The following is a 113365-nucleotide window of genomic DNA, read 5'->3' on the forward strand; positions in this document are numbered from 1 at the left end:
GTGGCGCTGTTCCTGCTGCTGCTCGTCGCCGAATTCGTCCAGCGCGGCATGGTCGCCTGAGGGGGTTGAAGAGATGAACGAACACCGCCCCGTCAAGCGCACGCCCTCGCTGCTCGAACGCGCTGCCGACATGTTCGGCACCGATCCCGCGGCGGGCGCGCCGACGATCGACCTGTCTAGCCTGCCGCCCGAGCCCGAGAAAAAGGCCAAGGCGAAGAAGCAGTCCGAGCCCGCCGCCGAAGCGCCCGAGGCGCCGAAGGCCGAAATCCTCGAGCCCGTGGTCGAGCCCGCGCCCGTCGTCGAACCCGCGGCGAAAATCTCGCCGCGCAAGGACATCGCCAAGGCCGCGCCGGCGATCGTGCCGACGCGCCAGGGAACGATCGACCGCGACAAGCTCGCGGCGCGCGGCATGGTCGTGCCCGGCGCCGCGGTCAGCGGGATCAGCGAAGAATATCGCATCGTGAAGCGCGAGATCATCCGCAACTTCACCGGCGGCCCCGGCCGCCCCGTGCTGCCGCGCGGCCACCGTGTGCTGATCGGATCGGCGAACCCCGGTGAGGGCAAAACCTTCTCGGCGGTGAATCTCGCGCTCAGCCTTGCGGTCGAAACCGACCACGACGTGCTGCTGATCGACGCCGACATCGCGAAGCCCAGCGTGCTCGAAGCACTCGGCCTCGAAAACGGCCCGGGCCTGATGGACGCGCTCGCCGACCCGCACCTGCCGCTCGGCGACTGCCTGATCCAGACCGACATCGCGGGGCTGAAGGTCATGCCCGCGGGCACGGCGCACATGCACGACACTGAGCTTCTCGCCTCGGCGCGCACCGAGGCTTTGCTCGCGCAGCTCGAAGCGGGGGCGCCCGGCCGCATCATCATCCTCGATTCGCCGCCAGTACTAGCCGCGTCGCCCGCCGCGGTGCTCGCTGGCCATGTCGGCCAGTTGATCATGGTCGTGCGCGCCGACGAGACGCTCGAATCCTCGCTGCGCGACGCGATCGGCCTGATGGGCGCGTGCCCGCACATCCAGCTGCTGCTCAACGGCGTCAAATATTCGCCCGGCGGCCGCCGCTTCGGCACCTATTACGGACAAGGAGGCGCCTGACCATGCGCACCACTCTCCCCCACGCCCGTCGTGGCGTCATGACGCTCGCGGCGCTGCTGCTCGCGGGCACGTCGACCGCCGCGCATGCGCAATTTTCCGGCCCCGAAAGCGGCGGCGGATCGAGCGATAGCGCGTCGGCGCCTGCGGCCGAAAGCGGCAGCGATAACAAGCGCGGCGAACGCGGCGGCAACCGCCGCAGCCAGCGCGTCGTCGACGTCAGCCCCTATCTGGAAGTCGGCCAGGTGCTGACCGCCGATCTCAACGACGGCGGTGACGTGCTCACCTACACGACGCTCGCCGCGGGGGTCGACGCGTCGATCGTGACGCGCCGCGCCGAGGTCGCCGCGACGCTCCGCTACGAATATCGCATCGGCGAATCGGGCGGGCTCGGCGACTCGCACACCGTCAGCGGGCTTCTGCGCGGCCGCTACGAACTCGCGCGCGGCTTCAACGTCGAGGCCGGCGCGCTCGCGACGCGCACCCGCGCCGACGGGCAGGGCAGCGGCGGCGAAGATGTCTTCATCGGCAACGGTGCGAACACCGCCAATGTCTATTCGATCTATGCCGGGCCGACCTTCGCGCGCCGCATCGGCGGGCTCGACGTCGGCGCCGGCTACCGCTTCGGCTACAACAAGGTCGAGGTCGAGGACGCCCCGATCCTCGCGCCCGGCGCGGTCAGCCAGGATATTTTCGACAGTTCGACCAACCATGTCGCCTGGGCCAGTGTCGGGCAGAAGCCCGGCGACCTGCCCTTCGGCTGGCAGGTCTCGGGCGGCTATGAGCGCGAGGATGCAAGCCAGCTCGACCAGCGTTTCGAGGGCAAATATGCCCGCGCCGACGTGACCGTGCCGATCGGGCCTACGTTGGCCCTGCTCGGCGGCGTCGGGTATGAGGATATAGAGATCAGCGAGCGCAGCCCGGTGGTCAACGCGAACGGCGTGCCGATCCGCGATACCAACGGCCGCTTCGTCACCGACCCGAACAGCCCGCGCCAGCTGTCGTTCGACACCGACGGGCTGATCTGGGACGCGGGCGTGATGTGGCAGCCCAGCCGCCGCACCTCGCTCACGGCGCGCGTCGGGCGCCGCTACGGCGACACCATTTATACCGGCAGCTTCTATTATCGTCCCGGCCATGCGACGCAGATTCAGATCGGCGTCTACGACGGCATTTCCAGCTTCGGGCGCGGGCTGTCCGCGGGCCTCGCGGGCCTGCCGACGCAGTTCGACCCGACGCGCAATCCGATCGACGGCGACGTCAACAGCTGCCAGTTCGGCGCGCAGGGCGGCGGCTGCCTCAACAATGCCCTGTCGAACGCGACCGGCGCGCAGTTCCGCAGCCGCGGCATCCAGGGCATCTTCACCAGCCGCGCCGGGCCGTGGAGCTATGGCATCGGCGCGGGTTACGACCGCCGCAGCTTGCTGGTGCCCGCGCTGTCGCAGATCGCCGAACTCAACGGCACGATCGACGAGAATTATTATCTCTTCGCCTCGATCGGGCGCCAGCTCGGCCGCGACGCCGACCTGTCGCTTTCGGGCTTCTACAATTATTTCGACAATGGTGCGCCGAACGCCTCCGACGTCCAGTCGGCGGGGGGCTCGCTGGTCTATTCGCGGCGCTTCTGGCGCGGCCTGACCGGCAGCGCGGCGGCCAGCATCACGCATTTCGACCAGGACGGCTTCAACAGCCAGCTCATCGGCTCGGCGCTCGTCGGCCTGCGCTACAATTTCTGATCACGGGGAAGAGACGACTATGTACGATCAGTTCTACGGCTTTACGGGACGCCCGTTCCAGCTGACGCCCGATCCGGCTTTCTATTTCGAGAGCGGGACGCACCGCAAGGCGATGTCGTACCTCGGCTATGGTCTGGCACAGGGCGAGGGCTTCATCGTCATCACCGGCGACGTCGGCGCGGGCAAGACGACGCTCGTCGGCCACCTCATGAACACGATCGACCCCAACCGCCTGACCGCGGTCAAGCTGGTCTCGACCCAGGTCGAGGGCGACGATTTGCTGCGTCTCGTTGCCGAGCAGTTCGGCCTCGAATGGGAAGGCGAGAGCAAGGCCGAACTGCTGCGTTCGATCGAGCAGTACCTCCGCGAACAGGCGCGCGCTGGCCGCCGCACGCTGCTGATCGTCGACGAGGGGCAGAATCTCGCCATCTCGGCACTCGAAGAGCTGCGCATGCTCTCGAACTTCCAGCTCGGCGGCCATTCTTTGCTGCAGATTTTCCTGCTCGGCCAGCCCGAATTCCGCCAGACTTTGTTCCACTCGCCGCAGCTCGAACAGCTGCGTCAGCGCGTGATCGCGACGCACCACCTCGATCCGATGGAGCCCGAGGAGGTCGAGCCCTATATCCTCCACCGCCTCGGCAAGGTTGGCTGGACCGGCAACCCCAGCTTCAGCCCCGACGCCTTCGAGGAAATCTTCGACCATAGCGAAGGCGTGCCGCGCAAATTGAACGTGCTCGTCAGCCGCTTGCTGCTGTTCGGCGCGGTCGAACAGCAGAACCGCATCACCGGCGCACATGTCCGTGCGGTGGTCGCCGAGGTCGAGGCCGACCGCGGCATCGACGCTGCGACGCTCGTGCCGCCGCCGGTCGAGCCCGCGCCCGTGGCGCCACCGGCTCCGGTGGCGTCGCTCGCCCCGGTTGCGGTCGCGATGCCCGATCCGGAACCCGAGCCCGAGCCGGTCGTCGAAGCCGCGCCCGAACCGGCGCCCGCGCCCTTCGCTGCGCCGGTCGAGGCCGAGGCGCCGCTCCAATGGCCGGCGCGCGCAGTCGAACCCGTCGCCGAGCCGGAACCCGAGCCCGCACCGCTTGCGCCGCCGCCCTTCGCACCGCCTGCCGCGTCGCTCGGCCTCGACCGCCTGTCGATGCGCGCCGCGCCCGAAGAGGTCGAGGCGCTGCCGCCGTCGCACAACGCCAGCTTCGTCGAGGCGCGCAGCCTCGTCGCCGAGCAACTCGGTCTTGCGCCCGCTGCGCCGGCCGCCGAACCCGCGCCTTTCGCCGCGCCTGCGCCGGCCTTCGACCCGGTCGTCGAAGCGGAGGAAGAGGAAGCGCTCGAACTCGGCGCCTTCGAAACCGAAGCCGAAGTCGAACCCGTCCTTGAAGTCGAGGCCGTCGCCGAAGCCGAGCCGGTCGTCGAAGTCGTGCCCGTGCCCGAAGTCGAGGCTGTCGTCGATGCCGAGCCCACTGCCGCGGCGCCGATCGACGAAGCCCATCTCGTCGCGCTCCAGCGCCAGATAGCGGGGCTCGAGGCGCGGATCGCCGACCAGGACGCCGCGCTCCGCCGCGTGCTTGATTTGTTGATCGATTGGGTCGAGCGTGACCCCGCCGGGTCGCCCGATCCGGCGGCGCAGACCTGGGCCGCCTGAGGCGCCGGGTCGCCGCGCAAGCGGGCCGATGAAGGTGAGGAACGATGCAGAACGGCCTGTCGGTCGACGTCGAGGACTGGTTCCAGGTCGGCGCCTTTGAGCGCACGATCGACCGCGACGACTGGCCGACGCTCGAATGCCGCGTCGAGGCGAACAGCGACGCGGTGCTGCAAATCTTCGCCGACGCCGGGGTCAAGGGCACCTTCTTCACCTTGGGTTGGGTCGCCGAACGCTATCCCGCGCTGATCAAGCGCATCGTCGACGCGGGCCACGAACTCGCAAGCCACGGCTACGACCACAAGCGCGTCTTCAACATGACCGCCGCGGAATTCGCGGCGGACCTCAGGAAAACGCAGGCGATCCTCGAAGACCTGGGCGGCGTCGCGGTGCGCGGCTATCGCGCGCCCAGCTTCTCGGTCGACACGCGTACCCCCTGGGCGCATGCGGTGCTCGCCGAACAGGGCTATGCCTATTCGTCGAGCGTCGCGCCCGTCGTCCACGACCATTATGGCTGGCCGCAAAGTCCGCGCCATGCCTGGCGCCCCTTGCCCGACAGCGACCTCGTCGAATGGCCGGTCACCACTGCGCGCGTCGCGGGGCGCACGCTGGCGGCCGGGGGCGGGGGCTTTATGCGCCTTCTGCCCTATGGCTTCACGCGCTGGGCGATCGCGCGCATGAACATCGAGGGGCATCCGGCGATCCTCTATTTCCATCCGTGGGAAATCGACCCCGGCCAGCCGCGCGTCGCCGATGCGCCGCTCAAATCGAAGATTCGCCATTACAGCGGCCTCTCGGCGATGGCCGGCAAGCTCCAGAAATTGCTCGCCGATTTCGAATGGACGCGCGCCGACGCCTTGCTTCCCGCGCAGCAGGATCGCGCTTTGCCGTGGCGCGCGGCGGCATGAACGCGCCGGCGCACGACTTCATGCCGCAGTCCGACGACGCGGGTTGGGACGCCTATGTCGACGCGCATCCCGCGGCGACGCCGTTCCACACGCGCGCCTGGTGCCAGGCAATCACCCGAGCCACCGGCCACAAGCATCACCTGATCGCGCAGCGCGACACCGCGGGCCGCATCGTCGGGCTGCTGCCGCTCCACCATGTCCGCTCGCCCTTGTTCGGGCAGGCGCTCGTCGCCAGCGGCTTCGCGGTCGGCGGCGGCATCCTCGCCGACAGCGACGACATCGCCGCGGTGCTCGCCGACGCCGCGGTCGACCTCGCCGCCTCGCTCGGCGTCCCCTCGATCGAACTGCGCGGCGGGCCCTTGCCCGATGGCTGGCATGTCGAGGATGAAGTCTACGCCGGCTTCGCCCGCGATCTCGCTGCCGATGAGGAAGCCGAACTCCTCGCCATCCCGCGCAAGCAGCGCGCCGAAGTCCGCAAGGCGCTCGCCAGCGACCTCACCGTGACCGTGGGCACCGACGAAGAGCACCGAACGGCACATTATCGGGTCTATGCGACCAGTGTCCGCAATCTCGGCACACCTGTGTTCCCCAAGCCGCTGTTTTCGCATGTTCTTGATGCCTTCGGCTCCGATGCCGACATCCTCAATGTGCATCAAGATGGCGAACCTGTGGCTTCGGTTCTGAGCCTCTATTGGCGCGGCACCGTGATGCCCTATTGGGGCGGCGGCCTCGCCTCGGCGCGCGGCCTGCGCGCCAACGAGCTTATGTACTTCGCGCTGATGAACCACGCGCGTTCGAAGGATTGCACGCGTTTCGACTTCGGCCGCTCGAAGCTCGGCACCGGCCCCTTCGCCTACAAGAAGAACTGGGGTTTCGAGCCCCAGCCGCTGACCTACGCCTGTTGGCTCGCCGCGGGCGAAACCCCGCGCGACACTAATCCGACCAGCGCCAAATACCGGCTGCAGGTCGATCTGTGGAAAAAGCTCCCGCTCTGGGCCGCCAACCGCATCGGACCGCTGATCGCGCGCGGATTGGGCTGATGGCCGAGATTCTGTTCCTCGTCCACCGCGCGCCCTGGCCGCCCGACCGTGGCGACCGTATCCGCAGCTGGCACATGTTCGAGGCGCTGGCGAAGCTCGCCCCCGTCCACGTCGCCGCGCTCGCCGACAACGACGCCGACGCCGAAGCCGCGCGCGCGAAAATGGCACCGCTCTGCGCCAGCCTGTCGATCGAGGTTCGGAGCGCTTCGCGCCCGCTCGCGCTCGCGCAGGCGGTGCTCCACGGCGAGCCCGTCTCGAACCGCCTCTTTCGCAATGCCGCGCTCGCGCGTCACGTCGAGGCGCTGATCGCGGGAGGCACGATCACCCACATCGTCGCCTTCTCGGGACAGATGGCGCAATATCTGCCCGGCACATTCGACGGACCGATCCTGATGGATTTCGTCGACGTCGACTCCGCCAAATTCGCCACTTACGCCGCGCAGGACAAGCGTCAGCCGCTCCACTGGGTCCACGCTCGCGAAGCGCGCCGCCTCGCCGATTATGAAGCGCAAGTCGCCGCGCGCGCCAACGCCAGCCTGTTCGTGAGCGCCGCCGAGGCCGCGCTGTTCCGCGGCCGCAGCGGGCTCGACGATCGCCGCGTGCAGGCGGTCGAGAACGGCATCGACACCGAAAAGTTCGATCCCGCGCTTGCCTTCGAACCGGTCGGGCAGGGCGAAGGCCCGCTCGCGGTGTTCACCGGCCAGATGGATTATCGCCCCAACATCGACGCTGTGCGCTGGTTCGCCACCGACATATTGCCGCTCGTTCGCCGCGGCCACCCGCAGGCGCGCTTCGCGATCGTCGGCCGCGCGCCGACCGACGAGGTGAAGGCGCTCGCCGCGCTTCCCGGCCTGATCGTCACCGGCGAAGTTCCCGACGTCCGGCCCTGGCTCGCCGCCGCCGACGCGGTGGTCGCGCCGCTGCTGCTCGCGCGCGGCATCCAGAACAAGTTGCTGGAGGCGATGGCGATGGCGCGTCCCGTCGTCGCCAGCCCCGCCGCCGCCGAGGGCATCGACGCCGAGCCCGGAACCCACCTGCTCGTTGCCGACGGCGCCGAGGCGATCGCCGCCGCGGTCGGCATCTGCTTCGGCGATCCCGCGCGCGCCGCCGGGATGGGGCAGGCGGCGCGCGCGCGGATGATCACACGCTACGGTTGGGACGCACGCCTCGCGCCGCTCGGGCGCCTGCTGGGGCTCGCGGCGTGAGTGCCGCGGCGCTGACCCGGCCCGGCGAATGGACGCGCTGGCAGCGGCACCTGGCCGCGCTCGCCGCGCTGTCTCTCGCGATCCTGACGATCTTCCACCGCGACGCGATCGGCATGGCCGGCATCTGGTGGAACAGCGCGCCCTTCACCCATTGCCTGCTGATGGTGCCGATGATCGGCTGGCTCGTCGCGCAGCGCGTGCCGCAGCTCAAGACGCTGACCCCCGCCTATTGGTGGCCGGCGCTGATCTGGCTCGGCGGCGGCGGCTTCACCTGGCTCGTCGGCGAGGCGGCGGGTGTCGGCCTGTTCCGCCAGCTCGGCCTGGTCCTCATGCTCCAAGGCGCGGTCGGCGCCGCGCTCGGCCAAAAGCTGGTGCGCGGGCTGCTCTTTCCGCTCGGTTACGCGTTGCTCCTCGTCCCGTTCGGCGAGGAACTGGTGCCCTTGCTCCAGACCTTCACCGCGAAGATCAGCATCGTCCTGCTCCACCTCGTGGGGCTCGATGCGCAGATCGAGGGCGTGTTCATCACCACCCGCGCGGGCTTCTTCGAGGTCGCCGAGGAATGTTCGGGGGTCAATTTCCTGATCGCGATGCTCGCCTATTCGGTGTTCGCCGCGCATCTGTGTTTCAAGAGCTGGACGCGGCGTATTGTCTTTGTCGCCGCCGCGCTCGCGACGACGATCCTCGCCAATGCGGTGCGCGCCTGGGCGACGATGGTTGCGGCCGGAATCTGGGGGATTGAGCGCGCGGGCGGGATCGACCATGTCATCTACGGCTGGGTCTTCTTCGGGCTTGTCATCCTGCTCGTGATGCTCGTCGCGAAACGCTGGTTCGACCGCCCGGCGAACGACGCCGCGGTCGATGTGACCGGCCTCGAAGGCAGCCCGCGCTTCGTCGGCCCCGCCAAGGCCGTGCTGCCCGCCGCCCTCGCGCTGCCGCTGGTCTTTGCCGGCTGGGCGGTGCTGGTGGGCGGCCGCGCGGCGCCGCTGCCCGCGACAATGGCGATCGCCGCCCCGCCGGGCTGGGCCGAGGTCATCGTCGAGCGCCCCGACTGGTCGCCGCGCTTCGACGGCGCCGATCAGGTGCGCGTCCTTCACTTCACCGACCCCGCACGGCGGCAGGTAACCGTCGCGATCGGCGGGTACGAGCGCCAGGCCGAAGGGCGCGAAATCGTCGCCTTCGGGCAGGGCGCGGTCGATCCCGACAGCAAATGGGCGTGGAGCGCGGCGCTGCCCCCGATCGACGGCGGCAAGACCGAACGGCTGCTCCACCCCGGCCCGGTACTGCGCGACGCGGCGACCTTCTATGTCGTCGACGGCGCCGTCACCGGCAGCCCGCGCGCCGCCAAGCTCGCGGGGCTCCGCGCGCGCCTGCTCGGCGGCGATCCGCGCGCGCTGTCGCTGATCTTGTCGAGCGCGGAGGGGCAGGGGGGCGCGTCTGCGATCGCCGATTTCGTTTCCGCGTCGGGCGGAGCGCAGGCGATGGCTGACCGCGCGCTCGAAACCCGCTAAGCCCCACGAACATGTGCGGGATCGCGGGCCTCTATCATCTGGACACGGCAAAGCCGGTCGACCCCGCGCGGCTGCGCGCGATGTTGCACCCGATGAGCCACCGCGGGCCCGACGGCAGCGGCACCTGGACCGCGCCCGGCGTCGGCCTCGCGCACCTCCGCCTCTCGATCATCGACATCGCGGGCAGCCCGCAGCCGATGGCGAGCGACGACGAGGCGGTGACGCTCACCTACAACGGCGAAATCTACAATTTCCGCGAGCTGCGCGCCGAGCTCGAGGAGCGCGGCCACCGCTTTCGCACCAGCGGCGATACCGAGGTGATCATCGCGGCGTGGCGCCAATGGGGCGTCGAATGCCTCTCGCGTCTCAACGGCATGTTCGCCTTCGCGCTCCACGATCACCAGCGCCAATGCCTGTTCCTCGCGCGCGACCGCTTGGGGGTGAAGCCGCTGCACCATGCGCGGCTGTCCGACGGCTCGCTCGCCTTCGCGTCCGAACTCAAGGGCCTCCTCCGCCACCCGCTACTGCGGCAGGAAGCCAATCTGTCGGCGGTCGAGGATTTCCTCGCGCTCGGCTATGTCCCGGACGACAATTGCATCGTCGCAGGCGTGCAGAAGCTGCCCGCCGGCCATTATCTGCTGCTCGAACGCGGCAAGCCCGTGCCCGCGCCGACCCGCTGGTGGGCGCCCGACTTCTCGAAACGCATCCGCGCGAGCGAAGGCGAGGCCGCCGAGCATCTCGTCCATCTGATGCGCGCCGCGGTGACCGATCGCATGGTCTCGGACGTGCCGCTCGGCGCCTTTCTGTCGGGCGGGGTGGACTCGAGCGCGGTTGTGGCGCTGATGGCCGAGGCGAGCAGCAAGGCGGTCAAGACCTGCACAATCGGCTTCGACCAGGCGGCGCTCGACGAGACCGCTTATGCGCAGCAGATCGCCGAGCGTTTTGCCACCGACCATCGCACGCGCACCGTGGCGGCGAGCGACTTCGACCTCGTCGACCGCATCGCCGACATGTTCGACGAGCCCTTCGCCGACGCGAGCGCGCTGCCGACCTACCGCGTGTGCGAACTCGCGCGCGAGGAAGTGACCGTGGCGCTGTCGGGCGACGGTGCCGACGAGGCCTTTGCCGGTTATCGCCGCCTCTTGTTCCAGCACCAGGAGGAGCGGCTGCGCGGGCTGATCCCTGGCGTGCTCCGCCGTAATATCCTTGGCCCGCTGGCGAAGATCTGGCCCCAGATGGACTGGGCCCCGCGCCCGCTGCGCGCCCGCGCGACGCTGGCTTCGCTCTCCACGAGCGGCGCCGAGGGCTATGCCGAGGCGGTCGGCGTCACCGGCCCGGACCAGCGCGCGCGATTGTTCAACGGCGCGGCCAAGACGGCGCTCGGCGATCATGTCGCCGAGGCGCGTTATTGGAAAGCAATGGCCGACGCCCCCGCGCGCGAAGCGCTGGACCGGGCGCAATATGCCGACCTGATGATCTGGCTGCCCGGCGACATCCTGACCAAGACCGACCGGATGAGCATGGCGGTGAGCCTCGAGGCGCGCGAGCCCTTGCTCGACTATCGCCTGATCGAATTCGCCGCGAGCCTGCCCGCGTCGATGCGGGTGAAGGGCGGCACGGGCAAGGCGATCATGAAGCAGGCGATGGAACGCTATCTGCCGCACGACATCCTCTATCGCCCGAAGATGGGCTTCGTGACCCCCGTCTCGCACTGGTTCCGCGGCCCGCTGGTCGAGGCGGCAAAGGGGCTCGCGACCTCGTCGACGCTGGCGCGGTCGGGCTGGTTCGACATGGCCGAGATCGAACGCATCGTCGCTGCGCACCAGAGCGGCAAGCGCGACCATGGGCGGCTGATCTGGCAATTCTTCATGCTGGAGAAGTCGCTGGCGAAGCTGTTCGGGATTTAAGCCCGAATGACCTCCCCCTCGATGGGGGAGGCAGCGAGACTTACGAACTTGTTCGTTAGTCGCAGCGGTGGGGGTGGGCTCTCGGCCTGACCTGGCGGCGCATGGACGCACCATCACCCCCATCCAACGCCGCCTAATCGCTCCGCGATAAGGCTCCGTATCCTTCCCCCATCAAGGGGGAAGGCTTAGCCCGCCAGCCACCTGATCTTAACCCCTGCCTGCTAGCCTGACCCCGATGACGGTCCATCCCGCCTTTCCGGTCGACACCGCCCCCGTGTCCGCCGGCGCCGCGCCGCTGACGGTGCGCGTCGTCGATCCGCTCGCGCTGTCGCCGCCGCTCGCCGCGGCGTGGGATGCTTTGGCCAAGGCGGCGAGCGAGCCCAATCCCTTTGCCGAGCGCTGGTGCCTGCAATCGGCGCTGCACCTGCTCGACCCCGAGCGGCATACGCGGCTGGTGATGGTGCAGTGCGGCGCCGACGGCCCCGTGATCGGCGTAATGCCGCTGGCCCCCGCGATGCGCTATGGCCGGCTTCGGCTGCGCCATGTCGCGGGCTGGGCGCATCCCAATCATTTCCACGGCGCTCCGCTCGTCCGTGCGGGTTTCGAAAGCCTCTTCTGGTCGATCCTGCTCGGCTGGTGCGATGCCGCGCCCTGGGCAAAGACCTTGCTCCATGTGTCGCGCCTGACCGAGGACGGCCCGCTGCACCGCGCCTTGGTCGACGTCGCGCGCGGGCGCGGCGGCGAGGCCGAGGCGGTGCACCGCGAGGAGCGCGCGTTGCTCGAAAGTATCCTGTCACCCGAGGCCTATTGGGAGGCCGCGGTGCGCGCGAAGAAGCGCAAGGAGCATCGGCGGCAGGCGAACCGCCTCGCCGAACAGGGCGCCGTCGCTTTCCGCCGCTGGACCGCGAACGAAGCGGTCGAGCCGTGGGCCGACGCCTTCCTCGATCTCGAGGCACGCGGCTGGAAGGGCCGCGCCGGATCCGCGCTCGCTAGCCATGGTGAGACCGAGGCCTGGTTCCGCGCCATTATCGCGGGCGCTGTCGAAGCGGGCCGCCTCGACATGCGCGCGCTCGACCTCGATGGCCGGCCGCTCGCGATGCTGATCAACTTCCTCGCCCCGCCGGGGGGCTTTTCGTTCAAGACCGCCTTCGACGAGGATTATGCGCGCTTCTCGCCCGGGGTGCTGCTGCAACAGGCGAACCTCGACCTGCTTGCCGACGAGCGCATCGCCTGGGTCGATAGCTGCGCCGCACCCGGCCATCCGATGATCGACAGCGTCTGGCGCGAGCGCCGCGCGCTGGTCTGGGTCAACGTCCCGCTCGGCGGCGCGGGCGACCGCCTGCGCTTCTCCCTGCTCACCAAAGCCGAAAAAGCCTGGCGCCGCTGGAAACGCGCCGAACCCGCGCCCGCCGAAACCCCTGAGGAACAGGATCAGCCATGACCGCGCACCAAGTCTTCGACCGCCCCGTCTTTCCCGCCGAAACGCTGGAGACGATGGAGGCGCTCTATCCGCTGCAGGCCGGGCTGCTGCACCACCGCTTGCTTGACCATCCCCTGCTATCGCTCGAAGCGCTGGCGCTGCTCGGCGAGAGCCTGCCGGCCTCACAGGTCGAATATAATCCCGGCAATGTCCCGATCGGCATCTTGCCCGAAGAGATTCCCTCGAACGGCCTGTCGATCGGCGAGACGATCCGTACGATCGATACCAACCGCAGTTGGGCGGTTCTCAAGAATATCGAGACCGTGCCCGACTATCGCGACCTGTTGATGCGCCTGCTCGGCGAACTCGAACCCGTCGTGCAGCCGCGCACCGGCGCGATGCTGACGCCGCAGGGTTTCATCTTCATCTCGTCGCCCGGATCGATCACGCCCTTCCACTTCGATCCCGAGCATAATATCCTGCTGCAACTGCGCGGCACCAAGGTGATGAACGTCTGGCCCGCGGGCGACGAGCGTTTCGCGCACCGCCGCGAGCACGAACGCTATCACACCGGCGGCCACCGCAACCTGCCCTGGGACACGGGCTACGAGGGGGGGCAGCAGGCGGTGCCTCTTGTGCCCGGTGACGCCGTGCTGATGCCGGTGATGGCGCCGCATTATGTCGCCAACGGCGACGCCCCCTCGATCTCGCTGTCGATCACCTGGCGCAGCGAATGGAGCTACCGCGAGTCCGAGGCGCATGCCGCCAATGCGGCGCTCCGACGTATCGGATTCGACCCCGCGATGCCGCCGCGCTGGCCGAGCTACGCCTGGTTCAAATCACTGGGCTGGCGCGTGGCGCGCAAGTTGCGGCTGGTCGAATAGGAACCCCCTTGCTTTGAAATTTGCCTGCCTTATCCCGGGGTAACAATCGGGGGCGGGCATGTCGGGTCGAGCAATATTGAAGTGGATTACGGGTGCATTGCTTCTGGCCGGCACCGGGCCGGGAGCGATGGCGGCTGAGCCGGCAGCGAAGGCGGCCGAAGAGCGTCCGGCGCGAATCGCGACTGCCGATCTGGCGCAACTACCAGATTTTTCCGACGTGAAGCTGTCGCCCGATGGCCAGCGCATCCTCTATCGCGGCCGGGTCGGCGGAAAGCCGTTCATCGCCTATCGGCCCCTGAACGACAGCAACAAGGTGTCCTTCGGAATCCCCGACAAGGCAGAGGTGGCCTGGATTCGCTGGGCGGGCAACAGCCGGATCCTGATCGCGGTGGGCATGAACGTCCAATATTTCGGCGAGGAAGCGCGCGGCACCTATCTGGTGCTCCACGATACGGTGACCGGGGTGTCGAGCGTCATCCGCCGCAAGGATCAGGGGCTCGAGGGCGACGACGTGCTGTATGTCGATCCCGAAGGGCAATATCTGCTCCTTTCGATCCAGAAGACCATCTACGACTATCCGTCGGTCTTTCGCGTGACGCTGCCCGACGGCAAGATGACCGAGATCGTCAAGGCCCGGCAGCCGGTATGGGAATGGTATGCCGACGAGGCGGGGATCGTCCGCATCGGCGTCGGCTGGGAAGCCCGGAAGGCCAAATTCTTCTACCGCCGCGCCGCCGAGGAGCGCTTCGAGATGATCGGCGCGGTGCGGCCCGACGAAGAGGACGACTGGATCGATGTCGCGCGCGTCGTGCGGGGATCGGACGAAGGCTATGTCCTCAGCGACAAGAAAACGGGGCGCAAGGCGCTGTATAAATTCAACTACCGGACACGCGAGATCGGCGATCTCGTCTATGGCAACGAAAAATATGACATCGACGACTATTGGTTGAACGACGACGGCTCGGTGCTGGAGGGCGCATCCTACACCGACGATCGCGACCGGGTATATTGGTTCGACGAGGCGAAGAAGAAGCAGCAGGTCCAGATCGACAAGGCGCTTGCCGACCAGCAGGCGTGGGTCACCTCGCGCAGCCGCGACGGACAGCGGATGCTGGTGCTCGCGACGGCCCCGCACGATCCCGGCGCCTATTATCTGCTCGACAGGGCGACGCGCGAGATGGCCTTTCTGGGCGCGCTGCAGGCCAGCCTGCCGCCCGAGCAATTCGCGACGACCAAGGCGGTCTCGTACCGGGCGCGCGACGGCATGGAGATTCCGGCGTTCTTGACGCTGCCCAAGGGTCGCGACCCCAAGGGCTTGCCGCTGATCATCTTTCCCCATGGCGGACCCTATGGCGTACGCGACAAGCTGGAATATGACGCGCAGGTCCAGTTGATGGCCAATCGCGGCTATGCCGTGCTGCAACCCAATTACCGCGGGTCGGGGGGCTATGGCACCTCGTTCGACGACGCGGGGCGCGGCCAGATCGGCGTCAAGATGCAGGACGATCTGGACGACGGGATGGACTGGCTGGCGGAACAAGGCGTCATCGACAAGAGCCGGGTGTGCGTCGTCGGCGCGTCCTACGGCGGCTATGCGGCGCTATGGGCGGTGATGCGCAACCCCGAACGCTATCGCTGCGCCGCCAGCTTCGCCGGCGTCACCGACTGGGCGGCGATCCTGAAATATGACCGGCGCTTCTTCTCGAAGAAGGGCCGGGCCAAATGGGAAGCGCGGGTGACCGGCGACGCCACGCTGGACCTGTCGTCGGTGTCGCCGATCCAGCAGGTCGCGCGGTTGACCCGGCCGGTGCTGATCGCGCATGGTGACGACGACAGCATCGTGCCGGTCAGCCAGTCGAAGAAGCTGGTGGCCGCGCTCAAGAAATCCGGAAACCTCGATTTCGAATATCGGGAATATCCGGGGGAGGGGCATGGCTTCTCGGATCCCGCGAACCAGAAGGACTGGTTCGACCGGCTCGACGCCTTCCTCGCGAAGCATAATCCGGCGGGGTGACAGACCGCTTCCCATCGCCCCGATTTGCGGCTATGGGCGCGCATCCTGTTTATTACAGACCGTTTGAGGATTGATGGCGAAAGAAGAACTTCTGGAAATGCGCGGCCAGGTGGTCGAACTGCTTCCTAACGCGATGTTTCGCGTCAAACTGGAAAATGACCACGAGATTCTCGGCCACACGGCCGGCAAGATGCGCAAGAACCGCATTCGCGTTCTCGTCGGCGACGAAGTGCTCGTCGAACTGACCCCCTATGACCTGACCAAGGGTCGGATCACCTATCGCTTCAAGTGAGCGGCGCGGCTACGATGCCCGCGCTCGTTCTCGCTTCGACGTCGCCGCGGAGGCTCGAACTGCTCGCGCGCATCGGCGTGACGCCGGCGCGCATCGCGGCCCCCGAAATCGACGAAACGCCGTTGAAGGGCGAGCTGCCGCGCGCCTATGTCGCGCGGCTTGCGGAGGGCAAGGCGCTGGCGGTCGAACGCGCCGCGGACGAGGTCGTGCTCGCGGGCGACACCACCGTCGCGGTCGGTCGCCGTATCCTCGAAAAGCCCGCCGACGAGGCCGACCTCCGCCGCATGCTCGGCCTCTTGTCGGGGCGGCGGCACCATGTCTGGTCGGCGGTCTGTGTCGTCGGCCCCGACGGCAAGACGCGCGTGCGCACCGTCGACACGATCGTCGCCTTCAAGGCGCTGAGCTCCGCCGAGATCGACTGGTATGTCGCCAGCGGCGAGGGGATGGGCAAGGCGGGCGGCTATGCGATCCAGGGCCGCGCCGAAAGCTTCGTGCGCTTCCTGTCGGGCAGCCATTCGAACGTCGTCGGCCTGCCTTTGTTCGAGACGCGCAGCCTGCTCTCCGCCGCGGGCGTGGCTTTTGGCTGAGTGGCTCTACGAGGCCGGGATCGGCGAGGCGCGCGCCGCGCTGGTCGCGGACGGGCGGATCGTCGAGGCCCGGATCGAGCGCGAGGGGGAGGGGCCGCGGATCGGCGCGATCCTCGAAGCAAGGCTGGCCGAGCCCGGCAAGCTGGTCCTCGATGCGCCGGGCGAACCCGTGGCGACGATTGCCGGGCTGCCGGCTGCCATTTCGCTGGGCAGCAAACTCACCGTTGAGGTGACCCGCATGGCGCTGCGCGAACGCGGTCGTGACAAACCGGCGCGCGCGCGGCTTGCCGAGCCGGGCGCGGTACTGGCCGACGGACCCGACCTGCGCGCGCGGCTGGCTGCGAGCGACATTCCCGTGACCGATATCGGCGCGCACGGCCCCGACCGGCTCGAAGCGGCGGGCTGGTCCGAACTGATCGACCATGTCCGCTCCGGCCACTGGCCCTTTCCCGGCGGCGCGCTCTGGGTCGATACGACCCCCGCGATGACGCTGATCGACATTGACGGCGAAGGCGATGCATTCGCGCTCGCTAGGGCCGGTGCCGTCGCCGCCGTGCAGGTCATCCGCTGCTGCGGCATCGGCGGGTCGATCGGGATCGACTTTCCCTCGCTGCGCAGCCGGGCCGAGCGGCTGGCGGTCGACGCGCTGGTCGACGAAAACCTGCCGCAACCCTTCGAGCGCACGGGGACCAACGGTTTCGGCCTGATGCAGATCATCCGCCGCCGCGAGCGCCCCTCGCTGGTCGAGCAGATCCGTTTCGACCCCGTCGCCACCGACGCCGCGCTCCTGCTGCGCCACGCCGAACGCGCGGTAAGGACGGGGGTGCTGACGCTGACCACGCGTCCGAAGGTCGCCGATCATATTGCGGCGCGCCCGGACTGGACCCATATGCTGCAGACCCGCACCGGGCGCCCGGTCGGGATCGTCGCCGATTGTACCATCAAAGGACCGGGCCATGCCCAATAATGCATCCGCCTGGCCGCGTGCCTGCCCACTCTGCGGCAAGCCGCGCGCCGAGGAGCACAAGCCTTTCTGCAGCCGCGGCTGCCGCGACCGCGACCTGCTCAACTGGTTCGGCGAGGACTATCGCGTGCCCGCCGACCAGCCGCCCGACGGCATCGCCGACGTCGACAATTTCACCGACGAATAGGCGCAAAATAAGCGCAACAAAGGTGCTGGACAGGACGCGAAGCCCTGCCTATAGCCGCCGCTCGCCAGCGGCCCGGTCGGTCCGCGAGGCCCGTGCCTGGGTAGCTCAGTTGGTAGAGCATGCGACTGAAAATCGCAGTGTCGGCGGTTCGATCCCGTCCCCAGGCACCATTATTTCAGGGCAAGGGCAATTTGGCTTCGGGCAGTGCAAGCAGCTCGTCCTTCGTCATCGAGGTGGCGAGATCGGTTTCATTGTCGCGGACGACGGTGGTGAGTCCGAGCACCGGCAGTTCGACATAGCGGTCGGGATTGCTCCCCTCGAGCTCGACCAGCAATCGATCGACCTTTCCGTCAGGCGCCCGCAACACCTGCGCCACATCGCCGACTTCCTTGCCGTCGGCGCCGACGATATCGACGTTGAGCAGCTGCGCTTCGCTGAGTCCGAAAGCGGCGGGGACGGGTCCCGCAACCGTGGCACTTGTTTCGGCCGTCTTTTCGAGCCTTTCTTCGGCCGCATCGTCGGAATTGGTGCAGGCTGCAAGCAAGGTCGCCGAAGCGGCGAGAAGAATGAAGGTGCGCATGCGTTTGTCCTTTTGCAAAAAGATGACGCGAAAACGTCGCCTTCTCCGGCTTGGTTGCCGAGCATGTCAGGGGTGTCCCGTAGCGATACGGATCGGCATCCGAAAACCAGCGGCATCGCTGGGCCGATAGCGATGAAGCTAACCCCGACCGCGTTTCGCGCGACTTCTCCGCACCCTTCGTTAATCTCGCCGCATTCCCGGACGCGAGGCGCTGCCGTGGGGTAATTTGCGGCCGCCCAGTGTTGGCGTCGCTTTTCGCTTTATGTTGCGGTGCAAACTGTTGCTTTTTGGCCACTAATCCCCCGAAAAACTTTTGGGTGACGCCGCGCCGCGTTGACGCGGCGTACCGGGCGATTAGAGCGGCGAGTTCCCGTCGGAGCATCCCCTCCTTTGGCCGCAACGCCACGCTTCGCCGGGTTGGAGAGAGAGACCCCATGACCTTGCGCAACATTTTGTTGGGCGCCACCATGCTGTGCGCCGCGACCACCCCCGCTTTCACCTATGCCCAGGAGGCCGCGCCGGCCGATGGCGCCGCCGCCGCCGTGGAAGACACCACCGATTACGGCAATGAGATCATCGTCACCGCGTCGAAGCGGTCACAGACGCTGCAGGATACCCCGGTCGCCGTTTCGGTGACGTCGGCGGCGCAGCTCGAGGAATCGCAGATTCGCGACCTCATCGACCTGCAAACGTCGGTGCCCAGCCTGCGCGTTTCGCAGCTGCAGTCGAGCGCCAATACCAACTTCATCATCCGCGGCTTCGGCAATGGCGCCAACAATGCCGGCATCGAACCGTCGGTCGGCGTCTTCATCGACGGCGTCTATCGCTCGCGTTCGGCCGCCCAGATCGGCGATCTTCCCAATGTCGAACGCATCGAGGTGCTGCGCGGCCCGCAGTCAACCTTGTTCGGCAAGAACGCATCGGCGGGCGTCATCAGCATCGTCACGCAAAAGCCGCAATATGAGTTCGGCGGTTCGGTCGAGGCGACCTATGGCAATTTCGATGCGATCACCGTCAAGGGCGACGTCACCGGACCGATCGGCGACACCGTCGCCTTTTCGATCGGCGGCAGCTACAACCGCCGTGACGGTTATGCTCAGGACCTGAAGCTCGGCACCGACGTCAACGACCGCAACCGCTGGGGCGTGCGCGGACAGTTGCTGTTCGAACCGACCGATGCGCTGTCGATCCGCCTGATCGGCGATTACGACAAGATCGACGAGAATTGCTGCATCGCCGGCAACGTCATCGCCGGGCCGACCGTCGCGATCACCAATGCGCTGGCCGGCGGCCCGAGCGTCGATGCCAACAATCCCTTCTCGTACGATGTGTACAACAACTTCCTGTCGTCGAACGAGATCGAGAACTACGGCGGATCGGCGCAGATCGATTATGATCTGGGCAGCCTGGCGCTCACCTCGATCACCGCTTATCGTCAGGTGCGCGCGCTGACCAACCAGGATTCGGACTTCACCGGCGCCGACCTGATCGGCGAGAACAGCCAGGATCTGGGAATCGACACCTTCACCCAGGAGTTCCGCGTCACGTCGGACTTCGATGGCCCGTTCAACTTCCTGCTCGGCGGCTATTATTTCAACGAGAAGATCGACCAGAAGAACGACATCCGCTTCGGCACCCAGTTCCGGCCCTATGCCGACCAACTGATCCGCGCGTCGAGCTCCAATGCGCTCAATGTCAATACGCTCGAGGCGTTGCTGAGTTCGGCGAACGGCACCAACTATACGGGCAGCTTCTTCCGTGCCGGTGACGGACTCGACGAAGCCTATACGCTGAAGGACGAAGCCTTCTCGATCTTTGGCACGGTTGATTTCGAAGTCACCGATCGGCTGACGCTGACCCTGGGCGGCAACTACACCAAGGATCGCAAGCGCTTCACCACCAACGTCATCAGCAGCGACGTATTTTCGGGCATCGACCTTGCCGGCTCGGGCGGACGAGTGCTGGCGCAGCAGGCGATCGCAACGCAGGTCGGCACCTTGCTTGGCCTGCCCGCCGGCCAGCTTGCCAGTGCCGCACAGATCCAGGCCTTTGCGCAGGCGCAGCCCGCCGGGTTTGGTCAGATCGTGGCCGGTGCCAACCAGTTCGGTGCGCTCAACGCCAATCTGACGACAGCGCAGGCCGCGGCCGATGGCAATCCGCTCACCGTCGGCAACCCGTTCCTGGCGCTGCGCCCGTTTCAGTTCCTGCCGCCGTTCCTCAACGTGCCGAACGCGGTCGAGCCCGGCAAGACGAACGACAGCGATTTCTCGTACAGCGTTCGCGCCGCTTATGAACTGACCGACACGGTCAACGTCTATGCGACCTATGCGACGGGCTTCAAGGCGAGCTCGGTCAACCTGTCGCGCGACAGCCGTCCGTTGGCGTCCGATCTGCCCGCGATCATCGCTGGCGGGCTTGGCGTGCCCAATCTGGGAACGGGTTCGCGTTTCGCCGATCCCGAAGAATCGACCGTTTACGAGTTCGGCCTGAAAGGCCAGTGGTCGGTCGCCGCGGTCAACGTCGCCGTGTTCAAGCAGTCGATCAAGGGCTTCCAGTCGAACATCTTCACCGGAACCGGCTTCGCACTCGCCAACGCCGGCAAGCAGTCGACCTTCGGGATCGAGTTCGACGGTTCGGTGCGTCCGGTCGACGGGCTCAACCTGACCCTCGCGGCCACCTATCTCGACGCCAAATACGACAGCTTCGTCAACTCGGCGTTCGGCGATCTCTCGGGCACCACGCCCGCCGGCATCCCTGAATTGTCGATGTCGATCGGTGGCACCTACACCTATGAGTTCGCCGGCGGAACGCGCGCTGTGGCGCATGTCGACTATGCGTATGAAAGTCCGGTCCAGATCGTCGAAGGCCTCGGCAACGGCATTCCGCAGAGCGTCGCGCAGAATCTGAAGCGCGAAGTCAACTCGCTCAATGCGTCGTTCACCGTCAAGCTGAACAATGGCTTCGAGCTGGGCGTGTGGGGTCGCAACCTGACCAACGCGCAGTATCTGACGACCATTTTCCCGGCCGTCGCGCAGGCGGGCAGCGTATCCGGCTATCCCAGCCAGCCGCGCACCTATGGTGTCACCGGCCGCTTCAAATTCTAACAAACCGGGGAGAGTGAGGGGCGGTTTGTCCGCTCCTCTCTTTCGGGTCTTTGGGCTTTCGGTTCACCGCCTTCGGGCATGGAAAAACCCGGCCTCTCCGCCGAGAGGCCGGGTTTTCTTTTGGGCGTCGCCGCCCGGGGAAGTTTAGAATTTCACGCCTGCCGCGATGCCGTAGCGGCGCGGTTCGAGCGTGAAGATGTTGGTGTAGTTACCCGACGACTGGTCGGTGACGTACAGGCCGGTGACGCTGTTGGCGTCGAACAGGTTCTGGATGAAACCCTTCACATACCATTTGTCGTCGGTGCCGTTCAGCTGGATCTGCGCATTGACCTGGGCATAGCCTTTGATCTTGTTGACGTTGCCGTTGAAGATGCTGCCATAGCTGTCGCCGGTATAGGCCAGGTCGAAGCGCGGCACGAGCGACATGCCGTTGTCGAAGCCGTTCGTATATTGCGCACCCGCCGAGAATTTATAGTTCGGCGCCTGCGGCAGCTTGTTGCCCTTCAGGTTGACGGGGATGCCGGCCGAGAAGACCTCGACTCCGCCGAAAGCCGGGCCGACGGTCGCCGCGGCAGCCTGCAGGATGCCGCAGATGCTGAACGCGCCGGTCGACGCGATGCCGCCATCCGACGGGAAAGGCGTCGTCCCCTGCAGCCCCGCGCCGCCGCGCACCCCGTTGGCAGCAAAGGCGCCCGCGTTGATCAGCGAGTTGATCTGGTTGACGTAGCCGTTGACCCCCGCGACGCTGCCCGAGGTCGAGGCGACGGCGCAGTTGGCCGCGTTGGTGATATCCTTGATGATCACCGCATCGGCGCGGCCACCGCCGAAATCGCGCGGGTTGCTGCTGAACTCGTCGCCGGCGACTTCGGTGTTCAGATAGCTGAAGCCGAGATTGACGACGAATTCCGGGACGGGACGAACGATCGCCTCGGCCTCGAAACCCCAGATGTTGGCGTTGATATTGTCATTGACCGCGGTACGGGCAACGATCTTGCTGAGCTGCAGATCCTTGTATTTATAGTAAAAGGCCGTGAGGTTCAGCTGCAGTTCGCCGTTGCCGAAGGTGTTTTTCGAACCGATTTCAAAAGCGTCGACCTGCTCGGGCTTGAAGCTCTCCGGCACCGCGAAAATCGGCTGCAGCGGCGGGTTGATGCCGCCCGATTTATAGCCGCGCGAATAGGAGACGTAGAGCAGATTGTCGTCGGTGACCTTGAAGTCGAGCACGGCGCGGCCCGTCAGCTTGTTGAACTTCACGCTGCGCGCTTGGATGATCTGGTTGCCCGGCGTGCCCGGATCGGCGTCGAACGATCCGACGAAGGGCGAGCCGAAGACGGTGTCGCTGTTCAGTCCGATCGGCGTCAGGAAGCTGGCCAGCGTCGATCGTGCCAGCACGCTCTTCTTGTCGTTGTTGTACCGCAGGCCGGCGGTCAGCTTCACGCGGTCGCTGAACTCGAAATAGGCTTCGCCGAAGATGCCGTAGGAGGTGATCTTCAGGTCATCGGTGTTGTTGCGGAAGAACGGCGTCGCCAGGAACGATGGAGGCAAGCCGTTGGCGAAGCTGTTGAATGCGCCGAGAACGCCCGTCAGATAGTCGATCGGGAACGCGTTCACATAATAGCTGTTCTCGGTCAGGTGATAATCGGCGTAGATGCCGCCGAGCAGGAAGTTGAACGGCCCGTCGAGGTCGCTGCTCAAAATCGCTTCTGCCGACCAGCTTGTATTATACTGGTTCGAGCGGTCGAACTGCAGCGACGTCGCGTCGCAGATCTTGTTGCCGCCGAAGGAGCCGAAGCCAGTTTCCTCGGGAAGCGAGGTGCAGAGGTCGCCGTTCGGGCCGTTGGGAATGATCGCCGCGGCGACCGGCGCGAAGTAAGCGGCCGAACCCGGAACAAAGGCAGGCGCGGGCGCGGGCAGGCCTGTCGGAATGCCGTTCGCCGCGAAGAAGGCCAGCGTATTCAGACCGCCGGCATAAAGGGCGCGGTTGCCGACATTGCTGTTGTAGTCCTGCATCGAGTCGAGCTTGACCTTCTGGTACTGGCCCGAAACCTGCAGCGAGACTGGCCCGAAATTATGCTCGATTTCGCCCTGCAGCGTCAGCTCGCTGGTGAAATATTGCGGCGTGAAAGCGGTGTTTACGACGCGCGGGTCGCTGGGGATCGTCGTGTTGGCGTAAACGTCGGGGCCATAGAGGCTACCCAGCGCGAACGCCGTCGGGATGCCCTGGATCGCCAGGAACTCGCGCGAGGTCAGCGCGGCGGTGAAGGTCGCGTTGCCGTTGAACGGCGCATTGTCGCGGCGGGTGTTCAGACAGCCGAGGATGCCGGTCGGGTCGCGCTGGCACTGCTGTTTCTGGATGCGCGTACGATTGTCGCGTTCGTGGAAATAGGAGGCGAGGAAATCGACCGTCGTGTCAGGGGTGGGTTCCCAGCGGATCGAACCGCGCACCGAATACAGATCGCGGTCGTCGATGCGGTTGCCAAGGAACAGGTTCTTCGTATAGCCGTCGCGGTTGAGGTAAATGCCCGCCACGCGCAGCGCAAGGGTGTCGCCGATGGGAATATTCACCATCGCCTTGCCCTTCATCGAATCATAATTGCCATATTCGGCTTCGGCGGCGGCTTCGAAGGCGCCGAGCTTGGGCTTGGCGGTGATGACGTTGACCACGCCCGAGGTCGCGTTGCGGCCGAACAAGGTGCCCTGCGGCCCGCGCAGCACCTCGATGCGCTCGAGGTCGAAGAATTCGGTTTCGAACAGGCGGGTGGAGAAGAGCGGGTCGCCGTTCAGATGGATCGCGGTCGCGCTGTCGCAGGTCGTGCCGACACAAAGGTCACCGATACCGCGGATCGTGAAGCTGGCGCCGGTGAAGTTGGTCTTGGTGAAGGTGACGTTGGGCAGGGTCAGCTGAAGATCCGACGGGGTCTTGATCTGCTGCGCCTCGAGGGCCTCGGTCGAAAAGGCGCTGACTGCGATGGGAACGTCCTGCAGGCGTTCGGATTGCCGCTGCGCGGTGACGACGATTTCGCCGCCGAAAGCATCGCGCTCGGTCTCGTCCGCCGCGTCCTGCGCGAACGCCGGGCTCGCGACCGACATCGCAAGGATCGAGGTGCCGATCAGTGCCTTGAACTTCATATTGTGCCTCCCTTTTTCAGCCCGCGACGCGGGCCGCCCAATTGCATCGTTCAATCGGGAGGGGATATGTCCAGATAGGGCTACAGGCGCCGGACCGCGTCGATCCGGCGCAGGCGCGCGCGCAAACAAGTGTAGCCAGCTGTGCTGGGCATCGTCCTCTCCCACCGGCACCCGGGGACTGATACCGGCATCTCCGATCACGACCTGCTTCGGCAGGTTCTGTAATGCCGGCAAAATTGCGCTTAGTTGACGAAAGCGTCAAGTCACTTGTTCAGCGATGTTGCACAGAAATATTCTTGCGCCTCGCCCGCCGGAAAAAGGTCCGATTCCGCAACGTAAACTTGTTTTGCGACAGGAAATTCTTCGCGGGGCGGGGTTGCGTAATGGCACAATCGCGCCGAAATGTGCGACATGAAAGCAACAGTGAAGGCGCGCGGATGAGCAAAGTGGAAGTGGGACCCGACGGCAAGGCGGTGGTGCCCGAGCATGTGCTCGATGCGGTCCGCACCCTCATCACATGGGCCGGCGACGACGTTACCCGCGAGGGACTGCTCGACACGCCCAAGCGCGTCGCGCGGGCGTGGCTCGAATATTGCCAGGGCTATGCCGAGGAGCCGGCGATCCACCTGTCGCGCACCTTCGAAGAGGTCGGCGGTTATAACGAGCTGGTGCTGCTGAAGGACATTCCGTTCCAGTCGCACTGCGAGCATCATATGGCGCCGATCACCGGCAAGGCGTCGATCGCCTATATGCCCAAGGACCGCGTCGTCGGCATCTCCAAACTGGCGCGCGTGCTCAACGGCTATGCGCGGCGATTGCAGGTGCAAGAGCGGCTGACGGCCGAAGTGGCGCGCTGCATCTGGGACAATCTGCAGCCGCACGGCGTCGCGGTGGTGATCGACGCGCAGCACGGCTGCATGACCGGCCGCGGCGTGCGCACCCCCGGGGTGGGCATGGTCACCAGCCGCCTGCTGGGCTGCTTTCTCGACGACGAGCGCAGCCGCAAGGAAGTGCTGGCGCTGATGGGTTATTGAGACAGCGGGTTTGCGTTATGGTAATCGCTTAGCCGTTTTATCAGATCATCGAGCGCCACCGAATCCGACTCCCTTATCTCCTCGTCATCGGCCCACGAGCCATCGGATTGCAGAGTTCGAATAATGAACCAACGGTCGCGGGCTTCCCAAAGGAGTTGCCGCGCTGGCTTTCCTTTTTTTCTCACCTCGACGTACCAGTAGCCGAAGTTGATACCGTCGAACCGCGCGTGTGCGATCTGCAAGCCAGCATCATCCGATAGCTGGCATGCCCGGATGAAATCTTGGATTGAATTGCGCGACATAATGGAACCCAACTATCATTTTCCAAGGCGCTTTCCCACGACAAAGCCGCCACCGCCCGACATCGCAGCCACCAAGAAAAAGGCCCCGGAACAATCGTTCCGAGGCCTTTTCTGTCTGTGCGATGCGTGAAAGAAGCTTAGGCTTCTTCGCCCTCGTCCGCAGCCGGGATTTCTTCGGCGGCGCGTACCGAAGGCGGCGTCGCGTCTTCGAACTCGTCCTCGCTGTCGGGTTCCAGCGCCGTGGCAACCGCCTCGGCCTGTTCTTCCTCGAACATCGCGGCGATGACGTCGATGCCCTGCTTCTGCATTTCGGCTTCGTCGGGCGAGCGCGCGACGTTGACGCCGACGGTCACGGCGACCTCGGGGTGCAGCTTGACCTTGACGTCGACCAGGCCGAGCGACTTGATCGGGCGTTCGAGCTCGACCATCGCCTTGGTGACGCCGGTCACGCCGTCCTCGGCGAGCGCGTCGACGATGTCGCGCACCGAGACCGAGCCATAGAGCTGGCCAGTGTTCGACGCCTGGCGGATCAGGACGACCTGCTTGCCGTCGATGTCCTTGGCGCGGCCTTCGGCGTCGCCGCGACGTTCGGCGTTGTCGGCCTCGATCTTCGAGCGGTTGGCTTCGAACAGCTTGCGGTTGGCTTCGTTCGCACGAAGCGCCTTGTTGTTCGGCAGCAGATAGTTACGGGCAAAGCCGTTCTTGACGGTGACGACATCGCCGATACCGCCCAGTTTCTCGATACGTTCGAGCAGGATGATTTCCATCGGACCGGCCCTCCTTACTTCACAATGTAGGGGAGCAGGCCGATGTGGCGCGAGCGCTTGATCGCCTTTGCCAGCTCACGCTGCTTCTTGGTGGACACCGCGGTAATCCGCGACGGGACGATCTTGCCGCGCTCCGACAGGTAACCCTGGAGCAGGCGGACGTCCTTGTAATCGATGACCGGTGCGTCCTTCTGGCTGAAGGGGCAGGTCTTGCGGCGGCGGAAAAAGGGTCGTGCCATGGTCGTGTTCCTTATTCTTCGCCGTCGCGGTCACGACCGCCACGTTCGCCGCGACCGCCGCGACGTTCCTGCTTGCGCATCATCACCGACGGGCCCTTTTCGAGTTCGTCGACCTTGATCGTCATCCAGCGGATGATGTCTTCGTTGATCGCGGCCTGACGCTCGATCTCTGCGACGGCTTCGCCGGATACTTCGGCCGACAGCATCACATAGTGACCCTTGCGGTTCTTCTGGATCTTGTAGGCGAGCTGCTTCAGGCCCCAGGTTTCGGTCTTGTGAACCTGGCCCTTATACTCGCCGATGACGTTGGTAACGGTTTCCGCCAGCGCGTCGACCTGAGCCTGGCTCAGGTCCTGACGCGCGATAAAGACATGCTCGTAGAACGGCATGGTCGCGCTTCCTTCATTTGGCCGATCGTTGACCTGCGCCAATCGCAGGCCCCTCCGGCTGTCGTCCTGCCCTGCAAAAATGGTGCAAAGCAAACGGGGCGATGGCTCAAAGCCTCGCCCCGATGCGGGCCGCCTATACAGATTCGGCGGCGGAAAGCAAGGGGAGTTGCCCCTCTCCCCTTGCGGGAGAGGGATGTGGAGACTTGGCAGCTTGCTGCCTAGTCGAAGCTGGGTGAGGGGTTGCGGTCCAAGGGACCGCGCAAGCCGGAGGCTCGCAGACCCCTCATCCAACTGCGCCTAGGCGCTTCGCGCAAAGGCTTCGTATCCTTCTCCCGCAAGGGGGGAAGGAATTATCCCAGCTTCCCCAGCAATTCATGCCCGAAATCGGTCAGCGTATCGTCGCGCGCGCCGAGGATGAGGATGCGGTCGCCGGGTTTCGCTTCGTCGAGCATCGCCGCGCCGCAATTGGCGCGCGTCGTCAGATGCACCGCATCGCCGCCGCCCGCGACGATGTCGGCGACCAGCGCCTCGCTGCCGATGCTGCGGTCGACGGTGCCGCCGAAATAGACGGGGTCGCAGACGTATAATTTGTCGCCGTCGCGCATGCCGCTGGCGAAGCTCGCCGCCAGTTCCTTGCCCATCTGGCGCAGCGGGCCGTAACCGTGCGGCTGGAAAAAGAGCAAAGCGCGGCCCGGCAGTTCGGCCACGGCCGCCAATGTCGCCGCCACCTTGTCGGGGTTGTGCGCAAAGTCGTCGATCACGGTCACGCCGCCCGCCTGTCCGAGCACCTCATAGCGGCGCGCGAGTCCGGTGAAATCGGCGAGCGCCGTCGCCGAATCGCCGATCGGAACGCCCAGCGCCCGGGCGGCCATCATCGCGGCGAGCGCGTTGGTGGCATTGTGGCGGCCCGGCATACGCAGCCGCACTTCGCGCGTCGTATGCGCAAAACTCACGGTGAAACGGCACCCGTCGGGCAGCGCCTCGAAATCGCTGCCGCGCATGCCGGCGGTTTCGCCGAAGCCGAAGCGCGCGACATTGGAGCCCGCGAGCAAGGGCGCCGATTCGGGATCGTCGGCGTTGACCACCGCGATCCGCGCCTTGGCGGCGAAATCGCCGAACAGCGCGTGCAGTTCGTCGAGGCTCTTGTGATCGAGGCTGATGTTGGTGATCACCGCGACCTCGGGGCGGTAGCGCGCGATCGAACCGTCGCTTTCGTCGACTTCGCTGACATAGGTCGCGGGGTCGCCGACCAGCGCGCTGGCGAAGGGCGTGGCTTCGCTCGCAAAGTTGCGCATCACCGCGCCGTTCATCACCGTCGGCTTGTGACCGCTACGCTCGAGGATCCAGCCGATCATGCCGGTGACGGTCGACTTGCCGCTGGTGCCGCCGACGCCGACCGCTTGGCTGGCCGAATTGAACAGCGCGGCGTTGAGGTCGGCGCGCGTCATCCGCGGCAGGCCGAGCTTATTGGCGGCGGCGATGTCGGGCACGCTGTCCTCGACCGCGGCCGAGGCGACGAGCGTCTGGCCGGCGGCGACGCCGCTGCCGTCCTGCGGCGCGAGCGATATGCCGCGGCTTTCGATCCACGCGAATTTGTCGGGGCTGCGCCCTTGGTCGCGGCTGCGGTCCGAGCCCGAAACCTTGGCCCCGCGCGCCGCGACGATCATCGCCAGCGGCAACATGCCCGACCCACCGATGCCGCAAAAGAAATAGGATTTGTTTTCCGCCATGGCGCGGCGTTATGGCCTTGGCGAAGGGTTTGCAACACAGGGCGACATTCCCTTTCCGTTCGCATCGAGCGAAGTCGAGATTCCCCTCGACTTGGCGCATGCCTTCGGGGTGTCTCGACTTCGCTCGACACGAACGGAATTTGAAGGCCGGTCATGCGCATCGGAATCGTCGCCCCCTCGACCCCCATCCTGCCCGACGACGCCGAGGCGGTGCGGGCGCTCGCCAGCCTCGGTTATCCCGACATCGAACTCATCTTCGATCCGCAATGTTTCGCGGTCCACGGCCATTTCGCGGGCGAGGACGGGCATCGTTTCGCGGCATTGGTCGAGATGGCGAACCGCCCCGACATCGACGCGCTGTGGTTTGCGCGCGGCGGTTACGGCGCGTGCCGTATCGCCGAGGAGGCGGTCGCGGCGATGACCGATGTCGCGCGCGGCAAGGCCTTCCTCGGCTATTCGGACCAGGGCAATCTGCTCGCCTGTCTCTACCGCGACGGCTTCGACCATGTCGCGCATGGCCCGATGGTCGCCGACATCCGCCGCGAGGGCGGCGATGCGGCGGTGCTGCGCGCGCTCGACTGGCTCGTCGCGCGCGATCCCGCGGCGTGCGAGCCGGGGCTTCAGCATGGCGCGCGCCATGCAGCGTTCAACCTGATGACGCTATCGATGCTGCTCGGCACCCCGCTCGAACCCGACCTCGGCGGCCATATCCTGCTGGTCGAGGAGGTCAGCGAATATCTTTATGCGTTCGACCGCGCCTTCTTCCATATCGCGAGCTATCTCGGACCGCGCGGGCTCGCGGGGCTGCGGCTCGGGCGGGTGAGCGATATTCTCGACAACGATCGTCCGTTCGGCGCCGATGCCGAGGAGATCGCGCGCCACTGGTGCGCGCGCTGCGATATCCCGTATCTCGGCCGGGCCGACATCGGCCACGACGCGACGAACAAGGTCGTGCCCTTCGGCTTGCATCGCGGGGGGTGAGGGAATAGGCGCGGCGCAATTCAAAATTACGCTAGGGGACGCAATATGCGCGCATTCATCTTTCCGGGTCAGGGCAGCCAGTCGGTCGGCATGGGCAAGGCGCTCGCCGACGCGTCGCCGGCGGCGCGCGAGGTGTTCCAGGAGGTCGACGACGCGCTGGGGCAGAAGCTGTTCCAGCTGATGACCGAAGGCCCCGAGGACCAGCTCACCCTAACCGAAAACGCCCAGCCCGCGATCATGGCCAACGCCATCGCGACCTTGCGCGTGCTGGAGAAAGAAGGCGGCGTCACCCTCGCGGCCAAGGCCGATTATGTCGCCGGGCACAGCCTCGGCGAATATAGCGCGCTCTGCGCCGCGGGGGCCTTCGACCTCGCGACCACCGCGCGGCTGCTCAAGACGCGCGGGCAGGCGATGCAGGCGGCGGTGCCCGTCGGCATCGGCGCGATGGCGGCGCTGCTCGGCGCCGATATCGACACCGCGCAGAAACTCGCCGATGCCGCCGCCGAGGGCGAGGTCTGCACCGTCGCCAACGACAACGACCCGTCGCAGGTCGTGATCTCGGGCCACAAAGGCGCGGTCGAGCGCGCGGTCGCTATGGTAAAGGACTATGGCATCAAGCGCGGCGTGCTGCTGCCCGTCTCGGCGCCCTTCCATTGCCCGCTGATGCAGCCCGCCGCCGACGCGATGGCCGAGGCGCTCGGCGCCAACCCGCCCGCCGCGCCGCTCGTCCCGGTGGTCGCCAATGTCATCGCGAGCCCGGTGAGCGACGCCGACAGCATCCGCGACCTGCTCGTGCAACAGATCACCGGCCGCGTCCGCTGGCGCGAGAGCGTCGGCGCGATGGAGGACATCGGCGTCGGACATTTCGTCGAATTCGGCGGCAAGGTGCTCGGCCCGATGGTCAAGCGTAGTGCGTCGGGCGAGGTCGAGGTGATCAGCGTGATTTCGATGGACGACATCGAGGCGCTGCTGAAGGCGCTTTAAGGGATTCGCGCAGAGGCGCAGAGGGCGCAGAGAAATTTGTTCACGCGGAGACGCGGAGAAGAAAAGAGAATTGGCGGCTTTGCCGCCCTTAATCCTTTTCCTCTGCGATCTCTGCGCCTCTGCGCGAATCCCCTCTCTTTCTTCTTTCCTTCTCCGCGCCTCCGCGTGAACCGATAATCGCAGCATCGCCGCGCGGTGCCAACGTTGAAGATAAAGCCCTTTTCTCTACTGAAGTAATGATGTATCATCGCCCATCGGTTCAAGCCAAGGGAGAGGCGATGGACGGTTTCACACGCATTTGGGCTTTCGGCCAATGGGCCATCGTCGGCGCGCTGATCGTGTCGCCGTTGTGGTCGGGCGCAGTGGCGCCCGTGGCGCAGCAGATCGCCGCCGCGACGGGCGCTTCGGGTCGTATGCGCGCCTTTGCCAGCGAGGCCGAACTCAAGGCCTTCGTCGCCAAGCGCCAGTCGGTCCAGAACCTCGCCGTGGCTGAATCGACCACCGCCTCCGCCGACGCGGCCTCCGCCCCCGCCGAGCCGCCCCCCGCGATGGCGGTCGCGCTCGAGGAGCCCGCGCCCGCTGCCGCCAGGGTCGATCCCGACGGCATCACCAACGTCCAGACCGCCGGGGTCGATGAGGGTGGCATCGTCAAGAAGCAGGGCGATTTGCTCATCGTGCTGCGTCGCGGGCGGCTGTTCACGATCGACGCGTCGGGCGGCGGTATGCGGCCGATCGCCGCGGTCGACGTCTTTCCCGGCAAGACTGGCGAGCCCGACGGCACCTGGTACGACGAGATGCTGGTCAGCGGCGATACCGTCGTCGTGCTCGGCTACAGCTATGCGCGCAGCGGCACCGAGGTGAACCGCTTCGACCTCTCCGCCGACGGCAAGCTGACGTGGCGCGACACCCATTATCTGCGCTCGGGCGATTATTATTCGTCGCGCAACTACGCCTCGCGGCTGATCGGCGACAAGTTGATCTTCTATGCGCCGCTGCCGATCTGGGGCGAGATCGACGAGGCGATGCCCGCGCTCGCCGAGTGGCGGAAGGGCAAGGTCGGCGCCTTCAAGTCCTTCACCGGCGCGCGCGACATCTATATGCCGCAGCCGTCGTGGGGCGACCCCGACCTCGCGGGCGACATGCTGCACAGCGTGATGATCTGCGACCTCGGCGACGACGACATGGACTGCGATGCGACCAATGTGCTCGGCACCTGGTCGCGCAGCTTCTACGTCTCGCAAAACGCGGTCTATGTCTGGGCCGGCCTCGGCACGAGCTACGACAGCGACAATCGCGCGATGCTCTACCGCATCCCGCTCGACGGCGGCGCACCGCAGGCAGTCGAGGTCGCGGGCATGCCGCTCGACCAATTCTCTTTCCGCGAGGAAGGCGACGGCTCGCTCAACGTCCTGACGATGGCCGAGGGCGGCGGCGATGCGATGTGGGCGCCCGAGCGCGACGACGAGGGCGACATGGCGCTGCTTCACCTCGCCGCGAACCGCTTCGGCGACGGCGGCGAAAAGGTGAAACCCGCCGACTTCCGCGCGCTGCCCGGTGTCGAGGGCTGGGAGCGCCAGAGCCGCTTCATCGGCGACTGGCTGCTCTACGCCGGCGGCCGCGTCCGCCGCGACCTGCGCAAGGAGGGCAGCGAGCAGGCCGCGCTCTACGCCGTGCCCGTCAAGGGCGGCAAGGTCGTGCCGCTCGATCCGGGGCACCAGGTCGGGCGCATCGACATGATGGGCCGCGACGCGATCATCGTCGGCTCGGGCGACGGCGGCGCGCTGACCTTCACCACCGTCGCGCTCGACGGCGCCCCGCGGCTCGCCAGCCGCTACGCCTTCCCCGCGGCGGCCGAGGGCGAGAACCGCAGCCATGCCTTCTTCTATCGCCCCGATCCGGGCAGCGAAGGCGACGACGGGCTGCTCGGCCTGCCGGTGATGCGCGGCAGCGACGACGGCACCAGGTTCCTCGGCAGCGCCGCGTCGATCCTCTACCTCCGCCGCGCCGCACGCGACCTGTCGCTCGCGGGCACGCTCGACGCGCGCCCGGGCGAGCGCGACGACCATTGCCTCGCCTCGTGCGTCGACTGGTACGGCAACGCGCGCCCGGTGTTTTTTGGCAATCGCATCTTCGCACTGATGGGCTATGAGCTTGTCGAGGGCCGCTGGCAGGACGGGAAGGTACGCGAAAAGACGCGTATCGACTTTACGCCGCGTGGGGGTGGCCGGTCGGGATAGAAGATTTGCGCGCAGAGGCGCAGAGGACGCAGAGAGTTGGCGGGGGATGGGCGAGGCGGCGCTCCATATCGACCAAGTTACGCACGAGGTGATCGGCGTCGCGATGCGCCTGCACAGCGAGATCGGGCCGGGGCTTCTGGAAAGCGTCTATGAAACGATCCTTGCCGGGCGCTTGGCCTCGATGGGCTACAAGGTCGATCGGCAACGTCCGATCGACGTCATTTTCGACGGGATTGAATTTCGCGAGGTCGCACGGGCCGATCTGGTGATCGACGACCGGCTGGTCGTCGAGGTCAAATCCACCGAAAATTTGCACCCCGTGCACGCGAAACAGGTTCTCACCTATCTCCGGTTGCTGCATATGCCCGTCGGCCTGCTCATCAATTTCGGGGAGCCGACGTTGAAGCAGGGAATTCGCCGTCTCGTAAACGACCATAAAGACTCTGCGTCCTCTGCGTCTCTGCGCGAAAATCTTGATATACCGACGTCCGGATCGACCGGACCATTGCAAGGATAGACTGATGTTCGATCTCACCGGCATGACTGCCCTCGTTACCGGCGCCTCGGGCGGTATCGGCTCGGCCATCGCGCACGCGCTTGCCGCCCAAGGCGCGCGGCTCGCGGTTTCGGGTTCCAATGCTGACAAGCTGAGTGCGTTTCGCGACAGCCTCGGCGGCGATCATGTCGCGCTGCCGTGCAACCTCGGCGATGGCGCCGAAGTCGACGCGCTCGTCCCTTCGGCGGTCGAGGCGCTCGGCAAGCTCGATATCCTCGTCAACAATGCCGGCGTGACGCGCGACAACCTCATCCTGCGGATGAAGGACGACGAATGGTCGGACGTCATCCGCATCAACCTCGAGGCCAATTTCCGCCTCGCGCGCGCCGCGGCGAAGCCGATGATGAAGGCGCGCTTCGGGCGCATTATCTCGATCACCAGCGTCGTCGGCGCCACCGGCAACCCCGGGCAGGCCAACTATGCCGCATCGAAGGCGGGGGTCACCGGCATGACCAAGTCGTTGGCGCAGGAACTGGCGAGCCGCGGCATCACCGTGAACTGCGTCGCGCCGGGTTTCATCGCCACCGCGATGACCGCCGACCTGCCCGACGCGCAGAAGGAGGCGCTCAACACGCGCATCCCCGCGGGCCGCATGGGCGAGGGCGACGATATCGCCGCCGCCGTCGTCTACCTCGCCTCGAAGGAAGCGGGCTATGTCACCGGCCAGACGCTGCACGTGAACGGCGGCATGGCGATGCTATCGTAAGGGGCTAGCATCGGGCGGAAGCGGTCGTTCCTAGTCCTCCCTGCGGCGAAGCCGTGGGGAGGGGGACCGCCGAAGGCGGTGGAGGGGCCGAGGCCTGAGACCTCGGCCCAGGGCCGCTGCCCCTCCACCATGCTTCGCATGGCCCCCTCCCCATTGCTGCGCGACAGGGAGGATCAAGCCGGGTCGCCATAACTCCCAAAATATCGGCCGGGTCCGGCGGCGGTGCCGGACCCGGCCTCCCTCCCGAGCGACCCTTCGGAGAGGGGTCAGAAGCTCGCGCGGGCGGTCAGGCGGATGTCGCGGCCGGCGAGCGGCACATAATCCTTGGTAAAGCTCGCGTGGCGCCGCGCATCGACGTCGAAGATATTGTTCGCGGCGAGGGTCAGCGACAGATGCTTGGTCTCGGGCAGCGGACGCCAGGTGATCGACGCATTGACCAGGGTGAAGCCCTTGGTCGGCGTCTCGAACTGCGCGACGCGGTTCTGGTCGTCGGTCCATTCGACCTCGGCGCGCGCGTCGAGGCGCTCGCCCTGCGCTTCCAGACCGCCGAGCACGCGCAGCGGCGGGATGCGCGGGACGTTGCGGTGGGCGCCCGCGCCCTTGATCGTCGCGCGCGTCATGTCGGCGGTGACGTCGCCGACGATGTTGAAGCCGCCGATCTGCGCGATCCGCGCGCTCGCCTCGGCCTCGAAGCCATAGACCTTCGCGTCGCGCTGGAAATATTGGAAGACGGGGAGCTCGTCCTCTTCGGCGCCGGTCGCGGCCGAATAGATGAAGTCGTCGAACCAGTTCGAATAGCCGGTTAGGCTCAGGTTGAAGGCATCGGTCTTGAGCTTGAACGAGGCCTCGGCGCCCCAGCTCGCTTCGCGCTTCAAATTCGGATCGCCGAGCTCGAAGCTCTGCGTCGCGACATGGGGACCGTTCGAGAACAGCTCTTCGGCCGACGGCGCGCGCACGGCGCGCGCCACCGACACGCCGAACTTGGCGCTTTCGCTGATGTCATAGGTCGCGCCGAGCGCGCCCGAGAAGCTGTCGAACTTGCGCTCGATGCCCAGCGCCGGGGCGCGGACGCTGGTCGTCTCGAAGCGGCCGGCGGCTTCGAGCCCGAGCGGGCCCGCCTCAAACTCCTGCAGCGTGAAGACCGCGAACTGGTCGGTCAGGTTGCGCGGTACGAAGGCCTCCGCGCCCACCGCGTCGAAATCGCGGTGGCTATACTGCACCCCGCTCGCGCCGCGCCAGCCGCCGCGGTCGTTCTGCGCCAGCTCGAGCCGGCCCTCGACGCCCTTGTTGTAGAAGACGGTACCGACCTCGTCGCCCTCGAACTCGGTGTGCTGGTAATCGGCATAGCCCGCGCGAATGCGCAATTTGTCGAAGAAACCGTCGCCCATCTCGACCTCGCCGCGCAGGTCGGCGCGCCACTGCTTCAACCCGATAGTGACTGGGCCTTCGCCATGCTCATGGCCGTGATCGTCGCCTTCCTCTTCGCCCTCATGCTCGTGCGCGGTGTTCGGGCGATCGGGCACGCCGTAATTGCTGTCATAATAGCTGACCGACACGCCGAGCTGGCCGCCATCGTTGATCAGCGACAGCCCGCCCGCGGCGGTCCAGGTTTCGCTCGCGGTGTTGGGGATTCTGCCGCGGCTGTTGGCCTGCGCGGTCAGTTCGGCGGCCTCGTCGGCATGGCCTTCCTCGATCTCGTGCTCGGCGAGGTGGAGCAGGTCGCCGCGGATGCCCGGCGCATAGACATAGCCGCCGGCGCGCGCGTCGCCGGTCTTGCGCCAGCTGCCGTCGACATGCGCGACGAGGTTCGGCGCCAGCGCGACGTCGATCGAACTGCCGATGTTGCGGTCGTTCGCGTTGGTCGCATAGCCGCCGATCGCGTCGATATGGACATGGTCGGTCGGCACTTTCCTGGGAATCCGCCGGTCGAACAGGTTGACCGCGCCGCCGATGGCCTGGCTGCCGAACAGCAGCACCGCGGGGCCGCGCAATATCTCGATGCGCTCGACGGTCAGCGGGTCGATCGTGACGGCATGGTCGGCGGAGGTGTTCGACACGTCGATCGACCCGATGCCGTCGGTCAGCACGCGCACGCGCTCGCCCGAAAAGCCGCGCAGCACCGGGCGCGAGGCGCCGGGGGCGAAGCTGGTCGCCGACACGCCGGGCTGGCGGGTCAGCGTGTCGCCGATCTGCCCGCGGATGTCGCGCGCCAGTTCCTCGCCCTCGAGCACCGAGACGTTGCCCAGGATATCGAGGCTGCGGACATAGGGCGCGGTGACGATGATCGGGTCGCCGGTGTGGACATCGTCGTCGCTGCCGGCGGCGCCGCGCTCCTGCGCGAAAGCGGGGGCGGCGAGGACCAGCCCGAGGGAAAAGGCGGCGGAAGCAAGCAAGCGCATGGGGAGATTTTTCCTGTTCTGGTTGGCGACTATTGCGGCGGCAGTAATGATATACTGTTACAATGGCAAGGACCGGTTCGTGCGGTTCGTCGGGACCAGGGGGCCGTCCGTCGATGGAGAGGGGTGGTTTTCGGGCGGCAGGCGCCGAAGGCCATCATGATATTCGCGCAGAGGCGCAGAGGCCGCAGGGAGGAAAAGCCATCCTCTCTGCGGCCTCTGCGCCTCTGCGCGAATTGAATATTGGAGATGCGGTTCGGTCGCTTTCGGGCGTCAACGGACAAACTGCTCTATAAATCCCGTTCGTGTCGAGCGAAGTCGAGACACCCATGGGGAGCGCATGCCTTCGCGTGTCTCGACTTCGCTCGACACGAACGGAGAAAGAGGAAGGTCTGTTCGGCAAAGCCCGTCCTGCCCCCACCCAACACAAGCTGTCTTGCGACGCACGGGCCGCCGCCCTAGATCAGGCGCCATGACCATTGCGCAAACCAGCCTCGAGCTGATCGGCAACACGCCGCTTGTCCTGCTCAAAGGCCCCAGCGAAGCCACGGCATGCGAAATCTGGGGCAAATGCGAATATGCCAACCCGGGCGGATCGGTGAAGGACCGTGCCGCGCTCTATATCGTGCGCGATGCCGAGGCGAATGGCAGCCTGAAGCCCGGCGGCACGATCGTCGAGGGGACTGCGGGCAACACCGGCATCGGGCTGGCGCTAGTCGCCAACGCGTTGGGGTACAAGACGATCATCGTCATGCCCGACAACCAGAGCGCCGAGAAGATGGCGACGATCCGCGCGCTCGGCGCCGAGCTGGTGCTCGTGCCGCCCGCGCCCTTCGCCAACCCCGGCCATTTCGTCCACACCTCGCGCCGCATCGCCGAGGAAACCGACAATGCGATCTGGGCGAACCAGTTCGACAATATCGCCAACCGCAAGGCGCATATCTTCGGCACCGCCGAGGAGATCTGGGAGCAGATGGACGGGCGCCTCGACGGTTTCACCTGCGCCGCGGGCACCGGCGGGACGATCGCGGGGACGGGGCTGGGGCTGAAAGCCAAGGACGAGGCGATCACCGTCGCGCTCACCGACCCGCATGGCGCCGGCCTCTATAATTATTACCAGTGCGGCGAATTGAAGCCCGAGGGCTCGAGCGTCGCGGAGGGCATCGGCCAGAACCGCATCACCGCGAACCTCGAAGGCGCGCCGATCGACACCCAATTCCGCATCTCCGATGCCGAGGGGCTCGACGTGGTGCGCCAGCTGCTCGACGAAGAGGGGCTGTGCCTCGGGCTGTCGTCGGGGATCAACGTCGCGGGCGCGATGGCACTCGCGCGCCAGCTCGGCCCCGGCAAGCGCATCGCGACGATCCTCTGCGACAGCGGCTTCCGCTATCTTTCGACGCTCTACAATCCCGAATGGCGCGCATCGAAGGGGCTGGCGACATGAACATGAAGAAACCCCCGACCGCCGCCCCGCCACCCGAGCCTTGGGGGCCCAGCGATTCGATGCGGCGGCTGCAGATCGGCATCGCCGGGGTGATGGCGGTGCTGCTGCTCGTCGGCCTCGCTGGACTGATCGGCGACCGCGCGCGCGAACAGGTCGCGGGGGAGGCGGCCGCGACCGCCAATGCCGCCGCTACGGGACAGGCCGACGCGGGCACCGGCGCGCCGCTCGAGGAACTCGGCGTCCAGCCGGTGACGACCCCCGCCGACGGCCAGACGCCCGCCGCCGCGACGGTCAACGCGCCCGCCAAGGCGGTGCCGCTGGCGCCGACGACGGCGAAGGTCCCCGACCTCGAACCCGACCCCGAACTCCAGCGCGCGCGGAACAAGACCGGCCAGTGAGGCCGCGGCGTTTAGCGATGCTCCGGTGGCCGCTCGGCGCCGCGCTGCTCGCGCTCGTGCTGGCGTGGCTGCTCGGCGGGCAGATGCTGCTCGGGCGGATCGATCCGGCGCTGGTGATCCCCTGGCTCTTCGCCGCGCTGCTGCCGCTCGCCTGGTTCGGGCGCGGCGATGCGCCGCGCGATCGCATCCGCGCCAATCTGATTGCGCTGGCGGCGCTGTTAGTCGGGCAGGGTCTGCTGAGTCTCGCCCTCGCGGACAGCTTGCCGTGGGCACAAGTGGCCGTCACCGCACTCTCGGGCCTCGCCGCTGCTGCGCTAGCTGACTGGATCGTCCAGCGCGCGGCCAGGAGCCTCGTCGCCAAGGCACTCATCGCCAAGCTCGCCGCCATCCTCTGGTTCGCCGCCGGCCATGCCGCGCTCGCCGCGCTCTATGAGCAGCCCGCGTCCGACACCCCGGTGACCATGCTCAGCGGCCTGCCGCTACGCTGGGCGGGGGAGGGCGATCTCGCGGCGATGCTCCAGCGCGGCGCCGCCGACGACCCGGCGCTCGTTCGCCTCGAACGCACCCATCGCATCGCGCTGGTGGACAGCCTCGCCGACCATGTCCCGCCCGCGGGGGCGGCCCTGCTGCTCGCGCATCCGCGCGCGCTGGCGCCGCAGGATCTGGTCGCGATCGACGCCTTCGTGCGCGGCGGCGGGCGCGCTTTGATCCTCGCCGACGCGCTCTCGGGCTGGCCCGCGCCGCATCCGACGGGCGACAGCCGCAACCCGCCGGTCACCAGCCTGCTCACCCCGCTGCTGGGTCATTGGGGCATTACGCTGGGCGCCGCGCCTGCCGGCGAAACCGCGGCGCAAGCGATCGATGTCGACGGCCGCCGCCTGCGTCTGTTCAGCGCCGGGCGCTTCGAGGCGCTGCCGTCCGGCTGCACCGCGCAGGCGGGCGCACAAATCCTCCGCTGCCGAGTCGGCGCGGGCGAGGCGTGGCTCGTCGGCGACGCCGACCTGCTTTTCGCCCCCCTCTGGCAACCGCTCGTCGGCGATCTGCCGCATTTGCGCCGCGCCGACACGATCGAGTGGATCGGCGCCCGCCTCGACGGCCCCGACTATCGCGCGCCGCTCCTCCAGCCCGTCTGGATCGCCCACAAACCGCGCTAATCCGCGCCTCTTGTAAATTTCGGCATTTTTTCCACAGCTTCGTCGCGGCGGGGCCCGTGCGTCGGCGCGCGGCCCTTTTCGACCGCTCACGCCCGATTTCACCCCATTTTGATGCCCGATTTTCCCGATCAGGCCCGAATTTACCCCTTTTCTCCCTAGCGGCTTGCTGATAGGCAGGAATCGGAGAGGGGCAATCTCCGCCTGAGCCGTTGGATTCGGAATTTCGCGATTCCGAGATCGGGGAAGTCTTGCCCGGGGTGTCAGGAAGGGGGCGGATCGATGGCGGTTGTGACGCCCGGCAATTATTCGGGCACCGAATTCGCCGCGATCGATGGCAAGGGGCGCATCGCCGTCCCTTCGGAATTCCGCAACAATGTGCCCCTCAATGCGGAAAATCAGCGCGTGCTCTGGGTCGGCTATCACGAAGTGCTGCCCTGCCTCGTCGCCTATGGCCAGGATCAGTTCGACCGCCTCGCGCACGAGATCGAGCATGGTCGCCAGGTGATCGAAGGCCGCGGCGGCGATTTCGCCGAGGATGCCGCCTACAAGGCGCGCTACGACTTCACCAAGCCCTACACGCTCGACGACAGCGGCCGCTTTCTGCCGACCTTCTCGCACCGCGACAATCCCTATGACGAGGCCGAGCTCGCCTTCGACGGCGGCGCCTGCGCCTTCGTCGGCGCGGGGCGCCGCTTCGAAATCTGGTGGCTGCCCTTCATCGCGCAGTGCGACGAGGCCGACCCGCGCCTGCGCCGCGTCGCCGCCGCGTGGGACGCCAACAAGGGGAAGGGGCGCAAATGACCGACCTCTCCCCCAACGTCCTTCGCGATCCGCGCCATGACCCCGTGCTCCGCGAAGAGGTGGTCGCGGCGCTCGCGATCACTCCCGGCGAAACGCATGTCGATGCGACCTTCGGCGCGGGCGGCTATACGCGCGCGCTGCTCGCCGCCGAGGCGAATGTCGTCGCCTGCGACCGCGACCCCGACGCGATCGCCGAGGGTCAGGCGCTGGTCGAAGAGGCCGGCGGCAAGCTGACTTTGATCCACGGCCGTTTCGGCGAGATCGACCGGTTACTTGCCGAACGCGGCATCGCGGGAGTTGACGGCATCGTCTTCGACATCGGCGTCTCGTCGATGCAGCTCGACCGCGCCGAGCGCGGCTTCTCGTTCCAGAACGACGGGCCCTTGAACATGACGATGTCGCAGGACGGCGAGACCGCCGCCGACTGGATCAACCGCGCCGACGAGGTCGAGATCGCCGACGTGCTCTTCCATTATGGCGATGAGCGCCAGTCGCGCCGCGTCGCGCGCGCGATCGTCGCCGACCGCCCCTTCACCCGCACCGCCGAACTCGCGACCACCATCCGCAAGGCGCTGCGCCACCCGCCCGGCGCGCCCAAGGACCCGGCGACGCGCAGTTTTCAGGCCATTCGCATTCACATCAACGGCGAGCTCGACGAACTCGCCGCGGGGCTCGACGCCGCCGAACGGCTGCTCCGCCCCGGCGGACGCCTCGCGGTCGTCTCTTTCCACAGCACCGAGGATCGCATCGTGAAGAATTTCCTGCGCGAACGCAGCGGTGGCGATGTCCGCGCTTCGCGCCACCGGCCCGCGCTGGCCCCTCCGGCGCGGGCCGCAACTTTCCTGACACCGGCGCGCAAGGTGCGCCCGGGCAAGGCCGAAGAAGCGCGCAACCCGCGTGCACGCTCGGCGACGCTTCGCAGCGCGGTGCGCACGGATGCGCCCGCCTGGTCCGACGGTTCGACGACGAAGGAGGCCTTGTCATGCTGATGGCCGCGCGCAAGCTTCAGGGGATCGGCTTGGTCCTCCTGGTGCTGATCTTTGCGATGATGCTCTATCCGGTGTCGCTCAAGGTCGCGGCGACGCGCAGCGAGCTCGCGCGCATCAACCAGCAGATCGACCGGACCGAAAGCAATATCCGCTACCTCGAATCCGAACTCGCGGTGCGCGCCTCGATGCGCCAGCTCGAGCAATGGAATGCCGATACCTTCGGATATTCTGCCCCCTCGGCCAGCCAGTATCTCGAGAATGAGCGCCAGCTCGCCTCGCTCGGCCGGGTGCCGCGCGCGCGCGGCGCCAACGAGGTCGCGCCGGTGCTGATGGCGATGGTCTCGCCCGTCGCGATTCCCGACAAGGCCAAGCCTGCGGCCGCTAGCGATGCTCCCGCCGCCGCCGCGAAGCCCGCGCCGGTCAAGGTCGCCGCCGCGGTCCAGTCCGACGTCGCCCCCCGCATGGCGCCGACACGCCGCCGCGAACAGCTCAAGATGATCGAGGACCAGCTCCTCTCCGAAGCGACGCTCGCCGACCTCAAGCGCGCCGCCGCCGTCGAAGCAGGGGATAAGAAGGGCCGATGAACACGGTAGTCGTCCGTCCGACGCGCGTCCGTACCGCCGGGGTCCGGCAGCAACTGCTGCTGACTGCGCAGCAGCGGCTGATGATTCTGATGCTGCTGTTCATGGCGGCTATCTTCCTCGTTTCGGTGCGGCTGCTGTGGTTCGCGGCGTTCGACACCGGGCCGCAGCGCGGCGTCTCGACCGCCTTCGTCCCCGCGCGCGCCGACATCGTCGACCGCAACGGCGTGCCGCTCGCGCGTACGATCGACGGCTATTCGATCCGCGTCGTGCCGTCGAAGCTGCTCAACAACCGCCAATATCTCGCCGACGAGCTGGTCAAGATCTTCCCCGACACGACGCGCGAGGAGTTTCTCGCCAAATTGAGCGGCCCGCGCGCGACCTATATCCGCCGCCGCGCGCTGCCCGACCAAGTCGCGGCGGTGAATGCGATCGGCGAGATCGGCTTCGACTTCCCGCGGGAGAAGGAGCGGCTCTACCCGCAGACCTCGCTCGCCGCGCATGTCCTGGGGTTCCTCAACGCCGAGGGGCAGGGGGTTACCGGGATCGAAGGCGCCTATGATGCGCGCCTGACCGACGCCGCAACGCGCGGCCAGCCGATGGCGCTGTCGATCGACGCGCGCGTTCAGGGCGTACTCGAAGCCGAAGTGAGCACCGCGGTGACCAACCTCGAAGCGCTCGGCGGGGCGGGGATCATCCTCGACGTGCATAGCGGCGAGGTGATGGCGATGACCTCGCTGCCGACCTTCAACCCGAACAAGCTCACCGGCAGCGACCCGGCGACGCGCCGCAATGCGGTGACCTATAATCTCTACGAGCTGGGCTCGACCTTCAAGCCGCTGACCGTCGCCGCGGCGATCGACGCCGGCACCGTCACCAGCATGGCGCGCCGCTACGACGCCACCGAGCCGCTGGCGATCGCGGGCTATCGCATCCGCGACAGCCACCCCTCGCGCCGCTGGCTCAACGTGCCCGAGACGTTGATCCACAGTTCGAACATCGTCACCGCGCGCATCGCCGACGAACTCGGCCGCGAGCATATGGAGGCGATGTTCCGCAGCCTCGATTTCGACAAGCGCCCCGGCATCGAACTCAAGGAGCGCGCCTTCCCGCTGTGGCCCAAGGATTGGGGCCGGATCACGACGATGACCACGGGTTACGGCCATGGCATCGCGGTGACCCCGTTGCACCTCGCCAGCGCCTATGCCGCGCTGGTCAACGGCGGCATCTATCGCCCCGCAACGATCCTCAAGCTCGGCGACAAGGCGCCGCCGCAGGGTCGCCGCGTGTTCAAGGCCGCGACCAGCGCGCGCATGCGCCAACTGCTCCGCCTGATCGTCTCCGACGGCACCGGCAAACAGGCCGAGGCGCCGGGCTTCCGCGTCGGGGGCAAGACCGGCAGCGCCGAGAAACCGGGCATCGGCGGTTACAACCGCAGCTCGGTCGTCGCGACCTTCTCGGCGGCTTTCCCGATGGACAATCCGCGCTATGTCATCGTCGTGATGATCGACGAGCCCAAGGGCAATGCCTACAGCTCGGGCCAGCGCACCGCGGGCTGGACCGCGGCGCCGGTGGTCAAGAAAGTGGTGATGCGCGCCGGCCCGATGCTCGGCGTCTTCCCCGATGAGACCCGCGACGTCGACGTGTCGGAACTGACCCCGCTGCTGTGGAGAAACGGGGAAGCGGAATAATGCGTCTGGCGGCGCTGCTCGACAATCAGGATAAGCAAGGGGCCGACCCCGTCGTCACCGGCCTCGCGATCGACCATCGCAAGGTTGCGCCGGGCACGATCTTCGGCGCTTTCGTCGGCGAGAAGTTCAACGGCGAGGACTTCATCGCCGCCGCGATCGAAGCCGGCGCCATCGCCATCGTTGCCCGCCCCGAGGCGAAGGTCGCGGGCGCGGTCCACATCGCCGACGCCAACCCGCGCCGCGCCTTCGCGCATATCGCCGCGCGCTTCTTCCACAAATTTCCCGCGACCTGCGTCGCGGTGACCGGAACCAACGGCAAGACCTCGACCGTCGAGATGACGCGCCAGCTGTGGCGCATGGCGGGGTTCCACGCCGCCTCAATCGGCACGCTCGGCGTCACCACCGGCGACGACCGCGTCGTCACCGGGCTTACCACCCCCGATATCGTGACCTTCCTGTCGAACATGTCGGGCCTCGCCGCCGAGGGCGTCACCCACGCGGCGTTCGAGGCGTCGAGCCACGGCCTCGACCAGTACCGCACCGGGGGGCTGCCGGTGAAGGCGGCCGCCTTCACCAATTTGAGCCACGACCATCTCGACTATCATGGCGACATGGTCAGCTATATGGCCGCGAAGATGCGGCTGTTCCGCGAGGTCGTCGACCCGGCGGGCGCAGTGGTGATCTGGAATGACGACAGCTGGTCGCCCGCCGCCGAGCATGAAGCGAAGCAGCGCGGCCTCCGCATCCTGACCGTCGGCCAGCACGGCGCGGACCTCCGCCTCGTCAGCCGCGAGCCGACCCAGCTCGGCCAGTCGCTGCTGATCCAGGCGGGGCCGCTCGCTCAGAAAGTCACGCTGCCGCTGATCGGCGCCTATCAGGTCGCCAACGCGCTCGTCGCCGCAGCGCTCGTGATCGCGACCGGCGGCGATGTCGGCCAGACGCTCGCCAATCTCGGCCGCCTCCAGCCGGTGCGTGGAAGGCTCGAACGCGCCGCGATCACCAAGGCGGGCGCGCCGGTCTATGTCGATTACGCCCACACCCCCGACGCGATCGAGGCCGCGCTCGACGCGCTGCGCCCGCACGCCGCGGGTCGCCTGATCCTCGTCTTCGGCGCCGGCGGCGACCGCGACAAGGACAAGCGCCCCGAAATGGGCAAGGTCGCCGCCGCCAAGGCCGACATCGCGATCATCACCGACGACAATCCGCGCGGCGAAGACCCCGCCGACATCCGCGCCGCCATCGCCGCGGGCGCGCCGGGCGCGCAGGTAATCGGCGACCGCCGCGCCGCCATCGCGGCTGCGATTGCGGAGGCGCGCGCCGAGGATATCGTGTGCATCGCGGGCAAGGGCCACGAACAGGGCCAGATCGTCGGCCGCGGCGACGAAATGCGCGTCATACCCTTCGACGACGTCAGCGTCGCGCGCGAGGCGGCGGCATGAACCCGCTCTGGACCGCCCGCGCCATCGCTGCTGCCACGAATGGCACCGCTAGCGCCGACTTCACCGTGCACGGCGTCGCCTTCGACTCGCGCGAGGTGGGCAAGGGTGACCTCTTCATCGCGATGAAGGGCGAGGCGACCGACGGCCACAAGTTCATCGACCAGGCGATCGCCGCGGGCGCGTCGGGCATCGTCTGCGAAACCGAAATCGACCACCCGCACGTCCGTGTCGCCGACAGCGTCGCGGCATTGAACGCGCTCGGTTTCGCGTCACGCGCGCGCTGCCATGGCCGCGTCATCGGGGTCACCGGCTCGGCGGGCAAGACCGGCACGAAAGAGGCGCTCTTCGCGGCGCTCGACCGTTTCCGCCCCGGCAAGGCGCATCGCTCGGTCAAGAGCTACAACAACCATGTCGGCGTGCCGCTGAGCCTCGCGCGCATGCCCTCGACCGCCGATTATGGCGTGTTCGAAATGGGAATGAACCATGCGGGCGAGCTGGCCGCGCTGACGCGCATGGTCCGCCCGCACGTCGCGATCGTCACCACCATCGCCCCGGCGCATATGGAATTTTTCGGCAGCGAAGAGGCGATCGCCGATGCGAAGGGCGAGATTTTCGAGGGGCTCGAGCCGGGCGGCACCGCGATCGTCCCCTTCGACAGCCCGCATTACGAACGCCTCCGCGCCAAGGCCGAGCAGCACGCGGCGCATGTCGTGAGCTTCGGGCTCGGCGCGGGCGCCGATGTGCGCGCGGTCGACTGGCTCTCCGACGGGCGCGGCGGCTCGCTGGTCACCGCGCAGGTGCAGGACGCCTTGCTCTGCTTCACCATCGCGCAGGCGGGCGCGCATTGGGTGTCGAACGCGATGGCGGTGCTCGCCGCAGTGAAAGCCGTCGGCGGCGACCTCCCCGCCGCGGGGCTCGCCTTCGCCGAAATGGCGGGGCTCGCCGGGCGCGGCGCGCGCCACCGTCTGGCGGTTCCGGGCGGCCATATCCTGCTGATCGACGAAAGCTACAACGCCAACCCCGCCTCGATGGCCGCGACGATCGGCCAGCTCGGCAGCGAAGCCGCGGGGCGCAAAGTGGCGATTCTCGGCGCGATGAAGGAGCTGGGACCCGGCGGCGAGGCCTATCATGCGGGCCTCGCGGCTCCGCTCGTCGCAGCAGGCGTGCATTTCGCCTTGCTCGTCGGCGCGGAGATGGCGCCGCTCGCCAAAGCGCTTGAGGGGCGTATCGATTTCGCGCATGTGCCCGACCATCAGACCGCCAAAGCGCGGCTGAAAGACTTGATCCGCGCCGGCGACGCCGTGCTGGTCAAGGGGTCGAACAGCGTTGGCCTGTCCCACTTGGTGACGGCGCTGACCAACGGGGAATATTGATGCTGTACTGGCTGGCGGAATGGCTTGGCTTTCCGGGGGTCCTGAACCTCATCCGCTATCTGAGCTTCCGCTCGGGCGCCGCGGTCGCGACCGCGCTGATCATCGGCCTGTGGATCGGGCCGCGCTTCATCCTGATGCTGCGCATGCGGCAGGGCAAGGGCCAGCCGATCCGCGACGACGGCCCGCAGAGCCATCTCGCGAAAAAGGGCACCCCGACGATGGGCGGGCTGATGATCCTCATCTCGCTGATGATTTCGGCCCTGCTCTGGATGGACCTCTCGAACCGTTTCGTCTGGGCGTGCCTGTTCGTCACCGGCGGTTTCGCCGTCGTCGGTTTCCTCGACGATCTCGACAAGGTGACCAAGGCCAGCCACCGCGGCATTCCCGGCCGCATCCGCCTGCTGATCGAATTCATCATCGCGGGCGTCGCGGTGACGCTGATCGTCTCGCGCACCGGCACCGACCTGTACCTGCCCTTTTTCAGCGGGATCGTGCTCGAACTCGGGCCGCTCTATTATGTCTTTGCGATGGTGATGATCGTCGGTTTCGGCAATGCGGTGAACCTCACCGACGGGCTCGACGGCCTCGCGACCTTCCCCGTGGTCATCGCCAGCCTGACGCTTCTCGTCATCGTCTATCTCTCGGGCAACGTGAAATTCGCCGAATATCTCGGCATCCCGCATGTCCCCGGCGCGGGCGAACTCGCGATCTTCGCCGCGGCGATCATCGGCGCATGCCTCGCCTTCCTGTGGTTCAATGCGCCGCCTGCGGCGGTGTTCATGGGCGATACGGGCAGCCTCGCGCTCGGCGGCGCGCTCGCGACCATCGCGGTCACCGCGCAGCACGAACTGGTGCTCGTGATCATCGGCGGGCTGTTCGTGGTCGAGGCGCTGTCGGTGATCATCCAGGTCTTCTGGTACAAGCGCACCGGCAAGCGCGTCTTCCGCATGGCGCCCATCCACCATCATTTCGAGCAGCTCGGCTGGCCCGAATCCACGGTCGTGATCCGCTTCTGGATCGTCTCGATCGTGCTCGCGCTCGCGGGGCTCGCGACGCTGAAGCTCCGGTGATTACCTCGCGCGCCTTTGCCGGTCGCCGCTATGCGGTGCTGGGGCTGGCGCGCTCGGGGCTCGCGACGGTCGAGGCGCTCGTCGCCAGCGGCGCGGGCGTCACCGCCTGGGACGACAAGGAGGAAGCGCGCGACGAGGCGATGGCGCTCGGCGCCGACATCGGCAACCCGCTCGATATCGACCTGATCGGTTTCGCGGGCGTCGTCGTGTCGCCGGGCGTGCCGCTCAACCGCCACCCGATCGCCGCGCACGCGCGCGAGGCGCATGTGCCGATCATCGGCGACGTCGAACTCTTCGCCGAAGCGCGGCACGACCTGCCGCCGCACAAGGTCGTCGGCATCACCGGTACCAACGGCAAGTCGACCGTGACCGCACTCGTCACCCACATGCTCGAAAGCGCGGGCATCCCCGCGCTGATGGGCGGCAATATCGGCCTGCCGATCCTGTCGCGTGATCCGCTGCCTGAAGGCGGCGTCTATGTGCTCGAACTGTCGAGCTACCAGATCGACCTCTCGCACAGCCTCGCCTGCGACATCGCGGTGCTCACCAACATCACCCCCGACCATCTCGACCGCTACGACGGCTTTGCGGGCTATGCCGCCTCCAAGGCGCGGCTCTTCTCGCTCCAGCACCGCGATCAGGTCGCGATCGTCGCGGTCGACGACGATCCGTCGAAGATGATCGCGGGGCGGATCAATCACCGCCTCCACCGCGTGTCGGGCAAGGACATCGATCCCGCCGACCAGCTGCGCTGGCCCGCGCTGCAAGGTCCGCACAACGCGCAGAACGCGGTCTGCGCGATCGCGGTGTGCCGGGTGCTGGGGCTCGACGACGAACAGATCGAACGCGGGCTCGCGACCTACAGCGCGCTGCCGCATCGCATGGAATGGGTCGGCGAAGTCGCGGGCGTGAGCTGGTACAACGACAGCAAGGCGACCAATGCCGCGTCGGCAGCGCCTGCGCTGGCGGCCTTTCCGCCGGCGCCGGACCAGCGCCTCCACTGGATCGCCGGCGGGCAGGCGAAGGGCGACGGGCTATCGGCCTGCGCGCCCTGGTTCGGGCACGTCAAGCGCGCCTATCTGATCGGCGAGGCGATAGAGGCTTTCGCGGCCGAGATCGGCGACGCGATCCCGGTCGACCGCTCGGGCGACCTCGCGACCGCGGTCGCGCGCGCCGCCGCGGCGGCGGAGCCGGGCGACATCGTGCTGCTGTCGCCGGCCTGCGCGTCGTTCGACCAGTTCAATAGCTATGAGGAACGCGGCGACCGCTTCCGCAGCATCGTCAGGGCATTCGGGGCATGAGCGGGGGTTTCGACAATATGGACGCAACGGGAGAAAAACCGGTCATTGCCACCACGACGCGCACGGTGAAGCGGCGCGGGCCGCGGCTCAGCCGCGCCGACCGCACCCCGCTCGGCCTGTGGTTCTGGGAAATCGACCGCGTGCTGCTGCTGCTGGTGTCGATGCTCATCGCGATCGGGCTCGTCGCGGTCACCGCCGCCTCGCCCGTCGCGGCGCAGAAGCTCTCGACCTCGACCGCCAGCCTCGACCCGCTCTATTATTTCTACCGCCAGCTGATGTGGGTGATCCTCGGCGTCCCCGTGATGCTCGGCGTGTCGATGCTGCCCAAGGCGCAGGCGCGGCGCTTCGCGATTTACGGTACCGTGACCTTCATGGTCCTGCTTTTCCTCGTGCCGCTGATCGGCACCGAAGTGAACGGCGCGCAGCGTTGGCTCGGCAGCGGGGTTTTCCGCCTCCAGCCGTCGGAGTTCCTGAAGCCCTTCTTCGCGGTGTCGCCCGCCTGGGTCCTCTCGCTCCGCCTCCACGACCAGAGCCTGCCCGTCGTGCCGCTGAGCTTCGTGCTCACCGGCATCATCGCGCTGCTGCTCATGGGCCAGCCCGACCTCGGCCAGACGATCATTTTCGTCGCGACCTTGCTCGTCCTCGTGCTCGTCGCGGGCCTGTCGATGCGGATCATGGGCATGCTCGCGGGCGGCGGCCTCGCGGGCATCGTGCTCGCCTACTTCTTCTACCCAGTCGCGCAGCAGCGCATCAACATCTGGCTCTTCGCCGAGGGCGACAGCTTCCAGGTCGACAAGGCGCATGCCACGCTGACCGCCGGGGGCCTGATCGGTACCGGCCCCGGCGCGGGCCTCGCCAAGTTCCAGCTGCCCGAGGCGCACACCGACTATATCTTCTCGGTCATCGGCGAGGAGTTCGGCATGATCGCGTGCATGGCGATCGCGATCCTCTATCTCGCGATCATCGTGCGCGTGCTCGTCCGCCTGCTCGACGAGGAGGACAGCTTCCTGATCCTCGCCGTCGCGGGGCTCGTCGCGCAATTCGGGGGACAGGCGATCATCAACATGGCGGTGAACACCCAGCTCTTCCCGTCGAAGGGAATGACCTTGCCCTTCATCTCCTATGGCGGTTCGTCGATGATCGCGCTGTCGATCGGCATGGGTTTGCTCTTGTCGCTGACTAGGCGGAACCCCTATGCCGCGCGGGTGTCGCTCACCCGCAACTGGAACAAGAAATGACCGCAACCCGCCACTTCCTTCTCGCCGCCGGCGGGACGGGGGGACATATGCTGCCTGCCTACGCCCTCGCGGGCGAGCTGATTTCGCGCGGCCACCGCGTCGCGCTGGTCAGCGACGACCGCGGGCTCAATATCCCGGGCAAGCCCGACGAACTCGAGGCGCATGTCCTGCCCGCCGGGCGCGTCCACGGCGGCCCGATCGGCTGGGTCAAGGCCGCGCTCGCGATCCGCAAGGGGCGGCGCATGGCGATCGACCTGATCGACGACTTCGATCCCGCGGTCGTCGTCGGTTTCGGCGGCTATCCCTCGCTCCCCAGCCTGCTCGCCGCCAAGGCGACCAAGCGCCCAAGCGTGATCCACGAACAGAACGCCGTGCTCGGCCGCACCAACCGGCTGATGGCGGGGCGGGTGAACGCCATCGCGGTCGCCTATCGCAACATCCACCGCTTCCCGCCCGCGCTCGTCGACAAGCGCCACCTCACCGGCAACCCGGTGCGCGCGGAAGTGATCGCGATCCGCGAGGAAGGCTATCCCCCGCTGCCCGAGGACGGCATCCTGCGCCTCCTCGTCGTGGGCGGCAGCCTCGGCGCCACGGTGCTCAGCGACGTCGTCCCCGCCGCGATCGCGATGTTGCCGCGCGCGCTGCTCGACCGGCTGCAGATCGTGCAGCAGGCGCGCGAGGCCGATCTCGAGGGCGTGCGCGCCAAATATGCCGAACTCGGGGTCGCCGCCGAATGCGCGCCTTACTTTGCCGACATCCCCGATCGCATGCGCTGGGCGCATCTGGTGATCGCGCGCGCGGGTGCCTCGACCGTCGCCGAACTCGCCTGCGCCGGCCGCCCCGCGGTGTTCATCCCCTATCCGCACGCGATGGACAATCATCAGACCTATAATGTCGCCGACCTGGTCGAGGCGGGCGGCGCGGTCTCCTTCGCGCAGCCCGACTTCACCCCGGCGTCGCTCGCCAAGCAGATCCAGCGCATGGCGCTCGAACCCGGCGCGCTCGAGGAAGCCGCGAGCCGCGCCGCGAGCTGCGGCCTGCCCGACGCAACGCGCGACCTCGCGGACCTCGTCGAATCGCTCGCCGCGCCGCCGATGATGGACGTGATCCGCGTCGGGGCCTCGTCGCGCAGCGCCGCGGTCGCCGCCGGCGTCGCCGCCACCCGTTCGGGAGACAAATGATGCGCGGCGTCGCGACCGACATCGGCACCATCCACTTCATCGGCATCGGCGGCATCGGCATGTCGGGCATCGCCGAGGTGATGCACAATCTTGGCTATCGGGTGCAGGGCAGCGACATCGCCGACGGCTATGTGATCGAGGGGCTGCGGGGGCGCGGGATCAAGGTCAGCATCGGGCATGAGGCGTCGAACGTCGACGGCGTCGCGGTGGTCGTGACCTCGACCGCGGTCAAGCGCGGCAATCCCGAGGTCGAGGCGGCGCTCGCCAGCCGTATCCCCATCGTCCGCCGCGCCGAAATGCTCGCCGAACTGATGCGCCTCAAATCGACCGTCGCCATCGCGGGCACGCACGGCAAGACGACGACGACCAGCCTCGTCGCGGCGCTGCTCGACGCGGGCGGGATCGACCCGACGGTGATCAACGGCGGCATCATCAACAATTATGGCTCGAACGCGCGCCTCGGCGCGTCGGACTGGATGGTGGTCGAGGCCGACGAGAGCGACGGCAGCTTCCTGCGCCTCGACGGGACGATCGCGGTCGTCACCAACATCGATCCCGAACATCTCGACCATTATGGCAGCTTCGACGCGATCAAGGACGCCTTCGTCGAGTTCATCGAGAACGTCCCCTTCTACGGCGCTGCGATGCTCTGCCTCGATCATCCCGAGGTGCAGGCGATCATCCCGCGCATCCGCGATCGCCGCATCGTCACCTATGGCTTCTCGGCGCAGGCCGACGTGCGCGGCACCAATGTGACGCCCGGCCCCGACGGCAACCGCTTCGACGTCGTGGTGCGCGACCGCGACGGCAACAGCCGGACGATCGAGGGCATCCACTTGCCGATGTCGGGGCGCCACAATGTCCAGAATGCGCTCGCCGCGATTGCCGTCGCGCTGCACATGGGCGTGACCGACGAAAAGATCGCCTCGGGCTTCAACGGTTTCGCCGGGGTCAAGCGCCGCTTCACCAAGGTCGGCGAGATCGCGACGGGTGAGGGCAATGTCACCGTCATCGACGATTACGCGCATCACCCCGTAGAAATCCGGGCGGTGCTTTCGGCAGCGCGCGAGGGCGTCGGCGCGGGGCGTGTCGTCGCAGTCGTCCAGCCACACCGCTTCACGCGCCTCCGCGATCATATGGACGATTTCCAGCAGGCGTTTAACGACGCCGACATCGTGCTCGCTTTGCCGGTTTACACCGCAGGCGAGGCGCCGATCGAGGGCGTGTCGTCCGAAGCGCTCGTCCAGGGCCTCCGCGACCGCGGGCATCGGCAGGCCTCGACCGTCGCCGATGCGGCAGCACTGGCTTCGAGCATCGCCGCCAGCATCGCGGCGGGCGATCTCGGTGCGGGCGACAAGATCATCTGCCTCGGTGCCGGCGACATCACCGAGATGGCGGCGGGTCTGGCGGCGGTGTTTGAGGGGCGCGGATGACCTCGGACCCCAAAACCGTTCGTCCTGAGCTTGTCGAAGGACCGTCCTCTTCTTCGGCGACGGAGAAAGGGAAGAACGGCCCTTCGACAAGCTCAGGGCAAACGGCATTTGATAACGTCCGCGGCAAGCTGACGGAAAAGGCGCCGCTCGCCCCGCTCGTCTGGTTCAAGTCGGGCGGCCCCGCCGACTGGCTGTTCGAACCCAGGGACGCCGACGACCTCGCCGACTTCCTGCGCGACCTCGACCCCGCCATCCCGGTGATGGCGCTCGGCCTTGGTTCGAACCTCATCGTCCGCGACGGCGGCTTCCCCGGCGTCGTCGTGCGGCTGGGCAAGGCCTTCGCCAAGGTCGAGGCCATCGACGCGACCACGCTGCGCTGCGGCGGCGGCGCCTCGGGCATCCTCGTCTCCTCGACCGCGCGCGACGCGGGCATCGCGGGCATGGAATTCCTGCGCTCGATCCCCGGCACCGTCGGCGGCTTCGTGCGCATGAACGGCGGTGCCTATGGCGGCGAGGTCAAGGACATCCTCGTCGACGCCGACATCGTCCTGCGCTCGGGCGAGCGCCGCACGCTCGCGCTGCCCGACCTCGGCTACACCTACCGCCACAGCGAACTCCCCGAAGGCGCCGTCGTCGTCGGCGCGACCTTCCGCGGGCGCCCCGGCGAACCCGCCGCCATCCAGGCCGAAATGGACCGTATCTCGGCCAGCCGTGAGGCGTCGCAGCCCTTGCGCTCGAAGACCGGCGGCTCGACCTTCAAGAACCCTGACGGCCACAAGGCGTGGCAGCTCGTCGACGAAGCCGGCTGCCGCGGTTTCGCGGTCGGCGGCGCGCAGGTCAGCGAAAAGCACACCAATTTCCTGATCAACAGCGGCGAGGCGACGAGCGCCGACATCGAGGCGCTCGGCGAGGAAGTCCGCCGCCGCGTGAAGGCGAAGAGCGGCATCGAACTGCAGTGGGAGATTCAACGCGTGGGAGTGGCGAAGTGAGCCGGGGTCCGTGGCATGTCGCCGTCCTGATGGGCGGCTGGTCCGCCGAACGCGATGTGTCGCTGATGAGCGGCAACGGCGTCGCCGACGCGCTCGAAAGCCGCGGCCATAAGGTCACGCGCATCGACATGGACCGCAACGTCGCTCGGAGGCTCGCCGACGCCAATCCCGATGTCGTGTTCAACGCCCTCCACGGCGTCCCCGGCGAGGACGGGACGGTGCAGGGCATGCTCGACCTGATGGGCCTCAAATATACCCACAGCGGCCTCGTCACCTCGGTGATCGCGATCGACAAGGAACTGACCAAGCAGGCGCTCGTCCCGCATGGCATCCCGATGCCGACGGGCACGATGGTCGATAGCGAAAGCCTGTTCGCCGTCGACCCGCTGCCGCGCCCCTATGTGCTGAAGCCCGTCAACGAGGGCTCGTCGGTCGGGGTCGCGATCGTCAAGGACGACAGCAATTACGGCAATCCGATCGCGCGCGAGGCGGTCGGCCCGTGGCAGGAGTTCGACCGCCTGCTCGCCGAACCCTTCATCAAGGGCCGCGAGCTCACCGTCGCGGTGCTCGGCGACCAGGCGCTCGGCGTGACCGAACTCCGCGTCAAGTCGGGCTTCTACGACTATGGCGCCAAATATACCGAAGGGCTGACCGAACATGTCTGCCCCGCCGAGGTGCCGGAAGAAGTGGCGCTACGGATGAAGGACCTCGCGGTCCAGTCGCACCGCCTGCTCGGCTGCAAGGGCGCCTCGCGCTCCGATTTTCGCTGGGACGACGAACATGGCCTCGCGGGCATCTTCCTGCTCGAGGTCAACACGCAACCGGGGATGACGCCGCTCAGCCTCGTGCCCGAACAGGCACGCGCGATCGGCATGGACTATGCGGAACTGGTCGAGCGCATCGTGGGGGAAGCATTATGAGCCAGAAGATCAAGCGGCCGACCTCGGCCCCGCGCCGCCCGGCGCGCGCGCCCAAGAAGCGCAAGACGATCCGGACGTCGCGGATCGACGCGCTGATCAACGCGCTGCCGATCAGCCCGCAGCGGCTGCAGCAGGTCGCCAACTGGACGATCGGCCTCGGCCTCTTCGCCGTCGTCGGCCTCGCCGCGCACGCCACCGGCGTCACCGCCAAGGTGCAGGAGGAATATGCCCAGGCGGTCGGCCGCGCGGGTTTCCAGGTCAAGAAGGTCGAGGTCGTCGGCGCCGACCGCATCGACCGGCTGAAGGTCTATGACATCGCGCTCGCGCAGAAGGACCGCTCGATGGCGGCGCTCGACCTCGAAGGGGTGCGCGCCGACCTCATGAAATATGGCTGGATCAAGGATGCGCGCGTCTCGCGCCGCCTGCCCGACACGCTCGTCGTCGACATCGTCGAGCGCACCCCCGCGGCGATCTGGCAGCATAATAATCGCCTGTCGCTGATCGACGAAAAGGGCGTCGTGCTCGAACCCGTCACCATCGCGACGATGCCCGACCTGCCGCTCGTCATCGGCCCGCGCGCCAACACCCGCGCGCAGGACCTCGACCGCCTGCTCGCCGAAGCGAGCTCCCTCAAGGAATTGCTCGCCGGCGCGACCTGGGTCGGCGACCGCCGCTGGGACCTCCGCTTCCGCAGCGGCGAGACGCTGTCGCTGCCCGAGGGCGAGGGCGAGGCCAAGAAGGCGCTCGCCAAATTCGCGCATATGGACGGCGCCAACCGGTTGCTCGGGCGCGGTATATTGCGTTTCGACATGCGCGACCCCGCGCGTTTCGTGCTACGCTTGCCGCACGAAGGGCAGGTGGCGCCCGCCAAGCTCGAGGGCGCGCGCGCCGCCGCCGACGCACTGGCCGCCGCGACCGCGGCCGAGGAAGGATAGGAGCCATGGCCCCGCCGCGGATCGAAAAGATCATCACCGCGCTCGACGTCGGGTCGTGGAAGGTGTGCGCCTTGATCGCGGGGCAGACCGCCGACGGCGCGCTGCACGTGCTCGGCACCGGCCAGCGCGAGAGCCGCGGCGTCCAGCGCGGCTATGTCGCCGACATGGAACAGACCGAGCATGTCGTGCGCGAGGCGATCGAACAGGCCGAGCGTATCGCGGGGCTCAACATCGACGACGTCTGGGTCGCCTTCTCGGCGGGCAGCCTGCTCAGCGACGTCGCGCCGATCGAAAGCGAGCTCGGCGGCCATCGCATCGAGCAGGAGGATGTCGACGACCTCCTCGCCGCGGGCCGCGCGGGCATCGATCCCGAGGGCCGCATGATCCTGCATGCCCAGCCCGCGCTCTACACGCTCGACGGCCTCACCGGGGTCAAGAACCCGATCGGGCTCCACGCCGACCGCCTGGGCGTCGACATCCACATCATAATGGCCGACGGGGCGCCGGTGCGGAACCTGGAGGCTGCTGTTCGGCAAGCGCATCTCGACGTCAACGCGGTCGTGGCGTCGCCGATCGCCGCGGGCCTTTCGTGCCTCTCCGACGAGGAACGCGACCTCGGCGTCGCGCTGGTCGAACTCGGCGCTGCGGTGACTACCGTGTCGCTCTACGCCGGCGGCATGCTCGTCGAGATGGCGTCCTTGCCCTTCGGGGCGAGCGACATCACCGACGACATCGCCTCGGCCTTCGGCATCCGCCGCAGCCAGGCGCAGCGCCTCCAGCATTTCTACGGCTCGGCCTCCGCCAGTCCGCGCGACAATAACGAGGTCATCGACCTCGAACCCGGCGCCCCCTCGGGCTCGGAATCGCCGCGCATCAACCGCGCGCAGCTCGTCTCGGTCATCCGCCAACGCCTCGACGCGATGATGGGAGAGATCGGCAGGACGCTGAAAGACTTGCATTTCGTCGGCCCGATCGGGCGCCAGGTGGTGCTCGTCGGCGGCGGCGCCGATTTGAAAGGCATCGCCGATTACACTCAGAGCGCGCTCGGCCGCGCGTCGCGCGTCGGCCGGCCCAAGGGGCTGATCGGGCTGCCCGACGCGCATGCCGGACCCGCCTTTGCGACGCTCGCGGGGCTGGTGCTCTACGCCGCGTCGGACCCCGTCGACCTCCGCGACCTGCCGATGATGTCGCAGGATGTCTATCGTCCGCGCAGCACCGGAATCATCAACCGCCTGATGGCGGCACTGAAAAGCAGTTTTTGAATTCAGAAGCGCCGAAAGTGTTAATTTTTTGGGTGATTCTAGCGTCACAATAGTGCAATGCGTTAATAGAATTGGGGGCGGCGGGACCACCGCCCATGGGTCGCAAGGTGAGGAAGCGGCAAAGGTTCGCCGCTGCAGGGAGATTGTTTGATGAGCATCAATATTGGCCCGCCGCAGGTCGATGAGCTGAAACCGCGGATCGCGGTGATCGGCGTCGGCGGAGCGGGCGGCAATGCCATCGCCAACATGATCGCGGCGCGCGTCGAAGGGGTCGATTTCGTCGTCGCCAACACCGACGCGCAGGCGCTCAACGCCTCGCCCGCCGAACGGCGCATCCAGTTGGGGACGCAGATCACCCAGGGGCTGGGCGCGGGCTCGCGGCCCGAGGTCGGGCGCGCCGCGGCCGAGGAAAGCATCGCGCAGGTCGAGGACGCGCTCGACGGCGCGCATATGTGCTTCATCGCCGCTGGCATGGGTGGCGGCACCGGCACGGGTGCGGCACCCGTCATCGCCAAGGCGGCGCGCGACCGCGGCATATTGACGGTGGGCGTCGTGACCAAGCCCTTCATGTTCGAAGGCGCGCGGCGCATGCGCTCGGCCGACGCCGGCATCGCCGAACTGCAAGAACATGTCGACACGCTGATCGTCATCCCGAACCAGAATCTCTTCCTCGTCGCCAACCCGAACACGACCTTCAAGGAAGCGTTCACGATGGCGGACGAAGTGCTGCAGCAGGGCGTGCGCGGAATCACCGACCTGATGGTCATGCCCGGCCTCATCAACCTCGACTTCGCCGACGTGCGCAGCGTGATGCGCGAAATGGGCAAGGCGATGATGGGCACCGGTGAGGCCGAAGGCGATGGCCGCGCGCTCGAAGCCGCGCAAAAGGCGATCGCCAACCCCTTGCTCGACGGCGTTTCGATGGCGGGAGCCAGGGGCGTCATCATCTCGATCACCGGCGGCGAAGACATGCGCCTGATGGAAGTCGACGAGGCCGCGAACCACATCCGCGAGCTGGTCGATCCCGACGCCAACATCATCTGGGGCAGCGCCTTCAACGACGCGCTTGACGGCAAGATCCGCGTGTCGGTCGTCGCGACCGGCATCGACGGCACCGGCGAGGCGGCACCCGCGCCTGCCGCGACGCGCAGCTTCTCCTTCGCCCCGGCGCGCAGCGCGGCACCCGCCGCGCCGGTCGTCGAGGAACCGGTCGAACAGGCCGCCTATGAGGCGCCTGCCGAACCCGATCCGACGCCGGGCTTCTCGCTCGGCGATACGGCCCCGGTCGAAGAGCCCGCGGCCCCCGCGGCGAGCTACGACGACGAGCCGATGGAGCTGTCGGACGTCGCTGCGACCTACGACGATACGGCGGACGAGCTCGTCCTCGACGCGCCCGAAGCGACCCCCGATCCGTGGCAGCAACCCGCTGCCGCCAACCCGGCGCCGGCGCCGGCTCCCGCCGAGGACGCGCCGTCGCGCAACATCGGCGGTGGCACCCTGTTCGAGCGGATGTCGCGCCTGTCGCGCGGCGCGGCGCCCGCCGAGGGCGAGGAAGGGGGTAAGGAGGACGGGGTCGACATCCCGCGCTTCCTCGGCCGCCAGAACAACCAGTAACGGGGCGTATCAGGCCGCCGCCAGGGCAGGGCGGCCCGGAAATCGGGATGTGAATGTGCCCATGCGGCGATCGATGAAGACGCGTGGTGTGCGCATAGGTCCGGGACGCGTACGGCAGGGCGCCGCCGCGTTCGCGGCCTTGCTGCTCGGCGCGACCGCGCTCGTGCCTGCCGCCTCGGCACAGGTCACGCCGCCCGACGCCGCGACGCGCGCGGCGATGGAAAAGCGCACCGCGGCGCGGACCCTGCTGTCGTCGGCGCTCGCGCGCATCGCCGCGAACAGCAAGGACGGCGCCGCGCTGCTCGACGCCGGGCGCGCCTCGGTCGAGCTCGAGGATTATCGCGCCGCGCTCGGCTTCCTGACCCGCGCCGAACAGGCGAACCCGCGCGACGGCGCGGTCAAGGCGGCGATGGGCTCGGCGATGGTCCATATGGAAAATCCGACTCGCGCGCTCGACTATTTCGGCGAGGCGCAATTGCTCGGCGCGCCCGAACGGCTGTTCCTTTCCGACCGCGGGCTCGCGCGCGATCTGCTCGGTCAGCAGGATGCGGCGCAGCGCGACTATCAGCTTGCCCTATCGCTCGCGCCCAATGACGAGACGCTGCGCCGCTATGCGCTGTCGCTCGGCATCGCGGGCGAGGCCGACCGCGGCGTGCAACTGCTCGCGGGCCAGCTGCGCGCGCAGGATCGCGGCGCGTGGCGCATGCGTGCGATGATCCTCGCGATCGCCGGCCGCAACGGCGAGGCGACCGAAATCGTCAACGCGACGATGCCGCCGCAGCTCGCGCAGAATATCCTGCCCTATCTCACCCAGATGAACCGCCTCAACCCGGCGCAGCAGGCCGCCGCCGCGCATTTCGGGCGCTTTCCCTCGGGCAATCTCGGTCCGCCGCGCAGGCCCGTGCAGGTCGCCGCCGCGACCCCGCCGCCCGCCGCGACGCCGGCTCCGGCCAGTGCGAAGCCCGACCGCCGCCGCCCGAGCGAGCGCGACCGTGCGCGCGGCACGCTGACCCCTGCCACCGCGACCCCGCCCGCAGTGAGCGTGCGCCGCCAGCCCGATCCGCCGCCGCCCGCCGCGGTCCCGCCGCGCCAGCCGCCGACCGTGCAGGTCGCCGCAGCAACGCCGCTACGCCCGGCGCCGACGCCCGCGCCGACCCCGGCGCCGCGCGCCGCGCCGCCGCCAGCCCCGGCAGCAACACCGCCGGCGACCGTTGCCGGAACTTCGACGCTGCCGGCGGCGATCCTGCCGAGCCCGGCGCCGACTCCGAGCCCGACACCCGCTCCACCGCCCGCCGCCACGCCGCCCGCCGCAACGCCGCCGCCCGCTGCCCCGATCGGCGTGGCGATCCGCGACAGCGGCCCCGTCGGCCCCGGCTTCTCGATCTCCGACATCGGCCAACCCGCCACGGTCGCAACCCCGGCCCCGACGCCCGCGCCCGCCGCATCGACGCCGCAGCCGGTCGAGCTCGCCGCCGCCGAAGCCGCACCCCCGCCAGCCTCGGCGGTCTCCGCCGCGCCGACTTTCGCGCCGACCCCTGCGGCACCGCTCGCCTCGCTCGCCGACATCGTCGGCGCGCTCGAAATCCCCGCCGAGGAAATGGCGGCCTCTATCGACGCGGTCGACGCCGCGACGCTCGCCAAGCTGCGCGAGGACAAGCGCAAGGCCGAAGCGGCGGCCGAAGCCAAGCGCGTCAAGGATGATGCCGCCGCCAAGGCCAAGGCGGAAGCCGATACGAAGGCCAAGGTCGAAGCCGCTGAAAAGAAAGCCAACCCCGCGCGCCTCTGGGTCCAGATCGCCACCGGCGCCAACGCCAAGGCGCTGGCCTTCGACTTCAACAAATTTGCAAAGAAGAACCCCGCGCTCTTCAAGGGCAAGGCGGGCGCCAGCACCGAATGGGGCCGCACCCGCCGCCTGCTCGTCGGGCCCTTCCCGAACAAGAAGGGCGCCGACGCCTGGCTCGCCGATTACAAGAAGGCCGGCGGCGACGGCTTCCTCTTCAACAGCGACGCGGGCCAGGAAGTCGCTCCGGTCAAATGAGCGTGGCTAGCGCCACGATAAATCCTCCCCATAGCGAAGCTTTGGGGAGGGGGACCGTCCGCGAAGCGGATGGTGGAGGGGTCGGCAACGTCGGCGCCATTACCCCTCCGTCAGCGCTTCGCGCTGCCACCTCCCCATCGCTTCGCGTGGGGAGGATCTGAATGAGCGTCGCCGCCTGCGCCAGCCGTCCCGAACTAAGCCGCGGGCGGCTGCACGAGGAGGTCGGCCGCGTCGTGCGCGGGCCGCGCGACGATTTTCAGCGCGACCGCGACCGCATCATTCATTCGATCGCCTTCCGCCGCCTGCGCCACAAGACGCAGGTCTTTGTCGCCCCCGACGGCGACCATTATCGCGTCCGCCTGACCCACAGCATTGAGGTCGCGCAGATCGGCCGCGGCATCGCGCGCGCGCTTGGGCTTAACGAGGACCTCACCGAGGCGCTCTGCCTCGCGCACGACATCGGCCACCCGCCCTTTGGCCATGCCGGCGAGGACGCGCTCAAGGCCGCTATGGCCGACCACGGCGGTTTCGACCATAATGGCCATACGCTGCGCACGCTGGCCTGCCTCGAATGCCCCTATCCGCGCTTCGACGGGCTCAACCTGACGTGGGAGACGCTCGAGGGGCTCGCCAAGCATAATGGCCCGGTGACGAACCCCGGCTGGGCGCTCGCCGAAATCGACGCGCGCTTTGCGCTCGACCTCGACAGCCACGCCAGCCTCGAGGCGCAGATCGCGGCGGTCGCCGACGACATCGCCTATGATAATCACGACATCGACGACGGGCTGCGCGCGGGGCTGCTCGATTTCGACCAGCTGATGGCGCAGCCCTTCGTCGCCGCCAATTTCGCCGGCGTCGAAGAACGCTTCCCCGGCGCGCCGCGCGAGCGGCTGCTGCGCGAACTGGTGCGCGACCAGATCGGGGTGATGGTCAACGATGTGATCGCCGCGACGACCGCCAATGTTGCCGATGCGGGCGTCGCGAGCGCCGACGAGGTGCGCATGGGGGGCCGCACGCTTGGCGGCTTCTCGCCCGAACTCGCGGCGGCGGAGCGCGACCTCAAGCGTTTCATGTACGCCAATCTCTACCACCACCCCGAACAGCTCGCCGCCGCCGAGGCCGCGAACCAGGTCATCGCGCGCCTGTTCGATGCCTATGCCGCCGACCCGCGGCTGATGGGCGCCGACTGGTCCGCCCGCCTGCCGCACGAAAAGGGCGCAACCGTGCGCCACATCGGCGACTATATCGCCGGCATGACCGACCGCTTTGCGATCGACCGCTACGCTGAAATCTTCGGGCGCGGCGACGTGCCGGAAGCGCTGGCGCACGCCTGAAAACCCATTAGACTGGCGCCATGACGACGCCCAGCACCCTGCTCCTCGGCGCGACCGGCATGGTCGGGCAGGCGGTGATCGCCCAGGCCGGCGACCGCTCGCTCACCATCCTCGCGCGGCGTGAGATGGAGGGCCTGCCCGAACAGCACGCGCTGCTCGTCGCGCCGCCCGAGCGCTGGGCGGATATCGTCGCGGTCGAGCGCCCCGCGACGCTCGTCTCGTGCCTCGGCACGACGATCCGCCAGGCAGGATCCAAAGCAGCTTTCCGCGCGGTCGATCACGACCTGATCCTCGCGGCGGCGCGCGGCGCGCGGATGGCGGGCACGCGGCAGATGATCGTCGTGAGCTCGGTCGGCGCTTCGGCGAAGAGCCGCAACTTCTATCTGAAGACCAAGGGCGAGACCGAGGATGGCCTGCGCGCGCTCGGCTTCGAGCGGCTCGACATCTTGCGCCCCGGGTTGCTGATGGGCGAACGCGCCGGGCCCACAAGGCTGGGCGAGGGGATTGCCGCGGCCGCGGCCCCGCTGACCGACGCTTTGCTCCACGGCAGCCTGCGCCGCTATCGCTCGATCCGCGGCGAAACGGTCGCGCGCGCGATCGTCGCGCTGATCGGCATCGCCCAGCCCGGCGTACGAATCCACGAAAATGACGCGATGCGGCGGCTCGCCGATTGACTCTGCCTTGGGCGCCCGCCAAGGCTCGGGCGTCTGTCGCATCCTCCCAAGGGATTCGACCGGCCGCGCGGGAGAGCGCGAGGGCGGGGCAACCCGCGCCTCGCCACCGAAGGAGCAACCGCCCCGGAAACTCTCAGGTCAAGCGGACCGCGCAGGCTGGAACGGACACTCTGGAAAGCGTTCCGGCTCCTGCTGGAACCACCGAAGGGGTAACCCCATGATATCATGGGGGAAAACTCTCAGGTTCCCGTGACAGAGGGGGCATGGTCGAAACCGCGGCACCCCGCCGTGCGTTCGCCATGTCAACCACGGGAGACTGACATGACCGAAATTGAACAGACGGGCGAGGAAGCGGCCCCCACCGCGACCCTGCCGCTCGACGCCTGGCACCGCGATCGCGGCGGCCGGATGGTCGCATTCGCCGGTTACTGGATGCCGATCCAATATGAAGGCATCATGGCCGAGCATCTGTGGGTCCGCGAAAATGCCGGCCTGTTCGATGTCAGCCACATGGGCCAGCTCTACCTGTTGGGCGAAGGCCTCGACGACGCGCTCGAAGCGGTGCTGCCCGGCGACGTGAAGGGTCTCGCGGTCGGGCGCATGCGCTATTCTCTGCTGCTCGCCGAGGATGGCGGCATTCTCGACGATCTGATGCTGAGCCGCTGGCCCGAGGGCATCTATATGGTCGTCAACGGCGCGGTGAAGTGGGAGGATATCGGGCATCTGCGCGAAACCCTGCCCGACGCGATCACGATCAACCATCTCGAAGACCGCGCGCTGCTCGCGCTGCAGGGCCCCAAGGCCTTCGACGCCCTCAAGCGTCACACCACCGGCCAATGGCCGCTCGAAGCGCTCGTCTTCATGATGGGCGGGCCGTATCAGATCGGCGGCGTCGATGCGTGGATCAGCCGCTCCGGCTATACCGGCGAGGACGGCTTCGAAATCTCGGTCGATGCCGACAAGGTCGAACAGGTGGCTAACCTCCTCTGCGGCGCGCCCGAGGTGAAGCCCATCGGTCTCGGCGCCCGCGACAGCCTGCGCCTCGAAGCCGGGCTGCCGCTCTACGGCCACGACCTCGACCCCACGATCGACCCGATCGAAGGCGACCTCGGCTTCGCGATCCAGAAGCGTCGCCGCGTAGAAGGCGGTTTCCCGGGCGCCGCCCGCATCCTCGGCCATTATGAGGACGGCCCGCCGCGCAAACGCGTCGGCCTGCTCGTCGACGGCAAGCTGCCCGTGCGCGAGGGCGCCAAGCTGTTCGACGGCGAGGACGAGATTGGCGTCGTGACGTCGGGCGGCTTCGCCCCCAGCGTCGGCGCCCCCATCGCCATGGGTTATGTCCCGCGCGACCATGCCGTCCCCGGCAAGTCGGTCGCCGCCGAAGTTCGCGGCAAGCGCGTGCATTGCACCGTGACCGCGATGCCGTTCGTTCCACACCGCTATGTGCGCAAACAGGGAGGCTGACCGATGCCGCGTTATTATACCGAAGAACATGAATGGATCGACGTTGACGGCGACGTCGCCACGGTGGGCATCACCGACTTCGCGCAGGGCCAGCTCGGCGACATCGTCTTCGTCGAGGTTCCCGACACCGGCGCCGAACTCAGCCAGGGCGGCGACGCCGCGGTCGTGGAATCGGTGAAGGCGGCAAGCGACGTCTATGCCCCGGTCGACGGCACCGTCACCGAAGGCAATGGCCAGCTCGAGGAAGACCCGGCGCTCGTCAACAGCGATCCCGAGGGCGAAGGCTGGTTCTTCCGCATGACGCTCAGCGACAAGAGCCAGCTCGACGCGCTGATGAATGCGGCTGCGTACAAGGCCTTCTGCGACGATCTTTGACCAAACCCGTTCGTGTCGAGCGAAGTCGAGACACCCTGAAGGAATGCGCTGCCCAAGCGCATCTCGACTTCGCTCGATGCGAACGGAATTTTTTGCTCCTCCGGAGTTTGACTAATCATGCGTTACCTCCCGCTCACCGCCGACGACCGTTCGGCCATGCTCAGCGTCATCGGTGCCACGACAATCGACGACCTGTTCGTCGACGTCCCCCCCGAGGCGCGGCTCGACGGCCCGATTGCCGATCTGCCAAATCAGGCCAGCGAGCTGGCGGTCGAGCGCCACATGGGTGCGCTGGCGCGGCGCAACCGCGCGGCGGGCGACGGGCCCTTCTTCCTCGGCGCGGGCGCCTACCGCCACCATGTCCCGGCGAGCGTCGATCACCTGATCCAGCGCGGTGAGTTCCTCACCGCCTACACGCCCTACCAGCCCGAAATAGCGCAGGGCACGCTGCAGATGCTGTTCGAGTTCCAGAGCCAGGTCGCGCGCCTGCTCGGCACCGACGTCGCCAACGCGTCGATGTACGACGGCTCGACCGCTTGCTGGGAAGCGGTCGTGATGGCGCGGCGCATCACCAGGCGCGCGAAGGCGCTCTTCTCGACCGGCGTCCACCCGCATTACCGCAGCGTCGCGCGGACGATGGCCAAATATACCGGCGATGTGCTCGTCGAGGGCGACCCCGAGCTGGTCCCCGGCACCGACTGGGCGGATCTCGCCGCGGCGGTCGACAAGGAGACCAGCTGCGTCGTCGTCCAATATCCCGACATCCTCGGCCGCATCGACGACATGGCGGCGCTTGCTAAGGCGTGCCAGGCATCGGGCGCGCTGCTGATCGCGGTCGTCACCGAACCCGTCGCGCTCGGCCTCATCAAGGCGCCCGGCGAAATGGGCGCCGACATCGTCGTCGGCGAGGGGCAGTCGATCGGCGTCGGCCTGCAGTTCGGCGGGCCCTACGTGGGCCTCTTCGCATGCAAGGCCAAATATGTCCGCCAGATGCCCGGGCGCCTGTGCGGCGAGACCGTCGACGCCAATGGCAAGCGCGGCTTCGTGCTGACCCTCTCGACGCGTGAGCAGCATATCCGCCGCGAAAAGGCGACGAGTAATATCTGCACCAACTCGGGGCTTTGCGCGCTGGCCTTCAGCATCCACATGACCTTGCTCGGCGAGGCTGGGCTGCGCCAGCTCGCGTCGATCAACCATGGCCGCGCGCTGGCGGCCGCCGGGCAACTCGCGAAGGTGCCGGGCGTGTCGGTGCTCAACAGCGCCTTCTTCAACGAATTCACCCTGCTGCTGCCGGCCGCCGCGCGGCCGGTGGTTCATCAGCTGGCCGAGCGCGACATCCTCGGCGGCGTGTCGCTCGGCCGCCTCTACCCCGAGAACGCGGGCCTCGAAAACGGCCTCGTCGTCGCGGTCACCGAAACCTGCACCGCGGAGGACATCGCCGCCTTTGCCGCGGCGCTGAAGGAGGTGCTGGCATGAGCACGCCCAACGCATCCGGCTGGCGCCCCGAAATGAACGCGGGCGGCGCCGACGATACGACGACCTTCACCGGCAACCGCGCGCTGATGCTCGAAGAGCCGCTGATTTTCGAGATCGGCTCGACCGAGACCACCGGCGTCGATTTCGACCAGGAGGATGGCCTGCACGCCTCGCTGGGCGGGGTCGTCGAGACCGAGTGGGACGCCGTCTCCGACCGCGTCGATGCGCTGCGCCGTACCGACAGCATCGGCCTGCCGGGGCTCAGCGAAGGCGAGACGATCCGCCACTACACCCGCCTGTCGCGCCAGAATTACGCGATCGACCTCGGCCTCTTCCCGCTCGGGTCGTGCACGATGAAGCACAACCCGCGCCTCAACGAAAAGGTCGCGCGGATGCCGGGTTTTGCCGACATCCACCCGCTGCAGCCGCAGGAAACGGTGCAGGGCGCGCTGGCCGTCATCAACGAACTCGCGATGTGGCTGATCAAGCTCACCGGCATGCACGGCGTCGCGATGACCCCCAAGGCGGGCGCGCATGGCGAGCTTTGCGGTATTCTCTGCATCAAGGCGGCGCTCGAGGCGCGCGGCGAGGACCGGCGCGTGCTGCTCGTCCCCGAGAGCGCGCATGGCACCAACCCCGCGACCGCGGCCTTTGCGGGCTTCAGCGTCGAGGATATCCCCGCGACCCCCGAAGGGCGCGTCGACCTCGAAGCGCTGAAGGCACGCCTCGGCCCCGACGTCGCGGGCGTGATGATCACCAACCCCAACACCTGTGGCCTGTTCGAGCGCGACATGAAGGCGATCTCCGACGCGGTGCATGCGGTGGGCGGCTACGTCTATTGCGACGGCGCCAACTTCAACGCGATCGTCGGCAAGGTGCGCCCCGGTGACCTCGGCGTCGACGCGATGCACATCAACCTGCACAAGACCTTCTCCACCCCGCACGGCGGCGGCGGCCCCGGCTCGGGCCCGGTCGTGCTGTCGGAGGCGCTCGCTCCCTTTGGCCCGATTCCCTATGCGGCGCGCTATGCCGACGGCTCGTTCAAGCTGGTCGAGGAGGAAAGCGCGGGCGCCGAGCATCCCGACACCTTCGGCCGCATGACCGCCTTCCACGGCCAGATGGGCATGTTCACCCGTGCGCTGACCTATATGCTCAGCCACGGCGCCGACGGGCTCAAGCAGGTCGCCGAGGATGCGGTGCTCAACGCCAACTATATCCTGCGCAGCCTCGACGATGTGCTCGAGGCGCCCTTCGGCGGCTCGGGTCCGTGCATGCATGAGGCGCTGTTCACCGACAACGGCCTCGCCGAGGGTTTCTCGACGCTCGATATCGCCAAGGGGATCATCGACGAGGGTTATCACCCGATGACCGTCTATTTCCCGCTCGTCGTCCATGGTGCGATGTTGATCGAACCGACCGAGACCGAGAGCAAGGCGGTGCTGGACCAGTTCATCGGCGCGCTGCGCAGTGTCGCATTGCGTGCGAAGAACGGCGATCCGGCGCTCAAGTCGGCGCCGCATTTCGCCCCGCGCGCGCGGCTCGACGAAACGCTGGCGGCGCGCAAGCCCGTGCTGGCATGGAGCGAACCGGCGGTCGTGCCGGGCACCCCCTCGCTGAGCGAGATCGGCGGCAGTTGAGCGAGCCCGCGAGCAGCGGCCCGCCGCGCGGCGCCATGGGCTGCCTCGCCGCGGGGGCGCTGTTCGCGGTCGTTTTCGTGGCGGTCTGGCTCACCGCGATCACCCTCTACGGCCTCGTCGTCGAGCAGTGGGAGCTGGTCCGCGTGCGCCGCGAGTTCAGCTACGACTGGGCGTTCCTGTGGGCGCCACTGATCTCCTTCGGTGCTGCTACCGCCGCCGGTTTCGCGGCAACGCGGCGGCTGTCGGCGGCGCGGCTGACCTTGCTGATCGTCGTCACCGGCCTGATCGCGCTGTTCGGCGCGCTCCTGCTCTTCGGGCTTGGCGGGCTGCTCTAGCGCTGGCAAGAAGCGCGCGAGGGGGAAGGAGCATGACCAGCGGACAGGACCGGCTCGACGCGTTCACCGATGCGGCCTTTGCCTTTGCGGTCACGCTGATGGTCGCGGGCACCGGCGGCATGGCGCCCGACTATCGCCAGCTCGAGGCGACGCTTGCGGGTGCGCCGAGCTTCGTCATCGCCTTTGCGATTATCGCGATGTTCTGGCTTGCGCATGTCCGCGCGCGGCGCAACCCGGCCCTCGACGCGCAGGGACGGCGCGAAGCCTATGGCCAGGTGATCATCTGGGCGATCCTCGCCGCGACCGGGATCGTGTCGACCGGCATGACCTTTTTCCGCGCCACCGTGCCTTTTGCGCCGATGGTCTATGCGACGCTGCCGCTGACCATCGGGCTTTTCGCGGCCCGCTATCGCTGGGCCGAACCCACCGAACAAGGACATGACGCATGAGCTGGGATACGCTGTTTCTGCTGGCCAATTATTACGCCTTCCTCTCGTGGATCGCGCTCGCCGCGCTGCCGCGCGGGCCAAAGGTCCTGGCGTTCATCCTCTACGCCGGGGTGTTCCTGCTCTGCCTCGCCTATACCGTGCTGCTGGTCGGTTTCCTGACCGGCTCGATCGACCAGGGCGGCGCCGGCGGCGGCAGCTTCACCACGCTCGCCGGGGTGATGAAGCTGTTCGCGACCCCCGGCGGCACGACGCTCGGCTGGATCCATTATCTGGCCTTCGACCTGTTCACCGGGCTCTGGATCGCGCGCGATGCCGACAACAAGGGGTTCGGCCGCCTCGCGCAGGTCCCCTTCCTGTTCCTGACGCTGATGGCGGGCCCGGTCGGCCTCCTGTCTTGGCTCGTCGTCCGCGAACGCCGCGCGCGGGCACAGGCCAAGGCGTGACGCCGCAGCCCTGGATGCCGGGCGACGCGAACGAGGCGGCGGCGAAGCGCCACGCGCCCGCGACGCTGCGCAACCGCGATGCGATCACCGAAGTGCTAGCGGAGTGGCTGCCGTCGTCGGGCACGATCCTCGAGATCGCGAGCGGGTCAGGCGAGCATGCCGTCCATTTCGCCGCCGCCTTTCCGCACCTGTTTTGGCAGCCGAGCGACCCCGACCCGGCGGGCGTCGCGTCGATCGCCGCCTGGCGGGCGGAAGCAGGATTGCCCAATGTCGCACCGCCGCTCGCGCTCGACGCCGCCGCGCCCGCATGGCCGACCGGCCGCGCCGACGCGATCCTGTGCATCAACATGGTGCATATCAGCCCGTGGGCGGCGACGGTCGGGCTGTTTGCCGGCGCCGCGCGCCTGCTCGCGCCGGGCACGGCACTGATTCTCTACGGCCCCTATGTCGAGCCCGACGTGCCGACCGCCGACAGCAACCAGGCCTTCGACGCCAGCCTGCGCGCCCGCGACCCCGCCTGGGGGCTGCGCGACACCGACGCGATCAAGGCCGCCGCCAGCGCCGCGGGCCTCGCCTTCGCCGAACGGCGCGCGATGCCCGCGAACAATCTGATGCTGCTGTTCCGGCGGACGGCATAGGCGCCGCCCCGCATGGCATTGCGTAGTGTTCGAACTGTCTGCAAGATGCGCGGCGATGCACGGATCGCGCGCCGCTTGTCAAACCGCCCGTGCGTTTGTTATCAGGCTTGAGAATTGCCGCGAACGGCATCCGGGAGAGTTTGAATGAAAGATCTGGCCGACCTTCTGACCTTTGACGAGTTCATCGCCCATTGGGCGGCCGACCGGCCGGATCGCATCGCGCTGCGCGAAGAGGACCGCGTCTACACCTATGCCGAGCTCGACGACCTGACCGCGAAGGTCGCGAGCGCACTGTTCGCTGCTGGGCTCAAAAAGGGCGACCGCATCGCCTGGATCGGCAAGAACAGCGATCTCTATTTCCAGCTCTTCTTCGGCGCGGCGCGTGCGGGCATCGTGATGGCGCCGATCGGCTGGCGCCTGTCGCCCGCCGAATGGGCCTATGTGCTGAACGACACCGGCGCGAAGATGCTGTTCACCGGCCCGGGTTTCGAGGCCGTACCGCAACAACTGGCGGACAAGCTCGAGCATGACCCGAAGATCCTGACCGATGCCGAGGCGCGCGCGCTGATCGCCGCGACCCCGCGCGCCGCTTTCGACGCCGCGGGCCCCGACGATGCGGTACTCCAGCTCTACACCTCGGGCACCACCGGCAATCCCAAGGGTGCGGTGCTGTCGAACCGCAACCTCTTTGCGCTGCGCCGCAATTCGAGCGAGCTCGACATGCCCTACACCAAATGGGAGGATGACGAGGCGGTGCTGGTCGCCATGCCCTGCGCGCATATCGGCGGCACCGGGCTCGGCATCATGGCGCTCGCGGCGGGGCTGCCCGGCGTCATCCTCGCCGAATTCAATCCCGACGGGGTGTTCGACGCGGTCGAGCATCACGGCGTGACGCGTTTCTTCATCGTCCCCGCCGCGCTTCAGATGCTGCTGATGCATCCGCGCTGTGCCGAGACCGATTTCGGCCGGCTCAAATATATCCTCTATGGCGCCGCGCCGATTCCGCTCGAGTTGCTGCGCCAGTGCATCAAGATGTTCGGCGCCGACTTCATCCAGGCCTATGGCATGACCGAGACGACGGGGACGATCTGCATGCTGCCGCCCGAGGATCATGATCCCGAGGGCAACCAGCGCATGCGCTCGGCGGGCAAGCCGCTGCCCGGCGTCGAGATCCGCATCCTCGGCGATGACGGGCAGGAACTGCCGGTGGGCGAGGTGGGCGAGGTCGTCACCCGCTCGTCGAACAATATGATCGGCTACTGGAACCTGCCCGAGGCAACGGCGAAGACGATGACCGCCGACGGCTGGATCCACACCGGCGACGCAGGCTATCTCGACGCCGACGGCTATCTCTATATCCACGACCGGATGAAGGACATGATCATCTCGGGCGGCGAGAATGTCTATCCGGCCGAGGTAGAGAGCGCGATCTTCGGCCACCCCACGGTGCAGGAGGTCGCGGTGATCGGTATCCCCGATCAGAAATGGGGCGAGACGGTGAAGGCGGTCGTCGTCCCCAAGCCCGGGATGACCGTCGACGCGGACGACATCATCGCCTGGGCGCGCGAGCGCATCGCGCCCTTCAAATGCCCGCGCAGCATCGACGTGATCGAGGCGCTGCCGCGCAACGCCAGCGGCAAGATCCTGCGCAAGGACCTCCGCGCCCCCTATTGGGAGGGCTATGAGCGGATGGTCAATTGACCGGGCTCGAAGGGACGTGCCTCTGCGCCGACGCGGGCTGGACGCTGACGGGCGATCCGGGGTCGATCACCGCTTGCAACTGCACGCTCTGCCGCCGCTACGGTGCGCTCTGGGCCTATGATTACGAGGGTGGGCGCATCGTGCTCAAGGGCGCGACGCGCACCTTCACCCGCGTCGGCAAGGCCGATCCGGCGCTCGAAATCCACTTCTGCCCGACCTGCGGCTGCCTGCTCGCCTGGCGCGGACTGCGACTGGAGGAGGACGGTCGGCGCCGTATGGCGGTGAACATCCGCCTGGCCGATCCCGATTCGGTCGTCGATCTGCCGGTCGATCATTTCGAGGGGCTGGAGAGCTTCGAGGATCTGCCGCCGGATGGGCGCGTCGTCAGGGATATGTGGTTCTGATCAGAAAAACTGCGTCCCACCGTCCTGGTTGATGATCGCCCCGGTCATGTAGGCCGCACGCTTCGACAGCAGGAAAGCAAACAGGTCGGCGAGTTCGTGCGGCCGGCCGACGCGGCCCAGCGCGACCTTCATCCCCCATTGTTCGCGCATCCAGCGGTCGAGCGCTTCCGCGGGATCGCCGCCATAAGCCGCGACCGCCTGTTCGGTCGCGCTATCCAGCGCCTCGGTCGCCACCGCGCCCGGCGCGACACAGTTCACCCGCACACCCTTCGGCCCATAGGCCATGGCGAGATTCTTCGACAGCGCCGCGATCCCCGATTTCATCGCCACATAGGGATAGAGATGCGCCGCCGCGGCGCGCGTCGAATAGGAAGCGGTGAGCACCACCGCGCCGCCGCCGCTGTTCACTGCGATCACGGGCAGCGCCGCCTGGCACGCGCGCACGCTGGTCATGAGCACCGCCTGGAAGCTCGCTTCCCACGCCGCGTCGCCGTCCTCCTCGAAGCTGCCATGGCTGAGCACCGGCCCCGCGGTCACCGCGAGCCCGTAGAGCCGCCCGAAATGGTCGGCGGCCGAGGCGATGGCATCTTCGACCTCGCCCGGCTGCGTTGCATCGGCACCACGCACGATCACCTCGGCGCCAAACGCGCGCAAGGCCTCGGCCTTGGCTTCCCCGCGCTCGACGTCGCGCGCGATCAGCGCCAGCGCGGCACCTTCCGCGGCGAGCAACTCGGCGGTCGCATAGCCCATGCCCCGCGTGCCGCCGACGATTACGATCGGCTCGCCGCCCAGTCCCAGATCCATCCTGCGCTCCTCCCGGGGCGCGGCGTCATCCTATTTGTCGCCGCTGTTCGCGCATTGCGACATATCGCCGGCAAGGCAAGCCGCGGTCTTGCGCCGCCACTCGGCCATCGCGGCTTCATGCTCGCGCGACAGGCGGGTGCTTTCGTCCTGATGCGCCTTCAGCGCGGCATTATAGGCGGCCTTGTCGGCGTCGATCTTGGCCTGGCGCGCGGCGAGCGCGTCGTTCCGCTCCTGCTGGATCGCCGCGAGGTTCGCCGAATATTCGGCCTGCTTCTGCTTGTTGAGGTCGGCGACCGCCTGGCGCTTGGCGGCCTCATCGGCTTCATAGGCTTTCACCGCCGCCTCATAGGCGTCCATCTGCTGATGATAGGCAATGGCCTCGGGGGTCAGCGGGCCACCCAGTTGAGTCGCGCAGGAATATCCAAGGCCCTTGGGGCAGGGCGCTGCCGCAGGCGGTTTCGGCGGCGTCGGGCGCACGCCCGGCGTGTAGACGATGGCCTTGGGCGCCGCGGGCTTCGGAGCCGCGGGGCCGCCGCTGCGGATCAGAACGGTCGGGCCGCCGGTCGTGGGCGCGGCGACCTTGTTTTCCTTGGGCGCCGGTGCCGGTGCGGCTTTCGGCAGCGATTTTAAGCCGATCCGCAGCGGGATTTTGACGGTGATCTGATTATGGGAAAAACTGCACGCACCCAGCGGCACCCGATAATGGATCGCGTGAAAATACTTCCTTATATTCTCGTACGTCCCGAGAATCTCGTTGTCGGCGTAGTAGCTGAGCGGCTGACCCGGCTTTAGTTCCTCGCGATAATAGCGCGCGCCGCCCTCGCTCTTGCGGATCGTGAACGGGCTTTCGTATACTTGGGCATAGGTTCCGAGTATCGACCCTGACAAATGCGCCATTTGAAGCATATATTTGCCTGGCTCCTCGACCGACTGCAATTCGATGCCCATCGCTTGGCGAAACGAGGGATCGAACATCGTCGCGGCTTCGTGCTCGACCAGCATCGTGCAATCGCGTGGAACAGCCGGGTCGGGGGTAAAACTCGCCTCCTCGCGGGGATTCGGCTGCCGATAGTGCGCTTGGTAAAGGCCTGCCCGACGGGAGTAGATCACCGAGTAGACATGTTCGATGGGCTTGTCGGGCAGCGCCTCGAGCCGCAGTTCGCGCAGGAAGGCTTCGACCTTGGTCTCTGTCGCGGCGGTGGCGGGGTCTGAAATGCCGCGCCACTCCTGCCGTTTCCAATCCGCCATATTCTGCGCCGAAGCCGTGCCGGACGCCATGAGCGCCGCTGCCAGGATTGCCCACGCTCGCATCGGATTCCCCCCACCAAAGACTGCCCGGAAGCGGCAGACTATGATGATACGGCGGCGAGTCAATCGGCGGGCGGCCCAGAATAAATTCGGCGTTTCGGCCGGTCAGCCCGCCTGCTGCCGCTCGCGCGCGCGCACGAACCCCTCGCGCGCCATGCAGCGTGCCAGCCACTCCTTGGTCTTCTCGCCCAGCACATCGTCGGCGCCCAGCGTCGTCGCAAGGAACGCCGCATAGCCGATCACGATATCGGCGATGGTAAAGCGCCCCGCGACCAGCCAATCGCGCCCGTCGGCCAGCGCCGCCTCGATGCTCTTCGCTCGCCCCCCGAAGAAGGCCTTATAGTCATCGACCGCCTGCGCCAGCCGCCGCTCGGGCACCTCGACGCGCGTGTAGCGGATCATGATCGCGAGCGGGAAGGTGAGGGTGGCGTCGCTCCTGTGCAGCCAGTTGCGCCAGTCCCAATAATCCGCTTCGTCGCGGCGCACCTCTAGGCCCGTCCCCTCCGCAATGCGCTCGCAGATCGCCGCCGATTCGGTCATCAGCCGCCCGTCCTCGACCCAGCCGGGCACCGTCATCAGCGGATTCACCGGGCGATAGTCGGGCTCGAACGCGCGCGGCGGGAATTTGAGCAGGCGCAGGTCGACCTCGATTCCCGCTTCCTCGACCGCCCACAGGCAGCGGAGCGATCGCGCATCGGCGCAGTGATAGAGGATCGGAAGCGTCATGCGGCGATATCCTTCTGGCGTTCGATGTGCAGGCGATGCTCGCGCCACGCGATGAACAACCCGCTGGCGACGATCAGCGGCGCGCCGATCCACGTCGTATCGGCGGGCAGGGTGCCGAAGAACCACCAGCCGCACGCGATCGACCACAGCAGGCTCGAATAGTCCATCGGCGTCACCACCGACACCGGCGCGAGGCGCAGCGCGCCGGTCAGCGACAATTGCACCACCGCGCCGAGCAGCCCGAGCCCGATCAGCAGCCCCCATTCGCCCGCGCTGTGCGGCGTCATCACGAAGGGCAGCGCGAGGCCGAGCGGCAGCATCGAGATCAGGCTGAACCAGAAGACGATCGACATCGCGCTTTCGGTGCGACCGAGGTCGCGGACCTGGATCGTGATCAGCGCGGTCATCACTGCGCCGCCGAGCGCGATCAGCGTGCCCAACCCATGATCGCCCTCGAACCCCTGCAGCAGCAGCGTCGTCGGGTTGAGCACCACCAGCACGCCGACGAAACCGACGATCACCGCCGCCCAGCGCTGCCACCCGACGCGCTCACCGAGCAAGGCGGCCGCCAGGAAGACGCAGATGATCGGCACCGACAGGTTGATCGTCGTCGCCTCGGCCATCGGCAGGAAGATCATCCCGCCGAAATTGAGCGCCATGCCCGTCAGCCCCATCATCGCGCGCCGCGCATGGATGCCGATGCGCCTGGTCGCGAACATCGACAGCCCGCCATGCGCCAGCGCCCAGACCGCGAGAAGCGGCAGCACCAGCGCCTGGCGCCAGAACAGGCTTTCGACCAGATGGATGCCCGCGGCGGAGATATGTTTGACCAGCACGAACATCACCGACAGGCTCAGCATCGCGAGCAGCCGCAGCGCGATCCCGCCGAGATAATTTTGCGGCGGATCGGATGCGGCGGCGGCGGTCATGCAAGGCCGCATATCAGGCAGCGGATGCTTTGCAAGCTATGCATATGCCATAAGGCTTGCCCACGCGGTGCGGTCCGGCTAAGGGCGCACTCCGGCCTAGGGGTATAGCTCAGTTGGTAGAGCATCGGTCTCCAAAACCGAGGGTCGTAGGTTCGAGTCCTACTGCCCCTGCCAGGCCAAGACCAAGAGGCCACGTCCTCGCCGGCTCATGCGGGTTTTCAGGTCCGGGACGGCCCGGCAGTCCTTGAAGGAGACTGCCCGATGGCCTGGATCTATCTCATCATCGCCGGCCTGTTCGAAATCGTCTGGGCTTTTGCCATGAAGCAATCGGACGGCTTCACGCGCCCCGGCGCCACCGCGGTGACCATCGCCGCGATGATCGCCAGCTTCGCTTTGCTCGCGCTCGCGATGCGCACGCTGCCGCTCGGCACCGCCTACACGATCTGGACCGGCATCGGTGCGGTCGGCGCTTTCGTCGTCGGCATCGCGGTGCTCGGCGAGGCCGCGAGTGCGACGCGCATCCTCGCCGCGCTGCTGATCGTCGCGGGGCTCGTGCTGATGAAGCTGTCGTCGCCCGCCTGAGTGATTTCGAGCGAAATGGGACATTTCGCGGCTCGGAAATCACGGCAACTCTTCAACGCGTTTCGAGCGCGTCGAGCATCGCCTTCATCTTCGCGACATAGGCGCTGGCATGCGCGTGCGTCGTCATCCGGTGGAAATCGGCGACGATGTCGGCGACCGCGCGTTCGCCGCTCTTCTCGGCGAGTTCGATCTCGGCCTTCAGCAGCACGTGCAGGAAGCCGATCATATTGCCCGAGCGCGGCAGGGGCAGGTCGTCGGGCACCGTGTCCGCGGCGGCTTCGCGCGCGGGCGGCTTCACCGGATCGGGCAGCACCGCCGGAATGTCGCTCCGCGGCGCGGGCTCGCTCAGCAGATCCCACAGGTGGTTCGCCACCCGGTCGCGTTCGGTCAGATGTTTCAATCCCAGCTTCGTGCGCAATGTCGCGAGGATCGACGTGTGGTCGTAGAGCGTCGGGTCGACCTTGCCCTTCGGCACCCACGGCGAGACGATCACCGCCGGCACGCGCACGCCATAGCGGCTGAAATCGAAGCAATAGCGATTGAGATATTCCTGTCCCTTCGGCGTCTTGTCGCCAGGCGGCGGCGCGCAGCCGGGGGCGACGCTGTCGTAGAAGCCGCCATGCTCGTCATAGGTGATGATCAGCAGGCTGGTGTCGCGGATCGGCGATTCCGGACCGAAGATCGTCTCATAGACGAATTTGATCAGCGCCTCGCCGCCGTAGCAATCATCCTCGGGATGCTGCGACGATCCGCCGACGTAGCGCGGGCCGTCGAGCTTGTCGCCGTTCGGCTCGCGCTGCTTCGAAAAGAAGCTCGCACCGAAATTGGGCTCGATGAAGGTGTAGGGAATCTCGGCATAGGTGGCGCTGCCGTCTGCGCGCCGCGCATGGACGTCGCCTTTGAACCAGCCCAGCGACCAGATGTCGGCGAGGCTCAGCCCCTTCAGCGACGCGACCTGCGAAATCCAGCCGCCCTGCCAAGCGTGCGACGGCTTATCGCTGAACGCGTTGCTCTTGTCCTGGTACAGTCGGAAGCGGTGCCCCGCCGCCTTCAGCGCATCGAAGATCGAGCCGTTTTCATATTCGAACCCGCGCAGCGTCTCCCACGGCAACTCGCTGTTCATCTCGGGGCTGACGTCCATCCCCGCCGACGACCCGCCATGGACGAAGAAGCGGTTGGGCCAGGTTGGGCCGGGCAGCGAGCTGTGCCACGCGTCGCACACCGCGAACTCCTGCGCGAGCCGGTAGAGCACCGGCAATTGCGCCTGCGTGTCGAAACAGCCCATGATGTCGCCATAATGATCCGATGGCGGCGTCCCCGTCGCCTCGCTGGTCGAGGTCGCATAGCTGCTGACGAAGCCGCTGAGGTCGATCGCGGGATAATGGCACTGGCTGCAATCGACGGGGTGCGGGTCTTTCCTGGTCCCCTTGTCGCATTTTTCCAGATAGGCCGTCGCGGCCTCCGCGCCGCAAAGTTGCCGGAGGACGTCAGGGAATTCGTGTCCGGGATCGGTCTTCATCGACCAGGGCGCGGGGTGGTACAGCGGATAGGATTTGCCGTCGTAGCTATTCGACGCATCCGGCGGCGCGACCTTCAGTCCGGGTAGGCCCGATCGCCCGAGCATCTGGTCGAACGAATGATTCTCCAGCATCAGCACGAAGATATTGGTGATCGCGGCCTTGGCGGCATCGGACATGATCGCTTCCCCCGGAGTCGAAGTCGTGGGGACACTGCGCCTGCGGCGGCGAATAGGGAAGGGCGGTTGGGGGACTATTCGGCCATTATTCCAAAGTTCAGGAAAGTTCAGCCCTGTGCGCCTCCCCAAAAGGATCTCGGCAACCGTCTTTATCGACCGAGTGAACGAGTCGGGATCGACGACTTGCATAGCCGGATAATGTAGGAAAGCCTCGTTTGCAGGCGATGCCCGATTTGGGGTGGAGAGTGGCCGTAAAGCCCTCTCCCCTTGAGGGGAGAGGATAGCGCAGCTTGCTCCGTCAGGAGCTAGCGAAGCTTGGAGAGGGGTGCTTGGACACCGGCGGTCGGAAACCCCTCTCAACTCCGGCTAGGCAGCAAGCTGCCAAGCCTGCGTATCTCTCCCCTCAAGGGGAGAGAGCATAACCCTTCGAACGTCGCGCTTCGCCCGTGCCCCGCGACCACTCCTGTTGACACCCATGTCAATTGCTGAAACTCTCCCCGCCTCGGATCGGAGACAAGGCGACGTGGCAGACCAACAAGCAACGGCGCCCGCCGACCCCATGCCCGCCGCCGCGCCCGCCGACGACGCCACGCTCCGCCCGCGCACCGTGGCCGCCTTCGCCGCGACCGCCGGTCCCACCGCGATCCTCGGCCTGCCGTTCAGCGTCTACCTGCCGCCCTATATCGCCGAAGGCGGGGTGATCGCGGTGGGTCTCGTCGGGCTGCTCTTTTCGCTCACCACCATCTGGGACGGCGTCGTCGATCCGCTGATCGGCACGATGATCGACCGGGTGCGCACCGGGCTCGGCGCACATCGCCGCTGGATGCTGATGGCGCTCGTGCCGCTCGCGCTGCTGCTGGCGATCATCGTCACCGTCGGCGACAGCTTGCCCTTCGCCGCGCTCTTCCTCCTGATGGTGCTCTTCTATTCGAGCTTCAGTCTCTACGAGGTCGCGCAATTGTCGTGGGGCTCGGCGCTGGTGCGCGCACCCGCCGACAGCGCCTTGCTTTATGGCATGCGCGACTGGTTCGCGAAGATCGCACTGCTCGCGGCCTTTGCGGCGCCCGCTGCGGCGCAGCTGCTGATCCCGGGGATCAGCTTGCAGGGGCGTATCCTCGCCTATGCCAGCCTGTTCCTGGTGATGGTCCCCGCCGCGCTCTTCGCGATGCGGCTGGTGCCGCTGCGCGCCGTGATCGCCGAACCCGGCATCGGCTGGCGCGGCGAGATTCGGGCCTCGCTCGGCTTTCCGCCGCTGATGCTGCTTTTCGCGGTGCAGTTCCTCAATGCCTTTGCGTTCGGCTCGCTCACCTCGCTCTTCATCTTCTTCGCCGCGGCGGTGCTCGATCTCGACAGCCAAAGCGCGGTGCTGCTTTTCGCCAGCTTCATCGGCGGGGCGATCGCATCGCCGCTATGGACGCTCGCGGCGCGCCGCTTCGGCAAGCCGCAGGCGATGATCGCCATGGCACTGCTCGTCGGCCTGCTGCTGCTCGGCACACTGGCGCAGGAACCGACCGGGCTCGCACAGGCGGCAGGCTTCTCGCTTTTCCTCGGCACCGGCTTCGTCGGCCTCCTGTTCATCTATTCGATGCTCGCGGATCTGATCGCGCGCGACGCCGCACGTTGCGGGCGCAACCGCTCGGCCTTTCTCTTCGCTTTGCTCAACCTGATGCAAAAGGGCGGGGTCGCGGCCGCGATCGCGGTCAGTTACGCGCTGCTCGGCGTGATCGGCTTCGATCCGCAGGACGGCGAGGCCGCGGCGCGCGAGCTGCATCTGCTGTTCGTGCTGCAACCCGTTGCGAGTTGGACCGTGATGATCGGCCTGCTCCTCTTGATGCGCCGGCACATGCCGCACCGCGCGGCCAGCCTATGACTTGCAATCGCGCCAAGGCACCGGTAAAGGCCGCTCCATTCGGACAGATGCGCCGTTTTCCTTCCGCCTTTGGCCGGCATGCTCGGCAAGGGTGGGCGGACTATTGCCCAACGCGCGGTTGACGCGCGGGGGGCGGCAACCCATCTGGCCGGATATTGGACGCTTACGAGGACAGCAGCATCATGGCGAAGACGAGCCCGGGCCAATTCATCAATCAGGTGAAGGATGAAGCGCGCAAGATCGTGTGGCCCACGGGCCGCGAAACGGTGCAGACGACGATCCTGGTGCTCATCATGACCACGATCCTCGCCTTCTTCTTCCTCGGCGTCGATTCGGTCTTCAACGCGGTCGTCACCTGGCTGACGTCGCTCGCGCGCTAAGCCGCGCAAACTAACAGGAACAGGACAGACATGGCGCGCTGGTACATCATTCACGCCTATTCGGGTTTCGAGAACAAGGTCCGCGACTCGGTGATCGCCGAGGCCGAACGCATGGGCCTGTCGCAGCTCGTCGAATCGGTCGAAGTGCCGGTCGAGACGGTGACCGAGGTCAAGCGCGGCAAGAAGGTCCAGGCCGAGCGGAAATTCTTCCCCGGTTACGTCCTCGCCAAGCTGACGATGACCGACGACGTCTATCACCTCGTCAAGAACACCCCGAAGGTCACGGGTTTCCTGGGCTCGATGGGCAAGCCGCAGGCGATCAGCGAGGCCGAGGCCGCGCGCATCCTGAACAGCAAGGAAGAGGCTGCGGCCCGTCCGAAGCAGGAAATCCGCGTCGATTACGAAATCGGCGACCAGGTCAAGGTGCTCGACGGTCCTTTCGCCAGCTTCAACGGGCTGGTCGAGGAACTCGATTTCGAAAAGGCGCGCGTCAAGGTCAGCGTCTCGATCTTCGGCCGCGCGACCCCGGTCGAGCTCGATTTCGAGCAGGTCGAGCGGATGAAATAAGGCGGCCTCGGCCGCTCCTCCCTTCCCCCTCGATGGGGGAAGGATACGCAGCCTTGCCGCCACAGGCGGCTAGGCGAAGTTGGATGGGGGTGACGGTGCGTCCTTGCGCCGGCCGCTTCAGGACGAAAGCCCACCCCCACCGCTGCGACTAGGCGGCAAGCCGCCAAGTCTCGCTGCCTCCCCCATCGAGGGGGAGGGCAATGGGGGCAGTATCGTGACAACCCTCTCTCCCGAGCAGATTCAGGCCCGCATCGAGCGTGCGCGCGAAATCAACGCCAGCGTCGACGCCGGCCCGGTGGTTGCCGCGGTCGCGCGGCTGTTCGACCTCGAGCCCGCGGGCGAGCCCGACGAATTTCTCTTCCCCGCGCTCGCTACAACGGCGCGCGAGCGCATTTTCGGCGGCCAGGTGATCGCGCAGGCGATGGTCGCCGCCGCACATACCGTCGATGCCGACAAGCAGGTCCATTCGCTCCACGCCTATTTCCTGCGCGGCGGCGACGAAACCAAGCCGTTGCATTTCCGCGTCCATCGCGACTTCGACGGGCGCAGCTTCGCCAACCGCCGCGTCGTCGTGCGCCAGGACAGCAAGGTAATCTTCAACCTCACCGCCTCGTTCCAGCTGCCGACGCCGGGCCTCGCGCATCAGGTTCCGATGCCCGACCTCTTGCCGCCCGAGGAATGCCGCGATTTCCTCGAAACGATCGCCGCCGACCCCAATGTGTCGGAAGATGCCTTTTTCCATATGGCGCGGCGCCGTCCGTTCGAGCTGCGCAACCACCGCCCGCCCGCCTCGGCGAAGGCGACGCAGCATTATCAATGGTTCCGCATCGCGGCGCCGATCGGCGACGATCCGCTCGTCCACCGCGGCTTCCTTGCCTTCGCGTCGGACATGGGGCTGCTATCGTCGGCGATGCTGCCGCACGGGCTCAACTTCATGACCCCCGGGCTGTTCTCGACCAGCCTCGACCATGCGATGTGGTTCCACGACGATGTGCGCGTCGACCAATGGTTCGTTTATGTCATGGACAGCGACTGGACCGGCGGCAGCCGCGGCATCAACCGCGGCTCGATCTATCGCCAGGACGGCACGCTGATCGCCTCGGCGGTGCAGGAAGGGCTGCTGCGGCTGGCACCGCAGGGCTGAGAAGCCTTGCTTTCGCGTGCATTTGCAGCTAACCGCCCCGCTTCGCGTCAGATACGGGCGTGATTCCGCGCGGGAGGAGGGCTGATAACCCTCTGCTTGACCGCTAATTTTGAGCCCTGAACCCAGGTCCGGGGCGACAGAAAGAAAGGAGGCCATCATGGCCAAGAAGATCAGCGGCTATATCAAGCTGCAGGTGCCCGCCGGCACCGCCAACCCGTCGCCGCCGCTCGGGCCGGCGCTCGGTCAGCGCGGCGTGAACATCATGGAATTCTGCAAGGCGTTCAACGCTGCGACCGATTCCATGGAAAAGGGCACCCCGACCCCGACCATCATCACCGTGTTCGCCGACAAGAGCTTCTCTTTCGTCACGAAGACGCCCCCCGCGACCTACCTGATCAAGAAGGCCGCGAACCTCAAGTCGGGTTCGAAGGAGCCCGGCAAGATCAGCGGCGGCAAGATCGCCCGCTCGAAGCTGACCGAAATCGCCGAGATCAAGATGAAGGATCTCAACGCGAACGATCTGGAACAGGCAACGAAGATCATCGAGGGCAGCGCGCGCTCGATGGGCCTCGAAGTGACGGAGGGCTGATCCGATGGCAAAGCTGACCAAGAAGCAGAAGGCGCTCGAGGGCAAGGTTGATGCGCTGAAGCTGCACACCGTCGACGAAGCGCTGAAAACCGTGCGCGAGCTGGCCTCGGCCAAGTTCGACGAAACGCTCGAAATCGCGATGAACCTGGGTGTCGATCCGCGCCACGCCGACCAGATGGTCCGCGGCGTCGTGACGCTCCCCGCCGGCACCGGCAAGGACGTCAAGGTTGCCGTGTTCGCGCGCGGCGACAATGCCGATAAGGCGCTGGCCGCCGGTGCCGACAAGGTCGGTGCCGAAGACCTGATGGAAGACATGCTCGCGGGCAACCTCGACTATGGCCGCGTCATCGCGACGCCGGACATGATGGGCATCGTCGGCCGCCTCGGCAAGACGCTGGGTCCGAAGGGCCTGATGCCGAACCCGAAGCTGGGCACCGTCACCCCGAACGTCGCCGAAGCCGTGAAGGCCGCCAAGGGCGGTCAGATCGAGTTCCGCGTCGAAAAGGTCGGCATCATCCACGCCGGCCTCGGCAAGCTGTCGTTCGGCGAGGAAAAGCTCCGCCAGAACTTCGACGCCTTCGTCGACGCGATCGTCAAGGCCAAGCCGGCCGGCGCGAAGGGCAAATACGTCCGCAAGATCGCGCTGTCGTCGTCGATGGGCCCGGGCGTCAAGGTCGACACTGCCGACGTCACCGGCGCCTGATTTCAGGCATCATGATTTAGGGAAGGGCCGGGGGAGATCCCGGCCCTTTTTTATGGGCGGCTTTGGGGTGGTTAGCTGACATCCCACTCCGGTGTTGCGGTGCCTCTGCCACCTGTTATCGTGCAACGATGAAAGCTAGGCACGCACACATCGGCACCGTAATATCATCTGTGGCTTTCGCTGTTTTGATAGTCATCGCGACACAGTCGCACTCGACAATCTCGGAAAGCGAAATAGCTACGAACGGCTTTTTGGGATTGGTAATTTTGAGCATCCTTGCGTGTGCATACTTTGTCTCACGCTCCGCCGTTCATCTAATCCGTCGCTTCGGAAATCGTCGCTAGCATACGTCCGCAACCGGTCGTTAGCCGTCATTCCGCCCCGCGAAACTCGATCAGGTCCCATTTGTTGCCATAGAGGTCGAGGAAGACCGCGACCGTGCCGTAATCGGCCTCCAGCGGTTCGCGCTCGATCCGTACGCCCTTGTCGAGCAGGCGCTGGTAATCGCGGCGGAAGTCGTCGGTTTGCAGGAAGAGGAAGACGCGTCCGCCCGACTGGTTGCCGATGAACGCGGCCTGCTCCGCATTCGCAGCGCGCGCGAGGAGGATGGTTGCGCCGCCCTCGGGATTGCCCGGCGGTGCGACGAGCACCCAGCGCTTGTCCTGCGCGGGCTGATAGTCGTCGGCGACGAGCGTGAAGCCCAGGACGCCGACGTAGAAGCCGATCGCCTCGTCATAATCGCGCACCACCAGCGCGATATGCGCGAGCGACTGGCGCGTCATTCGCGTAAGCCCCGCAGCGCCGCCCCCGCGGCAAACGGCCCGATCACGGTCAGCAGCAGGCTCACCGCGCCGAGCAGCTTCACCGCGCCGCGCCCCGACGGGTCGAGCATCCCCGCGCCGAATATCAGCAGCGGCACCGCGAGCGGTAGCACGAGCAGCCCGCCGATCGCGCTCCCGCCCTTTAATCCCACGGTCAGCGTGGCGCTCAGCACGGCGAGCGAGGCGAGGGCGGGGACCGCGATCGCAATGCCCGTGGCGAGCAATTCCACGCGCGCGCTGTCCTGTGCCAGCAACGCCGCCGCCGGAAAGAGCGCGATCAGCAGCGGCAGCCCGAAACCGATCGCATGCGCGCCGATCTTCACCGCGGCGATCACCTCGTCGGCGACCCCGCGCACTGCGAGCTGGTCGAGCACGCCCGCGTCGCGGTCCGGCCGCACCAGCCGGTCGATCGGCAACAGCGCCGCGAGCAGCGCCGCGACCCACACCATCCCGCCGCCGGCGCGCTGCAGCAACGGCGCATCGGGGCCGACCGCGAAGGGGAAGGCGGTCGCCACCAGCAGGAAGAACAGCACCGGCAGCCACAGCGCGCCGCTGCCCCATGCACGGCGGAGGTCGCGCCAGAAGAGGGCGATCAGCATCGTCATCGCCGCATATCCGTATCTCTACGGACCCAAATCCGTTCGTGCTGAGCTTGTCGAAGCACCGCCCTTCTTTCCAACGTTGAAAGAAAGAACGGCCCTTCGACAAGCTCAGGGCAAACGGGTTTTGGAAGGCGCGCGATCACGCGAGCGCGCCCATGTCGAGCTCGGCGAGGTCGGGCACGCCCAGCGCGAAATGCGACGCGAGCAGCACGGCGCCGCCGTTCGCCCGATGGACAGCAATCGCCGCGACCAGCCGCGCCTGCGCCGCATCGTCCATCCCGTTGGCGGGCTCGTCGAGCAGCCAGATCGGCGCCCCGCTTGCGATCACGCGCACCATCGCGGCGCGCTTGCGCTGCCCGGTCGACAGCATCGCCACCGGCACTTCGGCGAGCGGGTGCAGCGCCATCGCCGCCATCGCGCGGTCGACCGTATGCCCGTCGACCGTGTCCACCCGCGCCCAGAAATCGAGCGCGCGGCGCAGCGGCAGTTCGGCGTCGAGCGCCGCCGCCTCGTCGATCAGCGCGGCGCGCCCGAAGCGCTCGACCGTCCCCGCCGCGGGCCGCAGCAGCCCCGCGACCAGCCGGATCAGGCTCGACTTGCCCGCGCCGTTGGGGCCGCGCAGCCACAGCGCCTCGCCGGGGGCCAGCGCGAGCGACAGCCCCTCGAACAGCAACCGGTCGCCGCGGATGCACGCCACCTGGTCCAGCCGCAGCAGCACGCTCACACCATATCTTCCAGCGCGTGCATATCGTCGTCGGAGAGGCCGAAATGATGGCCGAATTCGTGGATCAGCACATGGCGCACCAGCCAGTCGAGCCGCTCGCTGCCCTCGATCCATTCGACCAGGATCGGGATGCGATAGAGGGTCACGCGGTCGGGCATGCCGCCGCTCGCGTCGATGCTGCGCTCGGTCAGCGGGCGCCCTTCGTAGAGGCCGGTGAGGTCATAGGGATGCTCGATGTCGAGCGACTTCAGCACCTCGTCCTCGGCGAATTCCTCGATCGCGATCACAACGCCGTTGAGGTGCGGCTTGAAAATCTCGGGCATCGTCTCGAACGCCGCCTCGGCCAGCGCGAACAGCGCGTCGGCGTCGGGGGCGGTGCCGGTCCAACCGGCGGCGAGGCTGCTCTTGTCGCTCATCGCGCCCTTCCTTATGGGGAGTGTCGCGCCATTACCAGCGGGGAGACGAAGCGATGGTCCGGAAACTCGACGACGAAGAACGCGCCGCGCTGCTCGTCCGCTTCCCCGACTGGACGCACGAGCCCCAGCGCGACGCGATCACCCGCCGCTTCAAATTCGACGATTTCGCGCAGGCCTTTGGCTTCATGGCGAGCGTCGCGATCATCGCCGAAAAGATGGACCATCATCCCGAATGGTCGAACGTTTACAACCGGGTGGACATATTGCTGACGACGCACGACGCCGATGGTTTGTCGGAAAGGGATGCGAAGCTGGCCGAGGCGATCGAGGGGTTGCTGTAGGGAAGGGCGGGTTTCGGGGCGAGGGCAGTCAAGCCGGCCTACAAATCCCGTTCGTGTCGAGCGAAGTCGAGACACCCATCGGGAGCGCGTGCTTTCGGGGTGTCTCGACTTCGCTCGACACGAACGGAAATAGAGTATGGTCTGGAAACCACCCCCATTCCCGCCTCCGCGACCGTCCCGCTTGCCTTCTCCCCCATCCCGTTTCACAAGCAACCAAAACAGGGGAGCCCGAATGACCGACAGCCTGCTGCGCCGTAAAACCATCGTTCTGGAGAAGCAGGAAGGACAGGCGCTCGCGCGCACGCTGGGCTGGCCGCATCTCGTGGCGCTCGGGGTCGGGGCGATCGTCGGCACCGGCATCCTGACGCTGATCGGCGTCGGCGCCGACAAGGCGGGGCCCGCGGTGATTCTGTCCTTCGCGGTCGCGGGGCTGATCTGCGCCTGCGCCGCGCTCGCCTATGCCGAGATGGCGACGATGATCCCCGCCTCGGGCAGCGCGTACACCTACAGCTACGTCGTCATCGGCGAGCTCATCGCGTGGATCGTCGGCTGGAGCCTGATCCTCGAATATTCGCTGGTGGTCAGCGCGGTCGCGGTCGGCTGGTCGGGCTATGCCGCGCCCTTGCTCGAGGCGTCGCTCGGCGTCCCGATGGCGCTGATGCAGGGTCCTGAGCTTGGCGGCATTGTCAACCTGCCGGCGATCGCGATCATCGCCATCGTCGCGGGCATGCTGCTGTTCGGCACGCGCGAGAGCGCGACGGTCAACGCGATCCTGGTGATCGTCAAGATCATCGCGCTTGGCGTGTTCGTCGCGGTCGCGCTGCCCGCCTTCGACGCCGCCAATCTCGAGCCCTTCAGCCCCTATGGCTTCGCCAAGCATATCGGCCCCGACAGGGTCGAGCGCGGGGTGATGGCCGCGGCGGCGATCATCTTCTTCGCCTTCTATGGCTTCGACGCGATCGCCACCGCGGCCGAGGAAGCGAAGGATCCCGACCGCGACCTCAAGATCGGGATCGTCGGATCGATGTTCGTCTGCGTGCTCATCTACATCGCGGTCGCGGTCGCCGCGGTCGGTGCGATTTCGTACAGCAAATTCGCCAACAGCCCCGAGCCGCTCGCGCTGATCCTGCGCGATCTCGGCAGCCCCACGGCGGCCTATTATCTCGGCGTGTCGGCGGTGATCGCGCTGCCGACCGTCATCCTCGCCTTCTTTTATGGCCAGAGCCGCATCTTTTTCACCATGGCGCGCGACGGGCTGCTGCCGAAGTCGCTCGCCGCATTGTCGCCGCGCGGTACCCCGGTGCGCATCACCATCTTCACCGCGCTCGTCGTGGCGGTGCTCGCAGGCTTCATCCCGCTCGACGAGCTGGCGGCGTTGGCAAACGCAGGGACGCTCGCGGCCTTCACCGCGGTGTCGATATGCATGCTGATCATGCGCCGCCGCGCGCCCGACGCCCTGCGCACCTTCCGCACGCCGCTGCCGTGGGTGGTCGGCGGCATCGCGGTGCTCGGCTGTATCTATCTCTTCGTCAGCCTGCCCGCGCAGACGCAGATCTGGTTCGGCATCTGGAACGTCGCCGGGCTCGCGGTCTATTTCCTCTATGCGCGGCGGAACGCGGTCGCCGGCTGATCAGTCGAACAGCTCGCTCAGGAAGCTCTTGTATTTCTTCTTGTGCGGCTTGCCGTAAGTGCGGTCGTCATAGCCGCGTTCGCCGCCGCGATAGTCCTGCTCGCGATATTGCGGCTGAGGCGGCGGCGGAGCCGCCTGCGGACGCGGGGCCGGTGCCGGGGCGCTGGCGCCCTCGCTGCGCTCGATGATCTTGTCGAGTTCGCCGCGGTCGAGCCAGACGCCGCGGCACTGCGGGCAATAGTCGATCTCGATTCCCTGCCGTTCGGACATCGTCAGATTTACGCGGCAGGTCGGGCAAAGCAGCCCCTGGGCATCGGACACGGATTTTCCTTTCATGCAGAGAGCGGCCGAAACCGCCACTGCGCATCGAACGCTCGCAGCAACATCGCGTTCCCGAAAAGCAAAAGCCCCGCTGCCGCCCCGGGGAGAAGCGGCAGCGGGGCCAGTCGGGCGCCGCGCTGTGTTCAGCTGTCGGCTTCGAAGGCCAGCAAGTCGCCGGGCTGGCATTCGAGTTCGGTGCAGATCGCCTCGAGCGTCGAAAAGCGCATCGCCTTGGCCTTGCCCGTCTTGAGGATCGAGAGGTTCGCCAGCGTGATGCCGATGCGGTCGGAGAGGTCGGTCAGCGTCATCCGCTTCGCGTGAAGCAGGTCGTCGAGTTTTACCACGATCGCCATCACACCGTCCCCTCGAGCTCGTCGCGCATCGCGGTGCCGCGCTCGAATACCGCGGCGAGGACGAAGGCGAGCAGGATCGCGAGGATGCTCTGCAGGTTGATACCGCCCATGTCGGCGAACTGGCTCGTCGACACCGCGATGCTCCGCGCGATCGATCCGAGCGGCAGTGCGAGCAACTGCACTGCGACCAGCGCCCAGCCGATATGGCGCAGCCGCGCGGCGTTGGCGGGGATGAAGGGATCGCTCGCCGCGCTGGCGACCAGCGCCTGCAGCTTGCGGATGATGTAGACCGCCACCGCTAGCACTGCGGCGAGGACAGCGAGCAGCGCGAAGAGTTGCGGTCGGATGTTCGCGGCGTCGAGGAAGACCTGGCTGTTCTTCGCCTCGACCGCGATCTCGGGCCACATGACCGCGAGCGCGCCGGCCGAGCCGATGACGACCAGGAAGGCCGCGGCGATCAGCGCGAGCATCAGCCACAACAGCGCGCGGGTGACGCCGAGCAGCGTTTTATGGTCTTCAGGCATGTCGTTCTCCGATAGGGTTGTTATCGAAGAACGATATAGCCGCGGATTTCCATATCGTCAATCGATAATATCGAGAAACGATAATACGTCGTCGGGGAGCGGCGGCGAGGCCATAAACACCGTTCGCCCTGAGCTTGTCGAAGGGCCGCTCTTTCTTGAGGCGTCAAAGAGAAGAGCGGTGCTTCGACAAGCTCAGCACGAACGGGTTTGGAAACTTAGCCCGCCGACCAATCGAAGCCGAGCGGCGCCTCGCGGAACGCAAAGCGGTCGAGGTGGCGCGCGACGACGCCCTTCATCGCCTCGACATGCTCCGCGCTGCTGGCCTCGATCCGCACCGTCAGCGCCGCGGCGCCGGCATCGAAGGTCACCAGCGCGTCACCCGCCCAGGTCGCGCCGCGCGCGTCCTTGGGAAAGGTCACGGTGCCGTGCTCGGGGGTGAACTCGACCTTCAGATTATGCTGCCAATGCTTGCACAGCTGCTGGAGATATTTGCTGGCGTGCGTGGTCGGGACGCGGGCGATCGCGCCAAATGGGGCAGGGCTCATGCCAGCCGCTCGATCTTCTGCGCCGCCTCGTCGATCAGCGCGACGATCTCGTGCAATTGCGTCTCATCGAGGTCGCGGTCGCCCAAGCGATTGACCAGCACGGCGCGCAAATTGCCCATCGCGCGGCGCACCGACGCGCTGTCGGTGCGCTGGCGTTCGTCGCCGACCGCCAACAGCCGCGCGATCAGCGCCTCGGCGAGTTCGGCATTCGCGTCGAGCTCGGCCTGGCCCTCGGCGGTGATCGCGAACAGCTTCTTCGCGCCGTCGCTGTGCTGCGCCGCGATCTGCCCCATGTCGCCCAGCAGGGTGAGGGTGGGATAGATGACGCCGGGGCTCGGCGCATAGGCGCCGCCGGTCAGCTCCTCGATCCGGCGAATCAGATCATAGCCGTGGCGCGGCTCGTCGGCGATCAGCTTGAGCAGCACGAGCCGCAGCTCGCCGCTGTCGAACATCCGCCGCCGCGATCCGCGGCCCTCGTCGTCGTCGCGGTGGCCGCGGCCAGGCCCGCGCCCGAACCGGCCGCCGCCGAAACCATGACCGCGTCCGCCGCGATGCATGCCGTGGCGCTTGCCGCAGCCGTGCCCGCTCATATGTCCGTAAAAATGCATCTTATCGTTCCTTAGAGTGGTTCTTGATAGCTCTAAGATATATCTTAATGAGAAATGCGCAAGAGGCTGAGCGAAAAAGCGCGATCGGTGCATCGGAGGCCGCGCGGCCCGCCCGAAGTGTGCCTAAAGGCCGTCTTCCTCGGCGAGCGTCAGCAGCCGCTGCCAATGCCGCCGGTCGCGCGCGTTGAGGCCGCGGTCGCCCGCGCGCCGTTCCAGTTCGGGGCGCGTGTTGTCGCCATGTTTCAGGCGCATCTGCTGCAACGCGTCGAGATCGTCCGCCAGCCGCGCCGCAGCACGGCGACCGCCGAACAAATTCGAAAATGGCAAGAATCCCTCCTCAAATGCCGGTCGATGCAAGGGGGGAACGCATCCAATATTCGCAACCTAACAGATTCGTCGCACCCTGTCAGGACCGTTCTGCCTGTGAAGTCATGCCGTCGCGGCACAATTTTCGGCGTTTTTCCGCCGATTGCGGCTTGACTTCGCCGGTCCCGCCGCTATTGGCGACCCCGCATTGCCAAGGATCCGAATTTTCTCGGGGCCGCGGCAATTCCGTCCGAGACAGTTGGTGAAGGGAATATGCCCTTCTTAATTTCCAGCCGAGACGGGGAAAAGTCTTTATCGGTCGCCCGCCTGCATGTCAGGCGCCAGCGGCTTGACCGACCCCATCGGACATCGTTGCGTACCGGCAGGCGAGCCTTGGCTCGCCCCGGCCTGTGCGTGTTTTAGCCGCCCGGCGGCGTATGCGTTCCGGCGCGTACGGTTCCGGGCACAGAGTGGAGTATAGGCATGGATCGTACGGAAAAGGCCGAAGCCGTATCCTCGCTGAACGCTACGCTGGGATCAGCTGCTGCTGTTGTGGTCGTCCGCAACCTCGGCATGACCGTCGCTCAGTCGACGGTGCTGCGCCAGCAGATGCGCGACGCAGGGGCCGACTTTCGCGTCACGAAGAACCGTCTTGCCAAAATCGCGCTCGATGGCACGTCCTACACCGGTATCGGCGACCTGCTGACCGGTCCCACCGCGCTTGCAACCTCGACCGATCCGGTCGCGGCGGCCAAGATCGCGGTGGAGTTTGCCAAGACCAACGACAAGCTTGAAATCGTTGGTGGCGGCATGGGCGACGTGGTCCTCGACGTTGATGGCGTGAAGGCGCTGGCTTCGCTTCCCTCGCTCGACGAGCTGCGCGCCAAGATCATCGGTCTGGTGCAGGCTCCGGCCACCAATGTTGCGCAGATTGCCGCAGCCCCGGCGGGCCAGTTGGCGCGGGTCTTTGGCGCATATGCCGCCAAAGAAGCAGCGTGATTTTGAACTGAACCCTTGAAACTACTGCCGGGATATCCCGGTTCTGATGGAGAATGAACATGGCTGATCTTGCAAAGATCGTTGAAGAACTGTCGACCCTGACCGTCCTCGAAGCGGCTGACCTGTCGAAGATGCTCGAAGAAAAGTGGGGCGTTTCGGCCGCCGCTGCTGTTGCTGCCGCTCCGGCCGCTGCCGCTGCCGGTCCGGCTGCCGAAGAGCAGACCGAATTCGACGTCATCCTGACCGGTGACGGCGGCAACAAGATCAACGCGATCAAGGAAGTCCGCGCGATCACCGGCCTGGGCCTCGGCGAAGCCAAGGCGCTCGTCGAGAGCGCGCCGAAGGCGATCAAGGAAGGCGTCAACAAGGCCGAAGCCGAGGAGCTCAAGAAGCGTCTCGAAGCAGCCGGCGCGACCGTCGAACTGAAGTAATCGGTTCAGGGGTTCTCGCCGGTCCGCCGGCGGGATCCGACGCAAAAAAAGGGCGGTGCCGCGAGGCACCGCCCTTTTTCATGCCCGAAGGCCAGCCCGTTTATTTGCGGGCGAAATCCGGACGGCGGAAGCCGTGCGACAGGCCGCGCTGTACCGGTTCGGGGCGGCGCACATCCTGCTGCGCGGGGACGGCGGGCGCCGGGCGCTGGGCGATTTCCCAAGCGCTGACGGGCTGGCGAGCGGGCTCGCTCGCCACCGGCTGCTCGCCGGCGAGCGTGGCTTCGTAGGCGACGCGTTCCTTGCGATCGAGGAAGCGCGCGCGCTTCAGGCGCTTCGACAGCGTCGCAAAGGGATTGTCGGCGGTCGGACCGACCAGCGCCATCGCCTCGTGCCGCCCCATGCTGCCGCTCGGCGCGGCGGCAAAGCTTGGCGTCGTGCGGCGCACTGGCTCCTCGACGGGGGCCGGGGCGGGGATCGGCTCGGGGTTGACCATCGGCTCGGCTTCGCGCGCCACGACCGGGGCTGCGGCAGGCGCAGTCGGCACCCATTCGGTCTCGGCAGCGGTCTTGCGGAATTCCCACGCATCGGCGGCAACCGCGTGGCGACGACGACGGGCAAAGGTCAGGCCGACACCGCCTGCGAGCAGCAGCGCGGCGGCACCGCCGACGATCTCCCAGGGGAAGCCGTCGCTGGGAGCGGCAGCTTCGGTCGTGACCGCGGTGGGTGCCGGATCGACGACGGGAGCGACGGGCGCGACTTCGGCGGCCGGGAGTGCACTCGCGGCTGCGGCGGTCGCGGCGACAGGCGCCGCCTCAACGGGAGCCGGAGCGGCGGGTGCGGTGCGTTCGGCAGCGGCAACACGCGGCGCGGCCTTTGGCGCGGGACGTGCCGCAGCCTTGGCGGCGGGGCGCGGCTCGGACTGCGCGACCGGCGCGGCGGGAAGGTCCAGCGGAACGCGGATCACCGGCGCGGGGGCCGGAGCCGGGGCGGCGACCGGGCTGGTCGTCGTCGGCACCGTCGGCGCGACGGGTGGGGCCATCACGGTCGGCGGCGCGGGTTCTGCCACGGGCGCGGTCTGCGCCAGCGCGGCGGGGGTGGAGAGGGCCAGAAACGCGGCAATCGCGCTTGCGGCGGGGCGGGAGAGGGTCGGTTTCTTCGTCATAGTAACCAAGCAACGAGCGCGCCCGCGAAAGCGCTGCCCGAAAGGTCCCATTTTCACGGCGAACCGTGGCGCCGCATCGGCGTGACGAAGAATCGGGCGCGCTTTGTCGCGTCCCGCGGTCGCCTTCGCGTTCAGCCGAGCGGGGTCGCGTGCGGCGTTCCCAGCGTCTGCGCGGCGGCCGCCGAGATGGCGGCGCCCACCAGCGACATGTCGCGGTCGAGTCGCTCGTCGAGCGCGCGATCGGCCAGCAGCGCCAGCTCCGAAATCAGCGGCATCGACAGCGACAGGCGCAGCGTCCCGGCGGCTTCGCCATTGGGGAGGAGATGCGTGCGCACCGGCTGACCCAAGCGGATTTCGTGCCCCAGCCACTGGCGCGACTGTTCGGCGATGCGGCGGTGCATCGCGCGCGCGGCGGCGAAATCGCACACCGGCCAGCGCGCCGACAGGTCGAGCGTGCGCAAGGTTTCGGTCGCGAGGCATGACGTCGCGCCGGCACCCGGCACCTCGACCAGTTCGAGCCGCTTCACGACGCGCATGACATGATGGCTGAAGCGTGCGGTGACGTCGGTGACGCGGTCGGCGGGCAGCGCGGCGAAGCGCTCGATCTCGATCATTGCCGCCTGCAGCCGCAGCAGCAGTCCGAAATTGCCGAGCGCGGGCAGCCTTTCGGCGCCCGGCCAGTCGGCCGGCCATTCGGCGCGCGTCGCGATGCGGCGAAAGCCGTCGGGCAGTGGGCGCGCGCGTGCCGCGACCGCCGCCGAAACGAGCGCGAAGCCGCTGAACGGCGGCCCGCCCGCGAATTTCGACCCGGTCAGCAGCACGACGCAGCCGAGCGCGAGGTAGCGGCGCACGATAGCGGGGGCGATGCGCAGCTGGCACGCGTCGACGACGATCGTCATCGCCTCGCCATGCGCCGCGACGAGCTGCTCGACGTCGGCCAGCGCGGGAAGCGTCAGTCCCGATTTCGATCCGTGGACGACATGCACGACCGCCTTGCGGCCGCTCGCGGCCGCCCGTTCGACATGCGCGGAAAGTTCGTCGGCGACCGCGGCAGAGGCGCGCGGCGTACCCGTGGCGTCGCGCACCGCGACATCGACCAGCTCGGTGCCGGCAAAGGCCGGGTCGATCGCCGCTTGCAGGGCGACGCGTGCGCCGGTCGCGGTCTCGTCGGCGAAGAAGCGCCCCGCGGCGCTGTGGACGCAGCCGCTGCCGACTTCGTCGCGTCCGAGCAGGACCGCGGTGATCGGCCGCCCGTCCCACGCCGCGGCGAGCCCCGCATATTCGAGGTCGGTGCCCGACGCCGCGAAGATCACCTTCGTGTCGGCGTGGCCGTGCGCCTCGACCAGCTTGTGCCGCAGGATTGCGAGCCCCTCGGCATAATCGTCCGACGGAACCGGCCGGTCGAGCCCATGATGCCAGCGGTCGAGCAAGGTCTGAAAGGCATGCTCCGAAATGCTGCTGATCGTCGACGAGCCATAGGCGAGCGCGTCGGAGGGCCGCACGCTGGCATAATATTGGTTGCGCCCCGCCGCGTCGGGCCGGATGCGCGCGTCGCCGCCGCTGGTCAGCGCGCTCGCCAGTCGCGCGGCATAGCGCTTGCCCGGCGAAAGGCGGGGTTCGTCGGCGGCGATGACGTTGAGCAACATGCGCATGCGGTCCTGTGCGGGGGTGGGGCAGGACCCCGCATCTAGGCCCCCAAGATGACACTGATCTTGCGCTTTGGTGTCAGCGCCGTCACCGAAAGGTCATCGCGGTGCAACCTCACTGTGGTCGAAGCGACTTATGCGAACGACCCATCTCGAGCCGACCCGGCTGACCGACGCCCTCCGCGACCAGAGGCTGCTGTTCATCGCCAAACATGCGCGCTGGACCGGCGGCCTCCACCCCGACGACGGCAATCACGCGCTCTATCACCGCGAGATCCGCGAAATCCTCGAAGGCCTCGGCCTGCCGCTCGTCGTCGCCGACAGCTACACCGCGCTGTTCGACCGGCCCGACGCCGATTTCGTCTTTCCGCTGCTCAACCGCGGCGGCTTCTTTAATAGCGAAATGCTGCTGCCCCTGCTCTGCAACCGGCTGCGCCTGCCCTATGTGGGCGCCTCGCCGATCGTGCGCGGGCTGTCCGACGACAAGCATCTCACCAAGCTCGAGGCCGCGGCGCGCGGCGTACCGACCGCGCCCTGGGCTTTGTTCCGCCGCGGCGCGCCGATCGATGTGTCGCGCTGCCCGCCTGCGGCGCGCTGGGTGATCAAGCCCAACAACAGCTCGGCATCGTGGGGCATCCGCGACGCGCACGACCGCGTCGAACTGGCGCAGGCGGTGGCCGAAATCCACGCGCTCGACCATGACGCGATCGTCGAGCCCTTCATTGCAGGCAGCGATGTCGAGGTGCCGGTGATCACGCTGGACGGCGCCCCCGCGATGCTGCCGATGATGATCTTCGAACAGGCCGACCCGACGCATTTGCGCACCTATCAGGAAAAGCGCGACCTGATCGACCGCAGCGCCAAATACAGCCTCAAACTGCTCGACGCGCCCGAGATCGCCGAACGGATCGCCGCGCTGACGGTGCAGATGGCCGAAATCTTCCGTCCGTTCGACTTCGGTCGTTTCGAGTTCCGCGTCGATTTTGCGACCGGCGAGGTGCGGCTGCTCGAAGTCAATCTCAACTGCAACCTCTGGTCCGAAAAGGTCTTCGGCCGCGCCGCGGTCGCCGCGGGATTCAGCCAGTCCGATCTGATCGAAACGATCGTCGCCGAATCGATGCTGCGCCAGCTGGCTCCCGCGGCGGCGCGGAGGGACGCGGCATGACCGATACGTCCGTAAAATTGGGTTCGATCCTGATTCTCGCCGGGCGCCGGCCGGGCGCGGTGGATGCGCTCGCCGAGGCGCATGGCGTCGCCGACAAATGCCTGGTGCCCGTCGCGGGGCGGCCGATGATCGCGCATGTCCTCGCCAGCGCCGCGCAAAGCGACGCCGCGACGATCTTCGTGTCGAGCCATCATGACGGGCTCGCCGACGATCTCGGCGATATCATTGTCGATCGCCTGGGCGACCGGCTGGTTTTTGTCGGCGCCGCCGACAATCTTGCCGATTCGGTGCTCGCGGTCGCCGAGCAGGCGGCTTTTCCGCTGCTGATCACCACCGCCGACAATTGCCTCTTGTCTCCCGACACTATTGCCGAGATCGGCGCCGAGGCCGCGCGGCTGGGCGTCGAGGCCGGGGTGGCGCTCGCGCGGCGCGAGGATGTACTCGCCGCGCATCCCGAGGGGCAGCGGCGCTTCTACGAATTTTCGGACGTCGCGGTGTCGAACTGCAACAGCTACTGGATCGGCCATCGCGGCGCGCTGAAGGCCGCGGAGGTGTTCCGCGGCGGCGGGCAGTTCGTCAAGAAACCGGTGCGCGTGATGCAGGCCTTCGGCCTCATCAACCTGCTGCGCTTTCGCTTCGGCCTCGGGCCGATCCACCATATCTTCCGCCGCATCTCGCGGCACCTGAAGGTCGATGTGGCGCCCTTGCTCGTGCGCGACGGGGCGACCGCGGTCGATGTCGACAACGAAAGGTCGCTGCGCGCGACCGAGGCGATCATGGAGAGGCGCCAGCCGCCGCAGCGGCCGGCCGCGGATTTACTGCTTGGGCTTCACGCGGGCCAACCTGATCATCGCCTTGCCGATGCCGGTCTCGTTGGCTGAGATGGTCAGGCAATTGCCCTTTAACTTGGGCTTGTCGCACAGGTCCCAGACTTCGCCGGGATAGACGGCGATGCTGCCGACCAGAAAGGCGTGCTGCAGCGAAGGCTCGTCCTTCTCTAGACGGTAGTAATCCCCGTCGAACTTCTGGCCCTCGAACAGGGTCAGCGTGCCTTCGATCGTCTTGGATTTATCCTGTGCGGCAAGCGGACTTGCAAGCAAGGGTGAGGCCGGCAGCGACGGCTGCGAGGCGGGCGAAACGGGTCATGCGGAATCTCCTTTATGGCGACTCTCATGGCGGGAAAAAAGGGACCGGCGTCAACGGGGTGACGCCGGTTCCGGTTTGGGCGTCAGTCGGCGACCCAGTTGCCGTGGAAGCCCGGCGGGACGCGGTGCGGCAGGTGGACCACCGCCTGCGGCTTGCCGGTAAAATCGTCGGCATTCAGGATGACGAGGTCGGTGGTCTCGTCGTTCATGTCGACAACGAGGCCGATCAGCCAGCCGTCATCCTCAGCGCCCGCCGCGCTGCGCGGCACGAAGACGAACTCGCCGGGATGGCGGCCGGGGCCGAAATCATGGACGTCGGTGGTCCCGGCATTCAAGTCGTGGCGGAACAGCTTCGTCTCGGCCAGCGCCCATTCGGTCGACGTGCCGTCGGGAATGGCAACACTGTAAACATAGCGATACGGCTTGGTCGTCAGCCGCTCATCGTAGCGCGGGAATTCCTGCGCATGATCGTGGATGACGGTGCGCGTCGTGGTGCCGGCGGCCGGGTCGATCGTCCAGCGCTCCATGCGCGATTTCTCGCTGTCGGGGCCGCGCTTGGAACTCGCGAACATCGTTTCGTGCGCGACGACGTCGACGATCACCTTGCCGTCTTCGGTTTCATAGGCGTTGGCGGGGTGGAAGACATAGCAGGGCTCGACCGGCACCCAGATGATCTCCTCGGCGCTGCCTTTCCTGGGGAGGAGGCCGACGCGCGCCTGATGCGCCTCGTTCCACGCGTAGGGGAAGCGATAGCCCGACAGCAGCATCTTCATCGAGAAGGTCACGGGCAGGTCGAGGACCAGCACATAATTTTCGGTGATCGCGCAGTCGTGGATCGAGGGGCCGTCTCTGACCGGAATCGCGAGTTCGCGGGTAACCTGCGCGTCCTGGTCGAGCACGACGTGCCACACCTTGTTCGGCTCGTCGCCGCGGTAGGTGATCGCGTGCATCTCGTCGGTGACGGGGTCGTGATGCGGGTGTGCGGTGTAGCCGCCTAGCAGCGTGCCGTCGAACGGGTTGTGCGCGATGGTGTCCAGTTCATAGCCGAGTTCGACGGGTTTGCCGCCCGCCTCGACGATCGCGAAGGTGCGGCCCGCCAGGCCGACGACATTGGTGTTCGGCGCGTCGTTGGTGATGTGGCGCGGACCGGGGGGCAGTTCCTCTCCCAAGGCTTCGCACGCCTCGCTGCCGCGCACCCAGCGGTTGCGGTACCAGACGGCCTTGCCGCCCTCGATGCGGATGCCGTGCACCATACCGGCGCCGGTGAACCAGTGATAGCTGGCGGGATCCGGCGCGATCGCGGGGTTGGGGCCGTTGCGCAGATAGCGACCGGTCAGCGCGGCGGGGATTTCGCCGTCGACGCGCAGTTCCTCGAGCGTGACCTCCTCGGTCATCGGCTTGTGGATGCCGGTCAGGAAGGGGTGCGCGTCGGTGGGGCGGGGGAGGCGCTTGCGGTTGAAGTCGGCGACCTTGCCGATGCCCTTGACGACGGCGCCGCGGATCAGGCTTTCTACGTTGCTGGCCATATGATTGCTCCTTAAGCGGGGGGAGAGGTTGGAACAAAGGCCGCGCCCTTTCGGGGTTGCGCGACCGACTCGGTATGTTTACAGTGACAACATGATGGCGAACAAAGATAACAGTGTCAACATAAAAAGCGACGGCGCGAAGGCGGCGGGCGCCTATCATCATGGTGACCTGCGCGCGGCGGTGATCGCTGCGGGGCTCGAACGGCTGGCGAAGGGCGACGGTGCCGAACTGGGCCTGCGCGCGCTGGCGCGCGACGTCGGGGTCAGCGCAACCGCACTTTACCGCCATTTTCCCGACAAGGAGGCGCTGCTCGACGCGCTCGCCGACGAAGGGCTGCGTCGGCTCGGCGCGCTGCAGGCGCAGGCTTGGCTGAAGGCGGGCGGCGGGGTCGCGGGGTTCAAGGCCACCGGCCTGACCTATGTCCGCTTCGCACACGACGAGTCAGCGTTGTTCCGCCTGAGTTTTACGCGCCAGATGGTCGAGCGCAAGGAAGAGAGCGACGGCGGCGAGGTCGCATACAATCTGCTGCGCGCCGGGGTCGGCGAGGCGCTGCCAGGCGTGAAAGATCCCGATGTGGCCGCGCTGCACGCGTGGGCGCTGGTCCACGGGCTTGCGATGCTGGTGCTCGACCGGCGGATCGACTGGGACGAGGCGATGGTTGAGAAGGTCGTCGGGCTGACCTTCGGCGGGCTCGCCTGACCGCGCCCGTTGATCTGGCGCGAGCGGTCGGTTCGCCGCAAGCCGGGAAATCTTAGCGCTTTATTTGCCATTTCGCGCGAGAATTGCGGACATGAAGCGGTCGCTACCCCCCACGGTCGAGACGCTGTTCTGGTCACTTTTGACGGCGCTGGGCTATTTCCTGCTCGCCAGCCTGTCCCTGTACGCGACCAAAGGCGCCGACAATATCGCCGCGGTGTGGCCGCCCAGCGGCTATTTCCTTGCGCTTTTGCTGCTGATGGCGCCGCGCGCGCGCTTGGCCTCGTTCGCCGGAATGATCGTCGCCAGCACCGCCGCGAACATGCTGAGCGGTGCACCCGCACTGCTGTCCGCGGCCTTCACCACCGCGAATACCGCCGAGGGCGCGGTCGCGCTGTGGCTGATCAACAGCCGCGAAAAGGGCGTGTTGTCGTTCATGGCGACGCGCTCGGTCGGCAATTTCTGCGTCGGCGCGATCGCGGGGAGCTTTGCCAGCGCCGGGCTCGCGACCTTGCTGACCGGCGGCGATTTCGAATTCTTCCGCTCGTGGCTGACCACCGTCGCGCTCGGCATGCTGATCGTCACCCCGCCGGTGGTGATGCTCGCGCGCCTGGCTGAATCGGGCCTGCTGCGCCACACGAACCGGTCGACGATCGTCGAATCGGTCGTGATGATGACGATCGCGGCGGGGGTGACGGCGATCTGCTTCTCGCAGGCCGAATATCCGGTGACCTTCATTCCCTGCGTCGCGGTGGTCGCGGCCTCGTATCGCCTCGGTCCGTTCGGCGCGGCGGGCAGCGTGTTCATCGTCACGATCATCGCTTCGCTGATGACCAGCCAGGGGCTCGGCCCGATCGCGCATATGGACAAGTCGCCGACGACAATCGTGCTCTTCCTGCAATTTTATCTGCTGACCCTGCTCGGCACCGCGCTGCCGCTCGCCGCGCTCCTCGTCGGGCGCCAGCGGCTCGCCAAACGGCTCGAGCAGAGCAACCGCTGGCTGCTCCAGGCCGAGGCGGCGGCACTCGTCGGCCACTGGCGCGTCGACCTCATCCGCTGGACGATCCAATGGTCGGACCAGGCCTATCGCATCCACGGGATCGAGCCGGGCACCGTGATGACGGTGCAGAGCAGCCTCGACCTCTATATGCCCGAAGATGCGACGCGCATGCGCAAGGTCCTCGAGCAGGCCGCCCTCACCGGCGCGCCGTTCGAATTTCAGGGTCGGATCATCCGCCCCGACGACGAGGTGCGCGACATTTCGTCGCACGGCTCGATCGAGTTAAGCCGCAGCGGCAAGCCGGTGGGAATCTTCGGCACGATCCAGGATGTCACCGAAACCGTCGAAAATGCGCGGATGCTGGAGGATGCGCGGAGCGTCGCCGAGGCGGCCGCGAACACCGACGCGCTGACCGGGCTGCCCAACCGCCGCCACACGCTCGCCTTCCTCGAACGCGCCTTGGTCGGCGCGCGCGAGAATGGCGCGCCGCTGGCGGTCGCGATCTTCGACATCGACCATTTCAAACGCATCAACGACGTCCACGGGCACAGCGTCGGCGACGAGGTGATCCGCCGCGTCGGGCACCGCGCCAAGGCGGTGCTGCGCGAAGAGGATATGGTCGGGCGCTTCGGCGGCGAGGAGTTCGTGTGCATCCTGCAGCGATCGAGCGCGCAGGCCGCCGAACTGGTCGCCGAACGCATCCGCCAGGCGATCGAGGGCGGCGGCCGCTCGACCGATAATGTCCCGCCCGCGACGGTCAGCATCGGCGTCGCGGTCTATGCCGACGAGGCGGGGGTCGAGGAACTGCTCCAGCGCGCCGACGAGGCGCTGTACGTCGCCAAGCGCGAGGGGCGGAACCGGCTGCGGATGGCAGCGTAAGACCGCTTTCGGGCGTTAGCTGACGTTCGCAGGGTTATGCTCTCTCCCCTTGAGGGGAGAGATACGCAGGCTTGGCAGCTTGCTGCCTAGCCGGAGTTGAGAGGGGTTTCCGACCGCCAGCGTCCAAGCACCCCTCTCCAAGCTTCGCTAGCTCCTGACGGAGCAAGCTGCGCTATCCTCTCCCCTCAAGGGGAGAGGGCTAAACGGCCGCTCCCCACCCCCAAGCCGACGCTACCGCACCTCGCGCTCCACCAGCAATTCGGTCGCCGGCTTCCGCCGCAGCGCGACGATCAGCACGCCGATCATCGCCAGCGCGCCGCCGATGCCCATGCGCAGGTCGAACGGATCGTGCGTGATCAGCACGCCGAGCCCGATCGTCCCGAGCGGCGTCATCAGCGTCAGCGGCGCGAGCAGATTGGCCTCGTAGCGCTGGATCAGGTGGTAATAGACCGAATGCGCGCCGACCGAGACGACCAGCGCGGTGAACAGGACGGCGGCCGCAAAGGGCCAGCCTGCCGCCGCCGCGGCCGTCCATTGCCCCGTCTCGACCGTCGCCGAGGCGAGGCCGAGCGCGACCACCGAGACAAAACCGACCCACGCCTGGAAGCGGAACGGAGTGACGTCGTCGACCTGCTTCATCAGCACCGCACCGGCCGCACCCGCAAAGGCCGAAGCCGCGACCAGCCACAATCCGTGCGACAGCGCAAAGCCCGGCCGCCACGTCACGATCAGCACGCCGATCAGCGTCAGCGCGATGCCGATGCCGCGTCGCCAGTGGATGCGCTCGCCGAGCATCAGCACCGACAGCAGCATCGTGAAGGGCACGCCGAGTTGCAGCACGATCGCCGCGGCGGAGGGCGAGGTGGTTTGCAGCCCCATGAAAAGCAACGCAAAACTGCCGCCGCCGAGGCAGAGCGCGATCGCGACGATGCGCCACGCCGGGCGCGGCATCGGCAGCAGCCAGGGCAGCATCACCACCGCGACCACCGCGAAGCGCATGGTGACATAGAAGAGCGGCGGAATCGCCCAGTTGCTGACGATGATCTTGCTCAGCACATTGTTGAAGGCCCAGATCAGGCACACGGCAACAAGAAGCAGGAAATCGCGGACGCGCACAATCTTCCCCGGTTGCGGACGGAGGAGGCGCCCGCGTCGCGAAGGGCGTTAGCAGATGGGGCGGTTGAGGGAAGCGGCTGTGCCGACTATTGGCGAAATTACCCGAAATCGTCCGCAGAGCCGCCCCGGAGGCGATCCTGCAAACCGAGTTGACACTGTTAATTTGTCTCGGACCCGGCTTTTTCGGGCTCACTCGACCCCGAAGCGCGTGGTCAGCTGCAGCCCGATGACCCGCGGCTCGCCGGCGTAGATCGTGTTGAACCCCAGGCTGTTGTCGAACTGCACCGCCGACACCGCATAGCGCTTGCCCGTGAGGTTGGTCGCGAAGACCGCGATCTCGCTGCCGATGCTGTCGATGGTCAGCGCCGCGCGCGCGCCGAGCAGGCCGTAGGCGGGCTGGTTCAGGCTGTCGCGGTAGATCGCCGAGCCCACCAACTGCGTCTTGCTGCGCCACGTCCAGTCGATGCTGAGCCGCAGGCTGCCGAAATCGAGCGGCGCGGCGTAAGTCGCGCCGAGGCGATAGCTGTATTTGGGGAACTGGAAGGGCTCGCCCGAGCGGTCGCCTGTGACGTCGGTGAAGTCGAGATATTTGGCGTCGTTCACGCCGACGCTGCCCGACAAGGTCAGCCCCTCGAGCGGGATCGCAGTGACTTCGAGTTCGCCGCCGCGGATGCGCGCGCGCGCGGCGTTGGTGACCAGACTGACGATCGCGCCGCCGGGCGCCGCCTGGACGATGGTGCGCTGGATGTCCTTGTAATTGGCCTGGAAGATCGCGGCATTGATGCGCAGCCGCCGATCCAGCAGGTCGAGCTTGGTGCCGACTTCATAGTCGGTGACGGTTTCGGGGGCGAAGGCCGCGAAGCTGTCGGCGGTGCCGGTGCCGCGCAGGTTCTGGCCGCCACCCTTGAAGCTGCGCGCGGTGCGGGCATAGAAGAGCAGGCCGGTGCGCGGCGTCCAGTCGACGCTCGCGAGATAGGAGTAGTCGGAGAAGCCGTCCTTGAAACGCGCCTGGCACGTGCCGCCGAGCCGCAGCGCGGGCGGGATGTTGCACACCGCACCGCCGGGGGTCGAGCGGTTGAACGAGCGCAGTTCCTTGCTCTCCTCGGTCCAGCGCAGGCCGCCGGTGAAGCGGAGCGTGTCCGTCAGGTCATAGTTGAACTGGCCGAACACCGCCCAGCTGCTGTTCTTGACGAAACCGTCGGTGAAATTGGGGTTCGCCGGGTTGATGGTGCCGAGCGCGGTGGCGCGCGAGGTGTCGCGGCCGGTTTCCTCGTTGAAATAGGCGCCGACGATCCAGTCGAGTCGCGTCCCGTCGCCCGCGAACTGGAATTCCTGGCTGAGGTTCTTCGCACGGCTCGCGAGGCTCGCTTCGAGCAGCGTGTAGGGCGATGAGTCGAGGTCGACGTCGAGCGAGCGCTTCAGCCAGCGCGCCGCCGAGATCGAGCGGAAGGACAAGGTTGGCGTCAACTCGACCGCCAGGTTCGAGCTGACGCCATAGGTGCGCGCATAGGTGCCTTGCAGGCCCGTCGCGTCATTGTCGTAAAAGCCGCGCCGGTCGATCAGGCTGGCGAACAGCGCCTGTGCCTGCGCCAGTGCGGCGCCGATCGCCGCGCCGTTGGCGACGGGATCGGCGAGCAGCGCGGGGTTGAGGATGCCTTGGCTGATCGCGATGTCGATCAGCGCGGGGGCGGGGTTGGGGGTGCCCGGCGCGGGGCTGGGGAAGGGGCTGACGAAGGCGAGCTTACTGACCGGCGCATCGCCCTTGGTGCGGGTGTAATCGGCCGAGATCGCCCAGTTGACGTTCTCGGTCTCGAACAATGTGTTGGCGCGAAAGGCGATCTGCTCGCGCCCCCCGATCCCGTCGCCGAGCCCGTTGACCCCGAGCGAACCATTGTCGAGCCAGCGGCCCATCAGCCGCACGCCCAGCTTGTCGGTCATCAGCGGCAGGTTGAGCACCGCGCCGACGTCGTAGCGGTCGTGTGTCGCGCCGCTCGCCTGGACATAACCGCCGAAGCCGCTCAAATCGGGCTGGCGCGTGGTGATGTTGATCGCGCCGCCGGTGGTGTTCTTGCCGAACAACGTGCCCTGCGGCCCGCGCAGCACCTCGACGCGCTCGGTGTCGAACAGCGCGGTCTCGAGGTTCGACGAACGGATATAGTTCACGCCGTCAACATAGACGCCGATGGGGGATTCGATCGTCAGGATCGAATCCTGCTGCGACTGGCCGCGGATAGTGAGCAGCACGCCGGTGGGGTCGGCGCTGGAGGTCTGGACAAAGAAATTCGGGGTCTGCTTCGCGATGTCGGCGATGCCCTCGACATTGGCGTCGCTGAGTTGCTGCGAACCGAAAGCGGTGATCGCCACGGGGATGGTCTGCGCGGCCTCGCTGGTGCGGCGCGCGGTGACGACGATGTCCTCGATACCGCCCTGCGCCGCTTCGGTCTCGGCGGGGGCAGGGGCCTCCTGCGCCAGCGCTCCGGTGGTGATCGTCAGGCTGGCACCCGCCAGCAGCCAGGACAGTCGGCGTGCTTTCATTTCTCTCTCCCTCCGCCCCGCGCCACCGGCTTGTGCCGGTCTGTAATCCACGAGACAATGTCGCCCACTTATCACACTAAGTGAGACAAGCGCAAGCATTTGCCTCAAAGGGTGCGATATGTTAGCCGCATCGTCTCATGAAGGAGGCGAAGATCGCGACAATCGGCTCAATTGCGCGGCCCGCGGGGCAGGATGCGGCGAAGTCGGCGGTGCTCGACGCGACGATCGAAGTCGTCACGCGCGTTGGCTTTCACGACACCACGATCGATCATGTGGTGCGCGAATCGGGGGTGTCGCGCGCGACGCTCTATCGCTGGTTCGGCAATCGCGACGGGCTGATGCTCGCGCTGCTCCAGCATATGTCGGGCCCCTATCTGGAGCGCTGCGCGCAGATTGCGGTCGGGCTGGGGCCGATCGAGGACCGGCTGGAACAGGTGATCGCGGGCGGGGTCGAGAGCATCTGCAACACACCCTGGATCCACAAGGTCGCGAAGGACGGGCTGCTCCACGACGATTTCTCGATCTTCCTCGCCGCGCACCGGTCGATCACCGGGGCGGTGGTCGCCCAGATGCTGGGCGGCGCGATGGCGTCGGGCGCGTGGACGCCGCCCGACGACCTCGACCGGCTGACCGAATGGCTGCTCCACCAGATGCTCGTGCTCGGCGGCGAGGATTATGACGATTCCGCCGAGATCCGGCGCCGCGTCGCCATTTATGTGATGCCGGTGCTCGACCTGCCCGGTGCGCGGCGCGGGGAGGGCGATCTCGCCGCGCGCCTCGACCGCATCGAACGCAAAATCGACGGGCTCGGCGGCTTCGCCTGACCGCTCAACCGTCGGCGCTTGCCCGCGCGATGGCTTCGATCTCGATCCGGAAACCGAAATGGAGCGGCCCCGTGGGCACCACGCTCCGCGCCGGCCGCGCCGCGCCGAAGAAGGCGCCATAGACCGTATCGAGATCGTCCCAGTCGGCGATGTCGCTGAGATAGACGGTCGTCTTGACCACCTGATCGAGCCCGGCGCCCGCCTGGTCGAGCACGGCCTTCAGATTTTGCAACGTCTGCTCGGCCTGCTCCCGGAACGACGCTGCCGCCAGCGACGTATCGCGGCCGGGGCGCAACGGCAACTGCCCCGACACGAAGATCAGCCCGCCGCCGCGCGCAAAAGGCGAATAATGCGGTCCGCCGCTGTTGCCGGTCATGTCGTCCTTCTCCGGACCTAGCGCCCGATCGCCGCGAGCATCGCCTCGATGCTGGTGAATTTCTCGCGCGGGTTGCCGTCGAGCGCGGCGGCGACTTCGGCCGCCTCGATCTTGCGCCAGTCGCGGAAAGTCACGGGCACGATGCCCCGGGTCGCGAGCAGGCTGTCGAGCCCCGCGCGCCCCGCCTTGCCGGCGCCGCGTCCGATATCGGCGAGCAGCATCTCGGCGATGCGCGCGCCATCGGGCTTGTTGGTGCCGATCGTCCCCGACGGCCCGCGCCGCGCCCAGCCGACCGCGTATAGCCCGGGCAGGATGCGCCCCTCGTCGCTCGCGAAACGCCCGCGGCCATGCTCGTAGGGCACGCCCGGGATCGGTGGGGTCTGGTATCCGATGCAGCTGATCACCAGCCCGGCATCGACCGCATAGGTCTCGCCCGTACCGTGGCTCCTGAGCTCGCTGTCGAGCGTGGTGCGCTCGACGATCACGCGCTGGACCCGCCCGTCGCCCTCGATCGCGATGGGCATCGCGAAGAAGTCGAAATCGATCGTCACCGGCTTGGCGACGGGATTGGCGGCAAAGCTGCGGAGGTGCGTCACCGACTTGCGCATGCCCGGTTCGAGCATCGCATCGTCGCCCGCGTCGGGCAGGTCGGCGGGGTCGACGCGCGGGCTCGCGCGCTCGAGATGGCCAAGTTCGCCGAGCTCCTTGGGCGTCATCGCGATTTGGTGCGGGCCGCGGCGACCGAGGATGTGGATCTCGCGCACCGCGCTTTGTGCCAGCGCGTCGCGCGCGTGCGCGACGATGTCGCTGCCCGCGAACTCGGCGGGGGTCTTCGCCAGGATGCGCGCGACGTCGAGCGCGACATTGCCGTTGCCGATCACCACCACGCCCGCGCTGTCGAGCGGCGGACCCAGCCGCGCGAAATCGGGATGGCCGTTGTACCAGCCGACGAAGGCGGCGCTGCCGATCACCCCTGCGCGGTCGGCGCCGGGAATCGCGAGCGGCCGGTCGTTGGGCGCGCCCGTCGCGAGCACGACCGCGTCGTACAGCTCGACCAGCTCGTCGATCGTCACGTCGGTGCCGACCGAGACATGGCCGACGAAGCGGACGTTATCGGTGAGCGCGACGCCCTCATAGCGGCGCGACACCGCCTTGATCGACTGGTGGTCGGGGGCGACGCCGGTGCGGATCAGGCCATAGGGGACGGGCAGGCGGTCGATGACGTCGACGGCGATATCCTCGGCCTTTTGCAATGTTTCGGCGGTGTAATAGCCCGCGGGACCCGACCCGACGATCGCGACATGACGCATTCAGCCCACTCCTTCGGGATGTCCGCGCGGGGCGCGGCCCCCTGTCTGTTATGGCGGCGATGCTAGCGGCGAAAACCGGCAGGGCAAGGGGAAGCGACCGCCGCGCCGCAGCAGCCTTGACAGCGCGCCCGGGGAATCATAATGCGCCCGCCTCATTGCCCCGTCGTCTAATGGTAAGACTACGGATTCTGATTCCGTCTATTGAGGTTCGAATCCTCACGGGGCATCCATTTCCTGACATTGCGACCTTCCCACGGCCCCCTCCGTTTGCGACCGGTCGTGCCTTTCGTGCGAGTTGTCGCGGAACTCTTGTCAATTAATATGGTTGAGTTATTAGTGGCGCATGTCGGGACGTTACGATTCGACCGATCCATCCGTCATTCGGCAAGAGAGGATCGCACCATGGCCACCCAGCCCCAGACCCCCGATATCTTCGAACAGGCCCGCACGCTGGGCATCGCCATTTCGCCCTCGACCCCGACGCTGGGTGCCGAGATTTCGGGGCTCGATCTCGACCGCGCGCTGACCGATGCCGAGGCCGAGCTGCTGCGCGCGGCCTGGTTGCGCTTCAAGGTGATCTTCTTTCGCGATCAGGACATCAGCCACGAAAGCCATTTCCGCTTGGGTGAGCTGTTCGGCGAGCTCGAGGGCCATCCCGTGATCCCGCATGTCGAAGGCTATCCCGAGATATTGCGCATCGAGGGGGTCGAGGGGGTGCAGCTGACCGCCGAGACGCTCGCGCCGTTCCAGGCGTATAACAAGTGGCACACCGACGTGACCTTCCGGCAGAGGCCGTCGATCGCCTCGATCCTGCGCGCGCGCGTGCTGCCGCCGCTCGGCGGCGACACGATGTGGGCCGACACCGCCGCGGCTTATGCGGGGCTGCCGCAGCCGGTGAAGGATCGCATCGAGGGGCTCGAGGCCGAGCATGATATCGTGCGCAGCTTCGGCGGCCGCGTGTCGGAAGAGAAACGCGCCCAGCTCGCGCGCGACTTCCGGCCGGTGCGCCACCCCGTGGTCCGCACCCACCCCGAAACGGGCGAGAAGATCCTCTACGTCAACTACACCTTCACCAGCCGCATCGTCGATATCCCGGAAGAGGAGAGCGACAGCCTGCTCCGCCTGCTGTTCGACCGGATCAAGGTGCCCGAATATCAAGTGCGTTTCCGCTGGACCCCCAATGCGATCGGCATCTGGGACAATCGCTCGACCCAGCATTATGCCGTCGGCGACTATTGGCCCGAATATCGCGCGCTCGAACGGGTGACCGTGTCGGGCGATGTGGTGACGCGGTGAAGTTCGACGGCACCATGTTGCAGGGTCCGCGCCCGCGCTTTCGCACCGCCACGCGCGTCGCCATCGTCGGCGCGGGCTTTTCGGGCACCTTGCTCGCGATCAACCTGCTCGAACAGGAGGATGTCGAGGTCTTGCTGATCGAGCGCGACCGGCGACGCATGGGCGCCGGGGTCGCGTACAGCAGCTTCGACCAGGGCCATTTGCTCAACGTCCGCGCCGGAAACATGAGCGCCTTTCCCGATCGCCCCGGCCATTTCTGCGACTGGCTCGCCGCGCGCGGGCTTGGCTGCGACAAGGCGTTCGTCAGCCGCGCGACCTATGGCCAATATCTGCGCGAAACGCTGGCACAGGCGATGGAGAAATATGGCCGCCGCCTGCAACTGATCGACGACGAGGTGCTCGATATCGAGGAGCGCGGCGGCAAGGTCACGCTCGGGCTCGTCAACGGCGGGCTGGTCGAGGCGGACAAGGCGGTGCTCGCGATCGGCAATCTGCCGCCGCACGACCATCCCGCGATCGCCGGGGCGGGGCTGACCCCCTGGCGCTATGTCGGCGACCCTTGGGTCAGCCCGCTCGCCGAGGGGCTGCGGAAACATCAGACGGTGCTCGTCGTCGGCACCGGGCTCACCGCGATCGACGTCATCCTGCGCCTGACTGCGAACGGCTTCGACGGCAAGATCGTGGCAATGTCGCGCCGCGGCCTCCGCCCGCACCGCCATGTCGACGGGCTCGCGCCGGTGCGCCCGGTGCTGGCCAAGCCCGCGCCCGAGCTGTCCGAACTGGTGCGTTGGGCGCGCGAGGAAGCGAAGGCGGGCGACTGGCGGCTCGCGGTCGATTCGGTGCGCCCGATCACCCAGATGATGTGGGCCTCGGCCGATGCCGACAAGCGTGCGCGCTTCCTGCGCCACCTGCGCCCCTTCTGGGACGTTCACCGCCACCGCCTCGCGCCGGAGGTTGCCGACCGCATCGACGGCCTGATCCGCAGCCGTCAGCTCGTCTTTCGCGCGGGCAAGATCGACGATGTCGTCAGCGAGCCCGACAGCGTCGCGGTCCACTGGCGCCCGCGCGGCGAGGCGCGGTCGCAGCGGCTCGACGTCGCGCGGATCGTCAACTGCACCGGGCCGCAGGGCGACCTGCTCCGCGCGACCGACCCGCTCGTCCGCCGCCTGCTCAAACAGGGGCTGATCCGCCCCGACGCGCTGCGCCTCGGGCTCGACATTGACCGCGACGGCCATGTGATGAACCGCGAGGGGCGCCCCGCCGAACATATCCTCGCGATCGGGCCGATGACGCGCGGCGACCTGTGGGAGGTCGTCGCGGTCCCCGACATCCGCACCCAGGTCAGCGCCCTCGCGCGGCGGCTGGTCAATGCGCATTGGACGGGCGGCGAGGGGCTGTAGCCACCCTCTGGACTTTTCTGGGCGGTCTATTATATACCGACCGTTATGGAACAGGATGTCATCTCCGCCCCAGCCGCGGCCCCCAAGGGCCGCCCGCGCGAATTCTGCGTCGACCAGGCGCTCGCCGAGGCGCTGCACGTCTTCTGGGCAAAGGGCTATGACGGCGCGTCGATGACCGACCTGACCGAGGCGATGGGCATCACCAAACCCAGCCTCTACGCCGCCTTCGGCAACAAGGAAGCCTTGTTCCACAAGGCGTTGGACTTGTACGAGCGGGAAAAGCTCGAATATGGCCGCGCCGCGCTCGAACAGCCGACCGCGCGCAAGGTCGCCGAATATTATCTGCGCGGGGCGATTGAAATCCATGGCGGCACCAGCGACCCCAAGGGGTGCATGGGGCTGATCTCGTCGCTCGCGTGCAGCCCCGAGGCCGAGTCGATCAAGGCCGACGTCGTGCGCCGCCGCGCCTCGTCGCAGCGCCTGCTCGTCGAGCGCTTCGAGCGCGCCAAGGCCGAGGGCGACATCCCCGCGCATGTCGATGCCGAGGGGCTGACCAGCGTGCTCTACGCCTTGCTCCAGGGCATCACCGTCCAGGCCGGGGCCGGGGCCACTCATGCGGAGCTCGAGCGGCTGGTCGACACCAGCATGACATTGTGGCCCAGCCCCTGAAAGCTGAGCTGAACGCCCGATTAAAAATATTTCGTACCGGGCGGTATATAACTATTGACCGGCGCTGATGCAGGTTATATATACCGAACAGTACAGAAGGTGGCTGGACGGTTCGACCGGCTGCGAGGACGCGAAGGGAACGCCGATGCGCATACGGACATGTAGAACCGCCTAGGGACCACCCGGGCAAAATACTGCAAATTTTCGCGACAGGCGACGGACCCCGTTTTCATGCGGCGGACGAACCCTTTCGCTCATCCAGAATCTCCCCTCGCCGGGCGCAAGCGTCCCGGGGCCTGAGCCCCCTTGTGCCCGGCACCCCCATCCAAGGAGGAACCGCCATGGCCTATCTTGCCGTCAACGAAGCGCTCGACTTCGCGCCCATCCCTTCTCGGGCCTCGCTCTCCCGGGTCGCCGCCCTTGCCCCCGTGGCGGCCCCCGCGGCGCCGAAAGCCAAACCCGCTGGCTTTTCGGCGCTCGAATGGTCGGTCGTAATGCTCGCGCGTCACGACCGGCCATCATCGCTCCGCGAACCCGGCCGCGTCGGCAAGCTGCTCGGCGCGATCTTCGGCGACAGCTACAACCGCCGCCTCGCCGACCCGCGGCTCGAAGCGCTGCGCCGCATGGCGGTGCTGACCTGGCACCATGGCTATGCCGTGACCTCGGGCCAGATCGGCGATTTCCTCGCCGCCGGCTTTACCACCGACCATTATGACCTGCTCGGCCGCCGCGTCGCCGAAGTGCTCAGCAGCCGCCTCTTCCGAAAGTAAGACCCATGAACATGCTCTCCCCCTTCGACCGCGCGAAAGCGCGGGAAGTCGAACTCGCCCCCGGAACCGCCACGCCTGCCAAGACCCCGAGCCGCTGGCGTCGCCGGGCGCTGATCGGCCTGCCGATCGCGCTCGTCGTCGCGGGCGGCTATGTGCTCTCGACGCGCGACAATGCCGCGGTCGCCGCGCCGCCGCTGCCGGTCGTCACCGTCGCCGCGCCGCTGGTGCGCGAGATCACCGAATGGGACGATTATGTCGGCCGCTTCGAGGCGAGCCGCGCGGTCGAGGTGCGCCCGCGCGTCTCGGGCCAGCTCGTCGGCGTGCATTTCACCGACGGCCAGATCGTCCGCAAGGGGCAATTGCTCTTCACGATCGACGCGCGTCCGTTCAACGCCGCGCTCGCCGAGGCGCGCGCCGACGCCGCGAGCGCGCGCAGCGACCTCGAACTCGCGCGCGTCAACCTCGCGCGCGCCAACCGGCTGATCGCCGACGAAGCGGTGTCGCAGAGCGACCTCGACCAGCTCAATGCCCGCGTCCGCGCCGCCTCGGCGGCGCTCGCGGCGGCCGACGCCCGCGTCCGCTCGCGCTCGCTCGACGTCGAATTCACCCAGGTGCGCGCGCCGATCGGCGGCCGCATCTCCGACCGCCGCGTCGACTCGGGCAACCTCGTCGCGGCGGGCGAGGGGGCAGGCGGCAGCCTGCTGACGACGATCAACGCGCTCGACCCGATCTATTTCAACTTCGACAGCTCGGAGGCCTTGTTCCTGAAGGCGCAGCGCGAGCGCCAGGCCGGCGGCGCCGCGGCGCAGCAGGTCGAGATCCGCCTGCAGGACGAAAGCGACTATCGCTGGAAGGGCCGCGTCGATTTCTCCGACAATGCGATCAACGCCAATTCGGGCACGCTGCGCGTCCGCGCGGTGATCGACAATCCCGGCAATTTCCTGACCCCCGGCATGTTCGGCAATATGCGCCTCGCGCAGGGCGGCACGGTGTCGGCGCTGCTCGTCCCCGACGCCGCGGTGCGCACCGACCAGGCGCGCAAGCAGCTGTTCGTCGTCGGCAAGGACGGCACGGTCGCCGCGCGCCCGGTCGAGACCGGTCCGCTCGTCGCCGGTCTCCGCGTCATCCGCTCGGGGCTGAAAGCCGGCGACCGAGTGGTCGTCCAGGGCATCCAGTTCGCCCAGCCGGGCGCCAAGGTGACCGCCAAGCCAACGACCATCCAGCCCAAGGCCGCGCCCGCCGCGCCGGTGGGGGCGAGCCAGCCGCCCGCCGCGTCGCAGGCGACGCTCACGCCCTAATCCGCGACCCGCGCCGGAGTCCTCTCCGGCGCGGCCTCGCCCACTCCGATCAAACCATCTTGCCGGCCCCCACCCGGGCCGAGGAGGCTCGCCATGCGTCTCAGCCATTTCTTCATTCGCCGCCCGATCTTCGCGGGCGTGATCGCGATCATCATCACGATCGTCGGCGCCTTCGCCTATTTCGGGCTGCCGGTGTCGCAATTCCCCGCGGTGGTCCCGCCGACGGTGACGGTCAGCGCCAATTACCCCGGCGCCTCGGCCGAGACCGTCGCCGACACCGTCGCCGCGCCGATCGAGCAGCAGATCAACGGCGTCGACAATATGCTCTACCAGTCGTCGCAATCGACCGGCGACGGGCGGGTGACGATCACCGTCACCTTCAAGCTCGGCACCGACCTCGATACCGCGCAGGTGCTCGTGCAGAACCGCGTCGCGCTTGCCGAACCAAGCCTGCCCGAGGAAGTGCGGCGGCAGGGCGTCGTCGTGCGCAAGACCTCGCCCTCGTGGCTGATGGCGGTCAACGTCCTCTCGCCCGACGGCTCGCTCGATCGCAGCTATGTCTCCAACTATGCGCTGACCCAGCTCAAGGACCGCTTGACCCGCGTCGACGGCATCGGCGACGTCCAGGTCTTCGGCGCGCGCGACTATGCGATGCGCGTGTGGATCGACCCCGGCCGCGCTGCCGCGCTCAATCTCACCGCGGGCGACATCGTCACCGCGCTGCGCGAACAGAATGTCCAGGTCGCCGCCGGTACCGTCGGCCAGCCGCCCTTCGACACCGGCGCCGCGCACCAGCTCAGCGTCGAAACGCAGGGCCGTTTCAAGACCGCGGGCGAATTCGCGAACATCATCGTGCGCACCGCGCCCGACGGCGCGATCACGCGGCTGAGCGACGTCGCGCGCGTCGAACTGGGGGCCGAGGATTATGGCGTCAACGCCTATCTCTCGGGCCAGGATTCGATCATCATGGGTATCACCCAGCGCCCGGGCACCAACGCGCTCGCCGCCGCCGAGGGGATCAAGGCGCAGCTCGCCGAGGCGTCGAAGAGCTTCCCCAAGGGCCTCGAATACAAGATCATCTGGAACCCGACCGAATTCATCAGCGAATCGATGGCGGCGGTGCAGGCGACCCTGATCGAGGCGATGCTGCTCGTCGTCCTCGTGATCCTCGTCTTCCTGCAGAGCTGGCGCGCCGCGATCATCCCGATCATCGCCATTCCCGTGTCGCTGATCGGCACCTTCGCGGTGCTCGCCGCGCTCGGTTACTCGCTCAACACGCTGTCGATGTTCGGGCTGGTGCTCGCGATCGGCATCGTCGTCGACGACG

At 67.3% G+C, this 113365-nt stretch carries 107 protein-coding genes, 3 tRNA genes, 1 pseudogene and 2 riboswitches (2 of these 113 only partly in view); of the genes and pseudogenes, 80 read left to right on the forward strand and 31 right to left on the reverse strand.

The genetic code is table 11. The features are described 5' to 3' along the window. The 17 genes and pseudogenes from BWQ93_RS00305 to BWQ93_RS00385 form a co-directional block, all read left to right on the forward strand. Positions 1-60: the 3' end of an XrtA system polysaccharide chain length determinant gene (locus tag BWQ93_RS00305; RefSeq protein WP_077028778.1), read on the forward strand. It extends 1488 nt beyond the left edge of the window; the window shows 60 of its 1548 coding nt (coding positions 1489-1548); the start codon falls outside the window, past its left edge; it ends in the stop codon at positions 58-60. A gap of 13 nt (positions 61-73) precedes the next feature. Continuing rightward, positions 74-1102, forward strand: a complete 1029-nt coding sequence (locus tag BWQ93_RS00310; protein ID WP_077028779.1) for an AAA family ATPase — start codon at positions 74-76, stop codon at positions 1100-1102. Between the two features lie 2 nt (positions 1103-1104). Next, complete coding sequence (locus tag BWQ93_RS00315) at positions 1105-2835, forward strand: hypothetical protein (RefSeq protein ID WP_083720446.1); 1731 nt, start codon at positions 1105-1107, stop codon at positions 2833-2835. Between the two features lie 19 nt (positions 2836-2854). Continuing rightward, positions 2855-3826 (forward strand): annotated as a pseudogene (locus BWQ93_RS21440) (XrtA/PEP-CTERM system-associated ATPase); the annotation flags it as partial. 695 nt (positions 3827-4521) lie between these two features. Then, positions 4522-5382 (forward strand): XrtA system polysaccharide deacetylase, encoded by an 861-nt coding sequence (locus BWQ93_RS00325; protein ID WP_077028781.1) that lies wholly within the window; start codon positions 4522-4524, stop codon positions 5380-5382. Further along, entirely contained in the window at positions 5379-6422 is a 1044-nt protein-coding gene (locus BWQ93_RS00330; protein ID WP_077032109.1) for a FemAB family XrtA/PEP-CTERM system-associated protein, read from the forward strand. The genes BWQ93_RS00325 and BWQ93_RS00330 overlap by 4 nt, the downstream gene beginning before the upstream one ends. Next, positions 6422-7627, forward strand: a complete 1206-nt coding sequence (locus tag BWQ93_RS00335) for a TIGR03087 family PEP-CTERM/XrtA system glycosyltransferase (RefSeq protein WP_077028782.1) — start codon at positions 6422-6424, stop codon at positions 7625-7627. The genes BWQ93_RS00330 and BWQ93_RS00335 overlap by 1 nt, the downstream gene beginning before the upstream one ends. Beyond that, positions 7624-9135 (forward strand): exosortase A, encoded by a 1512-nt coding sequence (xrtA, locus tag BWQ93_RS00340; protein WP_077028783.1) that lies wholly within the window; start codon positions 7624-7626, stop codon positions 9133-9135. Before BWQ93_RS00335 ends, xrtA begins: the two co-directional genes overlap by 4 nt. An 11-nt stretch (positions 9136-9146) precedes the next feature. Continuing rightward, a complete protein-coding gene (locus tag BWQ93_RS00345; protein WP_077028784.1) occupies positions 9147-11042 on the forward strand; it encodes an XrtA/PEP-CTERM system amidotransferase in 1896 nt (631 codons plus the stop codon). A 235-nt stretch (positions 11043-11277) separates the two neighbouring features. Continuing rightward, positions 11278-12483, forward strand: coding sequence for a GNAT family N-acetyltransferase (locus BWQ93_RS00350; RefSeq protein WP_077028785.1), 1206 nt, complete (start codon positions 11278-11280; stop codon positions 12481-12483). Beyond that, the gene (locus BWQ93_RS00355) at positions 12480-13346 is read left to right on the forward strand and encodes a cupin-like domain-containing protein (RefSeq protein WP_077028786.1); all 867 of its coding nucleotides are present in this window, start codon (positions 12480-12482) and stop codon (positions 13344-13346) included. Before BWQ93_RS00350 ends, BWQ93_RS00355 begins: the two co-directional genes overlap by 4 nt. Before the next feature lie 58 nt (positions 13347-13404). Continuing rightward, entirely contained in the window at positions 13405-15360 is a 1956-nt protein-coding gene (locus BWQ93_RS00360) for an alpha/beta hydrolase family protein (RefSeq protein WP_156878070.1), read from the forward strand. A 73-nt stretch (positions 15361-15433) separates the two neighbouring features. Then, on the forward strand, positions 15434-15652 hold the full coding sequence (gene infA, locus BWQ93_RS00365) for a translation initiation factor IF-1 (protein ID WP_010162480.1): 219 nt from the start codon (positions 15434-15436) through the stop codon (positions 15650-15652). A gap of 14 nt (positions 15653-15666) precedes the next feature. Continuing rightward, on the forward strand, positions 15667-16239 hold the full coding sequence (locus tag BWQ93_RS00370) for a Maf family protein (RefSeq protein ID WP_077028788.1): 573 nt from the start codon (positions 15667-15669) through the stop codon (positions 16237-16239). Continuing rightward, positions 16232-17206 (forward strand): ribonuclease, encoded by a 975-nt coding sequence (locus tag BWQ93_RS00375; protein WP_077028789.1) that lies wholly within the window; start codon positions 16232-16234, stop codon positions 17204-17206. Before BWQ93_RS00370 ends, BWQ93_RS00375 begins: the two co-directional genes overlap by 8 nt. Further along, entirely contained in the window at positions 17196-17390 is a 195-nt protein-coding gene (locus tag BWQ93_RS00380; RefSeq protein WP_077028790.1) for a DNA gyrase inhibitor YacG, read from the forward strand. Before BWQ93_RS00375 ends, BWQ93_RS00380 begins: the two co-directional genes overlap by 11 nt. Before the next feature lie 94 nt (positions 17391-17484). Then, positions 17485-17560 (forward strand) — tRNA-Phe (locus BWQ93_RS00385). A gap of 5 nt (positions 17561-17565) precedes the next feature. On the opposite strand, the gene BWQ93_RS00390 is transcribed toward BWQ93_RS00385, so the two are convergent. Beyond that, entirely contained in the window at positions 17566-17970 is a 405-nt protein-coding gene (locus tag BWQ93_RS00390) for a hypothetical protein (RefSeq protein ID WP_077028791.1), read from the reverse strand. A gap of 434 nt (positions 17971-18404) precedes the next feature. On the opposite strand from BWQ93_RS00390, the gene BWQ93_RS00395 reads away from it, so the two are divergent. Then, a complete protein-coding gene (locus tag BWQ93_RS00395) occupies positions 18405-21074 on the forward strand; it encodes a TonB-dependent receptor (protein WP_077028792.1) in 2670 nt (889 codons plus the stop codon). Positions 21075-21218: 144 nt separating this feature from the next. Here BWQ93_RS00395 and BWQ93_RS00400 read toward each other — a convergent pair whose 3' ends face one another. Next, positions 21219-24203: a TonB-dependent receptor gene (locus BWQ93_RS00400; protein ID WP_077028793.1), complete on the reverse strand. Its 2985-nt coding sequence runs from the start codon at positions 24201-24203 to the stop codon at positions 21219-21221. Between the two features lie 437 nt (positions 24204-24640). Between BWQ93_RS00400 and folE the strand changes: the two genes are divergently transcribed. Continuing rightward, on the forward strand, positions 24641-25237 hold the full coding sequence (gene folE / locus BWQ93_RS00405) for a GTP cyclohydrolase I FolE (protein ID WP_077028794.1): 597 nt from the start codon (positions 24641-24643) through the stop codon (positions 25235-25237). Here the strand turns inward: folE and BWQ93_RS00410 are convergent. From BWQ93_RS00410 to BWQ93_RS00430, 5 genes are all read right to left on the reverse strand, one after another. After that, positions 25231-25479 (reverse strand): hypothetical protein, encoded by a 249-nt coding sequence (locus tag BWQ93_RS00410; RefSeq protein ID WP_232314694.1) that lies wholly within the window; start codon positions 25477-25479, stop codon positions 25231-25233. The genes folE and BWQ93_RS00410 overlap by 7 nt on opposite strands. Positions 25480-25676: 197 nt before the next feature. Beyond that, the gene (gene rplI / locus BWQ93_RS00415) at positions 25677-26306 is read right to left on the reverse strand and encodes a 50S ribosomal protein L9 (protein WP_077028796.1); all 630 of its coding nucleotides are present in this window, start codon (positions 26304-26306) and stop codon (positions 25677-25679) included. Between the two features lie 14 nt (positions 26307-26320). Beyond that, entirely contained in the window at positions 26321-26545 is a 225-nt protein-coding gene (rpsR, locus tag BWQ93_RS00420; protein WP_037517582.1) for a 30S ribosomal protein S18, read from the reverse strand. An 11-nt stretch (positions 26546-26556) separates the two neighbouring features. Beyond that, on the reverse strand, positions 26557-26934 hold the full coding sequence (gene rpsF / locus BWQ93_RS00425) for a 30S ribosomal protein S6 (RefSeq protein WP_077032110.1): 378 nt from the start codon (positions 26932-26934) through the stop codon (positions 26557-26559). A 350-nt stretch (positions 26935-27284) separates the two neighbouring features. Continuing rightward, positions 27285-28664 (reverse strand): Mur ligase family protein, encoded by a 1380-nt coding sequence (locus tag BWQ93_RS00430; protein WP_077028797.1) that lies wholly within the window; start codon positions 28662-28664, stop codon positions 27285-27287. Positions 28665-28817: 153 nt separating this feature from the next. On the opposite strand from BWQ93_RS00430, the gene BWQ93_RS00435 reads away from it, so the two are divergent. From BWQ93_RS00435 to fabG, 5 genes are all read left to right on the forward strand, one after another. Further along, the gene (locus BWQ93_RS00435; protein WP_077028798.1) at positions 28818-29645 is read left to right on the forward strand and encodes an LD-carboxypeptidase; all 828 of its coding nucleotides are present in this window, start codon (positions 28818-28820) and stop codon (positions 29643-29645) included. A 45-nt stretch (positions 29646-29690) separates the two neighbouring features. Further along, positions 29691-30629, forward strand: a complete 939-nt coding sequence (gene fabD, locus BWQ93_RS00440) for an ACP S-malonyltransferase (protein WP_077028799.1) — start codon at positions 29691-29693, stop codon at positions 30627-30629. A 278-nt stretch (positions 30630-30907) separates the two neighbouring features. Continuing rightward, positions 30908-32866, forward strand: coding sequence for a beta-propeller domain-containing protein (locus BWQ93_RS00445; RefSeq protein WP_077028800.1), 1959 nt, complete (start codon positions 30908-30910; stop codon positions 32864-32866). A 46-nt stretch (positions 32867-32912) separates the two neighbouring features. Further along, positions 32913-33383 carry a GxxExxY protein gene (locus tag BWQ93_RS00450; protein ID WP_077028801.1) on the forward strand — a complete coding sequence of 157 codons (471 nt, stop codon included), beginning with the start codon at positions 32913-32915 and terminating at the stop codon, positions 33381-33383. A 4-nt stretch (positions 33384-33387) separates the two neighbouring features. After that, the gene (fabG, locus tag BWQ93_RS00455; protein WP_077028802.1) at positions 33388-34128 is read left to right on the forward strand and encodes a 3-oxoacyl-[acyl-carrier-protein] reductase; all 741 of its coding nucleotides are present in this window, start codon (positions 33388-33390) and stop codon (positions 34126-34128) included. 266 nt (positions 34129-34394) lie between these two features. On the opposite strand, the gene BWQ93_RS00460 is transcribed toward fabG, so the two are convergent. Then, the gene (locus BWQ93_RS00460) at positions 34395-36527 is read right to left on the reverse strand and encodes a TonB-dependent receptor (protein WP_077028803.1); all 2133 of its coding nucleotides are present in this window, start codon (positions 36525-36527) and stop codon (positions 34395-34397) included. Between the two features lie 469 nt (positions 36528-36996). Between BWQ93_RS00460 and BWQ93_RS00465 the strand changes: the two genes are divergently transcribed. The 32 genes from BWQ93_RS00465 to BWQ93_RS00620 all read left to right on the forward strand — a co-directional run bounded on the left by BWQ93_RS00465 (position 36997) and on the right by BWQ93_RS00620 (position 71305). Further along, entirely contained in the window at positions 36997-37968 is a 972-nt protein-coding gene (locus tag BWQ93_RS00465; protein ID WP_077028804.1) for a cysteine synthase A, read from the forward strand. Next, positions 37965-38366, forward strand: a complete 402-nt coding sequence (locus tag BWQ93_RS00470) for a hypothetical protein (RefSeq protein ID WP_077032111.1) — start codon at positions 37965-37967, stop codon at positions 38364-38366. Before BWQ93_RS00465 ends, BWQ93_RS00470 begins: the two co-directional genes overlap by 4 nt. A gap of 17 nt (positions 38367-38383) precedes the next feature. Beyond that, the gene (locus tag BWQ93_RS00475; protein WP_077028805.1) at positions 38384-39520 is read left to right on the forward strand and encodes a Gldg family protein; all 1137 of its coding nucleotides are present in this window, start codon (positions 38384-38386) and stop codon (positions 39518-39520) included. Between the two features lie 279 nt (positions 39521-39799). Next, complete coding sequence (locus BWQ93_RS00480) at positions 39800-40321, forward strand: division/cell wall cluster transcriptional repressor MraZ (protein WP_077028806.1); 522 nt, start codon at positions 39800-39802, stop codon at positions 40319-40321. Then, on the forward strand, positions 40318-41310 hold the full coding sequence (gene rsmH / locus BWQ93_RS00485; RefSeq protein WP_077028807.1) for a 16S rRNA (cytosine(1402)-N(4))-methyltransferase RsmH: 993 nt from the start codon (positions 40318-40320) through the stop codon (positions 41308-41310). The genes BWQ93_RS00480 and rsmH overlap by 4 nt, the downstream gene beginning before the upstream one ends. Next, positions 41304-41894, forward strand: coding sequence for a hypothetical protein (locus BWQ93_RS00490; protein ID WP_083720449.1), 591 nt, complete (start codon positions 41304-41306; stop codon positions 41892-41894). Before rsmH ends, BWQ93_RS00490 begins: the two co-directional genes overlap by 7 nt. Further along, the gene (locus BWQ93_RS00495) at positions 41891-43582 is read left to right on the forward strand and encodes a peptidoglycan D,D-transpeptidase FtsI family protein (RefSeq protein WP_077028808.1); all 1692 of its coding nucleotides are present in this window, start codon (positions 41891-41893) and stop codon (positions 43580-43582) included. The genes BWQ93_RS00490 and BWQ93_RS00495 overlap by 4 nt, the downstream gene beginning before the upstream one ends. Next, positions 43582-45021 (forward strand): UDP-N-acetylmuramoyl-L-alanyl-D-glutamate--2,6-diaminopimelate ligase, encoded by a 1440-nt coding sequence (locus BWQ93_RS00500; protein ID WP_077028809.1) that lies wholly within the window; start codon positions 43582-43584, stop codon positions 45019-45021. Before BWQ93_RS00495 ends, BWQ93_RS00500 begins: the two co-directional genes overlap by 1 nt. Continuing rightward, a complete protein-coding gene (locus tag BWQ93_RS00505; protein ID WP_077028810.1) occupies positions 45018-46394 on the forward strand; it encodes a UDP-N-acetylmuramoyl-tripeptide--D-alanyl-D-alanine ligase in 1377 nt (458 codons plus the stop codon). The genes BWQ93_RS00500 and BWQ93_RS00505 overlap by 4 nt, the downstream gene beginning before the upstream one ends. Next, on the forward strand, positions 46394-47464 hold the full coding sequence (gene mraY, locus BWQ93_RS00510; RefSeq protein WP_077028811.1) for a phospho-N-acetylmuramoyl-pentapeptide-transferase: 1071 nt from the start codon (positions 46394-46396) through the stop codon (positions 47462-47464). Before BWQ93_RS00505 ends, mraY begins: the two co-directional genes overlap by 1 nt. After that, positions 47461-48765, forward strand: coding sequence for a UDP-N-acetylmuramoyl-L-alanine--D-glutamate ligase (gene murD, locus BWQ93_RS00515; protein WP_077028812.1), 1305 nt, complete (start codon positions 47461-47463; stop codon positions 48763-48765). Before mraY ends, murD begins: the two co-directional genes overlap by 4 nt. Next, positions 48762-50003, forward strand: a complete 1242-nt coding sequence (locus BWQ93_RS00520) for an FtsW/RodA/SpoVE family cell cycle protein (RefSeq protein ID WP_156878071.1) — start codon at positions 48762-48764, stop codon at positions 50001-50003. Before murD ends, BWQ93_RS00520 begins: the two co-directional genes overlap by 4 nt. After that, positions 50000-51184: an undecaprenyldiphospho-muramoylpentapeptide beta-N-acetylglucosaminyltransferase gene (murG, locus tag BWQ93_RS00525; RefSeq protein ID WP_077028813.1), complete on the forward strand. Its 1185-nt coding sequence runs from the start codon at positions 50000-50002 to the stop codon at positions 51182-51184. Before BWQ93_RS00520 ends, murG begins: the two co-directional genes overlap by 4 nt. After that, a complete protein-coding gene (gene murC / locus BWQ93_RS00530; RefSeq protein ID WP_077028814.1) occupies positions 51184-52617 on the forward strand; it encodes a UDP-N-acetylmuramate--L-alanine ligase in 1434 nt (477 codons plus the stop codon). Before murG ends, murC begins: the two co-directional genes overlap by 1 nt. Next, positions 52614-53606, forward strand: coding sequence for a UDP-N-acetylmuramate dehydrogenase (gene murB / locus BWQ93_RS00535; protein ID WP_083720451.1), 993 nt, complete (start codon positions 52614-52616; stop codon positions 53604-53606). Before murC ends, murB begins: the two co-directional genes overlap by 4 nt. After that, positions 53603-54526 carry a D-alanine--D-alanine ligase gene (locus BWQ93_RS00540; protein ID WP_077028815.1) on the forward strand — a complete coding sequence of 308 codons (924 nt, stop codon included), beginning with the start codon at positions 53603-53605 and terminating at the stop codon, positions 54524-54526. The genes murB and BWQ93_RS00540 overlap by 4 nt, the downstream gene beginning before the upstream one ends. Then, a complete protein-coding gene (locus tag BWQ93_RS00545) occupies positions 54523-55461 on the forward strand; it encodes a cell division protein FtsQ/DivIB (protein ID WP_077028816.1) in 939 nt (312 codons plus the stop codon). Before BWQ93_RS00540 ends, BWQ93_RS00545 begins: the two co-directional genes overlap by 4 nt. Before the next feature lie 5 nt (positions 55462-55466). Continuing rightward, positions 55467-56723, forward strand: coding sequence for a cell division protein FtsA (gene ftsA / locus BWQ93_RS00550; RefSeq protein WP_077028817.1), 1257 nt, complete (start codon positions 55467-55469; stop codon positions 56721-56723). A 150-nt stretch (positions 56724-56873) separates the two neighbouring features. Beyond that, complete coding sequence (gene ftsZ, locus BWQ93_RS00555) at positions 56874-58337, forward strand: cell division protein FtsZ (protein WP_077028818.1); 1464 nt, start codon at positions 56874-56876, stop codon at positions 58335-58337. A gap of 73 nt (positions 58338-58410) precedes the next feature. Beyond that, positions 58411-60375, forward strand: coding sequence for a tetratricopeptide repeat protein (locus tag BWQ93_RS00560; RefSeq protein ID WP_198040440.1), 1965 nt, complete (start codon positions 58411-58413; stop codon positions 60373-60375). A 161-nt stretch (positions 60376-60536) separates the two neighbouring features. Continuing rightward, entirely contained in the window at positions 60537-61709 is a 1173-nt protein-coding gene (locus tag BWQ93_RS00565) for a deoxyguanosinetriphosphate triphosphohydrolase (RefSeq protein WP_077028819.1), read from the forward strand. A gap of 20 nt (positions 61710-61729) precedes the next feature. Then, positions 61730-62383: an NAD(P)H-binding protein gene (locus tag BWQ93_RS00570; protein ID WP_077028820.1), complete on the forward strand. Its 654-nt coding sequence runs from the start codon at positions 61730-61732 to the stop codon at positions 62381-62383. 58 nt (positions 62384-62441) lie between these two features. Beyond that, a riboswitch (glycine riboswitch) is annotated at positions 62442-62543 on the forward strand. Beyond that, positions 62544-62649: riboswitch (glycine riboswitch) on the forward strand. It begins immediately after the preceding riboswitch. 55 nt (positions 62650-62704) lie between these two features. Next, positions 62705-63847: a glycine cleavage system aminomethyltransferase GcvT gene (gene gcvT, locus BWQ93_RS00575; protein WP_077028821.1), complete on the forward strand. Its 1143-nt coding sequence runs from the start codon at positions 62705-62707 to the stop codon at positions 63845-63847. 3 nt (positions 63848-63850) lie between these two features. Then, complete coding sequence (gene gcvH, locus BWQ93_RS00580; RefSeq protein ID WP_077028822.1) at positions 63851-64222, forward strand: glycine cleavage system protein GcvH; 372 nt, start codon at positions 63851-63853, stop codon at positions 64220-64222. 117 nt (positions 64223-64339) lie between these two features. After that, the gene (gcvPA, locus tag BWQ93_RS00585) at positions 64340-65698 is read left to right on the forward strand and encodes an aminomethyl-transferring glycine dehydrogenase subunit GcvPA (protein WP_077028823.1); all 1359 of its coding nucleotides are present in this window, start codon (positions 64340-64342) and stop codon (positions 65696-65698) included. Further along, positions 65695-67335 carry an aminomethyl-transferring glycine dehydrogenase subunit GcvPB gene (gene gcvPB / locus BWQ93_RS00590; RefSeq protein ID WP_077028824.1) on the forward strand — a complete coding sequence of 547 codons (1641 nt, stop codon included), beginning with the start codon at positions 65695-65697 and terminating at the stop codon, positions 67333-67335. The genes gcvPA and gcvPB overlap by 4 nt, the downstream gene beginning before the upstream one ends. Continuing rightward, positions 67332-67670 (forward strand): hypothetical protein, encoded by a 339-nt coding sequence (locus BWQ93_RS00595; RefSeq protein ID WP_077028825.1) that lies wholly within the window; start codon positions 67332-67334, stop codon positions 67668-67670. The genes gcvPB and BWQ93_RS00595 overlap by 4 nt, the downstream gene beginning before the upstream one ends. A gap of 32 nt (positions 67671-67702) precedes the next feature. Continuing rightward, positions 67703-68119 carry a TMEM175 family protein gene (locus BWQ93_RS00600; protein WP_077028826.1) on the forward strand — a complete coding sequence of 139 codons (417 nt, stop codon included), beginning with the start codon at positions 67703-67705 and terminating at the stop codon, positions 68117-68119. Beyond that, positions 68116-68562, forward strand: coding sequence for an ABA4-like family protein (locus tag BWQ93_RS00605; RefSeq protein ID WP_077028827.1), 447 nt, complete (start codon positions 68116-68118; stop codon positions 68560-68562). Before BWQ93_RS00600 ends, BWQ93_RS00605 begins: the two co-directional genes overlap by 4 nt. Positions 68563-68576: 14 nt before the next feature. Then, complete coding sequence (locus BWQ93_RS00610) at positions 68577-69200, forward strand: DUF938 domain-containing protein (protein WP_077032116.1); 624 nt, start codon at positions 68577-68579, stop codon at positions 69198-69200. Between the two features lie 144 nt (positions 69201-69344). Beyond that, complete coding sequence (locus tag BWQ93_RS00615) at positions 69345-70901, forward strand: fatty acid--CoA ligase (RefSeq protein ID WP_077028828.1); 1557 nt, start codon at positions 69345-69347, stop codon at positions 70899-70901. Next, positions 70898-71305, forward strand: coding sequence for a GFA family protein (locus tag BWQ93_RS00620; protein ID WP_077028829.1), 408 nt, complete (start codon positions 70898-70900; stop codon positions 71303-71305). The genes BWQ93_RS00615 and BWQ93_RS00620 overlap by 4 nt, the downstream gene beginning before the upstream one ends. Here BWQ93_RS00620 and BWQ93_RS00625 read toward each other — a convergent pair whose 3' ends face one another. The 4 genes from BWQ93_RS00625 to BWQ93_RS00640 form a co-directional block, all read right to left on the reverse strand. Further along, the gene (locus BWQ93_RS00625; RefSeq protein ID WP_083720453.1) at positions 71306-72109 is read right to left on the reverse strand and encodes an SDR family NAD(P)-dependent oxidoreductase; all 804 of its coding nucleotides are present in this window, start codon (positions 72107-72109) and stop codon (positions 71306-71308) included. 30 nt (positions 72110-72139) lie between these two features. Continuing rightward, positions 72140-73420 carry a hypothetical protein gene (locus tag BWQ93_RS00630; RefSeq protein WP_156878072.1) on the reverse strand — a complete coding sequence of 427 codons (1281 nt, stop codon included), beginning with the start codon at positions 73418-73420 and terminating at the stop codon, positions 72140-72142. Between the two features lie 102 nt (positions 73421-73522). Beyond that, entirely contained in the window at positions 73523-74143 is a 621-nt protein-coding gene (locus tag BWQ93_RS00635; protein WP_077028831.1) for a glutathione S-transferase family protein, read from the reverse strand. Then, complete coding sequence (locus BWQ93_RS00640; RefSeq protein ID WP_077028832.1) at positions 74140-75072, reverse strand: DMT family transporter; 933 nt, start codon at positions 75070-75072, stop codon at positions 74140-74142. The genes BWQ93_RS00635 and BWQ93_RS00640 overlap by 4 nt, the downstream gene beginning before the upstream one ends. Positions 75073-75170: 98 nt before the next feature. On the opposite strand from BWQ93_RS00640, the gene BWQ93_RS00645 reads away from it, so the two are divergent. Both BWQ93_RS00645 and BWQ93_RS00650 read left to right on the forward strand, forming a co-directional pair. Further along, positions 75171-75246, forward strand: a tRNA-Trp gene (locus tag BWQ93_RS00645). Positions 75247-75333: 87 nt separating this feature from the next. Continuing rightward, on the forward strand, positions 75334-75654 hold the full coding sequence (locus tag BWQ93_RS00650; protein WP_077028833.1) for a DMT family transporter: 321 nt from the start codon (positions 75334-75336) through the stop codon (positions 75652-75654). A gap of 52 nt (positions 75655-75706) precedes the next feature. On the opposite strand, the gene BWQ93_RS00655 is transcribed toward BWQ93_RS00650, so the two are convergent. Beyond that, on the reverse strand, positions 75707-77350 hold the full coding sequence (locus tag BWQ93_RS00655; RefSeq protein WP_077028834.1) for an alkaline phosphatase family protein: 1644 nt from the start codon (positions 77348-77350) through the stop codon (positions 75707-75709). 523 nt (positions 77351-77873) lie between these two features. Here BWQ93_RS00655 and BWQ93_RS00660 point away from each other — a divergent pair. From BWQ93_RS00660 to rplA, 6 genes are all read left to right on the forward strand, one after another. Then, positions 77874-79220 carry an MFS transporter gene (locus BWQ93_RS00660; protein WP_198040441.1) on the forward strand — a complete coding sequence of 449 codons (1347 nt, stop codon included), beginning with the start codon at positions 77874-77876 and terminating at the stop codon, positions 79218-79220. 182 nt (positions 79221-79402) lie between these two features. Beyond that, positions 79403-79600, forward strand: coding sequence for a preprotein translocase subunit SecE (gene secE / locus BWQ93_RS00665; RefSeq protein WP_077028836.1), 198 nt, complete (start codon positions 79403-79405; stop codon positions 79598-79600). A 30-nt stretch (positions 79601-79630) separates the two neighbouring features. Further along, a complete protein-coding gene (gene nusG, locus BWQ93_RS00670; protein ID WP_077028837.1) occupies positions 79631-80167 on the forward strand; it encodes a transcription termination/antitermination protein NusG in 537 nt (178 codons plus the stop codon). A gap of 214 nt (positions 80168-80381) precedes the next feature. After that, complete coding sequence (locus tag BWQ93_RS00675; RefSeq protein ID WP_198040442.1) at positions 80382-81311, forward strand: acyl-CoA thioesterase; 930 nt, start codon at positions 80382-80384, stop codon at positions 81309-81311. A gap of 157 nt (positions 81312-81468) precedes the next feature. After that, positions 81469-81900, forward strand: coding sequence for a 50S ribosomal protein L11 (gene rplK, locus BWQ93_RS00680; protein WP_077028838.1), 432 nt, complete (start codon positions 81469-81471; stop codon positions 81898-81900). A gap of 4 nt (positions 81901-81904) precedes the next feature. Beyond that, a complete protein-coding gene (rplA, locus tag BWQ93_RS00685; protein WP_056373862.1) occupies positions 81905-82603 on the forward strand; it encodes a 50S ribosomal protein L1 in 699 nt (232 codons plus the stop codon). Between the two features lie 371 nt (positions 82604-82974). Here the strand turns inward: rplA and BWQ93_RS00690 are convergent, their stop codons facing one another. From BWQ93_RS00690 to BWQ93_RS00705, 4 genes are all read right to left on the reverse strand, one after another. Next, a complete protein-coding gene (locus BWQ93_RS00690) occupies positions 82975-83385 on the reverse strand; it encodes a VOC family protein (protein ID WP_077028839.1) in 411 nt (136 codons plus the stop codon). Next, on the reverse strand, positions 83382-84029 hold the full coding sequence (locus BWQ93_RS00695; RefSeq protein WP_077028840.1) for a heme exporter protein CcmB: 648 nt from the start codon (positions 84027-84029) through the stop codon (positions 83382-83384). Before BWQ93_RS00695 ends, BWQ93_RS00690 begins: the two co-directional genes overlap by 4 nt. Positions 84030-84165: 136 nt before the next feature. Then, positions 84166-84750: a heme ABC exporter ATP-binding protein CcmA gene (ccmA, locus tag BWQ93_RS00700; RefSeq protein WP_077028841.1), complete on the reverse strand. Its 585-nt coding sequence runs from the start codon at positions 84748-84750 to the stop codon at positions 84166-84168. Continuing rightward, complete coding sequence (locus BWQ93_RS00705; RefSeq protein ID WP_077028842.1) at positions 84747-85166, reverse strand: metallopeptidase family protein; 420 nt, start codon at positions 85164-85166, stop codon at positions 84747-84749. The genes ccmA and BWQ93_RS00705 overlap by 4 nt, the downstream gene beginning before the upstream one ends. A 53-nt stretch (positions 85167-85219) precedes the next feature. On the opposite strand from BWQ93_RS00705, the gene BWQ93_RS00710 reads away from it, so the two are divergent. Then, positions 85220-85507, forward strand: a complete 288-nt coding sequence (locus tag BWQ93_RS00710; protein WP_077028843.1) for a 4a-hydroxytetrahydrobiopterin dehydratase — start codon at positions 85220-85222, stop codon at positions 85505-85507. Between the two features lie 232 nt (positions 85508-85739). Continuing rightward, a complete protein-coding gene (locus BWQ93_RS00715) occupies positions 85740-87137 on the forward strand; it encodes an amino acid permease (protein WP_077028844.1) in 1398 nt (465 codons plus the stop codon). Here BWQ93_RS00715 and BWQ93_RS00720 read toward each other — a convergent pair whose 3' ends face one another. The 6 genes from BWQ93_RS00720 to BWQ93_RS00745 all read right to left on the reverse strand — a co-directional run bounded on the left by BWQ93_RS00720 (position 87138) and on the right by BWQ93_RS00745 (position 89815). Beyond that, positions 87138-87473, reverse strand: a complete 336-nt coding sequence (locus BWQ93_RS00720) for a TFIIB-type zinc ribbon-containing protein (RefSeq protein ID WP_077028845.1) — start codon at positions 87471-87473, stop codon at positions 87138-87140. Between the two features lie 128 nt (positions 87474-87601). Further along, positions 87602-87811, reverse strand: coding sequence for a helix-turn-helix domain-containing protein (locus tag BWQ93_RS00725; protein ID WP_056373879.1), 210 nt, complete (start codon positions 87809-87811; stop codon positions 87602-87604). Continuing rightward, positions 87811-88335, reverse strand: coding sequence for a DUF2975 domain-containing protein (locus BWQ93_RS00730; RefSeq protein ID WP_077028846.1), 525 nt, complete (start codon positions 88333-88335; stop codon positions 87811-87813). The genes BWQ93_RS00725 and BWQ93_RS00730 overlap by 1 nt, the downstream gene beginning before the upstream one ends. A 215-nt stretch (positions 88336-88550) precedes the next feature. Then, positions 88551-88880, reverse strand: coding sequence for a DUF2218 domain-containing protein (locus tag BWQ93_RS00735; RefSeq protein ID WP_077028847.1), 330 nt, complete (start codon positions 88878-88880; stop codon positions 88551-88553). Further along, positions 88877-89488 carry a PadR family transcriptional regulator gene (locus BWQ93_RS00740; protein ID WP_443029355.1) on the reverse strand — a complete coding sequence of 204 codons (612 nt, stop codon included), beginning with the start codon at positions 89486-89488 and terminating at the stop codon, positions 88877-88879. The genes BWQ93_RS00735 and BWQ93_RS00740 overlap by 4 nt, the downstream gene beginning before the upstream one ends. Before the next feature lie 123 nt (positions 89489-89611). Next, positions 89612-89815: a hypothetical protein gene (locus BWQ93_RS00745; RefSeq protein ID WP_156878073.1), complete on the reverse strand. Its 204-nt coding sequence runs from the start codon at positions 89813-89815 to the stop codon at positions 89612-89614. Positions 89816-90277: 462 nt separating this feature from the next. On the opposite strand from BWQ93_RS00745, the gene rplJ reads away from it, so the two are divergent. Both rplJ and rplL read left to right on the forward strand, forming a co-directional pair. Beyond that, positions 90278-90793, forward strand: coding sequence for a 50S ribosomal protein L10 (rplJ, locus tag BWQ93_RS00750; RefSeq protein WP_077028849.1), 516 nt, complete (start codon positions 90278-90280; stop codon positions 90791-90793). Positions 90794-90852: 59 nt separating this feature from the next. Continuing rightward, a complete protein-coding gene (gene rplL, locus BWQ93_RS00755; RefSeq protein ID WP_077032120.1) occupies positions 90853-91224 on the forward strand; it encodes a 50S ribosomal protein L7/L12 in 372 nt (123 codons plus the stop codon). Between the two features lie 100 nt (positions 91225-91324). On the opposite strand, the gene BWQ93_RS00760 is transcribed toward rplL, so the two are convergent. Further along, a complete protein-coding gene (locus tag BWQ93_RS00760; RefSeq protein ID WP_077028850.1) occupies positions 91325-92386 on the reverse strand; it encodes a hypothetical protein in 1062 nt (353 codons plus the stop codon). Positions 92387-92517: 131 nt separating this feature from the next. Next, positions 92518-94038, reverse strand: coding sequence for a hypothetical protein (locus BWQ93_RS00765; RefSeq protein WP_077028851.1), 1521 nt, complete (start codon positions 94036-94038; stop codon positions 92518-92520). Positions 94039-94168: 130 nt separating this feature from the next. On the opposite strand from BWQ93_RS00765, the gene BWQ93_RS00770 reads away from it, so the two are divergent. Together BWQ93_RS00770 and BWQ93_RS00775 are read left to right on the forward strand one after the other, a co-directional pair. After that, on the forward strand, positions 94169-95197 hold the full coding sequence (locus tag BWQ93_RS00770; protein ID WP_077028852.1) for a D-alanine--D-alanine ligase family protein: 1029 nt from the start codon (positions 94169-94171) through the stop codon (positions 95195-95197). Further along, the gene (locus tag BWQ93_RS00775; RefSeq protein WP_083720458.1) at positions 95194-96078 is read left to right on the forward strand and encodes an NTP transferase domain-containing protein; all 885 of its coding nucleotides are present in this window, start codon (positions 95194-95196) and stop codon (positions 96076-96078) included. Before BWQ93_RS00770 ends, BWQ93_RS00775 begins: the two co-directional genes overlap by 4 nt. On the opposite strand, the gene BWQ93_RS00780 is transcribed toward BWQ93_RS00775, so the two are convergent. Together BWQ93_RS00780 and BWQ93_RS00785 are read right to left on the reverse strand one after the other, a co-directional pair. Then, positions 96013-96297, reverse strand: coding sequence for a beta/gamma crystallin-related protein (locus BWQ93_RS00780; protein WP_077028854.1), 285 nt, complete (start codon positions 96295-96297; stop codon positions 96013-96015). The genes BWQ93_RS00775 and BWQ93_RS00780 overlap by 66 nt on opposite strands. Positions 96298-96425: 128 nt before the next feature. After that, the gene (locus tag BWQ93_RS00785) at positions 96426-97868 is read right to left on the reverse strand and encodes an 8'-apo-carotenoid 13,14-cleaving dioxygenase (RefSeq protein WP_077028855.1); all 1443 of its coding nucleotides are present in this window, start codon (positions 97866-97868) and stop codon (positions 96426-96428) included. A gap of 91 nt (positions 97869-97959) precedes the next feature. Here BWQ93_RS00785 and BWQ93_RS00790 point away from each other — a divergent pair, with 91 nt between their 5' ends. Together BWQ93_RS00790 and BWQ93_RS00795 are read left to right on the forward strand one after the other, a co-directional pair. Beyond that, positions 97960-98568 (forward strand): TetR/AcrR family transcriptional regulator, encoded by a 609-nt coding sequence (locus BWQ93_RS00790; RefSeq protein ID WP_083720463.1) that lies wholly within the window; start codon positions 97960-97962, stop codon positions 98566-98568. Positions 98569-98659: 91 nt separating this feature from the next. After that, entirely contained in the window at positions 98660-100444 is a 1785-nt protein-coding gene (locus BWQ93_RS00795) for a sensor domain-containing diguanylate cyclase (RefSeq protein WP_077028857.1), read from the forward strand. Between the two features lie 231 nt (positions 100445-100675). On the opposite strand, the gene BWQ93_RS00800 is transcribed toward BWQ93_RS00795, so the two are convergent. Both BWQ93_RS00800 and BWQ93_RS00805 read right to left on the reverse strand, forming a co-directional pair. Next, on the reverse strand, positions 100676-101560 hold the full coding sequence (locus tag BWQ93_RS00800; RefSeq protein WP_077028858.1) for a DMT family transporter: 885 nt from the start codon (positions 101558-101560) through the stop codon (positions 100676-100678). 189 nt (positions 101561-101749) lie between these two features. Then, complete coding sequence (locus BWQ93_RS00805) at positions 101750-104095, reverse strand: TonB-dependent receptor (RefSeq protein ID WP_077028859.1); 2346 nt, start codon at positions 104093-104095, stop codon at positions 101750-101752. Positions 104096-104232: 137 nt separating this feature from the next. Between BWQ93_RS00805 and BWQ93_RS00810 the strand changes: the two genes are divergently transcribed. Further along, on the forward strand, positions 104233-104919 hold the full coding sequence (locus BWQ93_RS00810) for a TetR/AcrR family transcriptional regulator (RefSeq protein ID WP_077028860.1): 687 nt from the start codon (positions 104233-104235) through the stop codon (positions 104917-104919). Positions 104920-104923: 4 nt separating this feature from the next. Here BWQ93_RS00810 and BWQ93_RS00815 read toward each other — a convergent pair whose 3' ends face one another. Further along, entirely contained in the window at positions 104924-105295 is a 372-nt protein-coding gene (locus BWQ93_RS00815; protein WP_077028861.1) for a RidA family protein, read from the reverse strand. 17 nt (positions 105296-105312) lie between these two features. Further along, the gene (locus BWQ93_RS00820; RefSeq protein WP_077028862.1) at positions 105313-106605 is read right to left on the reverse strand and encodes an FAD-dependent oxidoreductase; all 1293 of its coding nucleotides are present in this window, start codon (positions 106603-106605) and stop codon (positions 105313-105315) included. 156 nt (positions 106606-106761) lie between these two features. On the opposite strand from BWQ93_RS00820, the gene BWQ93_RS00825 reads away from it, so the two are divergent. The 7 genes from BWQ93_RS00825 to BWQ93_RS00855 all read left to right on the forward strand — a co-directional run. Next, positions 106762-106835: transfer RNA gene (locus tag BWQ93_RS00825), tRNA-Gln, on the forward strand. Positions 106836-107007: 172 nt separating this feature from the next. Further along, positions 107008-107901, forward strand: a complete 894-nt coding sequence (locus BWQ93_RS00830; RefSeq protein WP_077028863.1) for a TauD/TfdA dioxygenase family protein — start codon at positions 107008-107010, stop codon at positions 107899-107901. Further along, positions 107898-109301 carry an FAD/NAD(P)-binding protein gene (locus tag BWQ93_RS00835; RefSeq protein ID WP_232314695.1) on the forward strand — a complete coding sequence of 468 codons (1404 nt, stop codon included), beginning with the start codon at positions 107898-107900 and terminating at the stop codon, positions 109299-109301. The genes BWQ93_RS00830 and BWQ93_RS00835 overlap by 4 nt, the downstream gene beginning before the upstream one ends. A 45-nt stretch (positions 109302-109346) precedes the next feature. Next, entirely contained in the window at positions 109347-109970 is a 624-nt protein-coding gene (locus tag BWQ93_RS00840) for a TetR/AcrR family transcriptional regulator (RefSeq protein ID WP_077028864.1), read from the forward strand. A 341-nt stretch (positions 109971-110311) separates the two neighbouring features. Further along, the gene (locus BWQ93_RS00845; RefSeq protein WP_077028865.1) at positions 110312-110740 is read left to right on the forward strand and encodes a hypothetical protein; all 429 of its coding nucleotides are present in this window, start codon (positions 110312-110314) and stop codon (positions 110738-110740) included. Between the two features lie 5 nt (positions 110741-110745). Further along, positions 110746-112038 carry an efflux RND transporter periplasmic adaptor subunit gene (locus tag BWQ93_RS00850; RefSeq protein WP_077028866.1) on the forward strand — a complete coding sequence of 431 codons (1293 nt, stop codon included), beginning with the start codon at positions 110746-110748 and terminating at the stop codon, positions 112036-112038. 93 nt (positions 112039-112131) lie between these two features. Then, positions 112132-113365: the beginning of an efflux RND transporter permease subunit gene (locus BWQ93_RS00855; RefSeq protein WP_077028867.1), read on the forward strand. 1943 nt of this gene lie beyond the right edge of the window; the window shows 1234 of its 3177 coding nt (coding positions 1-1234); the start codon lies at positions 112132-112134; the stop codon falls past the right edge of the window.

It is taken from the genome of Sphingopyxis sp. QXT-31 (assembly GCF_001984035.1).
Lineage (GTDB): Bacteria > Pseudomonadota > Alphaproteobacteria > Sphingomonadales > Sphingomonadaceae > Sphingopyxis.

Bases quoted from the DNA above. Each gene is read 5' to 3' on its own strand.
- BWQ93_RS00310 (WP_077028779.1), top strand. From the start codon at position 74: ATGAACGAACACCGCCCCGTCAAGCGCACGCCCTCGCTGCTCGAACGC.
- BWQ93_RS00315 (WP_083720446.1), top strand. From the start codon at position 1,105: ATGCGCACCACTCTCCCCCACGCCCGTCGTGGCGTCATGACGCTCGCG.
- BWQ93_RS00325 (WP_077028781.1), top strand. From the start codon at position 4,522: ATGCAGAACGGCCTGTCGGTCGACGTCGAGGACTGGTTCCAGGTCGGC.
- BWQ93_RS00330 (WP_077032109.1), top strand. From the start codon at position 5,379: ATGAACGCGCCGGCGCACGACTTCATGCCGCAGTCCGACGACGCGGGT.
- BWQ93_RS00335 (WP_077028782.1), top strand. From the start codon at position 6,422: ATGGCCGAGATTCTGTTCCTCGTCCACCGCGCGCCCTGGCCGCCCGAC.
- BWQ93_RS00345 (WP_077028784.1), top strand. From the start codon at position 9,147: ATGTGCGGGATCGCGGGCCTCTATCATCTGGACACGGCAAAGCCGGTC.
- BWQ93_RS00350 (WP_077028785.1), top strand. From the start codon at position 11,278: ATGACGGTCCATCCCGCCTTTCCGGTCGACACCGCCCCCGTGTCCGCC.
- BWQ93_RS00355 (WP_077028786.1), top strand. From the start codon at position 12,480: ATGACCGCGCACCAAGTCTTCGACCGCCCCGTCTTTCCCGCCGAAACG.
- BWQ93_RS00360 (WP_156878070.1), top strand. From the start codon at position 13,405: ATGTCGGGTCGAGCAATATTGAAGTGGATTACGGGTGCATTGCTTCTG.
- infA (WP_010162480.1), top strand. From the start codon at position 15,434: ATGGCGAAAGAAGAACTTCTGGAAATGCGCGGCCAGGTGGTCGAACTG.
- BWQ93_RS00370 (WP_077028788.1), top strand. From the start codon at position 15,667: ATGCCCGCGCTCGTTCTCGCTTCGACGTCGCCGCGGAGGCTCGAACTG.
- BWQ93_RS00380 (WP_077028790.1), top strand. From the start codon at position 17,196: ATGCCCAATAATGCATCCGCCTGGCCGCGTGCCTGCCCACTCTGCGGC.
- BWQ93_RS00390 (WP_077028791.1), bottom strand. From the start codon at position 17,970: ATGCGCACCTTCATTCTTCTCGCCGCTTCGGCGACCTTGCTTGCAGCC.
- BWQ93_RS00395 (WP_077028792.1), top strand. From the start codon at position 18,405: ATGACCTTGCGCAACATTTTGTTGGGCGCCACCATGCTGTGCGCCGCG.
- BWQ93_RS00400 (WP_077028793.1), bottom strand. From the start codon at position 24,203: ATGAAGTTCAAGGCACTGATCGGCACCTCGATCCTTGCGATGTCGGTC.
- folE (WP_077028794.1), top strand. From the start codon at position 24,641: ATGAGCAAAGTGGAAGTGGGACCCGACGGCAAGGCGGTGGTGCCCGAG.
- rplI (WP_077028796.1), bottom strand. From the start codon at position 26,306: ATGGAAATCATCCTGCTCGAACGTATCGAGAAACTGGGCGGTATCGGC.
- rpsR (WP_037517582.1), bottom strand. From the start codon at position 26,545: ATGGCACGACCCTTTTTCCGCCGCCGCAAGACCTGCCCCTTCAGCCAG.
- rpsF (WP_077032110.1), bottom strand. From the start codon at position 26,934: ATGCCGTTCTACGAGCATGTCTTTATCGCGCGTCAGGACCTGAGCCAG.
- BWQ93_RS00430 (WP_077028797.1), bottom strand. From the start codon at position 28,664: ATGGCGGAAAACAAATCCTATTTCTTTTGCGGCATCGGTGGGTCGGGC.
- BWQ93_RS00435 (WP_077028798.1), top strand. From the start codon at position 28,818: ATGCGCATCGGAATCGTCGCCCCCTCGACCCCCATCCTGCCCGACGAC.
- fabD (WP_077028799.1), top strand. From the start codon at position 29,691: ATGCGCGCATTCATCTTTCCGGGTCAGGGCAGCCAGTCGGTCGGCATG.
- BWQ93_RS00445 (WP_077028800.1), top strand. From the start codon at position 30,908: ATGGACGGTTTCACACGCATTTGGGCTTTCGGCCAATGGGCCATCGTC.
- BWQ93_RS00450 (WP_077028801.1), top strand. From the start codon at position 32,913: ATGGGCGAGGCGGCGCTCCATATCGACCAAGTTACGCACGAGGTGATC.
- fabG (WP_077028802.1), top strand. From the start codon at position 33,388: ATGTTCGATCTCACCGGCATGACTGCCCTCGTTACCGGCGCCTCGGGC.
- BWQ93_RS00460 (WP_077028803.1), bottom strand. From the start codon at position 36,527: ATGCGCTTGCTTGCTTCCGCCGCCTTTTCCCTCGGGCTGGTCCTCGCC.
- BWQ93_RS00465 (WP_077028804.1), top strand. From the start codon at position 36,997: ATGACCATTGCGCAAACCAGCCTCGAGCTGATCGGCAACACGCCGCTT.
- BWQ93_RS00470 (WP_077032111.1), top strand. From the start codon at position 37,965: ATGAACATGAAGAAACCCCCGACCGCCGCCCCGCCACCCGAGCCTTGG.
- BWQ93_RS00475 (WP_077028805.1), top strand. From the start codon at position 38,384: ATGCTCCGGTGGCCGCTCGGCGCCGCGCTGCTCGCGCTCGTGCTGGCG.
- BWQ93_RS00480 (WP_077028806.1), top strand. From the start codon at position 39,800: ATGGCGGTTGTGACGCCCGGCAATTATTCGGGCACCGAATTCGCCGCG.
- rsmH (WP_077028807.1), top strand. From the start codon at position 40,318: ATGACCGACCTCTCCCCCAACGTCCTTCGCGATCCGCGCCATGACCCC.
- BWQ93_RS00490 (WP_083720449.1), top strand. From the start codon at position 41,304: ATGCTGATGGCCGCGCGCAAGCTTCAGGGGATCGGCTTGGTCCTCCTG.
- BWQ93_RS00495 (WP_077028808.1), top strand. From the start codon at position 41,891: ATGAACACGGTAGTCGTCCGTCCGACGCGCGTCCGTACCGCCGGGGTC.
- BWQ93_RS00500 (WP_077028809.1), top strand. From the start codon at position 43,582: ATGCGTCTGGCGGCGCTGCTCGACAATCAGGATAAGCAAGGGGCCGAC.
- BWQ93_RS00505 (WP_077028810.1), top strand. From the start codon at position 45,018: ATGAACCCGCTCTGGACCGCCCGCGCCATCGCTGCTGCCACGAATGGC.
- mraY (WP_077028811.1), top strand. From the start codon at position 46,394: ATGCTGTACTGGCTGGCGGAATGGCTTGGCTTTCCGGGGGTCCTGAAC.
- BWQ93_RS00520 (WP_156878071.1), top strand. From the start codon at position 48,762: ATGAGCGGGGGTTTCGACAATATGGACGCAACGGGAGAAAAACCGGTC.
- murG (WP_077028813.1), top strand. From the start codon at position 50,000: ATGACCGCAACCCGCCACTTCCTTCTCGCCGCCGGCGGGACGGGGGGA.
- murC (WP_077028814.1), top strand. From the start codon at position 51,184: ATGCGCGGCGTCGCGACCGACATCGGCACCATCCACTTCATCGGCATC.
- murB (WP_083720451.1), top strand. From the start codon at position 52,614: ATGACCTCGGACCCCAAAACCGTTCGTCCTGAGCTTGTCGAAGGACCG.
- BWQ93_RS00545 (WP_077028816.1), top strand. From the start codon at position 54,523: ATGAGCCAGAAGATCAAGCGGCCGACCTCGGCCCCGCGCCGCCCGGCG.
- ftsA (WP_077028817.1), top strand. From the start codon at position 55,467: ATGGCCCCGCCGCGGATCGAAAAGATCATCACCGCGCTCGACGTCGGG.
- ftsZ (WP_077028818.1), top strand. From the start codon at position 56,874: ATGAGCATCAATATTGGCCCGCCGCAGGTCGATGAGCTGAAACCGCGG.
- BWQ93_RS00560 (WP_198040440.1), top strand. From the start codon at position 58,411: ATGAAGACGCGTGGTGTGCGCATAGGTCCGGGACGCGTACGGCAGGGC.
- BWQ93_RS00565 (WP_077028819.1), top strand. From the start codon at position 60,537: ATGAGCGTCGCCGCCTGCGCCAGCCGTCCCGAACTAAGCCGCGGGCGG.
- BWQ93_RS00570 (WP_077028820.1), top strand. From the start codon at position 61,730: ATGACGACGCCCAGCACCCTGCTCCTCGGCGCGACCGGCATGGTCGGG.
- gcvT (WP_077028821.1), top strand. From the start codon at position 62,705: ATGACCGAAATTGAACAGACGGGCGAGGAAGCGGCCCCCACCGCGACC.
- gcvH (WP_077028822.1), top strand. From the start codon at position 63,851: ATGCCGCGTTATTATACCGAAGAACATGAATGGATCGACGTTGACGGC.
- gcvPA (WP_077028823.1), top strand. From the start codon at position 64,340: ATGCGTTACCTCCCGCTCACCGCCGACGACCGTTCGGCCATGCTCAGC.
- gcvPB (WP_077028824.1), top strand. From the start codon at position 65,695: ATGAGCACGCCCAACGCATCCGGCTGGCGCCCCGAAATGAACGCGGGC.
- BWQ93_RS00600 (WP_077028826.1), top strand. From the start codon at position 67,703: ATGACCAGCGGACAGGACCGGCTCGACGCGTTCACCGATGCGGCCTTT.
- BWQ93_RS00605 (WP_077028827.1), top strand. From the start codon at position 68,116: ATGAGCTGGGATACGCTGTTTCTGCTGGCCAATTATTACGCCTTCCTC.
- BWQ93_RS00610 (WP_077032116.1), top strand. From the start codon at position 68,577: ATGCCGGGCGACGCGAACGAGGCGGCGGCGAAGCGCCACGCGCCCGCG.
- BWQ93_RS00615 (WP_077028828.1), top strand. From the start codon at position 69,345: ATGAAAGATCTGGCCGACCTTCTGACCTTTGACGAGTTCATCGCCCAT.
- BWQ93_RS00625 (WP_083720453.1), bottom strand. From the start codon at position 72,109: ATGGATCTGGGACTGGGCGGCGAGCCGATCGTAATCGTCGGCGGCACG.
- BWQ93_RS00630 (WP_156878072.1), bottom strand. From the start codon at position 73,420: ATGCGAGCGTGGGCAATCCTGGCAGCGGCGCTCATGGCGTCCGGCACG.
- BWQ93_RS00635 (WP_077028831.1), bottom strand. From the start codon at position 74,143: ATGACGCTTCCGATCCTCTATCACTGCGCCGATGCGCGATCGCTCCGC.
- BWQ93_RS00640 (WP_077028832.1), bottom strand. From the start codon at position 75,072: ATGACCGCCGCCGCCGCATCCGATCCGCCGCAAAATTATCTCGGCGGG.
- BWQ93_RS00650 (WP_077028833.1), top strand. From the start codon at position 75,334: ATGGCCTGGATCTATCTCATCATCGCCGGCCTGTTCGAAATCGTCTGG.
- BWQ93_RS00655 (WP_077028834.1), bottom strand. From the start codon at position 77,350: ATGTCCGATGCCGCCAAGGCCGCGATCACCAATATCTTCGTGCTGATG.
- secE (WP_077028836.1), top strand. From the start codon at position 79,403: ATGGCGAAGACGAGCCCGGGCCAATTCATCAATCAGGTGAAGGATGAA.
- nusG (WP_077028837.1), top strand. From the start codon at position 79,631: ATGGCGCGCTGGTACATCATTCACGCCTATTCGGGTTTCGAGAACAAG.
- rplK (WP_077028838.1), top strand. From the start codon at position 81,469: ATGGCCAAGAAGATCAGCGGCTATATCAAGCTGCAGGTGCCCGCCGGC.
- rplA (WP_056373862.1), top strand. From the start codon at position 81,905: ATGGCAAAGCTGACCAAGAAGCAGAAGGCGCTCGAGGGCAAGGTTGAT.
- BWQ93_RS00690 (WP_077028839.1), bottom strand. From the start codon at position 83,385: ATGACGCGCCAGTCGCTCGCGCATATCGCGCTGGTGGTGCGCGATTAT.
- BWQ93_RS00695 (WP_077028840.1), bottom strand. From the start codon at position 84,029: ATGACGATGCTGATCGCCCTCTTCTGGCGCGACCTCCGCCGTGCATGG.
- BWQ93_RS00705 (WP_077028842.1), bottom strand. From the start codon at position 85,166: ATGAGCGACAAGAGCAGCCTCGCCGCCGGTTGGACCGGCACCGCCCCC.
- BWQ93_RS00710 (WP_077028843.1), top strand. From the start codon at position 85,220: ATGGTCCGGAAACTCGACGACGAAGAACGCGCCGCGCTGCTCGTCCGC.
- BWQ93_RS00715 (WP_077028844.1), top strand. From the start codon at position 85,740: ATGACCGACAGCCTGCTGCGCCGTAAAACCATCGTTCTGGAGAAGCAG.
- BWQ93_RS00720 (WP_077028845.1), bottom strand. From the start codon at position 87,473: ATGAAAGGAAAATCCGTGTCCGATGCCCAGGGGCTGCTTTGCCCGACC.
- BWQ93_RS00725 (WP_056373879.1), bottom strand. From the start codon at position 87,811: ATGGCGATCGTGGTAAAACTCGACGACCTGCTTCACGCGAAGCGGATG.
- BWQ93_RS00730 (WP_077028846.1), bottom strand. From the start codon at position 88,335: ATGCCTGAAGACCATAAAACGCTGCTCGGCGTCACCCGCGCGCTGTTG.
- BWQ93_RS00735 (WP_077028847.1), bottom strand. From the start codon at position 88,880: ATGAGCCCTGCCCCATTTGGCGCGATCGCCCGCGTCCCGACCACGCAC.
- BWQ93_RS00740 (WP_443029355.1), bottom strand. From the start codon at position 89,488: ATGCATTTTTACGGACATATGAGCGGGCACGGCTGCGGCAAGCGCCAC.
- rplJ (WP_077028849.1), top strand. From the start codon at position 90,278: ATGGATCGTACGGAAAAGGCCGAAGCCGTATCCTCGCTGAACGCTACG.
- rplL (WP_077032120.1), top strand. From the start codon at position 90,853: ATGGCTGATCTTGCAAAGATCGTTGAAGAACTGTCGACCCTGACCGTC.
- BWQ93_RS00760 (WP_077028850.1), bottom strand. From the start codon at position 92,386: ATGACGAAGAAACCGACCCTCTCCCGCCCCGCCGCAAGCGCGATTGCC.
- BWQ93_RS00765 (WP_077028851.1), bottom strand. From the start codon at position 94,038: ATGCGCATGTTGCTCAACGTCATCGCCGCCGACGAACCCCGCCTTTCG.
- BWQ93_RS00770 (WP_077028852.1), top strand. From the start codon at position 94,169: ATGCGAACGACCCATCTCGAGCCGACCCGGCTGACCGACGCCCTCCGC.
- BWQ93_RS00775 (WP_083720458.1), top strand. From the start codon at position 95,194: ATGACCGATACGTCCGTAAAATTGGGTTCGATCCTGATTCTCGCCGGG.
- BWQ93_RS00785 (WP_077028855.1), bottom strand. From the start codon at position 97,868: ATGGCCAGCAACGTAGAAAGCCTGATCCGCGGCGCCGTCGTCAAGGGC.
- BWQ93_RS00790 (WP_083720463.1), top strand. From the start codon at position 97,960: ATGATGGCGAACAAAGATAACAGTGTCAACATAAAAAGCGACGGCGCG.
- BWQ93_RS00795 (WP_077028857.1), top strand. From the start codon at position 98,660: ATGAAGCGGTCGCTACCCCCCACGGTCGAGACGCTGTTCTGGTCACTT.
- BWQ93_RS00805 (WP_077028859.1), bottom strand. From the start codon at position 104,095: ATGAAAGCACGCCGACTGTCCTGGCTGCTGGCGGGTGCCAGCCTGACG.
- BWQ93_RS00810 (WP_077028860.1), top strand. From the start codon at position 104,233: ATGAAGGAGGCGAAGATCGCGACAATCGGCTCAATTGCGCGGCCCGCG.
- BWQ93_RS00815 (WP_077028861.1), bottom strand. From the start codon at position 105,295: ATGACCGGCAACAGCGGCGGACCGCATTATTCGCCTTTTGCGCGCGGC.
- BWQ93_RS00820 (WP_077028862.1), bottom strand. From the start codon at position 106,605: ATGCGTCATGTCGCGATCGTCGGGTCGGGTCCCGCGGGCTATTACACC.
- BWQ93_RS00830 (WP_077028863.1), top strand. From the start codon at position 107,008: ATGGCCACCCAGCCCCAGACCCCCGATATCTTCGAACAGGCCCGCACG.
- BWQ93_RS00840 (WP_077028864.1), top strand. From the start codon at position 109,347: ATGGAACAGGATGTCATCTCCGCCCCAGCCGCGGCCCCCAAGGGCCGC.
- BWQ93_RS00845 (WP_077028865.1), top strand. From the start codon at position 110,312: ATGGCCTATCTTGCCGTCAACGAAGCGCTCGACTTCGCGCCCATCCCT.
- BWQ93_RS00850 (WP_077028866.1), top strand. From the start codon at position 110,746: ATGAACATGCTCTCCCCCTTCGACCGCGCGAAAGCGCGGGAAGTCGAA.